This is a genomic window from Verrucomicrobium sp. GAS474, assembly GCF_900105685.1.
In the GTDB taxonomy this organism is placed as follows: Bacteria; Verrucomicrobiota; Verrucomicrobiia; order Methylacidiphilales; family GAS474; genus GAS474.
Genome location: NZ_LT629781.1, coordinates 1,435,843 through 1,549,211, shown reverse-complemented (window position 1 = coordinate 1,549,211; position 113,369 = coordinate 1,435,843). Strand labels below are relative to the sequence as shown.

General features: G+C 68.3%; 101 protein-coding genes and 1 tRNA gene (1 of these 102 running past the window's edge). 57 read left to right on the top strand and 45 right to left on the bottom strand.

The window, feature by feature from the left end:
- The 6 genes from vccA to BLU04_RS06395 form a co-directional block, all read right to left on the bottom strand.
- Positions 1–1,277, bottom strand: partial view of a Verru_Chthon cassette protein A gene (gene vccA, locus BLU04_RS06420; RefSeq protein WP_162274648.1) — the start only. The gene continues 2,329 nt to the left of window position 1, outside the view; the window shows 1,277 of its 3,606 coding nt (coding positions 1–1,277); the start codon lies at positions 1,275–1,277; its stop codon lies beyond the left edge, outside the window.
- Between the two features lie 29 nt (positions 1,278–1,306).
- Positions 1,307–1,909: a Verru_Chthon cassette protein D gene (vccD, locus tag BLU04_RS06415; protein WP_093283673.1), complete on the bottom strand. Its 603-nt coding sequence runs from the start codon at positions 1,907–1,909 to the stop codon at positions 1,307–1,309.
- Positions 1,910–1,922: 13 nt separating this feature from the next.
- Positions 1,923–2,918 (bottom strand): prepilin-type N-terminal cleavage/methylation domain-containing protein, encoded by a 996-nt coding sequence (locus BLU04_RS06410; RefSeq protein WP_162274647.1) that lies wholly within the window; start codon positions 2,916–2,918, stop codon positions 1,923–1,925.
- On the bottom strand, positions 2,915–3,418 hold the full coding sequence (vccB, locus tag BLU04_RS06405) for a Verru_Chthon cassette protein B (RefSeq protein ID WP_093283668.1): 504 nt from the start codon (positions 3,416–3,418) through the stop codon (positions 2,915–2,917). Before vccB ends, BLU04_RS06410 begins: the two co-directional genes overlap by 4 nt.
- A gap of 17 nt (positions 3,419–3,435) precedes the next feature.
- Positions 3,436–5,058, bottom strand: coding sequence for a hypothetical protein (locus tag BLU04_RS06400; RefSeq protein WP_157895165.1), 1,623 nt, complete (start codon positions 5,056–5,058; stop codon positions 3,436–3,438).
- 138 nt (positions 5,059–5,196) lie between these two features.
- Positions 5,197–6,114 carry a PEP-CTERM sorting domain-containing protein gene (locus BLU04_RS06395; RefSeq protein WP_157895164.1) on the bottom strand — a complete coding sequence of 306 codons (918 nt, stop codon included), beginning with the start codon at positions 6,112–6,114 and terminating at the stop codon, positions 5,197–5,199.
- Positions 6,115–6,294: 180 nt separating this feature from the next.
- Here BLU04_RS06395 and BLU04_RS06390 point away from each other — a divergent pair, with 180 nt between their 5' ends.
- From BLU04_RS06390 to BLU04_RS06370, 5 genes are all read left to right on the top strand, one after another.
- Positions 6,295–7,305 carry an SGNH/GDSL hydrolase family protein gene (locus BLU04_RS06390; protein WP_093283661.1) on the top strand — a complete coding sequence of 337 codons (1,011 nt, stop codon included), beginning with the start codon at positions 6,295–6,297 and terminating at the stop codon, positions 7,303–7,305.
- A gap of 145 nt (positions 7,306–7,450) precedes the next feature.
- On the top strand, positions 7,451–8,296 hold the full coding sequence (locus BLU04_RS06385) for an IclR family transcriptional regulator (protein WP_093283658.1): 846 nt from the start codon (positions 7,451–7,453) through the stop codon (positions 8,294–8,296).
- A gap of 34 nt (positions 8,297–8,330) precedes the next feature.
- Entirely contained in the window at positions 8,331–10,772 is a 2,442-nt protein-coding gene (locus BLU04_RS06380; protein ID WP_093283656.1) for a hypothetical protein, read from the top strand.
- A gap of 33 nt (positions 10,773–10,805) precedes the next feature.
- Positions 10,806–12,278, top strand: a complete 1,473-nt coding sequence (locus tag BLU04_RS06375; protein WP_093283653.1) for an L-fucose/L-arabinose isomerase family protein — start codon at positions 10,806–10,808, stop codon at positions 12,276–12,278.
- Complete coding sequence (locus BLU04_RS06370) at positions 12,275–13,414, top strand: SGNH/GDSL hydrolase family protein (RefSeq protein ID WP_093283651.1); 1,140 nt, start codon at positions 12,275–12,277, stop codon at positions 13,412–13,414. Before BLU04_RS06375 ends, BLU04_RS06370 begins: the two co-directional genes overlap by 4 nt.
- A gap of 25 nt (positions 13,415–13,439) precedes the next feature.
- Here the strand turns inward: BLU04_RS06370 and BLU04_RS06365 are convergent, their stop codons facing one another.
- Together BLU04_RS06365 and BLU04_RS06360 are read right to left on the bottom strand one after the other, a co-directional pair.
- On the bottom strand, positions 13,440–14,039 hold the full coding sequence (locus BLU04_RS06365) for a hypothetical protein (protein ID WP_093283648.1): 600 nt from the start codon (positions 14,037–14,039) through the stop codon (positions 13,440–13,442).
- Positions 14,036–16,579, bottom strand: coding sequence for an MFS transporter (locus BLU04_RS06360; protein ID WP_093283646.1), 2,544 nt, complete (start codon positions 16,577–16,579; stop codon positions 14,036–14,038). Before BLU04_RS06360 ends, BLU04_RS06365 begins: the two co-directional genes overlap by 4 nt.
- 330 nt (positions 16,580–16,909) lie before the next feature.
- On the opposite strand from BLU04_RS06360, the gene BLU04_RS06355 reads away from it, so the two are divergent.
- Positions 16,910–17,779: an IclR family transcriptional regulator gene (locus BLU04_RS06355; RefSeq protein WP_093283643.1), complete on the top strand. Its 870-nt coding sequence runs from the start codon at positions 16,910–16,912 to the stop codon at positions 17,777–17,779.
- A 104-nt stretch (positions 17,780–17,883) separates the two neighbouring features.
- Positions 17,884–19,308 carry an ADP-ribosylglycohydrolase family protein gene (locus BLU04_RS06350; protein WP_093283641.1) on the top strand — a complete coding sequence of 475 codons (1,425 nt, stop codon included), beginning with the start codon at positions 17,884–17,886 and terminating at the stop codon, positions 19,306–19,308.
- 4 nt (positions 19,309–19,312) lie between these two features.
- On the opposite strand, the gene BLU04_RS17150 is transcribed toward BLU04_RS06350, so the two are convergent.
- Positions 19,313–20,143, bottom strand: a complete 831-nt coding sequence (locus tag BLU04_RS17150; RefSeq protein ID WP_157895163.1) for a helix-turn-helix domain-containing protein — start codon at positions 20,141–20,143, stop codon at positions 19,313–19,315.
- A gap of 149 nt (positions 20,144–20,292) precedes the next feature.
- On the opposite strand from BLU04_RS17150, the gene BLU04_RS06340 reads away from it, so the two are divergent.
- Genes BLU04_RS06340 through BLU04_RS16335 form a run of 3 tightly spaced genes read left to right on the top strand, consistent with a single transcriptional unit; the run spans position 20,293 to position 22,552 of the window.
- Positions 20,293–21,129: a TIM barrel protein gene (locus BLU04_RS06340; protein WP_093283635.1), complete on the top strand. Its 837-nt coding sequence runs from the start codon at positions 20,293–20,295 to the stop codon at positions 21,127–21,129.
- Between the two features lie 26 nt (positions 21,130–21,155).
- Complete coding sequence (locus tag BLU04_RS06335; RefSeq protein WP_093283634.1) at positions 21,156–22,130, top strand: zinc-binding dehydrogenase; 975 nt, start codon at positions 21,156–21,158, stop codon at positions 22,128–22,130.
- Positions 22,131–22,153: 23 nt separating this feature from the next.
- Positions 22,154–22,552 carry a cupin domain-containing protein gene (locus BLU04_RS16335; protein WP_157895162.1) on the top strand — a complete coding sequence of 133 codons (399 nt, stop codon included), beginning with the start codon at positions 22,154–22,156 and terminating at the stop codon, positions 22,550–22,552.
- Positions 22,553–22,645: 93 nt separating this feature from the next.
- Here the strand turns inward: BLU04_RS16335 and BLU04_RS06325 are convergent, their stop codons facing one another.
- The gene (locus tag BLU04_RS06325; protein WP_093283629.1) at positions 22,646–23,818 is read right to left on the bottom strand and encodes a XylR family transcriptional regulator; all 1,173 of its coding nucleotides are present in this window, start codon (positions 23,816–23,818) and stop codon (positions 22,646–22,648) included.
- A gap of 74 nt (positions 23,819–23,892) precedes the next feature.
- Here BLU04_RS06325 and BLU04_RS06320 point away from each other — a divergent pair, with 74 nt between their 5' ends.
- Positions 23,893–24,750, top strand: a complete 858-nt coding sequence (locus tag BLU04_RS06320) for an MBL fold metallo-hydrolase (protein WP_093283626.1) — start codon at positions 23,893–23,895, stop codon at positions 24,748–24,750.
- Between the two features lie 32 nt (positions 24,751–24,782).
- On the opposite strand, the gene BLU04_RS06315 is transcribed toward BLU04_RS06320, so the two are convergent.
- The 3 genes from BLU04_RS06315 to BLU04_RS06305 form a co-directional block, all read right to left on the bottom strand.
- Positions 24,783–25,436, bottom strand: a complete 654-nt coding sequence (locus tag BLU04_RS06315; protein WP_093288500.1) for a bifunctional 4-hydroxy-2-oxoglutarate aldolase/2-dehydro-3-deoxy-phosphogluconate aldolase — start codon at positions 25,434–25,436, stop codon at positions 24,783–24,785.
- A 122-nt stretch (positions 25,437–25,558) separates the two neighbouring features.
- Positions 25,559–26,734, bottom strand: coding sequence for a Gfo/Idh/MocA family oxidoreductase (locus tag BLU04_RS06310; protein WP_093283624.1), 1,176 nt, complete (start codon positions 26,732–26,734; stop codon positions 25,559–25,561).
- 42 nt (positions 26,735–26,776) lie between these two features.
- Positions 26,777–27,637 (bottom strand): sugar phosphate isomerase/epimerase family protein, encoded by an 861-nt coding sequence (locus tag BLU04_RS06305; protein ID WP_157895161.1) that lies wholly within the window; start codon positions 27,635–27,637, stop codon positions 26,777–26,779.
- A 299-nt stretch (positions 27,638–27,936) separates the two neighbouring features.
- On the opposite strand from BLU04_RS06305, the gene BLU04_RS06300 reads away from it, so the two are divergent.
- The 8 genes from BLU04_RS06300 to BLU04_RS06265 all read left to right on the top strand — a co-directional run bounded on the left by BLU04_RS06300 (position 27,937) and on the right by BLU04_RS06265 (position 38,316).
- Complete coding sequence (locus tag BLU04_RS06300; protein ID WP_093283617.1) at positions 27,937–28,962, top strand: Gfo/Idh/MocA family oxidoreductase; 1,026 nt, start codon at positions 27,937–27,939, stop codon at positions 28,960–28,962.
- Between the two features lie 8 nt (positions 28,963–28,970).
- Complete coding sequence (locus tag BLU04_RS06295) at positions 28,971–30,305, top strand: hypothetical protein (protein WP_093283615.1); 1,335 nt, start codon at positions 28,971–28,973, stop codon at positions 30,303–30,305.
- A 55-nt stretch (positions 30,306–30,360) separates the two neighbouring features.
- Positions 30,361–31,404, top strand: coding sequence for an alcohol dehydrogenase catalytic domain-containing protein (locus tag BLU04_RS06290; protein ID WP_093283612.1), 1,044 nt, complete (start codon positions 30,361–30,363; stop codon positions 31,402–31,404).
- 33 nt (positions 31,405–31,437) lie between these two features.
- On the top strand, positions 31,438–32,952 hold the full coding sequence (locus BLU04_RS06285; RefSeq protein ID WP_093283609.1) for an FGGY family carbohydrate kinase: 1,515 nt from the start codon (positions 31,438–31,440) through the stop codon (positions 32,950–32,952).
- 89 nt (positions 32,953–33,041) lie between these two features.
- Positions 33,042–33,992: a shikimate dehydrogenase gene (locus BLU04_RS06280; RefSeq protein ID WP_093283607.1), complete on the top strand. Its 951-nt coding sequence runs from the start codon at positions 33,042–33,044 to the stop codon at positions 33,990–33,992.
- Between the two features lie 29 nt (positions 33,993–34,021).
- Positions 34,022–34,603, top strand: a complete 582-nt coding sequence (locus BLU04_RS06275; RefSeq protein ID WP_093283604.1) for a glucose-6-phosphate isomerase family protein — start codon at positions 34,022–34,024, stop codon at positions 34,601–34,603.
- Positions 34,604–34,637: 34 nt separating this feature from the next.
- On the top strand, positions 34,638–35,579 hold the full coding sequence (locus BLU04_RS06270; RefSeq protein WP_093283602.1) for a phosphoglycerate dehydrogenase: 942 nt from the start codon (positions 34,638–34,640) through the stop codon (positions 35,577–35,579).
- Positions 35,580–35,790: 211 nt separating this feature from the next.
- The gene (locus BLU04_RS06265; RefSeq protein ID WP_093283599.1) at positions 35,791–38,316 is read left to right on the top strand and encodes a PEP-CTERM sorting domain-containing protein; all 2,526 of its coding nucleotides are present in this window, start codon (positions 35,791–35,793) and stop codon (positions 38,314–38,316) included.
- Between the two features lie 13 nt (positions 38,317–38,329).
- Here BLU04_RS06265 and BLU04_RS06260 read toward each other — a convergent pair whose 3' ends face one another.
- On the bottom strand, positions 38,330–41,536 hold the full coding sequence (locus tag BLU04_RS06260; protein ID WP_093283597.1) for an autotransporter-associated beta strand repeat-containing protein: 3,207 nt from the start codon (positions 41,534–41,536) through the stop codon (positions 38,330–38,332).
- Between the two features lie 381 nt (positions 41,537–41,917).
- On the opposite strand from BLU04_RS06260, the gene BLU04_RS06255 reads away from it, so the two are divergent.
- On the top strand, positions 41,918–42,853 hold the full coding sequence (locus BLU04_RS06255) for an SDR family NAD(P)-dependent oxidoreductase (RefSeq protein ID WP_093283594.1): 936 nt from the start codon (positions 41,918–41,920) through the stop codon (positions 42,851–42,853).
- An 8-nt stretch (positions 42,854–42,861) separates the two neighbouring features.
- Here BLU04_RS06255 and BLU04_RS06250 read toward each other — a convergent pair whose 3' ends face one another.
- Positions 42,862–44,610 (bottom strand): hypothetical protein, encoded by a 1,749-nt coding sequence (locus BLU04_RS06250; protein ID WP_093283591.1) that lies wholly within the window; start codon positions 44,608–44,610, stop codon positions 42,862–42,864.
- 91 nt (positions 44,611–44,701) lie between these two features.
- Here BLU04_RS06250 and BLU04_RS06245 point away from each other — a divergent pair, with 91 nt between their 5' ends.
- Positions 44,702–45,907 carry a glycosyltransferase gene (locus BLU04_RS06245; RefSeq protein ID WP_093283588.1) on the top strand — a complete coding sequence of 402 codons (1,206 nt, stop codon included), beginning with the start codon at positions 44,702–44,704 and terminating at the stop codon, positions 45,905–45,907.
- 7 nt (positions 45,908–45,914) lie between these two features.
- Here the strand turns inward: BLU04_RS06245 and BLU04_RS06240 are convergent, their stop codons facing one another.
- The 6 genes from BLU04_RS06240 to BLU04_RS06215 form a co-directional block, all read right to left on the bottom strand.
- The gene (locus tag BLU04_RS06240; RefSeq protein WP_093283586.1) at positions 45,915–46,643 is read right to left on the bottom strand and encodes a hypothetical protein; all 729 of its coding nucleotides are present in this window, start codon (positions 46,641–46,643) and stop codon (positions 45,915–45,917) included.
- Between the two features lies 1 nt (position 46,644).
- Complete coding sequence (locus BLU04_RS06235) at positions 46,645–47,406, bottom strand: ABC transporter ATP-binding protein (RefSeq protein ID WP_093283583.1); 762 nt, start codon at positions 47,404–47,406, stop codon at positions 46,645–46,647.
- A 28-nt stretch (positions 47,407–47,434) separates the two neighbouring features.
- Entirely contained in the window at positions 47,435–48,619 is a 1,185-nt protein-coding gene (fabV, locus tag BLU04_RS06230) for an enoyl-ACP reductase FabV (RefSeq protein WP_093283580.1), read from the bottom strand.
- A 99-nt stretch (positions 48,620–48,718) separates the two neighbouring features.
- Positions 48,719–50,773, bottom strand: a complete 2,055-nt coding sequence (locus BLU04_RS06225; protein WP_093283578.1) for a sialate O-acetylesterase — start codon at positions 50,771–50,773, stop codon at positions 48,719–48,721.
- A gap of 109 nt (positions 50,774–50,882) precedes the next feature.
- Positions 50,883–51,953, bottom strand: a complete 1,071-nt coding sequence (gene galK / locus BLU04_RS06220; RefSeq protein ID WP_093283575.1) for a galactokinase — start codon at positions 51,951–51,953, stop codon at positions 50,883–50,885.
- 192 nt (positions 51,954–52,145) lie between these two features.
- Positions 52,146–53,417, bottom strand: coding sequence for an outer membrane beta-barrel protein (locus BLU04_RS06215; RefSeq protein ID WP_093283573.1), 1,272 nt, complete (start codon positions 53,415–53,417; stop codon positions 52,146–52,148).
- 415 nt (positions 53,418–53,832) lie between these two features.
- Here BLU04_RS06215 and BLU04_RS06210 point away from each other — a divergent pair, with 415 nt between their 5' ends.
- A complete protein-coding gene (locus tag BLU04_RS06210; protein WP_157895160.1) occupies positions 53,833–54,969 on the top strand; it encodes a class I SAM-dependent RNA methyltransferase in 1,137 nt (378 codons plus the stop codon).
- Here BLU04_RS06210 and BLU04_RS06205 read toward each other — a convergent pair.
- Positions 54,944–55,669, bottom strand: coding sequence for a type 1 glutamine amidotransferase (locus BLU04_RS06205; RefSeq protein WP_093283567.1), 726 nt, complete (start codon positions 55,667–55,669; stop codon positions 54,944–54,946). The genes BLU04_RS06210 and BLU04_RS06205 overlap by 26 nt on opposite strands.
- A gap of 23 nt (positions 55,670–55,692) precedes the next feature.
- On the opposite strand from BLU04_RS06205, the gene BLU04_RS06200 reads away from it, so the two are divergent.
- The 3 genes from BLU04_RS06200 to cynS all read left to right on the top strand — a co-directional run bounded on the left by BLU04_RS06200 (position 55,693) and on the right by cynS (position 57,847).
- Entirely contained in the window at positions 55,693–56,178 is a 486-nt protein-coding gene (locus BLU04_RS06200; RefSeq protein WP_343124803.1) for a GNAT family N-acetyltransferase, read from the top strand.
- A gap of 16 nt (positions 56,179–56,194) precedes the next feature.
- On the top strand, positions 56,195–57,280 hold the full coding sequence (recF, locus tag BLU04_RS06195) for a DNA replication and repair protein RecF (RefSeq protein ID WP_093283561.1): 1,086 nt from the start codon (positions 56,195–56,197) through the stop codon (positions 57,278–57,280).
- Positions 57,281–57,403: 123 nt separating this feature from the next.
- Positions 57,404–57,847 carry a cyanase gene (cynS, locus tag BLU04_RS06190; RefSeq protein WP_197673052.1) on the top strand — a complete coding sequence of 148 codons (444 nt, stop codon included), beginning with the start codon at positions 57,404–57,406 and terminating at the stop codon, positions 57,845–57,847.
- Positions 57,848–57,851: 4 nt separating this feature from the next.
- On the opposite strand, the gene BLU04_RS06185 is transcribed toward cynS, so the two are convergent.
- Together BLU04_RS06185 and BLU04_RS06180 are read right to left on the bottom strand one after the other, a co-directional pair.
- A complete protein-coding gene (locus BLU04_RS06185) occupies positions 57,852–58,862 on the bottom strand; it encodes a serine hydrolase domain-containing protein (protein ID WP_093283559.1) in 1,011 nt (336 codons plus the stop codon).
- Positions 58,863–58,892: 30 nt separating this feature from the next.
- Positions 58,893–59,801, bottom strand: a complete 909-nt coding sequence (locus BLU04_RS06180; protein WP_093283556.1) for an NAD(P)-dependent oxidoreductase — start codon at positions 59,799–59,801, stop codon at positions 58,893–58,895.
- A 103-nt stretch (positions 59,802–59,904) separates the two neighbouring features.
- Between BLU04_RS06180 and BLU04_RS06175 the strand changes: the two genes are divergently transcribed.
- The 7 genes from BLU04_RS06175 (at position 59,905) to BLU04_RS06145 (ending at position 65,254) form a co-directional block, all read left to right on the top strand.
- Entirely contained in the window at positions 59,905–61,053 is a 1,149-nt protein-coding gene (locus tag BLU04_RS06175) for a PD40 domain-containing protein (RefSeq protein ID WP_197673050.1), read from the top strand.
- Between the two features lie 83 nt (positions 61,054–61,136).
- Positions 61,137–61,697: an OmpA family protein gene (locus tag BLU04_RS06170; RefSeq protein ID WP_093283553.1), complete on the top strand. Its 561-nt coding sequence runs from the start codon at positions 61,137–61,139 to the stop codon at positions 61,695–61,697.
- Positions 61,698–61,817: 120 nt separating this feature from the next.
- Positions 61,818–62,036 (top strand): DUF433 domain-containing protein, encoded by a 219-nt coding sequence (locus tag BLU04_RS06165; protein WP_093283551.1) that lies wholly within the window; start codon positions 61,818–61,820, stop codon positions 62,034–62,036.
- Positions 62,033–62,344, top strand: coding sequence for a hypothetical protein (locus tag BLU04_RS06160; protein ID WP_093283548.1), 312 nt, complete (start codon positions 62,033–62,035; stop codon positions 62,342–62,344). Before BLU04_RS06165 ends, BLU04_RS06160 begins: the two co-directional genes overlap by 4 nt.
- A 28-nt stretch (positions 62,345–62,372) precedes the next feature.
- Positions 62,373–63,158 (top strand): twin-arginine translocase subunit TatC, encoded by a 786-nt coding sequence (tatC, locus tag BLU04_RS06155; RefSeq protein ID WP_093283546.1) that lies wholly within the window; start codon positions 62,373–62,375, stop codon positions 63,156–63,158.
- 24 nt (positions 63,159–63,182) lie between these two features.
- Positions 63,183–63,497 (top strand): exodeoxyribonuclease VII small subunit, encoded by a 315-nt coding sequence (xseB, locus tag BLU04_RS06150; RefSeq protein WP_093283543.1) that lies wholly within the window; start codon positions 63,183–63,185, stop codon positions 63,495–63,497.
- A 23-nt stretch (positions 63,498–63,520) separates the two neighbouring features.
- Positions 63,521–65,254: an alkaline phosphatase family protein gene (locus tag BLU04_RS06145; RefSeq protein WP_093283541.1), complete on the top strand. Its 1,734-nt coding sequence runs from the start codon at positions 63,521–63,523 to the stop codon at positions 65,252–65,254.
- Between the two features lie 337 nt (positions 65,255–65,591).
- Here the strand turns inward: BLU04_RS06145 and bioB are convergent, their stop codons facing one another.
- On the bottom strand, positions 65,592–66,596 hold the full coding sequence (gene bioB / locus BLU04_RS06140) for a biotin synthase BioB (protein ID WP_093283538.1): 1,005 nt from the start codon (positions 66,594–66,596) through the stop codon (positions 65,592–65,594).
- Between the two features lie 67 nt (positions 66,597–66,663).
- Positions 66,664–67,251 (bottom strand): hypothetical protein, encoded by a 588-nt coding sequence (locus BLU04_RS06135; RefSeq protein WP_093283536.1) that lies wholly within the window; start codon positions 67,249–67,251, stop codon positions 66,664–66,666.
- 190 nt (positions 67,252–67,441) lie between these two features.
- Between BLU04_RS06135 and BLU04_RS16925 the strand changes: the two genes are divergently transcribed.
- Positions 67,442–68,419 (top strand): DUF5069 domain-containing protein, encoded by a 978-nt coding sequence (locus BLU04_RS16925; protein ID WP_231964904.1) that lies wholly within the window; start codon positions 67,442–67,444, stop codon positions 68,417–68,419.
- A 266-nt stretch (positions 68,420–68,685) separates the two neighbouring features.
- On the opposite strand, the gene BLU04_RS16330 is transcribed toward BLU04_RS16925, so the two are convergent.
- Entirely contained in the window at positions 68,686–69,669 is a 984-nt protein-coding gene (locus tag BLU04_RS16330) for an MBL fold metallo-hydrolase (RefSeq protein ID WP_162274708.1), read from the bottom strand.
- A 79-nt stretch (positions 69,670–69,748) separates the two neighbouring features.
- On the opposite strand from BLU04_RS16330, the gene BLU04_RS06110 reads away from it, so the two are divergent.
- The 7 genes from BLU04_RS06110 to BLU04_RS06080 all read left to right on the top strand — a co-directional run bounded on the left by BLU04_RS06110 (position 69,749) and on the right by BLU04_RS06080 (position 76,458).
- Complete coding sequence (locus tag BLU04_RS06110) at positions 69,749–70,867, top strand: polyprenyl synthetase family protein (RefSeq protein WP_157895158.1); 1,119 nt, start codon at positions 69,749–69,751, stop codon at positions 70,865–70,867.
- Positions 70,864–71,826, top strand: coding sequence for a phytoene/squalene synthase family protein (locus BLU04_RS06105; protein ID WP_093283526.1), 963 nt, complete (start codon positions 70,864–70,866; stop codon positions 71,824–71,826). Before BLU04_RS06110 ends, BLU04_RS06105 begins: the two co-directional genes overlap by 4 nt.
- On the top strand, positions 71,775–72,596 hold the full coding sequence (locus BLU04_RS06100) for a lysophospholipid acyltransferase family protein (protein ID WP_093283523.1): 822 nt from the start codon (positions 71,775–71,777) through the stop codon (positions 72,594–72,596). The genes BLU04_RS06105 and BLU04_RS06100 overlap by 52 nt, the downstream gene beginning before the upstream one ends.
- A 4-nt stretch (positions 72,597–72,600) precedes the next feature.
- Positions 72,601–73,260 carry a phosphatase PAP2 family protein gene (locus BLU04_RS06095; RefSeq protein WP_093283520.1) on the top strand — a complete coding sequence of 220 codons (660 nt, stop codon included), beginning with the start codon at positions 72,601–72,603 and terminating at the stop codon, positions 73,258–73,260.
- Positions 73,261–73,348: 88 nt separating this feature from the next.
- Positions 73,349–74,635 carry an amidohydrolase family protein gene (locus BLU04_RS06090; protein ID WP_093283518.1) on the top strand — a complete coding sequence of 429 codons (1,287 nt, stop codon included), beginning with the start codon at positions 73,349–73,351 and terminating at the stop codon, positions 74,633–74,635.
- Positions 74,636–75,298, top strand: coding sequence for an SDR family oxidoreductase (locus tag BLU04_RS06085; protein ID WP_093283515.1), 663 nt, complete (start codon positions 74,636–74,638; stop codon positions 75,296–75,298). It abuts the gene before it with no gap.
- On the top strand, positions 75,289–76,458 hold the full coding sequence (locus BLU04_RS06080) for an 8-amino-7-oxononanoate synthase (protein WP_093283513.1): 1,170 nt from the start codon (positions 75,289–75,291) through the stop codon (positions 76,456–76,458). The genes BLU04_RS06085 and BLU04_RS06080 overlap by 10 nt, the downstream gene beginning before the upstream one ends.
- Before the next feature lie 11 nt (positions 76,459–76,469).
- Here the strand turns inward: BLU04_RS06080 and BLU04_RS06075 are convergent, their stop codons facing one another.
- From BLU04_RS06075 to BLU04_RS06060, 4 genes are all read right to left on the bottom strand, one after another.
- Positions 76,470–76,769 carry a HigA family addiction module antitoxin gene (locus BLU04_RS06075; protein WP_093283511.1) on the bottom strand — a complete coding sequence of 100 codons (300 nt, stop codon included), beginning with the start codon at positions 76,767–76,769 and terminating at the stop codon, positions 76,470–76,472.
- Between the two features lie 7 nt (positions 76,770–76,776).
- Entirely contained in the window at positions 76,777–77,058 is a 282-nt protein-coding gene (locus BLU04_RS06070) for a type II toxin-antitoxin system RelE/ParE family toxin (protein WP_093283508.1), read from the bottom strand.
- A gap of 51 nt (positions 77,059–77,109) precedes the next feature.
- Positions 77,110–78,315, bottom strand: coding sequence for a KamA family radical SAM protein (locus tag BLU04_RS06065; protein ID WP_093283505.1), 1,206 nt, complete (start codon positions 78,313–78,315; stop codon positions 77,110–77,112).
- A 126-nt stretch (positions 78,316–78,441) separates the two neighbouring features.
- Positions 78,442–79,053 (bottom strand): TetR/AcrR family transcriptional regulator, encoded by a 612-nt coding sequence (locus tag BLU04_RS06060; RefSeq protein ID WP_157895157.1) that lies wholly within the window; start codon positions 79,051–79,053, stop codon positions 78,442–78,444.
- 114 nt (positions 79,054–79,167) lie between these two features.
- Between BLU04_RS06060 and BLU04_RS06055 the strand changes: the two genes are divergently transcribed.
- The 4 genes from BLU04_RS06055 to BLU04_RS06040 all read left to right on the top strand — a co-directional run bounded on the left by BLU04_RS06055 (position 79,168) and on the right by BLU04_RS06040 (position 82,992).
- Positions 79,168–79,620 (top strand): DUF5069 domain-containing protein, encoded by a 453-nt coding sequence (locus BLU04_RS06055; protein ID WP_093283503.1) that lies wholly within the window; start codon positions 79,168–79,170, stop codon positions 79,618–79,620.
- A gap of 46 nt (positions 79,621–79,666) precedes the next feature.
- Positions 79,667–80,848 (top strand): metallophosphoesterase, encoded by a 1,182-nt coding sequence (locus BLU04_RS06050; protein ID WP_093283500.1) that lies wholly within the window; start codon positions 79,667–79,669, stop codon positions 80,846–80,848.
- A gap of 276 nt (positions 80,849–81,124) precedes the next feature.
- On the top strand, positions 81,125–81,784 hold the full coding sequence (locus BLU04_RS06045; RefSeq protein WP_093283497.1) for a response regulator transcription factor: 660 nt from the start codon (positions 81,125–81,127) through the stop codon (positions 81,782–81,784).
- 104 nt (positions 81,785–81,888) lie between these two features.
- Entirely contained in the window at positions 81,889–82,992 is a 1,104-nt protein-coding gene (locus BLU04_RS06040; RefSeq protein WP_093283495.1) for a hypothetical protein, read from the top strand.
- Between the two features lie 6 nt (positions 82,993–82,998).
- On the opposite strand, the gene BLU04_RS06035 is transcribed toward BLU04_RS06040, so the two are convergent.
- Together BLU04_RS06035 and BLU04_RS06030 are read right to left on the bottom strand one after the other, a co-directional pair.
- Complete coding sequence (locus BLU04_RS06035; RefSeq protein ID WP_093283492.1) at positions 82,999–83,748, bottom strand: hypothetical protein; 750 nt, start codon at positions 83,746–83,748, stop codon at positions 82,999–83,001.
- Between the two features lie 33 nt (positions 83,749–83,781).
- Positions 83,782–86,439 (bottom strand): valine--tRNA ligase, encoded by a 2,658-nt coding sequence (locus tag BLU04_RS06030; RefSeq protein ID WP_093283489.1) that lies wholly within the window; start codon positions 86,437–86,439, stop codon positions 83,782–83,784.
- A 147-nt stretch (positions 86,440–86,586) separates the two neighbouring features.
- Between BLU04_RS06030 and BLU04_RS06025 the strand changes: the two genes are divergently transcribed.
- Positions 86,587–87,861, top strand: coding sequence for a hypothetical protein (locus tag BLU04_RS06025; protein WP_093283486.1), 1,275 nt, complete (start codon positions 86,587–86,589; stop codon positions 87,859–87,861).
- Between the two features lie 42 nt (positions 87,862–87,903).
- On the opposite strand, the gene BLU04_RS06020 is transcribed toward BLU04_RS06025, so the two are convergent.
- The 3 genes from BLU04_RS06020 to rpsT all read right to left on the bottom strand — a co-directional run bounded on the left by BLU04_RS06020 (position 87,904) and on the right by rpsT (position 89,719).
- Complete coding sequence (locus BLU04_RS06020; protein WP_093283484.1) at positions 87,904–88,443, bottom strand: 2-oxo-4-hydroxy-4-carboxy-5-ureidoimidazoline decarboxylase; 540 nt, start codon at positions 88,441–88,443, stop codon at positions 87,904–87,906.
- A gap of 31 nt (positions 88,444–88,474) precedes the next feature.
- Complete coding sequence (lgt, locus tag BLU04_RS06015) at positions 88,475–89,311, bottom strand: prolipoprotein diacylglyceryl transferase (protein ID WP_093283481.1); 837 nt, start codon at positions 89,309–89,311, stop codon at positions 88,475–88,477.
- Between the two features lie 63 nt (positions 89,312–89,374).
- Positions 89,375–89,719 carry a 30S ribosomal protein S20 gene (gene rpsT, locus BLU04_RS06010; RefSeq protein WP_093283479.1) on the bottom strand — a complete coding sequence of 115 codons (345 nt, stop codon included), beginning with the start codon at positions 89,717–89,719 and terminating at the stop codon, positions 89,375–89,377.
- Positions 89,720–89,785: 66 nt separating this feature from the next.
- On the opposite strand from rpsT, the gene BLU04_RS06005 reads away from it, so the two are divergent.
- The 5 genes from BLU04_RS06005 to BLU04_RS05985 all read left to right on the top strand — a co-directional run bounded on the left by BLU04_RS06005 (position 89,786) and on the right by BLU04_RS05985 (position 96,518).
- Positions 89,786–90,532 (top strand): hypothetical protein, encoded by a 747-nt coding sequence (locus tag BLU04_RS06005; protein WP_093283476.1) that lies wholly within the window; start codon positions 89,786–89,788, stop codon positions 90,530–90,532.
- A 51-nt stretch (positions 90,533–90,583) separates the two neighbouring features.
- A complete protein-coding gene (gene argS, locus BLU04_RS06000; RefSeq protein ID WP_093283473.1) occupies positions 90,584–92,329 on the top strand; it encodes an arginine--tRNA ligase in 1,746 nt (581 codons plus the stop codon).
- Positions 92,330–92,344: 15 nt separating this feature from the next.
- Complete coding sequence (locus tag BLU04_RS05995) at positions 92,345–92,737, top strand: hypothetical protein (RefSeq protein ID WP_093283471.1); 393 nt, start codon at positions 92,345–92,347, stop codon at positions 92,735–92,737.
- Positions 92,738–93,144: 407 nt separating this feature from the next.
- Positions 93,145–95,607, top strand: a complete 2,463-nt coding sequence (locus BLU04_RS05990; RefSeq protein ID WP_093283468.1) for a S8 family peptidase — start codon at positions 93,145–93,147, stop codon at positions 95,605–95,607.
- A gap of 29 nt (positions 95,608–95,636) precedes the next feature.
- Complete coding sequence (locus tag BLU04_RS05985; protein WP_093283467.1) at positions 95,637–96,518, top strand: hypothetical protein; 882 nt, start codon at positions 95,637–95,639, stop codon at positions 96,516–96,518.
- Here the strand turns inward: BLU04_RS05985 and BLU04_RS05980 are convergent.
- From BLU04_RS05980 to BLU04_RS05960, 5 genes are all read right to left on the bottom strand, one after another.
- The gene (locus BLU04_RS05980; protein WP_093283464.1) at positions 96,487–97,509 is read right to left on the bottom strand and encodes a DUF4886 domain-containing protein; all 1,023 of its coding nucleotides are present in this window, start codon (positions 97,507–97,509) and stop codon (positions 96,487–96,489) included. The genes BLU04_RS05985 and BLU04_RS05980 overlap by 32 nt on opposite strands.
- An 89-nt stretch (positions 97,510–97,598) precedes the next feature.
- On the bottom strand, positions 97,599–98,108 hold the full coding sequence (locus BLU04_RS05975) for a hypothetical protein (protein WP_093283462.1): 510 nt from the start codon (positions 98,106–98,108) through the stop codon (positions 97,599–97,601).
- Positions 98,109–98,122: 14 nt separating this feature from the next.
- Entirely contained in the window at positions 98,123–98,899 is a 777-nt protein-coding gene (locus BLU04_RS05970; RefSeq protein WP_093283460.1) for a hypothetical protein, read from the bottom strand.
- A gap of 27 nt (positions 98,900–98,926) precedes the next feature.
- Positions 98,927–99,835 (bottom strand): ParB/RepB/Spo0J family partition protein, encoded by a 909-nt coding sequence (locus BLU04_RS05965; RefSeq protein ID WP_093283458.1) that lies wholly within the window; start codon positions 99,833–99,835, stop codon positions 98,927–98,929.
- A gap of 72 nt (positions 99,836–99,907) precedes the next feature.
- Complete coding sequence (locus BLU04_RS05960) at positions 99,908–100,507, bottom strand: hypothetical protein (protein WP_093283455.1); 600 nt, start codon at positions 100,505–100,507, stop codon at positions 99,908–99,910.
- Positions 100,508–100,624: 117 nt separating this feature from the next.
- Between BLU04_RS05960 and BLU04_RS05955 the strand changes: the two genes are divergently transcribed.
- Together BLU04_RS05955 and BLU04_RS05950 are read left to right on the top strand one after the other, a co-directional pair.
- Positions 100,625–101,803 carry an amidohydrolase family protein gene (locus tag BLU04_RS05955; protein WP_157895156.1) on the top strand — a complete coding sequence of 393 codons (1,179 nt, stop codon included), beginning with the start codon at positions 100,625–100,627 and terminating at the stop codon, positions 101,801–101,803.
- Positions 101,800–102,627, top strand: a complete 828-nt coding sequence (locus tag BLU04_RS05950; protein ID WP_093283450.1) for an AcvB/VirJ family lysyl-phosphatidylglycerol hydrolase — start codon at positions 101,800–101,802, stop codon at positions 102,625–102,627. Before BLU04_RS05955 ends, BLU04_RS05950 begins: the two co-directional genes overlap by 4 nt.
- 15 nt (positions 102,628–102,642) lie before the next feature.
- Here BLU04_RS05950 and BLU04_RS05945 read toward each other — a convergent pair whose 3' ends face one another.
- The 4 genes from BLU04_RS05945 to BLU04_RS05930 form a co-directional block, all read right to left on the bottom strand.
- Entirely contained in the window at positions 102,643–103,374 is a 732-nt protein-coding gene (locus BLU04_RS05945; protein WP_093283448.1) for a YebC/PmpR family DNA-binding transcriptional regulator, read from the bottom strand.
- Positions 103,375–103,443: 69 nt separating this feature from the next.
- A complete protein-coding gene (locus BLU04_RS05940) occupies positions 103,444–104,214 on the bottom strand; it encodes a TIM barrel protein (protein ID WP_093283445.1) in 771 nt (256 codons plus the stop codon).
- Positions 104,215–104,239: 25 nt separating this feature from the next.
- The gene (locus tag BLU04_RS05935; protein WP_157895155.1) at positions 104,240–104,866 is read right to left on the bottom strand and encodes an NUDIX hydrolase; all 627 of its coding nucleotides are present in this window, start codon (positions 104,864–104,866) and stop codon (positions 104,240–104,242) included.
- 118 nt (positions 104,867–104,984) lie between these two features.
- A complete protein-coding gene (locus tag BLU04_RS05930) occupies positions 104,985–107,927 on the bottom strand; it encodes an ATP-binding protein (protein WP_093283440.1) in 2,943 nt (980 codons plus the stop codon).
- A 328-nt stretch (positions 107,928–108,255) separates the two neighbouring features.
- On the opposite strand from BLU04_RS05930, the gene BLU04_RS05925 reads away from it, so the two are divergent.
- The 5 genes from BLU04_RS05925 (at position 108,256) to BLU04_RS05905 (ending at position 113,227) form a co-directional block, all read left to right on the top strand.
- Positions 108,256–109,665 (top strand): APC family permease, encoded by a 1,410-nt coding sequence (locus BLU04_RS05925; protein ID WP_093283437.1) that lies wholly within the window; start codon positions 108,256–108,258, stop codon positions 109,663–109,665.
- A 101-nt stretch (positions 109,666–109,766) separates the two neighbouring features.
- Entirely contained in the window at positions 109,767–110,624 is an 858-nt protein-coding gene (locus BLU04_RS05920; protein ID WP_197673048.1) for a GNAT family N-acyltransferase, read from the top strand.
- Positions 110,621–111,430: a lysophospholipid acyltransferase family protein gene (locus BLU04_RS05915; RefSeq protein WP_093283435.1), complete on the top strand. Its 810-nt coding sequence runs from the start codon at positions 110,621–110,623 to the stop codon at positions 111,428–111,430. The genes BLU04_RS05920 and BLU04_RS05915 overlap by 4 nt, the downstream gene beginning before the upstream one ends.
- A 1,217-nt stretch (positions 111,431–112,647) precedes the next feature.
- The gene (locus BLU04_RS05910) at positions 112,648–113,043 is read left to right on the top strand and encodes a hypothetical protein (protein ID WP_093283432.1); all 396 of its coding nucleotides are present in this window, start codon (positions 112,648–112,650) and stop codon (positions 113,041–113,043) included.
- Positions 113,044–113,141: 98 nt separating this feature from the next.
- Positions 113,142–113,227, top strand: a tRNA-Tyr gene (locus BLU04_RS05905).
- Positions 113,228–113,369 lie beyond the last annotated feature (142 nt).

Below are 113,369 nucleotides of genomic sequence, written 5' to 3'. Positions count from 1 at the left end.
TTCGTCTGGCGCTGGAAATAATAGGGGTTGTTCCCGGCGGTCCCGCTGGTCGAGGCGCAGAAGGCGATGAGCTGGTCGTAGGAGGTGGTGCGGGTCGGGGCGAGGTTGCTGTAGACCGGCCAGCAGGCGATGCGGGGGAGGTTGAAGAGGTTGGTCTCCGGGGCCCGGCTGTTCGCGGTGAGGAAGAAGCGGGCCTGGGCGATGTCGGTCGGCGTGATCTTCGTCGAGTTCTGGGTCCGCGCGACGTTGAAGGCGAGCTCGTCGACCGAGGCGTAGAGGCGCTGGGTCTTCGCCGCGATGGCGGCGGTCGGGATCGTGGTGCCGACGGCCGTCGAGGTCGTGCCGGCGACAACAGTCTTCCCGTTCGAGCCGCCGGTGGAGATGCGCGGGGTGATCGCGTAGATATCGTCGTTGCTCAGGGTGGCGTGGGAGGGGGAGACGCCGAGGACCGAGGAGAGGCAGGTCATCGCGGGATGGCCCGGGTAACGCTGGAACTCGCCCTTCGCGGGCTGATACTTGCCCCAGTTCACCTCGTTGGCGGTGACGGTGTGCGGGGTGTTCCAGTAGGTCCCCTCGCCGGCGGTGTTGATGTTCACCTTGCACGAGTCGTCGTCGGTCCAGAAGGCGACGCGGCCGACGATCGGATTCGCCGCGCTCGCCCCGGCGACGGTGGCGCTCTTCCCGCTCCCCGTGGCGGCGACCATCGTCCCGTCCTGGAGGACATAGAGCCAGCGGACCGGCATCGGGATCGGCTGCCAGGAGGAGGCCCCGGGAACGGTGCCGAGGCTGAATCCCTCGGGCTTCAGGCCGTTCGATCCGACGCTGCCGTCGAGGATCGGGTAGACCTTGCCGTTGGAGGTCTGGACCGGCGCGTTGAGATCGGTCCAGAGGGCGGGGCTGCTCTTCCAGGCGGCCGGCGGCTCGTCGGCCGATTTCCCGCCGGCGACGTCGACCGTCGAGGAGATCATGTTCGCCGCCGAGTAGAGCTTGTAGGCCTTCTTCAGGCTTCCGGCGGTGTCGTAGGTCCGCACCATGCCGGGCTGGGAGACCCAGGCGACGCCGGTTCCCTGCGTGGCGGCGAGGTTGATCTGCCCCTGCACGAGGCCGACGGCGGTGTCGGCGAGGTTCCGGGCCGCGACGGTGGCCCCGAAGCCCGAGGCGCTCCGCAGCTCGGTCGTCGAACTCATCAGGAAGCCGACGGCGAGGCCGACGATGAGGACGAGCATCCCGAGGACGAGGAGGAGGGCGAAGCCGGAGCGACGGGGGGGGAGTTTCATGGCGTGACTCATGGGTTGGGGGAGGCGCGTCAGGGCCGGTAAACCGCGATCTTCCCGCTGAGCGGGTTGACCTGGAGGGTGTAGTAATTCTTGGGAGGATCGCCCTGGGCGTTGCGGTCCTGCACGGTGAGGAAGTTGTTCGCGTCGGTCACGGCGACGCTCGTCGCGCCGCTGGGACGGAAGCGGAAGCCGCCGTAGCTGGCGGTGATCCGGGCCGGGAGGACGACCTGACCGGTGACCGCCGGATCGGCGGTGAGGAGGGGGGAGAGGCCCTCCTTCACGATGATGCCGTCGGGGAGGTATTGGATGTGCCGGAGCGGCGTGTAGGTGGTGCCGCTGTCGTCGGTGTCGACGCGCCACGCCTGGACCGCGGTCCAAGATCCCGAGATCCGGTAGAAGCGGACCTCGACCTCGCGGTTCGCCGTCATCGCCTCCTGGCGGGCGAGGGCGAGCTCGTTCCCGAGCACCTGGCCGCCCCGGCTCAGCGCGTTGCCGAGGAGGAGCGAGGGAAGCGCGGGAACGGCGAAGACGGCGACCACCGCGACGATCCCCATGACGACGAGGAGCTCGATGAGCGTGAAGCCGCGCCGGGGACGGGAGCCGGGGAGGGAGGGGGAAGAAAGGCGGTTCATCCGGTCCTTGCCCTTATTTGGTCCATTTCGATTCCCGCAGGGGGACCGCGCCGACGAAGACCTCGTAGTCGATGTGGGCGTTGTTGAGCCCGGCCTCGACGGCGGCGAGATCGGCGTCGTAGGAGGAGGCGCTCTGGAAGTGGCCGTGGAGGATCGAGGTGATCAGCGCCGGGGGCGTCGAGGTGCCGGTGTCGAGGCGCTTCGCCGACGACTCGCTGATCGCGATGAGGGTGACGAGGAGGACGGGAGGGAGCTGGTTCGAGGTGACGACCTGGGGGTAGGTCGCGCCGACCGTCGAATCGTAGAGGTAGTTCGGGGCGAGGTCGGGCGGGGTCGAGGCGGGGTCCTGCGGGCGGATGACGAGGGCGATCACGTTGTCGGCGACGGGAGTCGGCGTCGCCCCGACGCCGGTGTCGGTGAACCAGCCGTTGGCCTTCCCGAGGGCGGCGTAGGAATAGATCTTGTTCTGCTCCGTCGGGACGAGGTACTGCATGAGCCGATAGCGGTAGGGGGCCTTCGAGAGCGGGATGTAGCTGGGGATCCCCGGCTCCCGGCTGAAGCTGACGAAATAGCCGCAGCCGTTGAGGAGGGCGTCGAGGGAGGCGTAGGTCGAGGTGGCGGTGTAGCCGCCGGGGAACTGGAAGAAGACGCACTGGCCGCTCCCGGCGGTCCCGGGATTGCTCCCCGTCCCGGCGGGGCCGATGTAGAAGGCGAGGTCGGACTTGCGGATGTAGTACTTCGGCGCCGTCGCGCTGTCGTAGTCGAGGTAGGCGTTGAGGGTCGCCTGGCCGAGGTTCCGCGTGAGGAGGCCGAAGCTGTTCCGCGCCCCCTGGAATGACTCCATCTTGTCCGAGGCGTGCCGCCAGATCCGGCTCGACTGGTTGACGATCTGGAGGGTGAAGACGAGGAGGAAGGCGAGGATCGTCGTGGCGACGAGGATCTCGACGACAGTGAAGCCGCGGGAGCGGGGGAGGCGGGAAGGCGGGACGGGCTTCATGGGCGGACTCATTTCTCCGAGGAGGCGACCTGGATGAAGAAGACGTTCGTGACCTGCCCGACGCCGCCCGAGGTCGGGGCGATGGGGGAGTTGATCACCTGGATGCGGACCAGGCGGAGGTTCTGCGAGAGGGGGTTCGCCTTGTCGACCTGGTCCGAGCCGGGATAGATCGGATCGGTGACCGTCGTTGTGACCCAGTAGCGGGTTTTGCCCACCGCGTTGGTGAGGCTCCCGCCCTCGTCGTCGTAGTAGAACTTCGCGTTGTCGAACTTCGCCGCCAGCTTCGGGAACGGCGTCGTCTCGGCCGTCCCGACGAGCTGCTGGACGATCTGGCTCTGCACGGTCAGCGTCGTCGCCTGCCGCATCGTCTTCAGCCCGACCGGCATGAGGCCCATGACCGCGACGAAGCCGACCGAGACCACGCCGAGGGCGAGGACGACCTCGACCAGGCTGAAGGCGCTGGCTTTGGCCAGGAGGGCGGCGTTCCGGAGTCCGGCGGCGCGGGCGGGCATAGGATGGGCGGGGAGAATTACCTCTTTTTGAGCGTCAGCAGGGTTACCGAGCGGGCGGGGAGATCGAGCTTCCCGAGGGACTTCGTCTCGTCGGCGGGATAGACGCCGTCCTTCACCGTGATCGGCTGCTCGTCGGGCGTGTTCACCGAACTCATGCCCCCCGTCGAGGTGAGCTGGCACGAGTCGGCGATCGCGTAATCCTTGCCGAGGGAGAAGTCGGCGGTGCGGGGGCCGCCCCGGTTCGCGATGAAGAGCTGGAGCGTCCCGTCGGCCCGGCGGATGGCGGCGGTGTCGAACTGCAGGTCGGGCTTCCGGACGTCGGTGAGCGCCCCCTGCGCCTCGGACTGGACGACGTTCTCCCCCTCGATCTTCGAGAGGAGGCGGAAGAGCTCGGCGATGCCCGAGGTGTGGAGGCGCTCGGTCTTCCTCTGGCGGGAGATCATCCACCACGGCCCGGCGGAGAAGGCATGATAGGCGGCGGGGCCGACGTCGGGCCGGTTCAGCCACCGCCCGTAGATGAGGGAGGTGCCGAGGCAGCCGCCGAGGGAATGGGTCATGAACCACATCTTCTCCCACTTGCCGTCGGCGGGCATCGAGGGCCAGACGGCGTGCTCGGAGTTGTAGATCTTGATCTTCCCCTTGTACCCGGCGGCGTTGATGTCCTGCGAGATCTGGTCGAGGTAGCCGTCGATGGAACTCACGGGGAAGCCGTAGTAGTAGGGGTGGAAGGTGATGTAGGCGAGGTCGCCGCCCATCTCCTTGAGGATCGTCTGGTGCCAGTTCCGCCACGGCGGCTGGCCCTCGCCGGTCCCGCCCCAGGGGGCGGTGATCGCCCCCATGGCGAACTTCGCGTTCGGATCGACGGCCCGGATCAGGGGGATGACGGCCTTGGCCGCCTTGATGTAACGGTCGACGGTCCAATGGTTCGCGCCGCGGCCGAAGTCGATCTCGCTGCCGAGTTCCCAGATCGCGACGGGGACCGGATCGGGCATGCCGTACTCGGCCCGCTTCGCGGCCCAGTTCACCGCGCCGTCGGGCTTCGTCGCCTTGGCGTCGCCGACGAGGAACTCGGCGATGTCGCCCGTCTCCTCGGCGGGCTGGTGGAGGTTGACCGTGTAGCTGATGTGGGAATCGGGATCGACCTTGCGGAGCCAGGAAAACAACTCGACGGGGCCGAAGAGGAGGGGCTTTCCGGGCGACCACGGCCAGAGTTTCTGCCCCGGGCGGGACTCGACCGGGCCGATCGATTTCTTGAAGTCGATGACCTGGGAATCGGACCCGGCGACGCGGTTCAGCGGGAACTTGATCCCCTTCATGAGCATCTCGACCGGCGCGGGGTCGATCACCGGGTTCAGCGGCGAGATGAAGGAAGGCTGCGTCGCCTCCCAGTCGTAGTTGATGCCGAAGATTTCGCGGTCGAACGGCTTCACCACCCGCGTCTCGTCGACGACGATGCGGACGGGGAGCGGCTCCTCGGTCGGGACGGGGTCGCTGTTGACGACCTTCACCCCGTCATACTCGGTGCCGGGACCGGCCTTTTCCTCGGCCCACAGGAGCGAAGGGAAAGAGGAGACGCCCATGGCGGCAAGGGTGAGGAGGCAGAGCGGGAGGCGGCGGGACAACGAGAGGGATGGTATCATTGGCGAGGGGGGTTGGAAAATAAGTAAGTCTACGTTGGGAAGGCCGGGGGAACGGGAAACCCCCTCCGGCTTTCACCGGAGAGGGCGGGAGCCGAGAGGGACCTGGCTGCGAAGACCCCCGGTTCCCCTCCCCCTTTTTTAAGGGTAGGAAACCGTCTCCCAGGCGAGGCGACGATTCCGTCGGACAAGGGCAAGGAAGAAGAGGCCGCCGAGGGCGAGGAGGGCGTTGGTGGCCGGTTCGGGGACGGCGACGGCGGTCACGGTGACATTATCGATGGCAAAGGCGGCAGTGGAGTTGTTCCCGAAGCCGACGCCGTTCAGATAACCGGTCGTCGATTCGGCGGGATAAAAGGTGGCGGCCACCGAGGTCTGGGTCCCGCCCACCGCGCCCCAGGTCAACGTCGACGTCTTCGTGGTGAAATCGGTCGTCAGGGAGAAATTATAAGCATTCAGCGCCGTCCACGTATTCGTCGTGGTGTCATACGTGGAGGCCGCGATGCCAGTGGCCAACTGCACCCAGGCAGACCCATTGTAACTCTGGATATCGAGGAAGCCGGGGGAACCGGTCGTCTCGACTGTCCGGAAGGACTGGACCGCCGTGTTCGTGCCGTTCTGATAGACGTAGAAGCTCAGGCTCCGGTCGTTGTAGCTATTGCCCGAGCCGGGATCGGTCGCCGCAAAGACGAAGCTCAACTGGAACGACTGGACCGCCGTCCCGCCGGTATAATTGGGGGCGGAGATATAGGAAGTCCCCGAATATCCCTTCAGCGCCCCGGTCGTACTCATGAAGAGAGCCGAGAAGTAATCGGTCGATCCGCCGTTCTGGGCCGCCGTGAGAAGGCCCGGGGCCTGGACCGCCGCGCTCGACCACCCCGTCGGCGTGGCCGCGTGACTTCCATTGAGCGTCGGCCACAAATCGACCGAGCTTCCGCTAAAGAGATTTTGGGCCGAAAGAGGCTGGGCTCCCGCCAAAAAGAAGACCGCCGCGAAGAGGGCCAATCCGATACCGCAAACCTTGGAGAGAGAGGTGAAAAATCTATTTCGTTTTGTATTCATAAACACCTGTTTTTGCGTTGTTGGTATTGCAATTCTGGCGGATTTCACTCTTATTAAATCACGTAAAAGCCGATTTCGTCAAATGATATTTCTTGAAATTTGACCTGATAACTTGTATTTTGATAATTTAAATTCATTATATCTAAACAACAGTTTCCCACCTTCCCCCTTCCCTCTCTTATGGAAGTCATCCTCCCCCCCGATGATCCCCGGATCGCCTATTCGGACTTCGTCCGGTTGGAGCAGGCCGACGAGCCCCTCTCCCCCACCGGGAAGGCTGCCCGCTTCGACCGGATCCTCGACATGCCCGGGAAGGGATACCGCTGGGACAACCCCGGCACCCGGATCGGCTTCCGCACCGACGCCACGGCCATCGACGTCCTCCTCCATTCCAGCACCCGCCATGCGGCGACGGCGGCGCGCAACACCACCCTCCGCTACCGGATCGACGGACGGAGCGAGGCCGGCTGGACCTCCACCCCCCGCGAGCCCGGGGATACCGTCCTCCGCCTCACCTCCCCCGCGCCCGGCACGTTCCACGATTACGAGGTGATCCTTCCCTACGCCGATGCGGTCGAGTGCCACGGCCTCCGCCTCGCCCCCAGCAACGACGACAGCGAGCCCCGCCTCGAAACCCCTCCCGCGCGGCCCGCCTTCCGCTACGTCGCCTACGGCGACTCGGTCACTCACGGCTTCACCGCGAGCGAGGCCTCGCGCGGGTACGCCTTCCGCCTCGCCGAGATGAAGGGATGGCAACTCCTGAACATGGGCTTCGGCGGGCGCTCCTCGAACCCCTCCGACGCCGAGGCCCTCGGCTCCCTCGCGCCCGATCTCCTCACCGTCCTCATGGGGGTGAACGACTGGCAGAGCGGCATCCCCGTCGCCACCTACCGGATCCAGATGGACGCCTTCTTCTTCCTCCTCCGCAAGCACCTGCCGACCACGTCGATCTATCTCCTCACCCCCCTCTGGGTCGCCCCGAGCTGGAAACCGGAACACGCCGCCGTCCCCCTGGAGGCCTACCGCCAGGCCCTGCGCGATCTCGTCTCGACCCGCCGCGACCCTCACCTCCACCTCGTCGAAGGCCCCTCCCTGATCGATCCCGATCCCGCCCTCTTCGACCCCGTCGCCGTCCATCCGAACGATCAGGGCTTCGCCCAAATGGCAACGTGGCTGGCCGACATCATCTAGATGTGTTTATATTTGATAAAAACATAATCCTCCTTAAAAATCACAATCTCCAGTTTAAAAATGAAATTTCGATTTGATTTGTTTATCCAAAATGAGCAATAATAGCCATAACGTTTGTTTTTAATAAACACATCTCTTTTGCGCCATGCCCCTCGTCCTCACTCTCGATAAGAGCCTTTCCCTGCTGGAGGCGGTCGTCGCCCATCGGGACGGCATCGGGACGCGGGCCCTTGCGCAGGAACTCGACCTGAACGTCGCCACGGTCCACAATATCGCCCGGACCTTCTGCCATCGCGGCTACCTGCGCCAGGACAGCGGAACGAAGACCTTCTTCCCCGGCATGCGGCTGATGCTGCTCGGGCGGCAGCCTTCCTACCTCCAATCCCTCGCCGTCTCCGCCTCCCCCATCATCGAGAAGGTCGCGAAGAAACTGAACGAGAGCGTCATGCTGGCCTCCATCGATCACGGGCATATCCTGAACCTGAAGTACGTGCCGAGCCGCCAGGCCCTCCGCGTCCACGAGGCCGACGACATCAGCGACCACTCCTATTGCACCGCCGTCGGCAAGGTCCTCCTCGCCTCGCTCTCGAAGCCCGAGCTCGAGGCCTACCTGCGGAAGACCCCGCTCCAGCATTTCACCCCCCACACCCTCTCCACCCCCGAGGCGCTGAAGGAGGAGCTCCGCAAGATCGCCATCCAGGGATACGGCGAGACCCGCGACGAAGCGGCCGAGGGGGTCAGCGCCATCGCCGTCCCCGTCCGCGATCCGTGGAACGTGATCGTCGCCGGGATCGGGGCGAGCGCCCCGACCGTCCGCCTCCAGGACGCCGACCACTTCGAGACGACGCTCCGCGAACTCCGCGAGGCCGCCGCCCTCGTCGAAAAGCAGTGGACCGAGAACCGGCAGCCCGAGGGCAAGGGAAAGGGAAAGACCGCGCCCAAGGCGAAGGCCCCATCGAAGACGCCCGCGCCCCAGCAGGCCGCCGCCTGATCCCCTTCCCTCCTTTTCCTTTCTTTTCCGCCCCATGAAACGCCTCATCCTCGAAGTCAGCCTCAAGCCCTTCCGCGACCTCTCCGACGCCGGGATCGCCGCCACCGCCCGCGAGATCGTCCGCCAGTGGGGCTCCCTCATCCGCGACGCGGAGACCCTTTCCTTCATGCTCTGGACCGCCGAGGGGAGCGAGATCCTCGACTACAACGGCAAGGCCCACTGGGACGACGAGATCGACTGGGGCCGCTGGATCGGCATCGCCAACGGGCCGTGGCGGAAGGAGCCCCACCAGATCCTCCACACCTGGCGCTGGCCCTACTGCGAGAAGCCCGCGGTGCTGACCTACGAGCGCCTCGCCACCCTCGTCCGCATCGTGAAGGAGGAGGCCGGGAAGGCGACGGGGAAGCCGGTCACCATCGGCACCGTCTTCGATCCCGGCCCGGAGTTCGCCGAGTCGTCGTTCAAGTACGCGCGGCACAAGGAAATCAGCAGCGGCGCGACGATGGGCGAGGGGAAGTGGGTCAACTGCACCCGCCCCCTCTCGGGCGACACCCGGCCCTACGTCGGCTTCCCCGGCGGCATTCCCGACGGGACCCCCTTCGGCCTCTTCCTCGGGCGGCAGAGCCAGCATTTCCTCACCGACCTCGGCTTCGACTACATCTGGTTCTCGAACGGCTTCGCCTTCGCCCTCGCCGCCTGGAACGTGACGGGCGAGGTCTTCGACGGAAAGCACTTCGACACGACGAACGCCCCCCGCGTCCGCGAGACGATCCTCCAATTCTGGAAGGACTTCCGCAAGGAATGCCCCCTCTTCCCCATCGAGACGCGCGGCAGCAACCTCTCCACCGGGATGGACCTCTCCGCCCACGCCTCGCCCGTGCGGGACATCTACGAGGGCGGCTTCAACCTCACCGCCCCGGTCAATTCCCCGTGGGCCGCGCTGAACGGCGACTACGGCCTCGAGCTCATCGGCTGGCTCTCCCACATCGCCGAGCTGCCGGAGAACGCCTCGGGCCGCAGCGCCGTCCCCTTCCGCTTCTACATCCACGATCCCTGGTGGGCGAACAGCCCGTGGCTCGACCGCTACGGCCGGGAACCGAACGACATCTACCTCCCCCTCTCGGTCTGCCGCATCGACGGCGACGGCACCGTCACCCGGCCCGGGTCGGTCGCGATGCTGACGATCGACGACTCCTATGGGAACATGCCCGAGGTCGTCCCGAACGAGGTCACCCCCCACGTCCAGCAGGCGCTCCGCGACTTCCCCGACGCCCCCGGCCTCGTCACCTGGATCTATCCCTTCGACGAATACCACGAGTGGACCTTCGCGAAGGACGGCCGGCGGGTGAACGAGGTCTTCTTCGGCGACTGGTTCCTCCGCGCCGCCGTGAACCAGGGCTTCCCGCTGAACACCGCCGTCTCGACCGGAAACTTCGCCAAGGCGAAGGCGGCCAACCCCGCCCTCTTCGACGGGACCCTCCTCGTCTCCCCCGCGCCCGACGCCGGATCAGCCCTCGCCGGGCTCCTCGTGGCCCACCTGGAGAAAGGGGGCTCGGTCCTCCTCTACGGCCCCCTCCGTCACGCCGACCCCCTCCTCCTCGACCTCCTCGGCCTGAAATGCGGCGCGCCGCTCTCCGGCGTCCTCGACTTCCATACCACCCTCCCCGCCGATTCCCTTGGCGAAGGGGCCTTCGCCGGGAAGCTCCACCTCCGGGCGCTCACCTCGGGCGGCGGCGCCGAGGAACTCCTCCCCGCTTCGGCCGGGAGCGAGGTCCTCGCCGAGGTCGCGCGGGACGAGGAACGGCGGGCCTTCTCCCTCCTCCGCGCCCTTCCCGGCGGCGGGAAGCTCGGCTGGGTCCGCGGCGCCCTCGCCGAGGAGATCGATCCCCACCAGATGCTCCCCGTCCGCGACGACGCGCGGGAATGGTTCTCCAGCGAGCGGCTCATGCGCTCGATCCTCGAAAAATTCGGGACCGTCCTCCGGTTCAACAAGCCGTCACCCGAGACCGTCGATCCCCTCATCCTCGCCGCGCGGTGCCGCAACGGCTGGTTCTTCTCCGGCTTCTCTCCCTCGACGAACGTCCAGCTCCGGTGGCGCTTCCCCGAGGGGGTACCCGTCCCCGTCGGCTGCGACGTCCTGATGGAGAAGAACGACGGGAAGGGCCCGAACCTCGGCACGCTGAACCCCGCCCGCGCCTGGCACCGCGAGTGCCGCGTCTTCGTCGAGCAGAAGGAGGGGGGCGAGGTCGGCTGCCGGGAGAAATTCCAGGGCGCCGTCGACGTCCGCCGCCGCCTCCTCGTCACCGGGCTGAAGGACGCCACCGTCACCTTCCTCCACGACACCGACCTCGGCACCCCCGTCCGGTTCCAGGAAGAGCAGCCCTACCTCGGCATCGGGAAAGAAATCCCGGGCACCACGGCGGGCCACCGCACCGTCGCCCACCACGTCACCGGCCCCCTCCTCATTTCCTGGTAAAAAAAACCGAAAAATCCCTCAACCATCCATCCCATGCACGCCCCCTCCGCCGCCCCCCAGCAAGTCCAACGCATCAAGCCGCTCCGCGCCCGCGCCGGGCTCCTCGGCATCGGCCACCACGTCTACTGGAAACAGTTCGACGGCCTCCTCGACGAGCTCCACCGGAAGATCGCCCACGTGAAGGGCCGGATCGAGTCCCACGGCGTCGAGGTCGCCGAGTTCGGCATGCTCGACACCGCCCAGGCCGCCTACGACGCCGTCGCGAAGATCAAGGCCGCCGACATCGACGTCCTCTTCGTCGACATGGTCACCTACGGCACCTCCTCGACCTTCGGCATCCTCTGCCGCGAGATCAACGTCCCCATCGTCCTCGTCGCCATCCAGCCCCTCGCCGCGATGGACTACGCGAACGGCACCACCTTCATGCAGCTGGTGAACGACGATTTCTGCTCCGTCCCGGAGTTCACCGGCGTCGCCATCCGCTTCGGCCGCCGCCCCCCCGCCGTCATCCTCGGCCACGAGACGGGCGACCCCATCGTCGAGGCCGAGCTGAAGAGCTGGTGCGGCATCGCGAAGGTCATCCACAGCCTCCGCACCGCCCGGATCGGCCTCATGGGCCACGTCCTCGAGTCGATGCTCGACATGCACACCGACCCGACGGCGATCACCGCCGCCTTCGGCCCCCACGTCGTCCTCGTCGAGCCGGGCGACATCTTCAAGCACTACACGCAGCCCGACCCGAAGGCCGTCGACACGTGGAAGGCGAAGATCCTCGACTTCTTCGACACCCCCGACCCGAAGTCCGACCCCCTCACCGAGAAGCTGACCGAGAAGGACCTCGGGATCGCCGCCCGCGCCGCCGTGGCGCTGGAGGGCCTCATCGCCGAGAAGAAGCTCGACGGCCTCGCCTACTACTACGAGGGCGAGCCCGAGTCGGAACTCCGCACCCTCGTCACGAACCTCATCGTCGGCAACTCCCTCCTCACCGGCGGCGGTTTCCCGATGTGCGGCGAGTTCGACCTGAAGACCTGCATCGCGATGATGATCATGGACCGCCTCGACATCGGCGGCAGCTTCGCCGAGTTCCACCCCATCGACTTCACCCTCGACAGCGTCCTCGTCGGCCATGACGGCCCCCACCACATCAACATCGCGGCGAGCAAGCCGGTCATCCGCAGCCTGAAGAAGTACCACGGCAAGCCGGGCTCCGGCGCCGGGGTCGAGTTCCAGATCAAGGAAGGCCCGATCACGATGCTCAGCATCGGCCAGACCCGCGAGGGGAAGTTCAAGTTCGTCATCGCCGAGGGCGAGTCGGCCAAGCGGCCGATCCCGCCGACGGGGAACACGAACACCCACGGCATCTTCAAGCCCGACGTCCGCACCTTCCTCAAGCGGTGGGTCGCCGAGGGGCCGACGCACCACTTCGCCCTCGGGATCGGCCACCATGCCGCCGAGCTCGTCGAGATCGCCAAGATCCTCGACCTCGAGTACGCTGTGGTGGCATGACCCCCTCCGTTCCGCTCCGCTCCGCCCTCCCCGCCCAGCCCGTCGACGCCCTCCCCGTCGTCCGCCGCCGCCGTCCCCTCGCCGGGACGGCGCGCCACCTCGCCGGAGGGGCGCTGACGCTCGGCTTCCTCGGCGGCTCGATCACCGAGGACGGCGACTCGAACTGGCCCGGCCCGGTGGCGCGCTGGTTCGCCGCCGCCTTCCCCCGCGCCCGGATCGCGGCCGAGAACGCCGGAATGGGGGCGACGGGGAGCGATTCCGCCTGCCTCCGCGCCCGCGCCGAGATCATCGACCGGGGATGCCACCTCACCTTCGTCGAATACGCCGTGAACGACAACGGCACCGAGACCGAACGCCGCGCCCGGACCCGCGAGGGAGTGATCCGCCAGCTCCTCGCCGCGGGCCACGAAGTCGTCCTCGTCTACACCTACTGCCAGGGGATGTACGACGACATGCTCGCCGGGCGGATGCCGCCGACGGTCGCCGAGTTCGAGGCCCTCGCGGAACACTACGGCCTCAGCTCCGTCTGGGCCGGCCTCCACGCGCTGAACGAGGTCCGCTCCGGCGCGATGAAGTGGGGGGAATGGCTCCCCGACGGCCTCCATCCCGCCCATCGCGGCAGCTGGAGCTACGCCGAGGCGATCATCGGATTCCTGAAGGAGGAATTCGCCGCCGCCCCTGCCTCTGCCGCTTCGCCTTCGGCTCCGGCGGCTCTTCCCGCGCCGCTCTCCCCGCAGAACTGGGAGAGCGCCGTCCTCCTCCCCCTGGAATCGGTCGAGGCCGAGGGACCGTGGGTCCTCCGCCGCGTCCAGACCCGGCTCCACACCGGCCGGGTCCTCGAATCGCACACGCCGGGAGCCCGCCTCCGCTTCGCCTTCGAGGGCCGGGGCGTCGCCCTCGCCTTCGAGTACGGAAAGCGCTCCGCCGAGTTCGCCTACCGCGTCGACGGCGGCGAGTGGACGGCGACGAAGCGGGAACGTTACGACTGGGGAGGCGACTGCGGCATGGTCCAGCCCTACGTGATCGCCGACGACCTTCCTCCGGGCCGCCACACCTTCGAGCTCGAACTCCTCCACGGCAACCGCCCGGACTGCACCGGGACGGAACTCCGGCTCGGCCTGATCGGCATCCTGTGAGCCGAGAGGCTGGCAGGCCTAGGCTTTAGGACGATTCCCCGATGCGGGGGAGGGCGATCGGCCTGTTCGCCCAGTAGAAGAGGAAAGAGCCGACGAAGACCGTGAGCGCCCCGCCGAGGACGATCATGACGGGGGCGAACCACGTGCTGACGATCAGCGGGAAGACGACGGTTTCCGGGCAGGCCTTGTCGTACCAGACGAGGTCGCCCGTCGGCAGCCCCTCCTCGTCGATCAGGGCGTAGAGCGGCTTCAGCTGGCTTCCGACCGGCGCGCGGACCTCGACGACGACGCCCTCCCGGGTGCGGAAACGGAACGTGTTCCAGAACGTGTAGCTCCGGTCGCGGGGTTCGAGCTGTTTCGCGATCTCGGCATCGCTCCGCAGCACGCCGGGGGGGAGGCCCTCCTTTTCCTTGACCACCGCGACCGCCTCGGCCCGCGCCCGCCCGCCGAAGGCGAGGAGGCGGAGCGGGAGGACCAGCTGGCTGAAGCCGAAGCCCATGATGCAGAGGCCGACGGCGATCATCACCGCCTTCGACCGGGCATAGCCCGGCGTGTAGGTGCCGTAATCGCCCTCGGCCTCGGCCCGGGCCCGGACGGAAGGATTCATCGGGATCTCGTCGCTCATGCCTTTTCCTCCTCGACGCCCCGCTTGCGGACCAACCCCTTCCGCTCGACGTGGCAGAAGACGAAGACCATCGTGATGCCGATCACGCTCATCAGGAACATCCATAGGTAACCGCTCATGTAATCATACTGCATCGGCGCATAGCCCGACGCCAGCCGGGGCCGGACCAGGGTGATCCGCTGGGCCGCGGCGGCGACCTCCAGCTGGTCGTAGAACTGCCGCGCCTCGGCGGCGATTCCCGCCTTGGCCGCCCCGGCGGGCGGCAACTGCTCCAGCCGGGTGCCGACCGCCGCGTCGCCCGCGGTGGGAATCATGCCCTCGAGGGTCGGCGGCAGGACGACGGTGACGGCGAGGGTCTTCGGCTCCGCGCCGGGATCGATCCGGAGGTGGCCGATCCCGGAGGAACTCCGCAGGGTGCTCGCCATCGCGTCGAGCTTCCGCCGCGCGGTCGGGTTTTTCTGGAAGAGGGAGAAGAGGCCGTTCACGACCCGGTTGATCGGCGAGACGTAGGGATCGACCGGATTCTCGACGACCATCGCCTCGAACGAGAGAAGGGGCTCGCGCCAGGTGCCGAGGGGAGCGAGCGGGCCGCCTCCGGAGGGGAAGAGCGGGGAGCCCGCCCCCGCCGCCGTCCGCGCCACGGCCTCGGCGAGGGACGCGTCGCTCCCGCCGCCACTTCCGGCAGGGAAGCTGACGACCAGGGCGTAGCCGTTTTCCTCCTCCTTCGTCTCCTTCAATTTCAGCGGCCGGATGTCGATCAGGTCGGGGAAGGCCTGCCGGAGCGCCGCCGAGGCCTTCTCCAGCGCCTTCCCCTCGGGCCGCGCCGTCGTCGGCAGCTCGACCAGGACGGCCTCGCCGAGGGCGGCCCGCCGCAGCGATTCCCCGGGGGCGAGGATCCGTCCGCCGAGGACCTTCTCCACCTGCGCGTGGAACGCCTCGGAGCGGCGGGCCAGCTCGGCGTCGATCGCGGCGATCTCAGCGGTGATCTTCTCCCGCTCCTGCCGCTTGGCCGCGACTTCCTTCCCCAGCCGCCCGACGGCGGCGGGATCCCCCCGGCGGGTCGCCGAGGCGACCTTCGCGGCGAGGAGCTCTTCCGACGAGACGAGGAGCGACTGCTTCGAGCTGAGATCCTTCTTCCGCTCGCTCCGCTTCTCGCTCTCCTTGTCGTGGAGGCGGATCTCCCAGGTCCGTCCCCTCTCGGAGGCGGTGCCGTTGGCCTGCCACGCCTTCGCGTCGAGGTCCCGCGCCGGGGCCGCGCTGCCGTCGGAAGGGAGGACCCACGGGGCGGAGCGGAGCGCCGCGAGGAGGTCGGTCCGGCTCGTCTCCTCCCGGAGGACGACGCGGGTCATCTCCCCGGCGGGCGGGAGGAAGAGGGTGGCGTAGCCCCAGACGAAGAGGCCGACGCCGTTCAGCGTGATGATCCCGGTGAGCCGCCCGACCAGTCCCGACCCGGCGGCGAAGGTGCCCATCCGGTTCCGGCGGACGTAGTCGTAGACGAGGGGGACGTAGACCATCCCGGTGAGGAGGCCGACGATGCTTCCCGTCTCGCCGAAGAAGATGATCTCGACGAGGGAGGGATGCTTGTCCGGGAGGACGAAGTTGACGTAGCAGTAATAGCTGATGTTGATCGAGAGCGAGATGAAGATGAGGATCTTGTAGGCCTTCATCCGGTTCAGCTTGTCGGCGAAGACAGTGAGCAAGCCGATGATGAAGAGGTTGATCACGCCGCCGACGGCCATGTTGATCCCCATCTGCTGCTTCGTGTAGCCCCACTGGTCGATGTAGAGGAGGTTGCCGAGCGGCCCGAGGCCCGCGCCGAGCGAGGCGGCCCCGAGGACCAGGAGGTAGATGGGGCGGAGCTCCGCGGTGAAGACCCCGGTGAAGAAGTTCTTCGGGGTGAGCGGCTGCCCGCGCAGGGCGCTCTTCGGGTCGAGTTCCTTGATCCCGAGCGTGATCATGCAGAGCATCACGGCGATGAGGAGCGCCGCCGACCAGTAGAGCGCCTTCTCCCCCGCGAAGAGGCTGCCGCCCATGTAGCGGACGTCGTCGAAGCGGCCGAAGGCGATGAAATAGAAACTCATCCAGCCGAGGTTCGAGAACCACGAGACCATGCCGACCGCGCGGCCCCGCTCGTGGGGAGGGATGATCTCCTGCTTCAACGGGTCGAGCGCCGAATTGAGATCGGTGGAGAGGTTGTAGAAAAGGTAGACGACGAGGAGCGACCAGAAATTCGGCATCAGCGGCATCAGCACCAGCGAGGTGATGATCCCGGTCCACGAGATGATGATGAACGGCTTCCGCCGCCCGAAGCGGGTCCAGATCCGGTCGGAGACGAAGCCGACCGTCGGCGCGGTGACGACCGAGATGAAGCTCGGCATGCTGAGGATGAAGGTCAGTCCCGCCGGGTTCTCGATGAATTTCTTCAGCGAGAACAGGAAGGCGACGCCGACCACGCCCCAGTTGAACGAGAAGGCGGCCCAGGGAAGGACGGCGAAGAAAATCCAGCGGAACGGGATCTCCTTTTTGCAAGTGACGATCATGGCGGATTAACGGAACGGCAGGGGAGGGAGAAGGGACGTAGAAGGACGCCTAGCGCGGTCCGCCTCGGGAACAGATCGCCTCGAAACCACCTGCATCGCCTCTTTCGACCTCGAAAAACAACATATCGTTTCTATTTGATAAACAACCAAACGATACTCATCTCCTTTAAACAGGCAATCCAAATTACACAAAAAGCGATTTAAGAAGTTATTGTTATCATAATATAAACAATAAAAAATCGCGGGAAATTCCCCTTCCCGAAGCGATTTTTACCTGGTTTTAGGTTTTGTCATGTTTACGAAATCCGAACAGAATCAGGGGAATCCCTTATGCCCAGAGTCTTAAGCCTCGATAAGAGCCTCTCCGTCCTGGAGGCGATCTTCCATCACCACGACGGCATCGGCACCCGCGCCCTCGCCCAGCAGATGCAGCTGAACGTCGCCACGATCCACAACATCGCGCGGACCTTCTGCCTCCGGGGCTACCTCCGCCAGGACCCCGAGACGAAGGTCTTCTATCCCGGCATCCGCCTGATGCTCCTCGCCCGCCATCCCACGTACCTCCGCTCCCTGACCCTCTCCGCCTCCGGGATCGTCGAGGAGACGGCGCGGAAGCTGAACGAGAGCGTCCTGCTCGCCTCGATGGACCATGGCCGGGTGCTGAACCTGAAGTACGTCCCCAGCCGCCAGGCCCTCCGCGCCCAGGAATCGGAGGACATGAGCCTCCATTCCTACGCCACCGCCGTCGGCAAGATCCTCCTCGCCGCGACGACGAATCCCGAGCTCGACGCCTTCCTCCAGGAGACGAAGCTCCAGGCCTTCACCCCCCGGACCTTCTCCACCGTCGAGAGCCTGAAGGCCGAGCTGCGCCGCGTCCGCGAGGAGGGCCGCGCCCGGACCCGCGAGGAATTCTGCGCCGGGCTGAACGCCGGGGCCGTCCCCATCCGCGACCCGTGGGGATCGATCGTCGCCGCCATCGGGGCGAGCGCCCCCACCATCCGCCTCGAGACCGAGGAACAGTGGGAGGCCCTCTTCGCCGACCTGAGCCAGGCCGCATCGGCGATCGAGGCCCAGTGGCGCGAAGCCCAGCAGACCCAGCCCCGCAAGGCCGCCCGCCGGGGACGCGGCCCCGCCGCGAAGACCGCCGCAAAGGCCGCGCCGGAGTCCGGACCCGGCACGGGCGATTCCGATCCGGCGTGATTTTTCAGCGCAAAGGGAGACGCGATGCGTCGGTCGGTTTATTTGATGGACAAATAAAATTTGTGACCATTCAATAGACTCCCATCTCCACCCCTTCCCAAAAGATGATCTCCCTCGAATCGCGTTCCTACGGCGGCTGGCTCGGCAAATCGATCGGCGGCACCCTCGGCCTTCCCGCCGAGGGGAAGACCGAGCGGCAGCACTACCGCTTCTACGATCCCGTCCCGACCGTCGCCCCGCCGAACGACGACCTGGAACTCCAGCTCGTCTGGCTCGACCGGATGGAGAACCATCGCGGACCGCTGACCATCGAGACCATCGCCGACGCCTGGCTCTCCCACATCCACTACATGTGGGACGAGTACGGCCGCTGCCGCTGGAACCTCCGCCGGGGCGTCCCCGCCGCCCTCGCCGGGGTCTACGAGAATCCCTTCGCCTCCGGCATGGGCTCCCCGATCCGCAGCGAGGTCTGGGCCATCGTCGCCGCCGGGAAGCCCGACCTCGCCGAGGCCTTCGCCCGGCTCGACTCGATGATCGACCACGGGGCCGAGGGCGTCGCGGGCGAGGTCTTCATCGCCGTCCTCCAGTCCCTCCTCCTCGACGGCGTCGGCCTCGACGAGGGGATCGAGGAGGCGCTGAAGCGGGTCGATCCCGCCACCGAGACCCGCCAGGCCTTCGACCTCCTCTTCCACCTCCACCGCCAGGGCGTCGAGTGCTGGACGGCGCGGGAGCGGCTCCTCGCCGCCCATCACAGCGACAACTTCACCCACGCCCCGCTCAACGTCGCCCTCACCTTCTGGGCGCTCCTCTACGGCGCGGGCGACTTCGAGGCGACGGTCCTCCTCGGCGTCAACGGCGGATACGACACCGACTGCACCGCCGCCACCGCCGGGGCAATCCTCGGCATGCTCCACGGGGCGGAGCGGCTCCCGCAGAAATGGATCGCCCCGATCGGCGATTCGGTCGAGGTCGGCGCGGGCATCGTCGGCATCCGCGCGCCGCAGAGCCTCCAGGAACTGACCGCCCGGAGCCTCGCCCTCCGCTCCCGCGCGGAGGAGCTCGCCCCCCGGTTCCCCTCGGCCCCGACGGCGCTCCCCTCCCTCGCCTCGCTCCCCGGCACCGTCTCCTTCACCGGCGGGAACGCCCTCGTCCCCTGGGCGAACGGCGAGCTGCCGGGCGAGATCAAGGCCAACGGCGGCGGCACGATCGAATGGAAGCCCGGGGCCGACCTCGGCAAGCCGTTCCGCCTCGTCGCCCTCGCCCGTTCCGGCTGCCGCCTCCGCGTCGACGGAAAGGTCGTCGTCGATTGCCCCGCCGGGGTCCCCTACGTCCCCGCGACCCACCGTTCCGCCGAGGGCAGCTTCGCCACCTTCGTCCCGACACAGGCCTCCCACGAGGTGAAGATCGAGCTCAACGCGGCGAATCCCTTCCAGGAGGCGACCCTCCTCCTCGCCGACGCCTCCCTCCACATCGCGCCGTGGAGTGGGGAGATCCTGGCGTTCCGCGCCACGCTCCCCGCGGCGTTCTAGAGCCCTACTCCCGCTGCCGGTGGGTCGTCCGGTAGCGGGAAGGAGTGATCCCGAAGCGGGTCTTGAAGACCCGGCTGAAGTGGAACTGGTTGACGAAGCCGGTCTCCTCGGCCACGGCGGCGATGCTCGGCGCGTCGGCGAGGAGCCGCTGCCGGGCCAGCGCCAGCCGCGCCTGCTGGACGTAGGCCATCGGGGAGAGCCCCATCGCCTCCTTGAAAGCGGCGAGGAAGCGGGAGGGGGAGAGCGAGACCGTCCGCGCCAGTCCCGCCACCGTGAGCGGCTCCGCCAGGTGATTCCGGACATACTCGAACACCGGGCGGAAGCGGGAGACCCGCAGCAGCCGGTCCTGCGCGTCGCGCCAATCGCCCCGGGCCGCGAACGCCTCGCCGAGTTCCCGCAGGATCTTGAAGGCGAGCTCCTGCCGATGGAGCGCCTCCCACAGCGCCCCCCCGCCCGCCGCCGCCATCACCTGGTTCGTCCGCAACCCCAGGAGCCGGGCGGGGGAGCCCTGCAGCAGCGCCGGGAGGGCGAGCAGCTCGGTGACGTCGACGGTCCCGTGGAGCGTCGCCCGCAGGTGGAGCCAGCGGCCGAGGAAATGGCCCTTCCGCCCCCAATGGTGAACGAAGGTCACCGGGGCGTTCGGCGGGATGAAGAGAATCTCCCCCGCCGTGGCCCGGACCGTCTTCCCGCCGACGGTCGCCTCGTACGCGCCCTGAGTCGCCTCGGCGAAGATCGCGAAGGGGACGATCTTCCGGTGGGACCAGCCGTCGGGCCAGTTCGCGCCGCCCCGGCCCGCTTCCAGGTATTCGATGCGGATGCCGTCGAGGTCGATCATTTCGGGGTGGCGCCGGAAAGGGAACGAAAGGGGACTTGAAGAGGCGCAGTTGTTTTGGATATATCTATAATCGAACCAGGCATGGCCGAAAAGGAGAAAAGGCCCCATCCTCGACCGATGCAAATCCTTCCCTTTTCGAACGGAGTCCCATGCGCCTGAGCGGCCCCAATAGCGGCAGCCCCTCCAATCCCGCCGAGTGGATCGCCAACGTGAAGAACGCGGGCTACGGCGGGGCGAACCTCCCCCTGAACCACGAGGTCTCCGACGCGGTCCTCGCCACCTTCCTCGAGGCGGCCAAGGCAGCCGACATCGTCGTCGCCGAGGTCGGCGCCTGGTCGAACCCGATCGACGCCGATCCCGCGAAGGCCAAGGCGGCGCTCGACAAGTGCAAGACCCAGCTCGCCTTCGCGGAGCGGAGCGGGGCGCGCTGCTGCGTCAACATCGTCGGCTCCCGGAACCCCGAGAAGTGGGACGGCCCCCATCCCGAGAACTTCTCCGACGAGACGTTCGAGATGGTCGTCCAGACGACGCGGGAGATCATCGACGCGGTGAAGCCGAAGCGGACCTTCTACTGCCTCGAGACGATGCCGTGGATCTTCCCCTCCTCGCCCGACGAGTACCTCGCCCTGATCAAGGCGGTCGACCGGCCCGCGATGGGAGTCCACCTCGATCCCGTGAACATGATCAACACCCCGGCCCGCTACTACCGCAACGGCGACTTCATCCGGGACTGCTTCGCGAAGCTCGGGCCCTACATCAAGAGCTGCCACGCGAAGGACATCATCCTGCGGGAGAACCTCACGGTCCACCTCGACGAATGCCGCCCCGGCACCGGCTTCCTCGACTTCGGCGCCTACCTGCGCGAGCTCGACAAGCTCGACCCCGACATCCCCCTCTACATGGAACACCTCCCGATGGAGGAATACCCGATCGCCGCCGACTACATCCGTTCCGTCGCGAAGAAGAACGGCCTCCGGTTCAAGTAACCCCACCCCACCCGACCCACGATCCCATGAAACAAGTTGCCTTCACCGCCCACCGCCAAGCCGAAGTCGTCGACCTCCCCGACCTGACCGATCCCCTCAACCCCGGCGACATCCGGGGCCGTACGGTGATCTCCCTCACCAGCCCCGGCACCGAGCTGAACTGGGGCTTCCTCGGCAAGGAACACTTCCCCGGCTATCCCGGCTACGCCTCGGTCTTCCGGGTCGACGAGGTCGCCTCCGACGTCACCGACATCGCCCCCGGCACCCTCGTCTACGCCTCGGGCCGCCACCGGGACACCCAGCAGGTCCGGCGCGCCGACGCCGTCCCCCTCCCCGCCGGCCTCGCCCCCGAGGCCGCCGTCTTCGCCCGGCTGATGGGCGTCAGCATGAGCACCCTCACCACCACCACGGCCCGGCCTCCCGCCCGCGTCCTGATCACCGGCCTCGGCCCGGTCGGGAACCTCGCGGCGCAGATCTTCTCGACCTGCGGTTACCGCGTCACCGCCGTCGACCCCGTGGAAAGCCGCCGCGAGAGCGCGCGGAAGATGGGCCTCGCCGACGTCCGCCCCTCGCTCGAAGCCACGGGGGGCGCCCCCGAAATCGTCGGCCAGATCGCCCTCCACGTCGAGTGCAGCGGCCACGAGCAGGCCGTCCTCGACGGCTGCAAGGCGGTCGGCAAGCGGGGCGAGGTCGTCATGGTCGGCGTCCCCTGGCGGAAGCGGACCGACCTCGCCGCCTTCGACATCCTCCACGCCGTCTTCCACAAGTACGCCGTCCTCCGCAGCGGCTGGGAATGGGAAGTCCCGGGCCACCCGACCGACTTCCGCCCGAACTCCCTCATCGAGAACTACCGCGCCGCGATCGAGTGGATCGCCTCCGGCCGGATCAACCTCGAAGGGATGGCCTCCTGCTACGCCCCCTCCGAGGCGCAGAAAGTCTACAGCGGCCTCCTCGACCAAAGCCTCCCCACCCCCGCCGCGCTCTTCGACTGGCGCAGCTAGTCCTCCGACACCCCTTCGCCGCCATGAGCACCCGCCCTGCCCCCTCTCCATCGACCACCCTCTTCATCGAAGACCGGGAGATCGCGGCGAAGGCGTTCGGCGAATGCCATGGCGGCGTCGGCACCGTCACCTGCCGCGACCTGATCGAGAAGCTCCCCGCCAAGCACTTCATCCGCTACATCCACGACGACATCCTCCCGCCCGGCACCTCGATCGGCTACCATCAGCATCCGAGCGAGACGCCGTTCGAGGAATGGTATTACGTCCTCTCCGGCCACGGCGTGATGACCCTCGACGGGAAGGACTATCCGATGGGGCCGGGCGACGTCAGCGGCTGCTTCGCCAACGGCTTCCACGGGCTGAAGAACACGGGGACCGAGGATCTCCGGCTTCTGGTGATCGCGGCGCGACCGATCGGCTAGGCTGAGAAGATTGGGAAGGGGTCGCGAAGGGGCGGTTTGTCCGCTTGGGAGGAACTACGCTTCCAAAGGCTGGGGAAACCGGAAGAGCTTTCCTCACCCCATCCGCCGCCGAAATTCCCCCGGGGTCATGCCCGAGCGTTTCTTGAAGAAGCGGACGAGGTACTCGTGGTACTGGATGCCGACCAGTTCGGCGATCTGCGGCAGGGTGTAGTTCGTCTCCAGCAGGAGATGGCGGGTGCGGCGGTAGCGGATCTCCTGGATCTCCTCCAGCGGGGTCCGGCCGATCACCTTCACGAATTTCATCTCGAGCGCCCGCCGGGACATCCCGGCGACGCGGGCCATGTCGTTGACGCCGATCCCCTTCCCGCCCGCCTCGCGGACGAACCGGATCGCCTTGGCGAGGCCCGGATCGTCGACCATCAGGACGTCGGACGATTGCCGCGTGACGACGTCGCCCGGCTCGATGAAGTAATTCTTCGCCGCGCACGCCTCGCCCCGCATCATCCGGTCGAGGGCCGCCGCCGCCTCGAAGCCGATTTTCTGGACGTTCTGGTCGAGGCTGGAGAGCGGCGGGGCCGAGATCTCGCAGAGGACCGGGTCGTTGTCGACGCTGACCACGGCGACGTCGTCGGGGACCCGGATCCCCGCGCGGCGGCAGGCGTCGAGGACGAGGAGTCCCTGGGCGTCGTGGCTCGTCATGATGCCGACCGGCTTCGGCAGCTGCCGCAGCCAGGTGACGAGCTCGCCCTCCTGGTGCTCCCAGTTCATCCCCGCCTCGGTCGAGAGGAGGCGGATGGCGGGCGCGGGCATCCCCTCCTTCTGGAGGACCTGGACGAAGGCGGCGCGGCGGATCTCCTCCCATCCCCGGTCCCCCGGGATCGTCATGTAGGCGAAGCGGCGGACGCCGCGCTCGATGAAGTGGCGGGCGACGCGGTTCGCGATCGCCACCTGGTCGGGAAAGAAGGAGGGGAACTCGGGCTTCGGAACGAGGTGGCGGAGGCTGACGACGGGGATGCCCCGCTTCTGGGCGCGGCGGCAGAGCTTCAGGTCGAAGCTCCGCGTGATGATGCCGTCGCCCTTCCAGTTCGCCAGCCAGCCGGGATCGGGATCGTTCTGCCCCCGCTCGACGGCGTAGATCGACCAACCGCCGTGAAGGCGGGCATAGGTGCTGATGCCGAGGAGGCTCTCGCGGCCGTAGAACTTCGACGTCTCGATCAGGAGCGCGACGTGCGGCGTGCGGGAAAGGACTGGCGGGCGGCGGGCCATTAGCGCAAAAGTGTAATAAGTTTGCGATTTATCTCAATGCCATTCGGACCGCCCCGGCCCATCCTCAGGCCCTCATGATCATCCCCGCCCTCCAGGACGACGCCCTCCTTGCCGACATCGCTTCCGCCCCGGGGGAGGAGTCCCATCTCTGGTGGCTGGGACAGAGCGGCTACCTCGTCAAGAGCGGCGGCGTCCATCTGCTGGTCGATCCCTACCTCTCCGATTCGCTGACGCGGAAGTACGCGGGAACCGACAAGGAGCACGTCCGCATGACCGAACGGTGCCTCGCTCCCGAAGCCCTCGCCTCCCTCTCCCCCATCGTCTTCTCGAGCCACGCCCACACCGACCACCTCGATCCCGAGACCCTCGTTCCCCTGGCCCACGCCATGGCGGCGCGCGGGGAGACGATGAAGCTGGTCCTCTCGCCCGCGAACATCCTCATCGCCAAGGGCAAGCTCGGAGAGGCCCCCGTCGATTATCTTCCCCTCGACGCGGGCGGCGCGATCCGCCTCGGCAAGGCCGGCGAAATCACCGTCGAGGCGATCGCCTCGGCCCATCCCGACCTCGCGCGGAACAACGCGGGGGAGCATCTCTACCTCGGCTTCGTCTTCCGGCTCGGCAAGCGGACGCTCTACCACAGCGGCGACACCCTCTGGCACGCGGGTCTGAGCGAGGCCCTTCTCGCCGCCCGTCCCGACACCGTCCTCCTCCCGATCAACGGGAACGAGCCGGCGCGCGGCGTCGCGGGGAACCTCAACGGGATCGAGGCAGCGGCCCTCGCCCGGGCCTGCGGCGCGGCCCTCGCGATCCCCCACCACTACGACATGTTCACCTTCAACACGGCGCTGCCCGACGAATTCGCCGCGACGTGCCGCCGCCTGGGCCAGCCGTTCCTCCTCCCCCGCTGCGGGGAACGAATCACCCTTCGCTGAGACGAGAGGGCGGCCGTCCGGGGGGAGGGGCTTCATTTCAATTCCTGCCGGGCGGTCCGGACCGCGGCGACGTAGGCGGCGGCGGTCTCGCTCAGGGTCTTCCAATCCTTCCTGGCGAGGACTTCCTTCGAGACCAGGTTGCTCCCGACCGCGAGGGCGGCACACCCGGCGGCGAGGAACTCCTTCACCGTCTTCAGGTTCACCCCGCCCGTCGGGATGATCCGCAGCTGGGGGAGCGGGGCCTTGAGGGCCTTGATGTAACCGGGCCCGACGCTGTCGGCCGGGAAGATCTTCACGAAATCGCTCCCCGCCTCCCACGCGTCGAGGGCCTCGGTCGGCGTGTAGGCGCCCGAGGCGATCGGCCTCCCGTGGCGGCGGCAGGCGGCGACGACCTTCGGACGGAAGACCGGCGTGACGACGAAGAGGGCCCCCGCGTAGATCGCCCGCTCGGCGCTCTCGACGTCGGTCACCGAGCCGATTCCGATCAGGACGCGATCGCCGAAGCGGCGGGAGATCTCGGCGACCGCGCCGAGGGCCCCGGGCGTCGTCATCGTCAGCTCGATCGCGTCGATCCCGCCCTCGAGGAGAGCGGCCGCCGCGTCGGCCACCCCCTCGGAGCTGTCGGCCCGGATGATGGCGACGAGGCCGGGATCGAGGAGACGCTGGAGGATCTGTTCTTTGTTCATGGCGGGAGAGGAGGAGGGGGCGCTGGGAGTCATGGGACGGTTCGGAAAAGACCCTTATCCCAAAGGAGCCTCCGGCTCCGCATGGTTGAAATGCGTCATAAAATGATACAAATGCGTCGCCGTCATTTTCCCGCGCCGGTCTCGACGGCGCGCCCCTCGGCGGCCGACTTCAGGCCGGCCTCGAGGACGCGGATGCATTTCACCCCGTCGGAGAAATCGGGATCGATCGGCAGGTCGCGGGCGACGGCCTGGGCGAAGTCGGCCGCGGCGTGGGCGAAGCCGTGCTCGTAGCCGATGATGTGGCCGGGGGGCCACCAGTTCGCGATGTAGGGATGGGAGGCCTCGGTCGCCAGGATCGTGCGGAAGCCCTGGGCGTGCCCGGGGTCGCGGCGGGAGAAATACTGGAGCTCGTTCATCCGCTCGAGGTCGAAGGCGAGGCTTCCCTCGCTGCCGTAGATCTCGAAGGCGTTGCGGTTCTTCCGCCCCGGCGCGAAGCGGGTCGCCTCGAAGGAACCGACCGCGCCGGAGGCGAACTCGGCCATCATCAGCGAGGCGTCCTCGACGGTCACCTTGCCCATCTCGACCGGACCGGCGCCGGTCCCCGCGCTGAAGGTCGCCGCCCCCGCGCCCGGCAGGGGCCGCTCGTCGATGAAGCGGGTGGTGAGGCACGAGACGCGCCGGATGTCGCCGACGAGGTAGTGGGCGAGGTCGACGCTGTGGGAATTGAGGTCGCCGTGCGGCCCCGAGCCCGCCGTCTCCTTCTTCAAGTGCCACGTGAGAGGGAAGGCGGGATCGACGATCCAGTCCTGCTGGTAGGAGCCGCGCCAATGGAAGATGCGCCCGATCCGTCCCTCGTCGATGAGCTGGCGGGCGAGGCGGACGGCGGGGCAGCGGCGGTAGTTGTGGTTGACGTAATGCTTCACCCCGGCCTTCCGGGCGGCGGCGAGCATCTCCTCCGCGTCGGAGAGGGAGAGGGCCATCGGCTTCTCGCAGAAGAGATGCTTCCCGGCGCGGGCGGCGGCGACCGCCACGTCGTGATGGAGGTGCTGCGGGAGCGAAATGTCGACGACGTCGACGTCGTCCCGCTCGACGGCCTTCCGCCAGTCGGTCTCGACGTGCTTCCAGCCCCAGCGGTCGGCGAAGGCGCGGACGGCAGCCTCGTCCCGGCCGCAGGCGACCTGGAGGACCGGCTCGACGTCGAGGTCGAAGAACCGGCGGGCCTGGAGCCAGCCGTTCGAGTGGGCCTTGCCCATGAAGTTGTAGCCGATGATGGCGATGCGGAGCGGTTTTTTGCTCATGACAGGGATGGGTTGATTTGGGATGGAACGGACGGGACAGCCTTAGCCGACGCGGGCGGCGACCCCCTTCAGGTAGGCCATGCTCTCCTCGATCATCCGCTCTTCCTCTCCCTCGTAGTCGGGGTGGGGCATGTCGGTCTCGAAGGCGAGGAAGCCCTTGTAGCCGGCCTCCTTCAGGATGCGGGCGATCGACTCGACCTCGACGAGGCCGGTCCCGGCGGCGACGGAGGAGAAGTAATACCACTCGCGCACGCTGACCCCCTTCACCGGGCGGAGGTCCTTCACGTGGGTCGCGAAGACATGCTTCGCGAGCTTGCGGGTCGCCTCGACCGGATCGTCGAGGACGCGGATGAAGTTGGCCGTGTCGAGGTTGACGCCGAAGTACTCAGAGCCCACCTCCTCGATCAGCCAGAGGATCTCGTCGGAATTGTAGTCGATGTGGTTCTCCACCGCGAGGCGGATCCCCTTCTTCTCCGCGACGGCGGCGGCCTCGCGGAACCATTGGGCGAGGATCTTCAGCTGCGGCTCGTGCGGGGCGTTGCGGAACATGAGGCTGCTGCCGACGACCCGCATCACCGGCGCGCCGATCGCGGCGGCGTGCTCGATGTGGGCGATCATCTCCTCCTTCGCCTTCGCGTTGCCCCCCGCCTCGAGGCCGTCGGGATGGCCCCAGGCGTAGACGCGGTCAAAGCCGAGGGCGTCGAGCTTCGTCCGCAGCCGGGCGAGGTAGGCGGCCCCGAACTCGGGGAAGAAGCAGCTCTCGAGCGAGACGCCGTCGCAGCCGAGCGCCTTGGCGCGGTCGAGGAACGATTCCATCGTGTAGGGCGCGGGGGCCGGTTTCTGCATGGGATAGACCTCGCCGAAGAAGCGATGGTAGCAGTAGCTGTCGATGCCGATTTTCATGGGAAGACTCCGGGAATTTTTTGGGGGTGGATTTCGAGGATTCGGATGAATGGGGGCGGACCTCCTTTCTCCGCGATGCCGGACGCGGCGGGGAGAGAGGCGGCTGGGGGAAGCTATTCCCAAGCGCGACGCCAAGTCAATCATCGCCGGGCAGGGGGACCGCCGCGCGGCGGCCCTCGGGCGAGACGATAAGAGAGGAGCGCGAAACGCGATTCGCATTTGTATCATTTTATTACGCGATTGGTCATTGGGCGACGGAACCCGCTCGGGCAGGTTGGGACCTTCCCTCCATTTTTTTCATGAGCCAGCAACCCCTTCGCATCGCCATCGTCGGCACCGGCCGCGCCGGCATGATCCACGCCGGTAATTTCTCCCGTTCCGTCCCCGACGCCCGCGTCACGGCGGTCTCCGACGCCGTCGCCGAGTCCCGCGAGACCGCCGCCCGGGACCTCGCCCTCCCCGCCTCGGCGGCCCATGCCGACTACCGCGAGGCCGTCACCCGCGACGACGTCGACGCCGTCGTCATCGCCACCCCCACCTCCCTCCACCGGGAGATCGCCGAGGCCGCCGCCGCCGCCGGGAAGCACATCTTCTGCGAGAAGCCGATGGCGATGCGGGTCGACGAGTGCGACGCGATGATCGCCGCCGCCGCGAAGGGGAAGGTCAACCTCCAGATCGGCTTCATGCGCCGCTTCGACGCCGGATTCCGCGCGGCGAAGGCCCGGGTCGAGGCCGGGGAGATCGGCGAGGTCGTCCAGGTGAAGACCCTCACCCACGGCCCCAGCTACCCCCGTCCGTGGATGTTCGACCTCGCGAAGAGCAACGGCCCCCTCGCCGAGGTGAACAGCCACGACATCGACACGGTCCGCTGGTTCAGCGGCGGGGAATTCACCGAAGTCCACGCCATCGCCGGGAACTACCGGACCCCCGAGGCCGTCGCCGACTACCCCGACTTCTACGACCAGGTCCTCCTCACGGCCCGCCTCTCGAACGGCGCGCAGGGCTCGATCAGCGGCGCGCAGGGCGTCCAGTACGCCTACGACGCCCGGTGCGAGATCCTCGGCACCCACGGCCTGATCACGATCGGGAGCCTCCGCGGGGACACCGTCATGGTCTGCACCCGCGAGAAGGAACTCCGGAGCCCCGCCATCGTCTCGTGGATGAACCTCTTCCGCGAGGCCTACCTCGCCGAGGACATCGAGTTCGCCACCTCGATCCGGGAGGGCCGCCCCCCCGCCGCCGCCGGGAAGGACGGCCGCGCCGCCGTCGCCGTCGTCAACGCGGGCAACCAGTCGATCCGCGAGCGCAAGCCCGTCACCCTCTAAAGCCTGTTATGCCCTCCACCGAGCCGAAGCCGCAGATCGTCCCTCTCTTCTTCCAACCGGGCCGCGACGACGGCTTCGACCGCCAGCTCGTCATCCTGCGGGAGCTCTTCGGCGACGTCGCCGATTTCCTTCCGCCCGTCGCGCTGGGGGAATCCCTTCCCGCGGCCGACGCCGTGGTCTTCCCGCAACTTCTCGGCGAGGGCTACCGGTGCCTGGCCGCCTTCAAGGCGATCACCCTCCCGATCCTCATCATCACCTCGGAGTTCGGCACCTTCTCCATGTGGGACTGGGAGCTGATGACCTACCTCCGCGAGGCCGGCGTCCCGACCCTCGCCCCCCGCAGCCCGGCCCAGGCCCGGAAGATGTTCTCCGCCCTCCGCGTCCGCGCGGAGCTCCGCGGGACGAAGTTCCTCGTCTACCAGGACAATCCCGGCGAGGGACAGCAGGCCCCGATCTTCAAACGCTTCTATTGGTGGGAAAGCGAGGCCGTCCAGCGGATGACCGACCGCTTCGGCATCCGGATCGAGAAGCGGAGCTTCAAGGAACTCGGCGAGCGGTCCCGCTCCCTCCCCGACGCCGACGCCGTCGAGGCCCGCCGGAGCTGGGGCGTCCCGACGGAGGACCTCTCCGACCGCGCCCTCAACAGCGCGACGAAACTCTACCTGGCCGTGAAGCGCGACCTCGACGCCGACCGCTCGATCCGCGCCGTCGGCATCAACTGCCTCAACGAGTCCCACTTCTGCGACAGCACCCCGTGCCTCGCCTGGAACCGGCTCCACCTCGAGGGCGGCTTCATCTGGGGCTGCGAGGGCGACGTCATCTCGATGCTCAACCAGTACATCCTGAACAAGTCGCTCGGCGCGCCCGCGTTCATGACGAACCTCTATCCCTTCCTCATGGGCGACGCCGCCCTGCGGCACGAGCGGATGACCGCTTTCCCCCCCGTGAAGGGGAACCCCGACGACTACATCCTCGTCGCCCACTGCGGCTACACCGGCCTCATCCCCCAGTCCTACGCCACCGAGTGGAACCTCAAGAAGAAGGTCCTCCGCATCGTCGACGAGAACGCCGTCGCCATCGACGCCCGGATCCCCGAGGGGCCCCTCACCCTTGCGAAGATCCATTCCGACTTCTCGACGATGACCGTCGCCGAGGGCGAGCTCGAAGGCTACTCCCAGCAGCCGGGGACCGACTGCCTCACCGGCGGCGTCGTCCGGGTGAAGGACGGGAAGAAGCTCCTGAGCCGCCTCGCCTCCCACCACTTCCTCCTCATGCACGGCCACTACGGGTCGGACATCGGGGAGATCGCCCCCATCTTCGGGCTCCGGATCGACGAAGCCTGATGCGCCGACCGACCCGTTCCGAACCCAATCCCTCCCACCCCTCACCCCTCGTTTCATGAACGCCGCCCTCCTCTACGAAAAAGAAGACCTCCGCCTCGGCACCCTGCCCGAACCCCAGATCGGGGAGGGCGAAGTCCTGATCCGCACCGGCGGGGCCTCGATCTGCGGCACCGACATCCGCATGTGGAAGAACGGCCACGCCTTCGCCACGCCCGACCAACCCCTCGTGATCGGCCACGAGATGGCGGGGACGATCGCCCGCGTCGGGGCCGGGGTCCGGGGTCTCCAGGCCGGACAGCGCGTCTGCGTCGCCCCGAACTACAATCCCGTCAGCTCCGAGCTGACCGTCGCGGGCGAGGGCTACCTCGATCCCGACTACCGCGCCCTCGGCATCCACGAGCACGGCGCCTTCGCCGAGTACGTCCGCATCCCGCGCGAGGCCGTCCTCCAGGGGAACCTCTTCCCGATCCCCAACCACGTCAGCTTCGCGGCCGCCGCGATGGTGGAGCCCCTCTCCTGCGTCTACAACAACTACGAGAAGGCGCGCACCGGCCCCGGCGACGTCGTCCTCATCGTCGGCGCGGGCCCGATCGGCGTGATGCACGCGAAGCTCTCGAAGATGGTCGGCGCGGGGAAGGTGATCGTGAACGACCGCCACGAGGACCGCCTCGCCCTCGTCCGCTCGATCGACCCCTCCTTCATCACGATCTGCGGCGATCCCGGCGAGGAGCTGAAGCGCCTCACCGGCGGCCGCGGGGCCGACGTCATCATCACCGCCTGCTCTTCCGCCGACATCCAGGCCCGCGCCGTCGAGCTCGCCGCCGTCAACGGCCGCGTCCTCTTCTTCGGCGGCCTGCCGAAGGGGAAGTCCCACGTCCCGCTCGACACGAACCTGATCCACTACAAGCAGCTCCTCGTCACCGGGACGACCCGGCAGAGCCTCCGGCAGTTCCAGAAAACCCTCGCCCTGATCGCCGACGGCCTCCTCGTCGTCGATGACCTCGTCACCGCGACCTACCCCCTCGGCGAGATCCAGAAGGCCTTCGCCGGGGCCGTGAGCCGGACCGGCGGGCTGAAGACCGCCATCTCGTTCAACTAACGGGCGGCCCGGCCACCCCAGAAAACCAAGACCATGGCGTCGCTCGTCGGCATCGACATCGGCACCCAGGGGGTCAAGGCGGCGCTCTACACCGCCGACGGCCTCTGCCTCGCCGAGGCGTTCCGCCCCTCCCGTCCCCTGCGGCCCGAGCCCGGGACGGTCGAGGAGGACCCCGAATTCCAGTACACCTCGGCCCTCGAGGTTGTCGCCGAGTGCCTCGCCAAGGCGGGGGAGCCGGGCCGGGACGTCGCCGCGCTCGGCATCGCCGGGCAGATGGCGGGGGTCCTCGGCATCGACCGCGCGGGCCGCGCCGTCACCCCGTACGACTCGTGGCTCGACACCCGGTGCAGCGCCCAGATCGTCGAGATGAGCCGCGAGGCGGGCGACGAGATCCTGGGGAAGACCGGCAACGCCCCGAGCTTCAACCACGGCCCGAAGATCCTCTGGTGGAAGCAGACCCGGCCCGAGGCCTACGCCCGCATCCACGCCTTCGTCCAGCCCGGCGGCTACGTCGCGATGCGGCTCTGCGGCCTCGACGGCGCGGAGGCCTTCATCGACGCCACCTACCTCCACTTTTCCGGCTACGCCGACACCCGCCGCCGCGCGTGGGACGCGGACCTTTGCGCCCGCTTCGGGATCGATCCAGGGAAGCTTCCGCGGATCGTCGCCCCCCACGAGGTCGTCGGCCGGATCTCGTCCGAGGCCGCCCGGGCCTCGGGCCTCCCCGAAGGGCTCCCCGTCGTGGCGGGCTGCGGCGACACCGCCGCCAGCTTCCTTTCCTGCGGCGCGACCCGCGAGGGGATCTGCGTCGACGTGGCCGGGACGGCCTCGGTCTTCGCCGCGACGACCTCGGAGTTCATCGCCGATCCCTCGCGGACCCTCGGCTGCGGCCCCTCCGTCGTCCCCGGCCTCTGGCATCCCTACGCCTACGTGAATGGCGGCGGGCAGAACCTCGAATGGTTCCGCGGGACGATCCTCAAGGGCCGCCTTTCCTTCGAGGAACTGAACCGCCTCCCCGAGGTCGCCGACGCCGATCCCTTGCGCGACGCCTCCCTCCCGTTCTTCGTCCCCCACCTCGGCGGGCGGGTCTCGCCGAACTGGCCCGCGCTGCGGGGCGGCTGGGTCGGGCTCGGCTGGGACGCCTCGGAGGGAACCCTCTTCCGCTCGATGCTCGAGGGCGTCGCGCTCGAATACGGCCTGTACCGGCGGGCGCTCCGGGCGCTCCTGCCTGGCTTCGAGATCGGCGAAATCCGCATCACCGGCGGCGGCGAGAAGAGCGCGCCGTGGAACCGGATCAAGGCCGACCGCCTCCGCGCCGACGTCGTCGGCATCGCCCGCGCCGGGGGCGCCCCCGTCGGGGCCGCCCTCCTCGCCGGGCACGGCGTCGGGCTCTTCCCCGCCCTCGCCACCGCCGCCGACTGCTGGACCGTCCTCGGCGCCCGCACCCGGCCCGCCGCCGATCCCCGGATCGCCGCGCTGGGCGAGGCCCGCATCGGCCGCTACGCGGCGCTCCTCGACGCGCTCCACGGCTGGAGCGCGGCTTCGTGAGCCCGCTTCCTCGCTTTCGCATTTATACCATTTAATTGCGCAAACCTTCATTTCCCCGAAACCCCCTCCACCCCATCCTCGATTTTCCCATGAGTGCCTACCCCCCCGCAGACAAGCCGACCATGTACTTCATCGGCGTCACCACCGCGAAGTCGTCGATCAACCGCATCTTTCCCCTCTGGGCCCAGGCCCTCGGGCTGGGCGACTGCCAGCTCCGCGGCATCGACTTCAAGCTCCACGACACGGCGGAGAACTACCGCGCCGCCGTCGACTTCATCAAGAACGACCCCTTCTCCCGGGGCGCGCTCGTCACCACCCACAAGCTCGACCTCTGCGCCGCCTGCCGCGACCAGTTCGACGAGATCGACGCCTTCTCCGACGCCCTCGGCGAGGTGAGCAGCATCTACAAGCGCGACGGCCGCATCCTGGGCCGCGCGGTCGATCCCTTCAGCAGCGGCCTCGCCCTGGAGGCCTTCCTCCCCGCCGACTACTGGATCAAGAACCCCGAGGCCGAGGTCCTCATCCTCGGCGCGGGCGGCTCCGCCGTCGCCCTCGCCTGGCACCTGGTGCAGGAACGCCACGGCGCCAACAAGCCCCGCCGCATCCATGTCGCCAACCGGAGCACGCCCCGCCTCCACCACCTCCGCCAGGTCCACGCGGGCTGGCACACCCCCGTCGAGCTCCTCATCCACCACGTCCCCCAGGCCGAGATGAGCGACGCCCTCGTCGCGAAGCTCCCGCCCGGCTCCCTGATCGTGAACGGCACCGGCCTCGGCAAGGACGCCCCCGGCTCCCCCCTCACCGACGCCGTCGTCTTCCCGGAGCGGGCCTATGTCTGGGAATTCAACTACCGCGGCAACCTCGTCTTCCTCGACCAGGCCCGGGCCCAGGAAAAGAGCCGCTCGCTCTTCGTCGAGGACGGCTGGATCTACTTCATCCACGGCTGGACCCGCGTCATCGCCGACGTCTTCGACGCGGAGATCCCCCCGCGCGGCCCCGTCTTCGACCGCCTCTCCGAGATCGCCAAGGAAGCCCGCTGATCCCTCTCCCACCCACCCAACCCACTCCCATGCCCGCCATCGAACTCCATCCCGAGACCCGCTTCATCGATCCCTTCGCCGTCGACTTCGACCTGGTCGCCGGAATCATGAAGGAACCGAAGGACCACCTCGTCCGCCGCGCCTCCGACATGAAGGGCCACTACCAGGACCAGGCCGCCTTCGACCGCCTCGTCGCCGACGGCAACCCCCTCCACTACGAGGTCTTCGAGGTCCCCGTCCCGCACGAATACGGCCACCTGATGTACTGCATCAGCAAGCTCCAGGCCGGCAAGGTCGGCGACGAGTACTTCATGACGAAGGGCCACTACCATTCCCGGGTCAACACCGGGGAGATCTACCTCGCCCTGCGCGGCGAGGGCCTGATGATGATGAAGACCTCCGACGGCCAGTGCCGGTGGGAACGCTTCGCCCCGGGCCGGATGGTCTACGTCCCGCCCTACTGGGGCCACCGCTCGATCAACACCGGGAGCGAGCCGCTGATCAGCTTCTGCGTCTATCCGGGCGACGCCGGGCACAATTACGGCGACATCGAAAAGGAAGGCTTCCCGAAGCGGGCTTTCGACCGCGGCGGCCAGGTCGTGATCGAGTAACCCCCCCTTCCGGACCCTCCCCCCCCCACGCGCCATGGGCCGCATCCTCGTCACCCCCCGCTCCGTCACCCGGAGCGGCCATCCCTCCCTCGACCGCCTCCGGGCGGCGGGGCACGAGGTCGTCCTCGGGCCGGCCGGACGCCAGCCGAGCGAGGCCGAGCTCCTGGAGCTCCTCCCCGCCTGCGAGGGCTACCTCGCCGGGGTCGAGCCCGTTTCGGCCCGCGTCCTCGCCGCCGCCTCCCGGCTCCGCGCCATCAGCCGGAACGGGACCGGGATCGACAATGTCGACACCGAGGCCGCGCAGGCCCGAGGCATCGCCCTCCTCCGCGCCGAGGGGGCCAACGCCCGCGGCGTCGCCGAGCTGACCATCGGCTTCCTCTTCGCCCTCGCGCGGGGGCTCCCCGTCACCGACGCCCGGATGAAGGAGCGGAAGTGGGAACGGGCGAACGGCATCGAGCTGGAGGGGAAGACCCTCGGCGTCGTCGGCTGCGGCCGGATCGGCCGCCTCGTCTCGGGGATGGCGCTCGGGATCGGGATGAAAGTGATCGCCCAGGACCTCTATCCCGACGCCTCCTACCGCCCCTCGCCCGATTTCCGCTTCGCCCCGCTGCCGGAACTCCTCGCCGCCGCCGACGTCGTCACCCTCCACTGCCCCCCCCTTCCCGGCCACCGCCCCCTGATCGACGCGGCGGCCCTTGCCGGAATGAAGAAGGGGGTCTTCCTGGTCAACACCGCCCGCTTCGACCTCATCGATCCGGCCGCCATCGCCGCCGCGCTCGATTCCGGAGGGATCGCCGCCCTCGCCCTCGACGTCTTCGACGGGGAGCCGCCGCAGGACTGGTCCCTCGCCGCCCATCCCCGCGTCATCGCCTCCCCCCACATCGGCGGCTTCACCGCCGAGAGCATCGACCGCGCGATGGATTTTGCCGTCGACAACCTCCTCCGCGCCCTCGCCGCGACCCCGGCCGCGCATTGATTTTTTGCTGGAAAATAGCGATTGCTATTGATAAATATTCTAGAGAATTCGATCTGAAAGCCCGATTCGATCGGGCGCAGCGCCTTCTCTGGCGATTTTCGGTTTGCGTAAAAGTCCCATTATCATTCGCATTCGTCTCTTATGGAAAGAAACACGGATGCGATAAAGTGCACTGTAAGCCAACGCCCCCACTCCACCTCATACGTTCGTTATGAATAAACAATATAACCTCCTCTCCCTCGCCCTCCTGAGCCTTTCCCTGGTGCTTCCCGCCACCCAGGCGAAAGCCCAGTCGACCCTTTATTTCGGTGCCTTGGGGACAGGCGGAAGCGGCACGTGGGATAGCGGCACCAACGGAACTTGGAATACGGCAGTGAATGGCGACATTGCCAATATCACTCCCTGGATCAACGGCGATGTCGCCGACTTTGCCGGGACGGCCGGGACCGTGACCTCCACAGGAGGGATGACGGCGAGCGGGATCATCTTCGACACGGCGGGTTACACGATCACCGGCTCCGCGATCACCCTGGCCGGGCCGACGCCGACGCTCGTCATGAACCAGAACGCCACGATCAACGCCTCTCTGGCGGGTACCAGCGGCTTCACCGTGGCAGGAACGGGAACGCTGACGCTCGGGGTGCTCCCGACCGCCACCGGCGGCTACAGTGTTATCGGCGGCAGCACCCTTCAGTTCGCCAACGTCGGCACGACCGGGGCGGGCACCTATGTCAGCCAGGCGATCGCCGTCGGCACCGGATCGAACCTCGTCTTCAGCAACAGCACGTCGACCAACGAATCGAACACCTCGGCCCTCTCGGGTTCCGGCAACGTGACGATCAGCGGCTTCGGAACCTCCTACTTCAACCTGAACGGCACCAACACGGAAAGCTCCCTGACCATCAACCTGACCCAGGGCTCGGCCAGCGCGGCGAGCTGGTACGTCGGCACCGTCTTCATCGGCGCCCCCACCACCACCCCGACGCCCAACGCGGTGAACATCGGGACGCTGACCGTCAACTCGGGCTACGTCGAAGTCCGCCAAAGCATGACCATGGGCGGCATCAACGGAACCGGCGGCGCCATCACCTCCGACTCCGCCGCCAGCGGCACGATCCTGACGCTGAACGGCACCGGCAGCTACACCTACAGCGGCACGGTCGGCAAGTCGGCCAATCTCCTCGGCACCGCGATCGCCGATACCGCCCGCTCCGCGAACGTGACCGTGAACAAGACCGGGACCGGCACCCAGTCGATCGCCGTCGGCAACTGGACGGGTACCACCACGGTCAGCGCGGGAACGCTCGAAGTCGTCTCGGCGAACCTGACGGGCACCGTCACGGTCAGCGGGGGAACCCTCCTCATCGACTCGGGAACCCTCTCGGGGGTCACCTCGATCAGCGCGGGGACGCTCGAACTCGTCTCGGGAAGCCTCACGGCGGGCAGCACCGGCCTCTCCAGCGGCACCTACGTCGCCGCGGGGGCGACGTTCAACCTCGACTCCGGCACCGCCTACTCCGGCACGGGGGCAGGCATCAAGGGAACGGTCAACATCGGCTCGGGCGGAACGTTCTACCTGAACAACGTCTACGGTGGAAATGTGGCCGGGAGCACCTTGGGCGCCTACCTGCTCTCCACCACGAAGTTCAACGGCGCGGGCAACCTGGTCATCAGCGGCGCGTCGTCGACGACCTCCGGCCCCGGCTACTGGGGCTTCAACAGCACGGGGATGATCAACATCACCGGCACGACGACCATCAACATTTCCCCCGCCGGAACCAGTGCCAACGTCGGCCTCGGCATCGTCTACGCGAATGCGGTGAACGCCTTTTCCACCTCGTCCCTCATGGACATCGAAGCCGGCATCTTCGACACCCGGTACGGCCAGACCTTCGCCGGCCTCACCGGCCAGGCGGGAACCTACGTGACCAACGACCTCACGACCGTCGCCATCGACACCATCAACCTTGCCTCGGGGACCCAGACCTTCCAGGGCAACATCGGCACCGCCTCGAACAACGGCTTCACCGTCGGGGGTAACTACGTGGGAATCACGAAGACCGGCGCGGGGACCCAGATCCTGAAGGGGACCAACACGTACACCGGCGCGACGACGGTCAGCGCGGGCGCGCTCCTCCTGAACGGCACCGGCTCGATCAGCGCCAGCACGGCGACGGTCTCCGGCGTCAACGCCTCCAACAAGGCGACCTACGGCGGCGCGGGCTCGATCTACAAGACGAACGTCGGGAACTTCGGCATCCTCCAGGTCGGCGACGCGAACGACTCGACGAACGCGAGCCGCTACTCCCTCACCGCGACCGGCGCGGTGACGACGACCTCGGGCTCGGCCCTCTCCTTCATCCTCGCCGGGACGACGGCGGGGAGCGGCTACAGCCAGCTGGCGATGGGGACCAACCTCCTCACCATCGGAACCGGCACCGACCTGACCTTGACCCTCAACTACGCCGCGAGCGTGAACGACGCCTTCAACATCGTCACCGGCACGACGGCCGTCTCGGGCCTCTTCGCCAGCCTCAACGGCACGACGACGACCCTCGCCGACGGCTCGACGTTCACCCTCGGCAGCGACGTCCTCCGGATCAACTACGGCGCGGGCGGCGGCATCACGCTGACGGTCCTCTCCGTGCCGGAGCCCTCCACCGTCGTCCTCCTCGGCGGCGGGGCGCTCTTCCTGGCGATGGCCATCCGCCGCCGCCTCGCCCTCGAGCGCATCTAATCTTCTCCCCGCCCTACGCCATCCGGCGGCGGCGGGCGGCGGCCAGGCCGAGGAAGGCGAGGCCCATTCCCATCAGCATCCACGTGCCGGGCTCGGGAACCGCGACGGCGGTGATCGAGAGGGTGATGTCGTAGCCGGTCCCGTCGGGAACCTGGGAGAGGGTCCCGGCGAGGCCGAGGGAGGCGAGGGTCGCGATCGAGGAGGCGGTGAGGCCCAGGTCGTTGGCGAGGTTCGTGTTGTAGAAGATCCCCGAGGCGTTGTTCGCCGCCGTGACGAAGGTGTAGTTCCCCGCCGCGATCGTTCCCGTGAGGGCGAGCTGCGAGGTGGTGAAGGTCACCGCGCCCTTGCCGTTGAGGACGATCTTGTCGTTGCTCCCCGCCCCGGCGAGGTCGAAGTTCAGGACCGCGTTCGTGAGGGCGAGGGTCGTCTTCGCCGTGTCGGAGACGCCGCCGACGGTGAGCGTGCCGACCGTCAGCGCGCCGCCCGGATTGACCGAGGAGGCGGCGAGGGTCGCCGGAGTCGCCGCGCTGCTGTTCATGAGGAGGGCGCTGCCGCCGCCGCTCCCGGAGAGGGCACCGACCACCGCGCTGTTCCCGGAGAGGTCGAGGGTGGCGCCGCCGAGGATCGTGAGGGCGTTGGCCGAGGCGCCGAGGCCTGCCGCGTTGCCGAGGGTGACCTTGCCCGCCTGGATCGTCGTGCCGCCGGTGTAGGTGTTCGCCCCGGAGAGGACCGTCGTCCCCGCGCCGGTCTGGGTGAAGGCCCCGCTGCCGCTGACGACGCCGGAGAGGGTGTTCGTGATCCCCGCCCCTTCGGCACCGACGACCGAGCCCGAGTTCGAGATCGCCTTGGAGAGGGTCGAGCCGTTCGCCATGTCGAAGGCGACCGTCGCCCCGCTCGCGACGGAGACCGAGGCCGTGGCGGCGACGGAACCGCTGGTCCCGTTGCCGACCTGGAGGGTTCCGGCGCTCACCGAGGTCGCCCCCGTGTAGGTGTCGGTCCCGGTCAGGACCGTCGTCCCCGCGCCCGCCTGGGTGAGGCCGCCGGTGCCGCTGACGACGCCGGAGAGGGTGTTCGTGACTCCCGGGTCCTCGACCCCCGCCACCGTGCCGGAATTCACGATCGCCTTGGAGAAAGTCGACCCGTTCGCCATGTCGAAGGAGAGGGTCGCCCCGGCGGCGACGGTCGCCGAGGAGGTCGCCCCGATCGAGCCCGAGGTCCCGTTGCCGACCTGGAGGGTCCCGGTGTTCACCGAGGTCGAGCCGGTGTAGACGTTCGCCCCGGAGAGGACCAGCGTCCCGGCCCCTTCCTTCGTGAGGGCGATGTTGTCCTTGTTGCCCCCGGTGACGCCGATCGCCCCGGCGAAGACCGAGTCGGTCCCGAGGTAGCCGACGGAGAGGGTGTTCGTCCCGGAGGTCGAGCCGATGATCGTGCCGCCGCCGGAGAGCTCGCCGAGCTTCAGGACCTGGTTCGCGCTCGCCCCGTAGAAGCCGACGGTGCGGGTCGAGGCCGAGCCGTCCATGACGAGGGTGGCGTTGGAGAAGTCGAACGTCGCGGCGATCGTGTTGCCCGAGCCGAAGGACCAGTTTTCCTGGCCCGCCGTCCTGAAGAGGAGGGTGCCGGTGAAGCCGCTGTAGCCGCCGACGCTGGTGTTGGTGAAGCCGACCATCGCGCCCGCCGCGCCCGCCCCCTCGGTGGCGAGGGTGCCGCTGCCGCTGATCGCCCCGGTGAGGAGGACCGAGGTGGCGACGCTGCTCGAGATCGCGCTGAGGCCCCCGGTGACGACGAGGCTGTTCGAGATCGTGAGCCCCGCGCCGGTCGCCCCCTGGAGGGTGCCGCCCGCGAGGGTGACGGTGCCGCTGCTGAGCGCGCCCGCGTTCCCGAGCTGGACCGTGCCGGAGGTGATCGTCGTCCCGCCGGTGTAGTTGTTCGAGTTGCCGAGGACGATGGTGCCGTTGCCGACGCTGCCGAGGGTGAGGGAGCCGGTGTTGAAGGTGTAGTTGTTGATCGTGGCGTTGATCGTGAGGGTCTGGTCGTTCGTGGTGACGACCAGCTCGCTGTTCCCGGCGGCGGCGGTCGTCCCGATGTTGATCGCGCCGAGGGTCGTGAAGTTCAGGGTCAGCGCCCCCGTCCCCGCGTTCATGAGGCCGTTGAGGTTCGCCGCGCTGAGGGCGTTGGTCCAGTTGCCGCCCGTGCCGGTGTAGGTGATGGTGTTCGCGGTGACGTTGCCGAGGATCTGGGAGACGTTGGCGGTGAAGCTGTAGTTCGTCGTCGCGCTGCTGATGTTCCCCATGTTCGTCGTCGCCGCCGTCGCGCCGGTGTAGGAGGCGATGTTGCCGCCGGTGACGGTGGCGTAGCGGAGGGAGGAGCCGCTCCCGACGGTCGCCCACGCGCCGAGGATCCCGTTCGTGTTGCCGTTGCCGGCCTTCGTCGTCCCGGTGACCGAGGAGACATTGAGGAGGCCCCCGGCGTTCCGGGTGATCGTCCCGAGGTTGACGTTGTTGCCCGCCGTGGCGTTCGCGACGGTCGAGAGGCCGGGGCTCACCGTCGTCGAGGCGAAGGCCTGGGTCGAGCCCCCCGCCGTCGGCGCATAGGTCAGCGTCCCGCCGCCGAGGTTCAGCGTCCCGGCGGCGTTGAGGGAGCCGGTGAGGTTTAGCGAACCGCCCCGGAGGATCGTCCCGCCGGAGTAGGTGTTCGCGCCGGAGAGGGTCACCGTGCCGCCGCCGTAGCCGCCGCCGAGGGTGAGGGAATTGGCCCCGGAGACGACGCCGGAGACGTTCAGCGCGCCGCCCGCGTAGACATTCCAGGTGTTGGCCCCCGCGAGGGCGATCCCGGCGCTGATCGCCTCGGCGGTCGTCGCGCGGGTGGTGATCCCCTTGTAGAGGGAGAAGGCATTGCCGCCGAGGGTGTAGGCGGCGGCGTTCGTGGTGAAGGAGAGGCTGCCGAGGGTGAGGCCGGAGAGATTGTCGTTCAGCGAGGTCGAGGTCGAGGCGTCAAAGACATAGGTGTCGGCCGAGGTCGCGCTGGAAGAGGGAGCGCCGTTGGTCCCGGTCGCCGCATAGCGGCTCCAGTCGGAGCTGTCGCCCCAGGAGGTCGTCGCCGGGGTCGAGTCCCAGTAATAGGAAGCCGCCCCGGCCCGGCCGGCGGCGGCGCAGAAAAGCGCGAGGACGAGGACGAGGATGAAGCCGCCCCGGCCGTTCTTTTTATACCCTTCAGCAGTCATGATTAAATCATGCTTCCGAAGGTTATTTAATTCAAATTTCTCGGATGATTATTCTACCTATTAAATCATGGAAACGTTACTTAACTTCATTTTTGAAATTGATAATGAACGGCTTAAAAATAAATAAAACAACATGTAGTCCGCTGACCGACAGAGATTAAATACAACGGACTACAAACCCGTCAGACCGAGGTTTACAACCCCATTTCCCCTAAGACCGACACGTTTTTTCGACCTCCCCCGGAGACCTCCGCGAACGACGTGACGGCACCCGCTTTCGGACGCCCTTCCGGGCGCGGCGCACGCGTTCAAAATCTCATGGAAAACTTTCCCCGAAGCCCTTAGCGTGTCGGCCTGCGGGCCTGCCCCGATCTTCCCGACATGAACTCTTCCCCCAAGACCGCCCTCGTCACCGGCGGTGCCGGCTTCATCGGCTCCCACCTCGCCGAACGGCTGGTGCGGGAGGGCCACCGGGTCCGCATCCTCGACAACCTCAAGACGGGCTCGCGGGAGAACCTCGACAACCTCGCCGCCCTGGCTCCCGTCGACTTCATCGAGGGCGACCTCCGCGATCCGCAAAAGGTCGAGGAGGCCGTCGCGGGCTGCGATTGGGTCTTCCACCTCGCCGCCCTCGTCTCGGTTCCCGAGTCGTTCTCGAAGCTCGAGGAATGCGAGGAGATCAACTCCCGCGGCACCCTCCACCTCCTCCGCGCGGCAAGCCGCCAAGCCAGCCGCTTCCTCTCCGCCTCGACCTGCGCCGTCTACGGCGACGCCCGCACCCTCCCCATCGCCGAGACCGCCCCCCTCGACCCCCTCAGCCCCTACGCGGCGGCGAAACTGGCCGCCGAATGGCACTGCCGCCACATCGCGCAGACCACCCCCCTCCAGACCCTCTCCCTCCGCTTCTTCAACGTCTACGGCCCCCGCCAGCGGGCCGACTCCCCCTACTCCGGCGTCATCGCGAAATTCATCGACGCAGCGAAGCGGGGCCAGGCCCCGACGATCCACGGCGACGGCGGCCAGACGCGGGACTTCATCCACGTCACCGACGTCGCCGCCTGCCTCCTCCGCTGCGCCTCCTCCGAGACCCCCTTCACCCCCGGCCTCGCCCTCAACGTCGGGACCGGCGAGGCCGTCTCCCTCCTCACCCTCTGGGAGGCCATCGAAAAAGCCGCCGGCCTCTCCCTCCCCCCGCTCTTCGCCCCGCCCCGCCAGGGCGACATCCGCCACTCCCGGGCCGACGCCCGCAAGGCGCTCGACCTCTTCGGCTGGAAAGCCGAATGCCCCCTCGCCCAGGGCATCGCGACGCTTCTGTAACGCCTGCTTTACGAGGTGCGGGCCCTGATTTCGTCAAAGAGGTCGGCGGAGGCGGATCGGAAGAGGATGGCCTTTCCGGGAAGAAAGGGAAGGGCGCGGGGGGAGTCGGTGAGGAGCGCGGTCTTGCCCGCCGCCAGGGCCGCCAGGCGGGCCTGTTCGGCCGGCTGGCGGAGGGCGCGGGGGAGGAAGAGGGGAAGGAGGTCGTCCCACGTGACGCGGCGGCCGATCCGGGAGAAGAGGAGGAGGCGGGCGAGATCGAGCCGCGTCGGCACCCCGGCCATGCGGGAGGGGACGAGCCAGGAAAGGGATAACGCCTTCAGGACGCCGAGGAGGAGATGGCCGAGGAATCCCTTTTCGACGACGGGCCGATGGACTTCGATCCCGGGCAGGAGGAGCCCTTCCTTTTCAGCCGCGGCCTGAAGGAGCGGCCAGGTCGCCGGGAAAAAGAGGACGGCCCCGAGCCCGGCCCCGGCGGACGCGGTTTCCGGCGCAGGCGGTGCGATCAGACTCGGAGAAGCGGGAGTCGCCGGAGCGGGCGGGCAAGGCTCCCCGTGCGCGAGGAGGAGGGAGACGAAGCGCCGGGCGTTGTGGTGCGCCTTCCATTCCTTCTGGCGCTGGGCCGCCTCGCGGCGGAGGCGCGGAAGGGCGACGGGCAGGCCCCGGAGGAGGGCGGCAACGGAGGCGGGGGAACGATTCGCGCAGAACAGGCCGGTCCCCGCCGAGGCGATGCGGCGTCCGGGGCACGAGTCGGCGGGGGTAAGGACGATCTTTCCCGCGCCGATGGCGTCGGCAACGATGCCGGAGGTGCGGTCGGCATAGGCCTCCTCATGATAGGGGGCGAGGATGACGTCGGCCGATTCGATGAGGGCGGCATAGGCGGTCTCGGAGATCGCCTCGTCGAGGAGGGTGACGCCGGGAAGGGCCGCCTCGCGCAGGCGGGCGATGCGGGGCCGGAGCGCGGCTTCGGGGGAGGAGGCCTGGAGGACGAACTCGAAGGGAGCGGCGTCGCCCGTCTCGCGAAGGAGGAAGAGGGCGTCGACGATTTCGGCGAAGCCTTTCTCGATCCGCGCATTGCCGAGGGAGACACACCGGATCGGCCGGGCCTCGCGCTCCCGCGCCTCGGGATCGGCGTCGGCGAAGGAGGCGTGGGGAAAGGGAAGCAGGTGGACGGGGCGGCCGATCCGCGCGCCGTACAGGCGGGCCAATTCCTCGCTGTCGGAAAAGCAGGTGACCGACTCGCGGCTGCCGGGAAGGCGATGGAGCGCCTCGAAGGCGGCGTCGAGGAAGGCCGCGTCGAAGAAGTAGAAGGGGTAGCGGAAGAGGAGCTTGAGCTGCGGCCTCCGCGCGGGAGGGAGCGCGGCGTACCAGTCGACGAGACCGGCGATCTGGCCGTGGAGGAAGGAGTGGACGAAGACGACGCTCTCGGGCGTGAGCGCGGAGGCCGGAAGATGGGTGCGGAGATCGGCGAGGAAGGCGCGGTTGGCGAAGGCGGCGCGGAGCTTTTCGGTCGGGACGCCCTTCGCGAGGAGCCGCCCGTCGGCCCCGCCCGGCACGGCGTTCTTTCCCCAGATGTCGTGCCGGAAGGCGGGGCGGAAGGCCAGGGGCGAGCCGGGAGGCGGGACGAAGCCGAGGCGGGTCAGGACGAGGGAATCGAGGCCGAGGGCCGCCGCGCCTTTCTGGAGGGCGAGGTCGTAGGGGAGGTAGTGGCCGCTGTCGTCGTGAAGCTCGGGGCTCAGGATGAAAAGGCGGGGCTTCATTGCGAAGGAGGAGGCGGGGCGATAAAATGGGCTTCCAAGGGAGGGAATCCTTCGTAAGGTGGGCTCTCGGAGTGTAGAAAAAGAGGTCCATTTGACAACATTAGAAGGCCACGGCGGCGGGGAGCGGTTTTTCGTCGATGTCACGGGCTGCGCCCTCCACGGCGGGCGCGGCGGCATCCCCCGGATGAGCCGGGAGTTGTTCGGCGCCTTGCAGACAACCCTCGCCGGAACCGCCCCGGTCGTTCCCCTCACCTGGGAGGAGCCCCTCGGGGCCTTCGCCCGCCTCGGCTTCTTCCACCACCTCCATTTCCGGGACTGGATTCCATTCCGCAAGCGGGCCTCGCTCGCGGAACGGAAATGGCGCGGCTGGACGCGCCGGAGGCGGGCCCTCGGCTCCGGCGACCTCGACGGCGCGTGGCTGGTCTTGAGCGAGGTCTTCACCGACGGGCGGCTCCGCTGGCTCAGCCGCGCGCGGGAATCGTCACCCCGCATGAAGATCGCCGCCGTCTTCCACGACGGGATCGCGCTGACCCATCCCCACTGGGTCTCCCCGCAGGCCCTCTCCGGCTTCGAGGCCTACGCCGAGGCGCTGACCCGCTGCGACGCGGTGATCTGCGTCTCCCGGCAATCGCGGGACGACCTCGTCGCCTTCTGGGCCGCGCGGGGATGGCCCGCCGCCCGGACCGAGGTGCTGCACTGGCCCCTGCCCGGCATCGCGGCGGGGGACGGAGGCAATGCGGATGCGGCCCGTCCGGAGGCGGAGCCCCGCCTCCTCTGCGTCTCCTCGCTCGAGCCGAGGAAAAATCACCTCCTCTGGCTCGAAAGCTGCGAGCGGCTGTGGCGGGAAGGGATCGCCTTCCGCGCCGTGCTGGTCGGCGAGCGGACGACCGAGGCGGGCGGCGAGGTCGTCGCCGAGGTGGCGCGATTGCGCGGGCTGGGACGGCCGCTCGAATGGATCTCCGGGGCCGACGACGCGACGCTGCGCGGGCTCTACCGCTCGGCGACCTTCACCGTCTATCCCTCGCTGAAGGAAGGCTTCGGCCTCCCGATCCTGGAGAGCCTCGCCTTCGGCAAGGCCTGTCTCTGCGGGAACAGCGGCGCGGTCGCCGAGGTTGCCGAGGGGGGCGGCTGCCTGCCGGTCGACATGGCCGATGCCGCGGCCCTCGCCGAAGCGATGCGCCGCCTCCTCCTCTCCCCGGGCGAGCGGGAACGGCTCGAGCGCGAAGCCCGCGCCCGGCACTTCCTGACGTGGGGGGAATACGCGCGGCGCTTCCTGGCCGCCCTCATGCCCCGTTAGAATCCTCTCAGGAAGAATGGCCGAAGCGCCCGGCGAAGAAGAGCGCCGGAAGCAGCGAGGGGAGGAACGAGGTGATCGCGAGAAGCGCAAAGGAGGTCTTCCACCGCAGCGTGAGATAGTGATGGAAGATCACGCCGAGATAGCCGACCCAATAAATCCCCTGGCCGATCCCGTCCAGATGGGCGGCCAGGAACCCCGGCTGTCCCTGGAAAAAGAAACTCCCCGTGCCATGGGTCACGAGGAAAATCCGCACCGTCGCGATCAGGAACCCGACCCCGACGGCCATCCCGATGGCCAACGCGAGGAGCCGGGTCAGGTTGGGCGTGACGACGGCGAAGGCGACGAGGCCGAGCAGGACCGTCAGGCCCTGCCGGTAGGGAATCGAGGCGGGAGACGGGGTGAGGAGCAGAATCCCCGCCGTCCCCGCGGCCAGCACGCCGATGAACAGCCCCTTCGCCGCGAGCAGCTGAAGCCGGGAAATGGGACGGGTGCGCCAAAAGACATCGGCCGTCTCCGCGAGGGCATCCTCATGAATCACGCGGGCGGCCAGGATCGCGAACAACAGCACCAGCAGGAAGATCCCGAATCCGCCGCTCAAGGAGTGGCTCCCCGCCCCGATGTTGACCGAGCCCGTCGTGAGATTGAAGGCCGTGACGACGGCGGCGACGACCCATCCGATCAGGAGCGGGCGGAGGGCGGCGATGTCTTTCCGCACGTGGGCGAGGATGAGACGCATGTTAGAAACGGGCGGCGGGGTTCTGCCGCAGGGTGCGGGTGACGGTGAGGAAGAGGTCGCGGAGGGAGAAGGGGCTGCCGTCGGGCATGGGACGGGCGCGGAGCGTCGCCAGCGACTCGGAAAGGCAGAGCCGCCCGGCATCGATGATGCCGATCCAGTCAGCCAGCCGTTCGACCTCGTCGATGTCGTGCGAGGAAATGAAGACCGTCCAGTTGCCCTCACGGGAGAGCTCGCGGAGGGCCTCGATGAATTCCTCGCGCACCAGGGGGTCGAGCCCGGCGAAGGGCTCGTCGAGGAGGAGGAGCTTCGGGCGGTAGGCGAGGGAAATGAGAAGAGCCGCCTTCATCTTCATCCCCCGGGAGAAGTGCTTCACCTTCCGGTCGAGCGGCAGGGCGAGCTTCTCCACGAGGGTGCGGCAGAAAGCGTCGTCCCACGTCGGGTAGAGGGCGCGGGAGTAAGCGATCAGTTCCCGCACCGTCAGCGCCTCGGGCAGCTTCTGGTTCTCGGAGACGTAGCCGATCTGCGCCAGCTCGGCGGGGCCGATCTTCGCCGACGGGACGCCGAGGAGGGTGCAGGTCCCCGAGGTGGGAACGACGAGATTGAGGAGCGCCTTGATCGTCGTCGTCTTGCCCGCGCCGTTCGTCCCGAGGAACGCGTAGATCGAGCCCTCCGGGACGGCGAGGGTCAATTCCCGCACCGCCTCGACGCCCCGCCACCCTCCAAAGCGGCAGGTCAATCCGCTGACGGTGATGACGGGGTTCATGGCGGTTTGCGGGAAAGCCTAAAAAGGCCTAGAGGAGGACGGCGGGCTCGCCGCCCATCTTCATCGCGTCGGACTCGGCCTCGTAGTCGACTTCGGCGAGGCCGTAGCCGAAGAGGCGGAGGAATTCCTTCTGGTACCCGGCGAAGTCGGAGATTTCCTTCAGGTTCCCCGTGGCCACCTGGGGCCAGAGGGCCTCGACCTCGGCCTGGATGTCGGGACGCATCTCCCAATCGTCGATGCGGAGGCGACCCTCGGCGTCGGGCGCGGGGGTCGTCGAGAAGAGGCGGTACATCTGCTCGATGCACCCTTCGTGGAGGCCCTTTTCCTTCATCACCTTGTAGAGGAGGGAGATGTAGAGCGGGACGACGGGGATTGCCGAGCTGGCCTGGGTGACGAGAGCCTTGCTGATGACGACGCGGGCGCCGCCGTTGGTCTTGGCGAGGCGCTCGTTCAGGCGGAGGGCGGTCGCCTCCAGGTCTTCCTTGGCGCGGCCGATGGTGCCGTGGCGATAGATGGGGAAGGTCAGCTTCGGCCCGATATAGGAGAAGGCGAGCGTGGTGGCGCCGGGGGCGAGGACGCCGCCCTGCTCGAGTGCGTCGATCCACCATTCCCAATCCTCGCCGCCCATGACGGAGACGGTGTCGGCGATGTCCTGTTCGGAGGCCTCGGGGAGGGTGATGTCGTGGACTTCCTGCTTGTCGGTGTTCACGGTCTTCGCCGTGTAGGGCGCGCCGATCGGCTTCAGGCAGGAGTTGGGGGCCTTGCCGGTGCGGGGATTGTTCCGCTTCGGGGAGGCGAGGCTGTAGACGACCAAGTCGACCTGTCCCCAGCTCTTGCGGATCTGCTCGACGACGCGCTGCTTCGTCTCGTCGGAGTAGGCGTCGCCGTGGATGTCCTTCGCGTCGTAGCCGGCGGCCGCCGCCTCGCGCTCGAAGGCGACGGTGTTGTACCAGCCCGCCGTGGCGGTGCGGTCCTCGGAGGGGGGCTTCGCGAAGAAGACGCCGAGGGTCGAGGCGCCGCCGCCGAAGGTCGTCGCGATGCGGGCGGCGAGGCCGTAGCCGGTCGAGGCCCCGATGACGAGGACCCGCTTCGGGAGGTTCGCGACGGGGCCCTTCGCCTTCACGTAGGCGATCTGCTCGCGGACGTGGGCGCGGCAGCCGTCGGGGTGGGTGGTGAGGCAGATGAAGCCGCGGATACGGGGACGGAGAATCATGGCGATGAAATTGCTATCCCGGGACCGATTCGTCCAGCCCGATCCTCCCGCCCGGAATCGGGCGGGGAAGGAGGGGAGGTGCCGCGCCTCCGGGCGGGCTCAGAGCTTGTTCTTGTCGGTCACCCCGGGGAAGGTGTCGGTCCGGAAGGGGACGGCGGGGAATCCGGCCCCGTTGTAGAGATTGCAGACCGGATCCTGGGCCCAGGCGTAGCGGACGGCGACGGGCTTCGCCACTTCCTTGGAACGGACGACGACGGCCTCGCCCTCGATCTTCGCGTCGGCCCATTTCCACACGTGGTCCTCGCCGCAGACGGCGAAGCCTTCGAGCTGGCTCTCGGGGACGTTGCGGACGAGGGGAACTTTCTTGTCGGGCTCGGCCGACTTCAGGGCGTACTCGGCGGGAAGGGGCTTCGCGCTCAGCCCTCCCTCGGCGTGGGTGAAGGTGAGGCGGACGGCGTCGCCCTCGACGGCCATCGCGGCGTAGACCGGGCCGGAGAAGGGGATCGGCTTCCCGTAGTCGTTTGCCAGGGCGATGGCGGCGAGGCGCTCGCCCGGGGTCTTCTTGTCGCGGGGATGGATGTCGTCCTCGTCGCCGCAGTCGATGAGGACGGCGAGGCCGTTGTGGGGCTGCGCGGCGACCTTCGCCTGCGCCTCGCGGAGCTCGGCCCAGTTCGACTCGCCGGGGGCGGGCTGGTGGGCGCCGATGTTGGCGAGCTGGCAGATGTAGAAGGGGAAATCGCCCACGCCCCACCGGCCGCGCCAGTCGGCGATCAGCTGCGCGAGGGCCGTCCGGTATTGGAGCGCGCGGCCGACGTTCGCTTCCCCCTGATACCAGATCGCGCCCTTGACCGCGTAGGGGATGACGGAGGAGATCATCGCGTTGTAGAGGTAGGAGGCGGTGTTCCACGCGGCGGGAGGCCGGGCCAGCAGGGGCGGGTAGGCGGCCTTCGCCTCGGCGGTCATCGGCGGGAGCTCCTTCTCGACCTTCGCCTGCCATTCGCCCGAAAGATCGAGGTTGCCCCAGCGGACCGAGGGAACCGCCGCGCCTCCCGAGGGGACGGCAAGGCGGATCGCCACGATCCCCTCGCCCGCTTCGAGCTTCATCCCGCCCGGCAGATAATAGCGGCGCGTCTCGGAGACGCCCCCCTTCTCGAACCGCGTCTCGCCGAGCAGGGTGCCGTTCCAATAGACCTTGTCGGCACCGGGAACGACGCCGAGATCGAAGGCGGGGCGCGAAGCGGCCATCTCGGGGGTGAGGGTGACTTTCCGGGTCAGCCAAAAGGCCCCGGCCTCGGGCAGGCCCGCCGCGGCGAGGGTGCCGGGAAGCTTCACCGGCTTCCAGCCCTCGGCGGGGGTGGCCGAGGTGTAGGCGGCCAGGGCGGCCGGATCGGTGGGGAGGGGGAGCTGGCGGCCGTACTGGGTCTGCCAGGCGGCGAGGAGCTCATTGTAGGCCTGGGCGCGGGCGGGGAATTCCTCCAGGAGCTTCCGGTTCCGGGCCGCTCCGTCCTTCATCTCGGGATCGGACTCGAAACCCTCGGTGCTGATCCACGCTTCGACGGGCGTCCCGCCCCAGCTCGTGTGGATGAGGGCGACGGGGACGCCGAGTTCCTTCTGGAGCTTTTTCCCGAAGTAATAGCCGACGGCGGTGAAGCCGCCCGCCGCCTCCGGCCCGGCGACGGTCCAGGCGCCCTCGGAGAGGGCGGAGGGCGCGGCGAAGAAGTTTTTCTTCACCGCGAACTGGCGCAGCTGGGGATTGGCCGAGGCGGCGATCTCCTCCGCCGCGCCGGTCGAGTTCTTCAGGATGAACTCCATGTTCGACTGGCCCGAGGCGATCCAGACCTCGCCGACGAGGATGTCGGTCGAGACGGCCTTCTTGCCGTCGGCCCCCACAACCGCGAGCTCAAACGGGCCGGGGCCCTTCGCCGAGAGGTCGAACGTCACGCGCCAGAGGCCGTTCGCATCGGCGGTCGCCTTCGCCTCGCTCCCGGCGATCGAGACGGCGACCGCCTCGTTCGGTGCCGCCTTGCCCCAGACGGGGACCTTCGCCGCCTTCTGGAGGACGGCGTGGTCGGATAAGATCGCCGGGAACGAAACCTCGGCCCGGAGGGGGAGGGAGAAAGAGAGGAGAAGGAGGAAGGGGATCAGGCGTTTCATGGGGGAAAGCGGTGAGGCCGTACACTTAAGCCGTGCTTTATTGCAAAAGCAAGCCAGCCCTCATCCCCTCGCCGCCCCTACCGCCGCCATCCCGGCGGAATCCGATTCCCTACAGGATCCGCGCGCCGTCGGCCGCCTTCGTCACCAGGCACTTCGTCCCGGGAACGGCCGCTTCCAGGGCCTGAATGAGCGCCTCTTCCCGGCCCGCCGCGACGAGGTTGATCGTCGCGCCGCCGAAACCGCCGCCGCTCAGGCGGGCGCCGTGGCAGCCTTCCACCCGCTTCGCCGCCGCCACCAGGGCGTCGAGCTCGGGGCACGAGTTCTCGAAATTGACGATCGAGCTTTCATGGGAGGCGAACATCAGCCGGCCGAAGGCCGCCATGTCGCCCGCCTCGAGGAACGCCGTTCCCCGCGCCACGCGGTCAATCTCCCCGACGACGTGGCGGGCCCGCTTCAGCGCCGACGGGGAAAGCTCCCCGGCCCGCTTCTCGAGCGTCTCGGGATCGATGTCCCGGAGCGCCTTGAGCCCGAGCGTCCGCGCCGCCTCCTCGCAGGCCTCGCGCCGCTCATTGTACTCCCCGGCGACCAGCGCGTGCTTCACGCCCGAGTTGGCGATGACGAAGGAGACGCCGGGCGCGAGCGGCGCGTTGCGGACCTCGAAGGACCGGCAATCGATCACCGTCGTCTGCCCCGCCTTGCTGAAGATCGAGGCGATCTGGTCGAGGAGGCCGCACTTCACCCCCACGTATTGATGTTCCGCGGCCTGGCCGATCTTCGCCCGCTCGAGGAGCGTCAACGCGTCGTGGCCGAAGGCGTGGGCGAGGAAAAAGGCCGTCGAGGTCTCGAGCGCCGCGCTGCTGCTGAGGCCCGCACCGGGGGGAAGATCGCTCTCGATCCGGAGGTCGACGCCGCCGACGGCGAGGCCCCGCTTCTGGAACTGGGCGACAACGCCGAGGAGGTAATTCGCCCATGTCTTCTCCCCTTCGGGAGCGAGGGCGGCGAGGCTTCCCTCGTAGGCGTCGCCCATCTCGGGGGCGGCGATGAAGAGGGCGTCGTCGGAGCGCACCGTTCCCGTCAGCGTGACCCCCCGATCGACGGCGATCGCGAGGACGAGGCCGTCATTGTAATCGGTGTGGTTGCCGAGAAGTTCGGCACGGCCGGGAGCGTAGCTTTGAATCATGGCGTAAAAAGGGATGGGGAGCCGATACTCTAAACAGGCCGCCGCGCGATGGACGAGCGTGAAGTTGGCCGAATCGCAAGATCGCCCCGCGAACGCGGCTCCCGGGTCCAAGGCACAAAAAACCCCCGGGGTTGCCCCCGGGGGTTTTTCTAAGCAATCAACTCGCTATCGAGTCTCCTGCAACTTCTAAAATTAGAAGCTGTAGACGACTTCGAGGTCGACGAGGTGGGCAGGCCCGTTGCTGCTGCCGCCGCCAACCGTGTTGTTGGCACCGGTGACGATGGCATTGGTGCCGAAGTCAGCGCGGTATTCAGCGCGGAGGAGGGTGTTTTCCCAGATGTCGAAGGAGGCCGTGAGGGTCTCGCTGTAGACATCGGAAGCACGGGTGCCACCGTTGAACTTCTGGCCGTCATCCGAGTGGATCCAGTCCAAACGGTTGGCGAGGCTGAAGATCTTGGTGAACTGGTACTTGGCGAAGACCGCCGCACCACCCCAAGTCGTCGAGTCCTGGTTGCCGGAACCGGCAACGGCGCCGTCGAAGTGGCCGAGGTCGCCTTCCGCACCGAGGGTCAGCTTGTCACCGGCGAACTTGGGCTTCCAAGTGCCGACGATGTCGTAGATCCAGAGGTTGTCAGCCTGGTTGCTGTTGGTCAGGTTCTGACCGGCAGGGAGGCCGGAGTTCACGCCCGTCGTGTTGACGCCGAAGTAGGCGGCATTCTGGACGTTCGCGTTACCGCCGGGGGCCGTCAGGTTCACCGCGCCGAGGAAGCCAACGCTGTTGGACTTGATGTAGGCGGCGTTCTGCGAGCTGTTCGCGCCGTAGACGTTGTTCGTGCCGTCGGCGAGACCGCCGTTGACGACACCGAACTTCACGTCAACGATGTCGTTGAACTTGTAGGCAGCGAGAGCACCGGTGTGGACCAACGGGATCAGGTTATTGAACACGTTGCTGTAGGTGATGTTCATGTTGGCGGGGCGCTCGATAACCTCGTAGCCGAGGATCGTGACGAACTTACCAACCTTGATGTCGATGCCGTTGCCCGCGGGAACGCGGAGCTGGACGTAGGCCTGTTCGAGACCGAAGCTGCCGGAGTTACCGTAAGCCGTGATGCCGTTGGCGACGTCGTTGCCGTACATGCCGTCAACACGGAAGCCCGAGGTGAACTCGTTCTTCGTGGAGAGGGGCTTCTCGATCGCGATCTTCACCGCGTTCACGTCGAAGCGACCGCCGGTCTGGGTGCGATCGCCGCCGAAGCGGGTGTTGCCAGCCGTGGTGCCGCCACCAGTGAAGCTGTAGCTGTAACCGGCGTCAACATAACCGCTGAGGACGATGCCGGGCTTGGCAGTCTCAACGTAGATGGCCTGATCTTCGATCTTCTTCTTGAGGTCCTTGGCTTCTTCGCCGGCGAACGCAACGGAAGAGATGAGGGTCAGAACCGTAAGGCTCTTGAGAGCTTTGTTCATTTCTTTTCTCCTTTTAATTTAGGGTTCCTAGAACCGGCCCCGAAGTATCCTTCAGCGGCCTGTTTTCGGCTTTTTCAAGTAAGCACACAACGTGCCTACCTGATCCCTTTATGTCGCTACTGTGGCGGATTTTCCCCCATCGTCAAATATTTTTACGGGGTCGTTGCTATACAGGGTTATTTAAGGGTACCGACCCGGGAAAACCCTTCTTTCCTTGATTCCATCAACCCTCCCGGCGCTTTCTTCACGGCCTGTACCATTTGGAAGGGGGAAAAGGTACAGCCTCTAATGGAAGCCGCCGGAAGCGAGGATCGATGAATCGCCTTCATGATTCGATCCATCGGGCCTGTACAAAACGTCACCCGATTGTCACAAAGTGGACAAGACCGCTCCCTTCCGCTTCACTCCCCCTCCCATGTCCACCGACTCCCCCCATCTGACGCTGACGATCGACTCCCTGGCCTTCGGCGGGGAGGGCATCGCGCGGGACAACGGGCGGGTCGTCTTCGTCCCCTTCACCGCGCCGGGCGACGTCGTCGAGGTCCGGATCACCGAGGCGAAGAAGACCTTCGCGCGGGGCGAGGTCGTCCAGGTCGTCACGCCGGGGCCCGACCGGGCGGCCGCCCCCTGCCCTTATTACGGGCCGAAGCGGTGCGGCGGCTGCCAATACCAGCACCTCACCTACGAGGCGGAGCTGAAGGCGAAGGCGGGCCACGTCGCCGAGGCGCTCACCCGGATCGGGAAGCTGACCCTCGCCGCCGGGACGATCGAGCCGATCGTCCCCTCCCCCCAGCCCTACGGCTACCGGAACCGGATCACCGTCCACCGGAGCGAGAACGGCAAGGGGGACAAGATCGGGTTCCACCGCGCCGAGTCGCACGACATCATCGACATCCCCCATTGCCTGATCGCCGCCCCGGAAGTGAACGACGCCCTCGGCGCGCTCCGCCGCCAGGAACTCGCCCCGAAGCGGGGCCGCGCGGTGAACTTCACCCGCCCGACCCACTTCTCCCTCCGTCATCCCGATCTCCCCCCCTCGGCCTTCCACCAGGTGAATCTCTTCCTCCTCGGCCCCCTGCGCGACCTCGTCGCCGGGTGGGTCGGGACGGGGCGGCGCCTCGTCGAGGGCTATTGCGGCGGCGGCTTCTTCACCGAGGTCCTCGCCCCCCACTTCGCCTCGATCACGGCGATCGAGTTCGATTCCCGCTCCCTGCGCGACGCGCGGCGGAAGACGCTGATCAACGTCGCGTGGATCGAGGGGAGCGTCGAGGAATGCCTCGGCGCGGCGCTGGCCGCCTCGGGAGCCGAGGGCACCGACGCCCTCCTCCTCGACCCGCCCCGCGAGGGCCTCGCCCCCGGCGTCGTCACGGCGATCCTCGCAGCCGAGCAGCCTCCGCGGCGGATCGTCTACGTCTCCTGCAACCCGGCGACGCTGGCGCGGGACGGCGGCAAGCTCTCCGCCCGCTACACCCTGGCGCGGGTCCAGCCCCTCGACCTCTTCCCCCGCACGGCGCAGGTCGAGTCGATCACGCTTTGGGAGCTGAAGGCATAGAAGACATAAAGAAAGCGTCGAGCCACCCGTCGAGGACCGCCGCCGCCGCGGGCGCATGCTCCCGCCCGGCGGCCAGGAGCCGGTCCGCCTCCTGCACGTAGCGGCCCGGCACCGCGAGGTCGCCCGCGCAGTGGTCGAGGAGGCTCCCGACCTCGGCGGGACCGATCTCGAGATGGAACTGGAGGCCCATCGCCTTCGCCCCCCCTTCCTCGATCAGGAACCCCTGCTCCCCGCACGCCTCGCTGACGGCGAGGCGGAGCGCCCCCGGCGGCAGGCCGAACGTGTCGCCGTGCCAGTGGAGCACCTTCAACGCGGGAGGGAGCGAGGGGAACCGCTTCCGCGCCCCGTCGGTGAAGGCGACCGAGTGCCAGCCGATCTCCCGCTCCCGGTTCTGCACCACCCGCGCCCCCGCCACGTCGGCGAGGAGCTGCGCGCCGAGGCAGATGCCGAGGGTCGGCGTCCCGGCGGCGAGCGCCTTCCCCAGGAAGCGGGCCTCCCCGGCCAGCCACGGATAATCGCGGTATTGGTAGATATTCATCGGCCCGCCCATGACGACGAGGGCGTCATAGGCCCCCTCCGGCGGCAGCGCGGCCCCGGCGTGGAGGTGGACCAGCTCCAGCTCATGCCCGCGGGCGGCGATCCAGGCGGCGATTCCGGCGGGGGTCTCGAACGGGGCGTGGATCAGGGCGGCGAATTTCATGACGCAATTGAGTGAAGCAGGGATTGCGCCGACGGCGAGGCGATTTAAGGTATCCTCATCGACTCATGAACGTCACCGAAGCCAACCCCGCCGACCTTCCGGCGCTCTGCCGCCTCCTGGGCATCCTCTTCGCGCAGGAGGCCGAGTTCCAGCCCGACGCCGCGCGGCAGCAGGCGGGGCTCTCCCGCATCCTCGCCGATCCCGGCGTGGGGACGATCCTCGTCCTGCGGGACGAAGAGATCGTCGTCGGCTCCGTCATCCTCCTCTATACCGTCAGCACCTACCTCGGGACGCGGGCGGCGGTGCTGGAGGATCTGGTCGTCGATCCCTCCTGGCGGGGGCAGGGCGGCGGGAGCCTCCTCCTCGACGCCGCCATCGCCCGGGCCAAGGCCGAGGACTGCGGCCGGATCACCCTCCTCACCGATCCCGACAACGCCGCCGCGCAGGAGCTCTATTGGAAAAAAGGCTTCGCCGTCTCGTCGATGCGGGCGATGCGCCTCTCCCTTTAGGCTCCTCCCCCTTTCCATGCTCCTCCGCCTCCGCCTCCTCGAATTCCGCTGCCATGAGCGGCTCGAATTCTTCCCGACGCCGGGGCGGAACCACCTCGTGGGGCAGAACGGGCGGGGGAAGACCTCGATCCTCGAGGCGGCCTGGTTCCTCTCCCGCCTCCGCTCCTTCCGCACCGGGCAGCCCCGGGAGATGGCGCGCTGGCCCGGGAAGGGCTTCGCCATCGAGGCCGATTGCGCGGCGACGGCGGGCGGCCCCGCGGAGCACCTGATCGTCCGCTGGAACGACGGCGCGCGGGAGACCTTCCTCGACGGGAACAAGATCGCCATGCCCGAGTTCTGGGGCCGCCTCCCCACCGTCCTCCTCAGCGCCGAGGACACCGTCCTGATCCGCGGCCCCGCCGCCCGGCGGCAGGCCTGGCTCGACGCGCTGGAAAGCCTCGCCGTCCCCGCCCACCTCGTCGCCGTCCAGCGTTACAACGCCGTCCTGAAACAGCGCAACGCCTGGCTGCGCGAATGGGCCGGAGGCCGGCGGGGCGACCGCGCCCTCGGCGAGGTCCTCGACGCCCAGCTCGTCGCCACCGGCCTCGCCGTCACCGCCGGGCGGGTCCGGGCGGCCGAGGCGGCGGGGCGGCTGGCGGAGCCGCTCCTCGAGGCCTTCTTCGGCGGGGCCGCCGTCTGCCGCTTCGCCTACCGTCCCGGCTTCGATCCCGCCGGAGGGGAGGAGGCCGCCCGCACCCTCCTCCGCGAGGCCGCCCCCTCCGAACAGCGGCAGGGCCGGACCCTCGCCGGACCCCACCGCGACGAATGGATCATCCAGTGGAAGGGCAAATCGGTCGGCCGCTTCGGCTCCGAGGGGGAGCAGCGGCTCTCCGCCCTCCTGCTCCGCCTGATCGAGGCCGCCCGGGTGAGGGAGGCACGGGGCCGCTGGCCCCTCTTCCTCCTCGACGACGCCCTCACCCCCCTCGACCCCGAGCGGAAGCTGACCCTAGAGCAACTCCTCCCCGCCGACGCCCAGATCCTCCAGGCCGGGACCGTGATGCCCGATGGCGGGGCGGTATGGGAGATCGGGCCGGGAAGCTGCCTCCTCCCGGCGATTCCTTAAGGAATCGGGATCGCAAAGGCGGGGCGGCGAGGATGAATTCCGCTCATCGTCGCGCGGATTCGTTTTCAACCCTTCCCTTCGCTTCCTCCGGCGAAGCGGCACGATACGGGCTTCCCTCCAGCCATGACCAAAACCGAGATGACCCATGCCATCGTGGCCGCCAAGGCCGCCAAGAACCTCACGTGGAGCCACCTGGCCCAGGCCGTCGGCCTCTCCGAGGTGTACGCCACCTCCTGCTGCCTGGGGGAAAACTCCCTCAGCGCCGAGGAAGCGGCGAAGCTCGCCTCCCTCCTCGACCTCGGCCCCGACGTCGCCCAGGCCCTCACCGCCTACCCGTCCAAGGGAGAGGCCTCGCCGACGATCCCGAAGGAACCCCTCCAATACCGCTTCCAGGAAATCCTCTACGTCTATGGCGGCACCCTGAAGGCGTTGATCGAGGAAAAATTCGGCCCCGGCATCATGAGCGCGATCGACTTCACGATGCATGTCGACAAGGTCGAGGACCCGAAGGGGGACCGGGTCAAAATCACGATGAACGGAAAATTCCTCGGCTATAAAAAATGGTGAGGGGTTAGACAAAAGCGCCCGCGATCCGGTCGGCCAGCGCGAAGGGCGTGCTCGGCAGGCTCCGGTTCACGACCAGGGCGAACGACAGCGGTTCCCCGGCCAGATCGGGATAGCACGCCGCATAGGTCGCATAGCCCGGCCCGCCGCCGCCGTGGCCGTAGGACGGGCCGAGGGGGTGGTTCCTCCCGTGCATCACGCCGAGGCCGTAGGCGGGGATCATCGGCACGGGCGAAGAGACAGGCACGTCGACCGTCTCCTTCATCGCGGTTAGCGCGGAGGGAGAGAGAACGTTCCCGGTGAGAAGCTCGCGATAAAAGCGGGCCACCTCGGCGACGGTCGAGATCAGGCAACCGGGCGCGATCCAGCCCGGCGCGTACCGCATCCGAAAATCGCCCGAGATCGACGGCTCTTCCCCCTTCAGGAGGAGGCCCTCCCGGTCGGGTTCGAGGAACGGCCTCGTCCCGGTCAGACCGAGGGGATCGAGGATCGTTTCCTTCACATAGGCATGCCAGACGGTGCCCGAGATCCGCTCGATCACCTCGTTCAGCAGCGTGTAGCCGCAGTTCGAGTAGCTCCATCCTTCCCCGGGCGCGAAGCGCGGCGTCCCTTCCAGGCCGAAGGCCATCAGCCGCGCCCGGGGCCACGGCGTCTCCGGATGGGCGCGCACCGCCGCGCCATATTCCGCCTTGAAGAAATAATCGGACAACCCACCCGTGTGGTTCAGCAGGCGGCGCACCGTCACCCCCTCGGGCAGCGGCGGCTCCGGCAGCCATTCCGCGACGCGGGCGTCGAGCGACAAGCCACGCTCCTCGAACAGGCGGAGAACCGCCACCGCCGTGAAGGTCTTCGTGATGCTGTAGACGTAGAACGGACGGCCCTGATCGGCGGGCGGGATCGTCCCCGCCGAGAACGTCCGTAGGACCCCGCCCCGCTCCACGGCGCAGAGCAATCCCCGGCAATCGAGTTCCCGAAGGCCTTCCCCCAGGATCGCCGCGATGTCGGGGAACGAAGGCATCCTGATGATGTCCTTGGCGTCCTTGACGTCCTACTTCGCCCGCCCCTTGAAGGTCAGCTCCGCCACGCCTGACTTGTCGAGCTCGCCGAGTCCCTTCTCGACCATCTTCCGGTACTGCCCCAGCGCGGCGTCGGAAACCGGGACGGCGATCCCCGCCTCCTTCGCCAGCGCCCCGGCGATGCCGGAATCCTTCGCGGCATGGGCGGCGGAGAAATAGCACTCGTGCTCGCGGTTCGCCATGTCGGCCCCGTCGGTCTCCAGGACGCGGGAGTTCGCCCCGGTCTGGCTGAAGATCTCGCGCAGCACGGCGAGGTCGATCCCCAGCGCGTCGCCGACGGCGAGGCCCTCCGCGAGGCCCGCCGTGTTGATGTTCATGACCATGTTCACCAGCGCCTTCACCTGCGCCGCCTTCCCCGCCGCGCCGACGTGGCGGCGGGCCGCGCTGAGGGCCTCGAGGACGGGCTCGGCCTTGGCGACCGCCCCTTCGTCCCCAGCGAGGATGAGATAGAGGGTCCCCTGCCGGGCCTGGGTGATGCTGGAGGCCATGCAGGCCTCGATCGAGACCGCGCCGACGTGGGCGGCGGCGGCGCCGACCTCCAGGTGGACCTGGGGGGAGACGGTGGCGAAGTTGACGAAGATCTTCCCCGCCGCATCGGCCGCCGAGGCCAGGAGGGTGTCGCCGTCGCCAAGGAAGATCTGGCGCATCGCGGCGTCGTCGGTCACGACGGTGAGGATGAAGTCGGCAGCGGCGGCGACCTCGGCGAGGGTGTTCGCGGCGGCGCAGCCGAGCTCGGCGGCGAGGTCGACGGCGGCCTTGTGGTTCACGTCGTAGACGGCGGTGACGTGGAAGTTCCGCTCGGCCAGCCGCCGCGCCATGTTCGCCCCCATCCGGCCCACGCCGACGATGGAAACGCGGTCCCGCTTGATCTCGGTAGTCATGGGGGGAAGTTAAGGCCTGGGAACGGACGGGGCAAGGCGGCTCCCCTCCGCCCCCCGAAAATTCCTCTGTACCTTTCTCCCTCAACCGCTTATATAGCGCGTTGTGATCACCCCCTTTCGCCTCCTCTCTGTAGCCGCCTTCACCCTTTGCGCCCTCGCCCTGCCGCTCCCCGCGCAGGTCACCGTCGAGGGGTACAAGATCCCCGTCAGCGTCGCCCCGTTCAGCGGCCCGGGCGGCGAGGAGGCGGCCCGCATCGTCATCGCCGACCTCAACCGCTCCCTCCTCATCGACGCCACGCCGGGGGCCTCGGGCGGGAAGATCGTCAGCGCCACCCTCTCCGCCGGCTCCCTCAGCGGCCAGCTGACCGACAACGGGAACAGCCTCGTCGCGAAGACCTTCTCCGGCGACGTCCGCCGCGCGGCCCATCTCTTCTCCGACGAGGTCCTCTTCGCCCTGACCCGCGTGAAGGGCTTCTCGACGAACCAGATCGCCGTCATCTCCGCCCAGGGCGGGGCGAAGGAACTCTGCGTCGTCGGCATCGACGGGGCCGACGGGAAGAAGCTGACGAACGACCACACCCTCTCCTCCCGCCCGCAGTGGAGCCACGACGGGACGAAGATCGCCTACACCTCCTACCTCAAGGGCTATCCCGACTGCTACGTCATCACCCTCGCCACCAGCCAGCGCCTCCGCGTCGCCTTCTTCCCCGGCATCAACACCGGGGCCTCCTTCTCCCCCGACGGCGGCCGCCTCGCGCTGACGCTCAGCAAGGACGGCTCCCCGCAGATCTACACGATCCCCTCCGGCGGCGGCGCGGCCTCCCGCCTCACCAGCGGCACCGGGACCGCCACCTCCCCCAGCTGGTCCCCCGACGGCACCCGCGTCGTCTTCGACTCGGACGAGCACGGCAGCGCCCAGCTCTACACCGTCCCCGCCGGCGGCGGCACGCCGACCCGCCTCGTCACGAGCGTCTCCTACAACACGGAGCCCGATTGGTCGCCCGACGGGACGAAGATCGCCTTCACCGGCCGCTCGGCGGGCCAGTTCCAGATCGGCGTCTACGACCTCTCGACCGGCCGCTCCGTCCTCGTCACCACCTCGGGCGGGCAGAACCCGACCTGGACCACCAATTCCCGCCACCTGGTCTACGCCCGCAGCGGCGACCTCTATATCCTCGATACCGTCACCGGCCGCACCGCCCCCCTCCCCGTCGGCCTCAGCCGGTGCAGCGAGCCCGCCATCGCCCACTAAAAGAGGGGCGCGAAAAAAAGTTGAAATATCGGCTGTACTTTTTAAGGAAGTAGCGTAATATCTAACATAACCTATTTAAAATCATGAAGATTCTTTCCCTCTCCCGTCTCGCGACCCTCGCCATCGCGGCGACCCTCGTCCTCGGCGGCTGCAGCAATCCGTCGAAGAAACATCCCGGCAGCGGCGACTCAGGCGACCTGGTCGATCCGAACCTTCCCGGCGGCACCGACGCACTGAGCCCGAACGGCATTCCCGCCGGAGAGCGTCCCCCCAACATCGATCCCAATGCCGACGTCGATTACTCCGTCCTCTCCTCCGAAACCATCTACTTCGACTACGACAGCACCGTCGTGAAGGGGAGCGAGCGGGGCAAGCTCCAAAAGATCGCCGACTATCTGAAGGACAACCCCGGCAAGCGCCTCATGCTCGCCGGCCACACCGACGTCCGCGGCACCCCCGAATACAATCGCGGCCTCGGCGAGCGCCGCGCCCAGACCGTCCGGGAATACCTCGCCGGCCTCGGCGTCGCCCCCGGCAGCCTCTTCACGATCTCCTACGGCTCGGAAAAGCCCGCCGTCGACGCCGCCAACGAGGACGCCTACTCGAAGAACCGCCGCGTCGCCCCCGGCGTCATCACGAAGTAAAGAGCCGTCCACATTCCGGTTCTGAAACCAAGGGAGGCTTCGGCCTCCCTTTTTTTGGCCGCTTGGGGGGGGAGGGCGATCGGACTTGTCCCGCTGCGTGGGCGAGCGTAAGATCGATTCATGCTCGATTGGAACCAATGCGCGGCTGTCGAACACGATCCCGAGGTCGTGAGCGGCTCGTGGGTCTTCAAAGGCACCCGGGTTCCGGTGAAGGCCCTCTTTGAAAACCTCGAAGACGGAGCCAGCATCACCGATTTCGTCGTCTGGTTTCCCGGCGTCACCCGGGAACAGGCCGAGGCCGTCCTGGGGCATGCCGAGAAAAGTCTGTTGGCGGCATGAGGGTGCTGTTCGATCAGGGGACGCCCGCCCCGCTCCGGGAACACCTGCCGGGATGCGAGGTCCGGACGGCCTTTGAGATGGGCTGGTCCCGCCTCAAGAACGGCGAGCTCCTGGCCATGGCCGACCACGATTTCGACGTCCTGGTCACCACCGACCAGAACCTCCGCTACCAGCAGAACCTGACGGGACGAAAGACCGCGCTCCTGATCCTGCCGACGACGAGCTGGCCTCGGCTCCGAAGCCGCGTCGCCGACATCGCTGCGGCCCTGGGCGGGATGAAAGCTGGCGACTATCTCGAATTGCCCTAAGCTCATCCCCGTCCTCCCAATTGCCGCCATGAAGGTCAACGATCAAACCACGAAGAGCTTCCTCGACCATGTCGAGGATCTGCGCTGGATGTTGATCCGGGGGTTCGCCGCCCTCGCCATCGGGATGACGATCAGCCTCGCGCTGACGAAGCCGTTCCTCGAGATCCTCTATCACCCCCTCCGCCTCGCCGGGCAGAACCCGGGGGAGATGCTTCGCGTCCTCGGCGTCGCCGACGCCCTCTCGATCCAGATCAGCCTCGCCCTCTCCGGCGGCGTCCTCATCGCGCTCCCGTTCATCCTCTATTTCCTCGCCTCGTTCCTCCTCCCGGCGCTGACGCCGCGCGAGGCCCGGGCGCTGATCCCGGCCTTCGTCGCCGGGGCGCTCCTCTTCGTCGGCGGGGCCTTCTTCTGCTACGAGCTGATCCTCCCGCAGACGCTGAAGTTCTTCTACGAGTTCGACGCCTGGCTCGGCTTCCGCACGGAGTGGACCGTGCAGAGCTACATCGACTTCGTCACCCAGATGCTCCTCGCCTTCGGCCTCTCCTTCGAGCTCCCGCTCGTCCTCCTCGTGCTGAACATCCTCGGCATCGTCCGCCGCGCCACGCTGGCCCGCTACCGGCGGCACACCGCCTTCATCCTCTTCATCCTCGCCTGCTGCGTCGTCCCGTCGACCGACCCGTTCTCCCTCCTCATGATGGCCGGGCCGATGTACCTCCTCTTCGAGGGGACCCTCGTCATCATGTGGTTCGTCGAGCGCCGCCGGGGCGATCTCCAAGGCCAGGCGGGCGACGAATCGGACTGGCAGACGGGTTGATTTGCCCATAACGTCATCCCCGTCATGAAAGCCAAGCCTTCTCCCCACGACGATCCGACGCCGAAGTTCGAAGCCGCCCTGGCCGACCTCGAGCGGATCGTCACCGAGATGGAAGACGGCGAGCTCCCCCTCGACCACCTGATCGAGCGGTACGAGGAGGGGATCAAGCTCGTGAAGCTCTGCGACGAGAAGCTCTCCGAGGCCGAGCAGAAGATCGAGGTCCTCACCTCGGGCAAGGCCGAGAAGGAAAAAACGGCCAAGGAACCGAAGTCCAAGCCCGCACCCGCCTCCGGGCCCGACGAAATCGATCCCTCCGAGGAAGGCCCCAGCCTCTTCTAATTCACCATTACCCCAAACCCAGGATGATCCCCAGGCTCCGATCGGTCCCCTTGATCCGCCCCGGCTTGGCCCTGGCGCTCGTCCTGGCCCTCCTCCCCGCCGTCGCCCCGGCCCAGCAGGCGGAGCACGTCGTCCTCGTCGTCTGGTCGGGCCTCCGTCCCGACGCGGTGACCGAGACCCTCACGCCGACCCTCTTCCGCCTCGCGCAGGAGGGGACCCGCTTCTCCCGGCACCACGCCGTCTACCCGACCACGCCGCTGGTCAACGGCATCGCCCTCCTCACCGGGGCCTATCCGGGCCGGAGCGGCATCTATGCCGACAAGGCCTACCTCCCCGCGCTCGACGCGGCGAAGCCGGTCCCCGCCGCGATCCCCGCCGCCGTCCGCATGGGAGACGCCCTCTCCGACGGCCACTACCTCACCGTCGCCACGCTGCCCGAGCTCCTCCAGGCCGGGGACCGCTCCACCGCCGTCGTCGGCGCCGGCCTCCTTCCCTTCCTCGCCGACCGGCGGCCCGAGGAGGGCCGCGCCTCGACGACCTCCTCGGTCGTCTACGCCGCGACGATCGCCGCCACGCCCCCTGCGGCCAAGGCGGGCTCCGGCAGTTCCACTGCCAATTCCAACACCGGCTCCAACGCGAGCCCTTCCGCCGTCCTGCCGCTGAAGATGTTGACCGTCCCCGCCGCCCTCGGCGCGACGCTCGAGAAACTCCTCAAGCCCCTTCCCCCCTCGGCGACGCCGAACTCCCCCCAGGATCGCTGGATGACGCGGGCGCTCCTCAACGGCGTCTGGGCAAAGGAGGTCCCCGCCTTCTCCTGCCTCTGGCTCACCGATCCCGCCGCCGCGCAGCGGGAGAACGGATTGGGCGATCCCAACGCCCTCCTCTCGATCCACGCCCAGGACGAGAACCTCCGCCTCATCCTCCAGGCGCTCGAGGCGAAGGGCATCCGGGGGAAGACCGACCTCTTCATCGTCTCCGACACCGGCTACTCGTCGGTCCGGCAGGGCATCGACGTCGCCGCCGACCTGGCCAAGGCGGGCTTCAACGCGACGCGCAAGCTGAAGGTCACCCCCGAAATCGCCGAGTCGAATCCCGGCGCGGCGCTCGAAAAGGGGAAGATCCTCGTCGTCGGCTGCGGCGGCACCGTCCTCTTCTACGTCGGCGGCCATGACGGGGAGGTCGCCGAGCGGCTCTTGAAATTCCTCCAGCGGAGCACTTACGCCGGGGTCCTCTTCAGCCGGGAGGCGCGCGACGGGGCCTTCACCCTCCACCAGGCGAACCTCGCCACGGGCGACTGGGAGAAGCTGCCCGACGTCGTCCTCTCGATGCGGTGGACCGCCGAGGCGAACTCCCACGGCGTCCCCGGCACCGCCCTCGCCGACGTCGCCGGGGGCGGCATCGAGAAGCTCGCCTCCAACGGGACGCTGAGCCGCTTCGACCTCGCCGGGACGCTCATCGCCTCGGGCCCCGACATCCGTTCCGGCTGGGTCGACGACCTGCCGACCGGCAACGCCGACCTCGCGCCGACCATCGCCGGGCTCCTCCGCCTCGCCTCGCCCCCGTGGATGGACGGCCGGGTCCTCGTCGAGGCCGTCCGCGACTATCCGGCGGCGAGCTACACCGTCGACACCGAGAACATGACCGCCACCATCGGCGCGTGGCAGCAGACCCTCCGCGTCTCCCGGATCAACGGGGCCGTCTACATGGAAGAGGGCAACGGCGGCGGCGCAGGCCGCGGCGGCGTCGGCGAGCCGTAGGTCGAAGGCAAGGAGCAGGCCCATCCCCTCGGCGCTTCAACCCCTGAAGATATCTCTCCCATAGAGCCCTCTCCCAATAGGAGTCTAGGCGTATTGGTACCGCTACCCCTTCAGTACGTACCCTCGGACGCTGGGGAAGCAGCGGATTTTAAAACAGTTAGTAAACGAGGCGCAGGGGGAAACGCGTCCGCCTAGTTCAGGCCCTCAGAACAGGAGGTCACGGAGGGGCGAAGCCCCTCTGTGGCGTTAAAGCGGATCGCCTCCAGCTGTACAGGGTCGACCGCGCAAGCCCCGAAGGGCATTCCCCCATCCGCGACCCCCCCCATATCGCCCCCCCCTAAACCGTCGCCGCCACCGAATCCGGCACCGGCACATCCGTATACGGAGCCTGCGGCTTAAACCCCAGATCACGCAGCAAACGGAGATCCTCGTTCGCTTCCGGGTTCGGCGCGGTAAGGAGCTTCGACCCGAAGAAAATCGCGTTCGCCCCCGCGTAGAAGCAGAGGGCCTGGCCTTCGCGGCTCAGCTTCGTCCGGCCCGCCGAGAGGCGGACCTTCGAGACGGGGAAAGTGATCCGCGCGACGGCGATGAGGCGGACGAGTTCAAAAATATCGACCGGCTCCGCGTCGCCGAGGGGGGTGCCGGGGATCGGCGTGATGACGTTGATCGGCACGCTCTCCGGCACCGTCTCGAGCCCCGCGAGGACTTCGAGCATGCGGAGGCGGTCGGTGACCGTCTCCCCCATCCCGATGATCCCGCCGGAGCAGACCGACATCCCGGCCTTCTGCGCCTCGCCGATCGTGCGGAGGCGGTCGTCGAAGGTGTGGGTGGTGACGATCTTCGGGTAGAACTCGGGGCTGGTGTCGATGTTGTGGTTGTAGGCGGTGACGCCCGCCTCCTTCAGCCGCCGGGCCGCCTCGGTGTCGAGGTTGCCGAGGGTGACGCAGACTTCCATGCCGAGTTCGGCGACGCCCTCGACGATGCCGCAGACGGCGTCGAGCTTCGCGTCGCCGCCCTTCACGCCCTTCCAGGCCGCGCCCATGCAGAAGCGGGTCGCCCCCTCGGCCTTCGCCCGGCGGGCGGCGGCGAGGACGGTCTCCTTCTCCATGAGCCGCTCGGGCTGGAGGGCGGTATCATAGTGGGAGCTCTGGGCGCAGTAGGAGCAATCCTCGCTGCAGCCACCCGTCTTGATGCTGAGGAGGGAGCAGAGCTGGATCTCGGGATCGGGCCAATGGGCGGTGTAGACCGCGCGCGACTGGTGGACCAGCTCGAAGAGGGGGAGTTCGTAGAGTCGGCGAAGTTCGTCGAGCTTCGGCGCAGGAGCGGTGCGAAGGAGGGCCATACGTCAACCAACCGTAGGGAAGCGGTTGACGTGGGTCAAGCGGTACCGGTCCCGCTCCGGCCCGGGATTAAACCCGGGAATAGGCCTTCTGGAGGAGCTGCTGCTGGCCGTCGAGGGAATCGCCCGGGGTCGTCGCCGTGGCGGCTTCCTTCGCGGCGGTCGCCTTGACCTCGGCGCTCTTCGTCGCGGCGGAGGCGTCCCGCGCGGCGGCGATGTCGGGATCGTCCTCGCCCTTGTGGCCGTCGCCCCGGGCGGCGACGAGGACGATGCCGCTCATGCTGACGGTGTCGCCGTAGGAATTGGTGTAGGTCGCCTCGGTCGTCGTCGCCGCGGCGGCGGCGCTGCTCTCACTCGCCCCGGCGGAGGCCGTTGCGCTGGAGCCGGAGCCGGACCCCGCGTTGGCGTCGGAGCTCGATCCCAAAGCCGCATTCGCGGTGCTGCTGCCGGGGGCGGGCGTGCTGACCGCGGCCGAAGCCGGGACCGCCGTCGCGGCATTCGCCGAAGCGGCGGCAGCGGGGACGGAAGGAGTCGGGGCCGGGGCCGAAGCGGCCTTTTTCTGGGCGGCGGCCTCGGCGAGGAGCTGGGCGTAGACCTCGCTCGGAGTGGGGGTCTTGCTTCCGGAGGTGCCGCTGGTGATGGCGTTGATGGGAGTCATAAGGGTGGGGGTCGGATCGTTGGACCACCCTTGAACTCAAAAACTTCAAGCCTGGCCTTTTCCCCTTTATCGGCCGATCGGGCAAAAACTTGAGCCCTGAATTCGCTTTCCCCTCTTTTTATTTTCTTTCCGTGAATTTTCCTCCTCCTCTTGACCCCATCCCGATCGTATCCGATCCTTTCTGATACGTATGCCCCATCCCCTTCCCGAGCTTCCCTCCGCCCACGACGCCATCGACGGCCTGGTCTATTTCCCCCGCATGCTGGGGAAGATCCGCCTCCACGCCGTCGGGAAGCTCCCGCAGGTCTACGTCCCCTACCTCGGCGACGCGCCCCAATTCGGCGGCCATGTCTTCGACGCGCGGTGCTGCCGCCTCCTCGGCGTCTCCTATGCCGACCTCGTCGCGAAGACCCATGAACTGCCGACCGACGCCGCCGTGCTGGAATGGGCGCGGGCGACGGGGAAGAATCCGACGGCGGAGCAGACCGAGATCTGGAGCGCCTACGCCTCGAAGCGGGGCTGGCGCGACGACGCGACCCCCTCGATGCGCGAATGGGCGGTGAAACTGGGAGCCGATCCCGACGCGGTGCTGACGTGGTTCGACGGCTTCGACATCGACGAGGGGCGGAAGACCCCCTCCGATTTCAAGCCGGAATCGTTCCCGCCCGGCCCCGTCGCGAGCGCGAAGCCCGAAAAGTCGCCGACCGTCATCCCCGGCCTGCCGAGCCCCTACGAGAAGATCGACGGCGTCGTCTACTTTCCCCGGATGGTCACGAAGATCGCCCTCGCCGCCGCCGGGAAGCTGCCCCAGGAATGGATCGCCTCCTGCGGCTACGCCGGGAATGATCCGGCCATCGCGAAGAACTTCGACTCGCTCTGCTGCCGCTTCCTCGGGATCGATTACGCCGCGATCCAGGCGAAGGTGCTGGCGGGCGAGACCGATCCCTCGGTGCTGCTCGCCTGGGCTTTCGCGACCAGCCCGAGGGGCGCGCGCCCGAGTGATGAGGAGATCACGGTGTGGAACGCCTTCATGACGAAGCGGGGTTGGCGCGATCCGCTTTACCAGCGCCTGGCCTTCCGCCTCGATGACTCGGGGTACCCGGCGGGGGCGGTGGCGGTGATGTTTGATTACATCGATATTGATGAGGGGCGGCCGGTGCGGGGGTGAGAGGGGCGGGGGGGCCCGTTGGGGCTGGCGGGGTCAACCCTGTACAGCTGGAGGCGATCCGCTTTATAGCCCAAGAGGGGCTTTGCCCCTCCTCGAACCTCCCCTTCGGAGGGCCTGAACTAGGCGGACGCGCTTTGGCGGCGCCTCGTTTCCGAACTGGATTAAAATCCGCTGCTTCCCAAGCGTCCGAGGGTACGTATTGGAGGGGTAGCAGTACCCATACGCCTAGACTCCTATTGGGAGACGTGTCGATGGGAGAGGGGCGCTTAGGTGGTGAACACCTCACCTACCCACTTGTACCCCTTCCCCTCGGTCACGATCCGGCCTGTGCCGGGGAAGGGGAGGTGGTAGCTCATGATGCGGAGCTTGTCGGCGGCGGCGCGGTCGAAGAGGCGGCGGCGGGTGGCGACGGCCTGGGCGGGGTCGGTGTCGAAGGCGATGGTCCACTCGGGGCGGGCGAACATGAGGACGTGGTTGTGGGCGGCGTCGACGATGTGGAGGAGCTGCTCGTTCCCCGAGGCGATGAGGAGGGCGCTGTGGCCCGGGGTGTGGCCGGGGGCGGGGAGGAGCCAGACGCCCTCGATGATCTTCTGGTTCGTCGGGACCTTCTCCCACTTCCCGGCAAGGGCGTTCAGCGCCTTGGCCGAGCCCTCGATCATCCCCTTCTGCTGGTCGGCGGGGAGCGGGGTCTTGGAAAGGTTCGCGCCCGAAGTCCAGAAGTCGTACTCGGTCTGGGTGATGAAGAGGCGGGCGTTGGGGTAGTTCAGCTTCCCGGTCGCCGCGTCGAGGAGGCCGCCGTAATGGTCCCCGTGGGCGTGGCTGAGGACGACGGCGGTGACCTTCTCCGGCGCGAGGCCGTAACCCCGGAGGGCCGCAGGGAGGCCGCCCGCCGCCGCCCCGGCCAGCGCACCGTAGCCGGTGTCGACGAGGATCTTCTCGGTCCCGTCCTCGATGAGGAGGACGTTGAAGGAGATCGGGACCGGATCGGGCAGCCCGGCGGCCTTCATCACCGCCTCGGCCTCGCCCGCGGGGGCGTTCGTCATGATGGGGCGGAGCGGGAGGGCGGCGGTGCCGTCGCGGAAGGAGGTCACCTTGATCGCCCCGACGCGAAAGGTCTGGGAGACCCATTTCTTGTCCGTCGCCACGGGCTGGGCCAGCGCCATGTCGTAACCGGCGAAGCGGGGGAGGAAAACGGCGGCGGCCGTGGCGACGGCGGCACGGGTCAGGAAGTCACGTCGGGAGGTGGCCATGATAAGGAAGACGATACGCGCCTCCCCTCCACTTGCAACTCCCCTTGCCAACGGCGGTGCCGAATCTATCCTGCCTTCCATGGCATCGGAGCCCCTCTTCTCCTCCCTGACGGCGGCGTCCGTCGACTGGCAGGCCTTCCCCGCCCGCCTCGACGCCTTCCTCGCCCGCTTCTTCCGGGAACAGGCCGAACGCTACGACTACGGCGCCTTTTTCGAGCCCCTCTACGACGACCTCTCCCGCTACGTCCTCCGCCGGGGGAAGCGGCTCCGGCCCCTCCTCCTCGCCGCCTCCTACCGCCATTTCCGGCACTTCGGCCATCCCGGCGGGGCGGCCCCCCTTTCCTTCGAGTCCGGGATCGACGAGGAGACCGCCCTCCTGCGGGCGGCGGCGGCGATGGAGCTCTTCCACGCCTTCACCCTGATCCACGACGACGTGATCGACCGCTCCGACCTCCGGCGCGGCCTCCCCTCGTTCCACCGCGCCGTCGAGGCCCGGCTCGGCTTGGGGAAGGGGCGGGAAAAGGAGGCGGAGGGGATCGCCCTCGTCGCCGGGAACCTCCTCCACGCCCTCGCGCTCGACACCCTCCTCGCCTCCGGCTTCCCCGTCGCCCGCCGCGAGGCGGCGTTGCGGCGGTTCCTCCAGGCCGCCGCCGACACCGGGGCGGGGGAGATCGGCGACATCGTCCTCGGCACGCGGGACATCGCCTCGGTCTCCCTCGCCGAGATCGAGCAGGTCTCCCACCTGAAGACGACGCGCTACACCTTCGAGGCTCCCCTCGCCCTCGGGGCGATCCTCGCCGGGGCCGACGAGGCGAGTCTCCTCGACCTCGCCCGCGTCGCCGAACCCCTCGGCCTCGCCTTCCAGATCGCCAACGACCTGAAAGACTACAACGACCTCCGCCCCGAGACCGGCGGGGCCGACCTTCTCCTCGGCAAGCGGACCCTCCTCCTCCGCCTCGCCTACGAGCGGCTCCCCGAGGCGGAGCGCCCCCTCCTCCGCCTCGCCCTCGCCCTCCCCGCCGCCGATCCCTCCCGCCTGCCGCTGCTGCGGGAGCTGATCGGGAAATCGGACGCCCCGGCGCAGCTGCGGGAACGGCAGGCCGCGCTCCGGCTCCAGGCGCGGCGGGAACTCGGCCCCCCCCATGCCAGCCTGGCCGGGCTCCTCGGCCTCCTCGACCAGCTCGACGCCCTGGCATGACCTTGACCTCCCCTGCCGCTTCGCCCTCCGCCTCCCTCGACGCCTCCTACGGCGCCTGCCGGGAGATCACCCGCCGCCATGCGCGGAGCTTCTACCTCGCCTCCCACACCCTGCCGAAGGGGAAGCGCCGGGAAGCCTGGGCCGTCTACGCCTTCTGCCGCGTCGCCGACGACGCCGTCGACCTCGCCACCGACGACGCCTCCCGCCGCGCCGCGCTGGCGGCGCAGGAGAGGGGCCTCGACCGCCTGTTCGATCCCCGCATCGAGGCGGCGGCCCTCCCCTCCTGGGGTCCCGCCTTCCGCGACACCTGCGAACGGCGCGGCATCCCGCGCGGCTACTTCGACGGGCTCCTGAAGGGGATCTCCCTCGATTGCGGCGCGGTGCGGATCGGAAGCTGGGCGGAGCTCGACCTCTACTGCCACCACGTCGCCTCCCTCTGCGGGCTGGTGATGACGCGGATCTTCGTCGCCGATCCCGACGCGGAACTCCTCGACCACGCCGCCGCCCTCGGCACCGCGATGCAGCTCACGAACATCCTCCGCGACGTCGGCGAGGACTGGGAGCGGGACCGGATCTACCTCCCCTCCTACGACCTCGCGAAATTCGGCCTCGGCGAGGGCGACATCGCCGCGTTCCACAAGGACAAGGCGACGAAAAACAAGGCGGGCAAGACCGACGACCGGTTCCGCGCCCTCATGCGCTTCGAGATCGAGCGGGCGCGGGAATGGTACCAAAAGGCCGACCCCGGCATCGCCCGGCTCCCGAACGACGGGACCCGCCGCACGGTCTGGACGATGCGCCTCCTCTACGCGGCGATCCTCGACGAGATCGAGCGGAACGACTTCGACGTCTTCACCCGCCGCGCCCGCGTCGGCCGGTGGCGGAAGGCCTCCCTCCTCGTCGAGGCATGGCTCCGCAGCCATCGCCCGCCGCCGACGCCCACCCCGGAGCCGCGATGATCGAAGCGAGGAAAAACGCCGCCGTCGACGCCCTCTTCGGCCTCTACACCCGGAGCCGGGTCCGCGCCGCCTTCCACGGCGTCCACCTCCGGGGCGCGGCCCACTTCACCCCCGCCCACCTCCCCCCGGGAAAGCCGGTCCTCGCCCTCGTGAACCACACGAACTGGTGGGACCTCTTCCTCCTCCACCGCCTCACCCGCCTCGTCCCGCACAAGGCCCATTACGGGATGATGGAGGAACGGAACCTCGCCCCCCACCGCTTCCTGCGCGGGCTGGGGCTCTTCTCCGTCGACCTCGAGACGCCGGGCCGGGCCGCCCTCGGCCTCCGCCGCGCCGTGCGCCACCTGCGGCAGCCCGACGTCCTCCTTTGGCTCTTCCCCCAGGGCCGGATCGAGGCCCCCGGCCTCCCCGGGGCCGTCCGGCCCGGCGCGGCCTGGCTCGCCGCCCGGGTTCCCGACGCCGTCGTCCTCCCCATCGCGCTCCGGTACGAGTTCTTCCGCGAGGAGCGCCCCGCCGTCCTCGTCGAGGCCGCCGCGCCGGTCCCCGCCGCCTCGATCACCGGCGACGACGCCCTCCTTTCCCTCCTGCGCGCGCCCGCCCTCTCCCTCGAACGGCTCGTCGCCGCGGAGCCGGGACGCGACCTCGCCGCCCTCCTCCGCGCGGGGGAGTTCGTCCCACTCGAACGCCCCCGCCTCTCGGCGAACAAAAAATGGGAGTGGTTCCGCCGCGCCCTCGCGGGCAGACTGGCCGGATTCGATCCCCACAACTGATTCGATGCACGCCCTCCTCCAGACCCTTTCCTCCTGGGACATCGCCCTCCTCTTCCGGATCAACGGGGCGTGGTCCTCCGCCTTCCTCGATCCGGTGATGCTCGCCGTCTCGTCGCCGAAGTTCTTCGCCATCCCCATCGCCGCCGGCGTCGTCGCCCTCGCGATCTGGGGCGGCTTCAAGGGGCGGACCTTCCTCGTCCTCCTCGCCCTCTCCATCGCCCTCGGCGACGGCGTCATCGACAACTGGGGGAAGAAGATCGTCCACCGCCCGAGGCCGAACGAGGCGCTGGAGGGGGTCCGCATCGCGGAGCAGGCCGGGGTTGGCGAAGGGATCGCCGTCCGCTGGGCGTGGCCCCGGGCCGAGCCCGGCGGGCGCTCCTTCCCCTCGGGCCACGTCTTCAACAACGTCGCCCTCGCCTTCCTCGCCTGCGTCGTATGGGGCGGGCGCCGGTTCGGCTGGGTTTGGATTGTTTGGCTCTGGGCCGCCCTCGTCAGCTACTCCCGCGTCTACCTCGGGGCCCATTACCCGAGCGACGTCCTCGGCTCGCTCCTCCTCGCGCTCGGTTATTTGTGGGGGATCGTCTTCGTCGCCCGCGTCCTGTGGCGGCGCTGGGCCCCGCGGATCGCGCCCCGCCTCGCCCAGGCCCATCCCGAGTTGGTTTAACAGCGTCAACTCCTAAGCGGAGATGAGTGGAACCCCTCCATCCCGCCGATTGCCTTAAGGCAAAAGAGCAGGCTACCCTCCCCTGGAAATGCTGTATCGCGCCGACATCGTGATCGGAGGCCGCGGGGAGGCGATCCCCGACGGGGCGGTGCGGATCGCGGGCAACCGGATCCTCGCCGTCGGCCCCGCCGCGTCGCTGCCGCCCTTCGCCGGGGAGCCGATCGTGACGCTCTCCGGGCAGGTCCTCAGCCCCGGCTTCATCAACGCCCACTGCCACCTCGACTACTCCCGCATGAAGGGGCTCCTCCCCCGGGCCAGCTTCCCGAAGTGGATCGCCTCGATCAATTCCCACAAGCGGACCTTCTCCGACGACGACTTCATCGAGGCGATCCACCACGGCTTCGAGCTCCTCATCACCTCCGGCACCACCACCGTCGGGAACATCGAGAGCTTCCCGGAGCTCCTCCCCCGCCTCCCCGCGCCCCCGATCCGGACCTGGTGGTTCCTCGAGCTGAACGACCTCCGGATCCTCCCCGACGCGGAGGAGCGGACCCTCGGCGTCCTCAGCTTCTTCCACAACCGGCCCGGGTGGCTCGGCGGCTTCGGCCTCTCGCCCCACGCCCCCTACAGCGCCTCGATCGACCTCTACCGGCTGGCCCGGCGGTGCAGCGAGCATTTCCACATGCCGTTCACCACCCACATCGCCGAGTCCCGCGAGGAGAACGAGATGTTCCTCTACGGCAGCGGCCCCCTCCACGCCATGATGGCGAAGCTGGGCCGGGACAACACCGACTGCGGCCACGGCTCCTCCCTCTCCCACCTCGTCGAGCACGAGGTGCTGACCCAGGACTGCCTCGCCGTCCACCTGAACTACATGCAGGAGTACGACTGGGAGATGCTGCGGCGGAGCGGCGCCAGCGTCGTCCACTGCCCGAAGTCCCACGCCTACTTCGGCTACGCCGAATTCCAGATGGAGCGGATGCGGAAGGAGGGGATCAACGTCTGCCTCGGCACCGACAGCCTCGCCAGCAACACCTCCCTCGACCTCCGCGCCGAGGCCCGCCTCGTCCTCGCCCGGCACGGCACGGCGGCGGTCGATCCCGAGGAGGCCGCCCGCGAGGAGGGCAACGGCGGCGAGGTCCACGGCACGCTGACTCCCCTCGACGTCTGGCGGATGATGACCGTCCACCCCGCGAAGGCCCTCGGCCAGGCGGGCCGCCTCGGGGAGCTGAGCCCCGGCGCCCTCGCCGACATGGTCGCCTTCCCCCTCCTCCCGAAGACGGGGAACGATCCCTTCCTCAGCCTCATCGCCGGGACGACGCCCCCCACCTGCTTCGTCCTCGACGGGCGGCGGATCATCTCGGAAGATCGCTGAATGGCACCGGCGCAGCAGACCGTCTTGATCACCGGAGGCAAGGGCGACCTCGCCCGCGCGGTCGCCGACGCCTTCGCGGCCGCCGGTTGGTGCGTCCTCGCCCCCGGACGGGACGCCCTCGACGTCGCCGACGCCGCCTCGGTCGAACGCTACTTCTCGACCCTCCCCGCGCTCGACCTCCTCGTCGCCAACGCCGGGATCGCCGACAACAAGCGGCTGGAACACCTCGACTCCGCACTCTGGGACGCCCTCCTCGGCACGAACCTCCGGGGCGTCTTCCTTCCCCTCCGCGCCGCCCTTCCCCTGCTGAAGGCGAGCGCGGGAGCGGCGATCCTCGTCGGCTCCCGCGTCGGGCGGCGGGGCGGCCACGGGCAGGCGGCCTATGCGGCCTCGAAGGCAGGCCTCCTCGCCCTCGCCCAGAGCGCGGCGAAGGAACACGGAGCCGACGGCATCCGCATCAACACCGTCCTCCCCGGCTTCCTCGAAACGAAGATGACCGCCTCGGTGAAGCCGGAGCGCCGCGCCGCGATCCTCGCCCAGCAGGCCCTGGGCCGCTTCAACACCCCGGAGGAAGCCGCCCGCTTCCTCCTCTTCCTCGCCACCCTCCCCCACACCTCGGGACAGGTCTTCCAACTCGACTCGAGGATCGACCCATGGACCTAGGCCGCGATTCCATCGAGAGCCAGCTCCGCGCCGCCCTCGCCGAACGCGAGGCGCAGGGCCTCCTTCGCCGCCTCCGCGTTTCGGAACCGTTCACAGGGCACACCGCCCCCGACGGCACCCTCCGCTTCGCCTCGAACGACTACCTCGGCCTCGCCCGCCATCCCCGCCTCGTCGCGGCGGCACAGGAGGCGGCGGGCCGCTACGGCGCGGGGAGCGCCGCCTCCCGTCTCGTCTGCGGAAACCTCCCCGTCCATGCCGCCCTCGACGAGGCCCTCGCCGCGTTCAAGGGCCGCGAGGCCGCGCTCGGCTTCTCCAGCGGCTACGCCGCCGCCCTCGGCACGATCCCGGCCCTGGCCGGACGGGAGGACACGGTCATCGTCGACAAGCTCTCCCACGCCTCCCTCATCGACGGGGCGAAGCTGAGCGGCGCCCGCCTCCGCGTCTTCCCCCACAACGACCTCGGCTACCTCGAAAAGCTGCTGAAGACCGAATGCGCCCGGGCCCGCCGCATCCTCATCGTCACCGAGGCCGTCTTCTCGATGGACGGAGACACCGCGCCGCTGCGGGAGATCGTCGCGCTGAAGGAAAAGCACGAAGGCCGCGCCTGGCTCCTCGTCGACGAGGCCCACGCCACGGGGATCTTCGGCCCCGGCGGCCGGGGCCTCGCCGCCGCCCTCGGCGTCGCCGACCGGATCGAGGTCGAGATGGGGACACTGAGCAAGGCCCTCGGCTCCAGCGGCGGCTTCATCGCCGGATCGCGCCTCCTGATCGACACCCTCGTCAACCACGCCCGCAGCGCGATCTACTCGACCGCACCGAACCCCGCCTCGTGCGGCGCGGCCCTGGAGGCGCTGAAACTCGTCGGCGAGGCCGAAGGGGAAACGCGCCGGAAAGCACTGTGGACCGCCATCGCCCGCTTCGCCGCCGGAACCGGCCTCCCCGCCGCCTCGCCGATCTTCCCCATTGTCCTGGGTTCCGAAGAAAAAGCCCTCGCCGCGAGCGCAAAGCTGGCCGAGCAAGGCATCGTCCTCCCCGCCATCCGCTACCCCACCGTCCCCAAAGGCAAAGCCCGCCTCCGCGCCAGCCTCACCGCCGAAGCGACGGCGGAAGAGATCGACCGGCTGGCGGAGGCTCTCTTCGGAGAGCGGTCGCGGGGTTGAGTTAAGGTCGGCTAGGTCGCCACCATCGGTCTCACTTCCGCCGCGATTTTCTTCGCCATGGGCGAGCGCTGGGCTTCCTCCAGGTCATAGGCCTCCTGGAGGTTGAGCCAGAAGTGAGGCGTGCTGCCACACCAGGTGGCGAGGCGGAGGGCCATTTCGGGGGTGACGGAGCGCTGGCCCTTGAGGATTTCCCCGAGGCGGGTCTGGGAGACGTGGAGGTCCTTGGCGACGCGGTAGGCGGTCAGTTCCAGGGGCTTCATGAAATCTTCGAGGAGGACGTCGCCGGGATGGATGTTCTTCAGTTTCTTCATGGTTCTCCTAGTGGTAATCGACGATTTCGACCGCGATGGCTTTCTCTCCCTCCCAGCGGAAGCAGATGCGCCATTGGTCGTTGATCCGGATGCTGTGCCAGCCTTTGCGGCTGCCCTTCAACGCTTCCAGGCGATTGCCCGGAGGGACGCGCAGATCGTCGAGCCGCATGGCGGCGGCGATGATCCGCAGTTTCCTCCGGGCGGCCTCCTGAATCTGGGGCGGCAGCTTGCGGCTGGCCTCGCCGCCGAAAATCCGTTCCGTTTCCGCGCAGGCGAAGCTTCCGATCACGGGGAAGCGATACTAACGGATCAAGATACTATCGTCAAGCGATAGCATCCTTCACCCCACCGGCAGCTCTTCGTGCCGGAAGGCGGGGACGGGCTTGGTCTGCGGGGCTTTCTCCGCCGCCTCGGCCTTGTCGATGTACTCGTAGATCTCCCCCTCGTAGTTCCGGAGGAGGAGGCGTTCGCCGTCCTTCGCGATGACGTAGTCGGGGTTCAGCGGGATCTTGCCGCCGCCGCCGGGGCCGTCGACGACGTATTGGGGGACGGAGAAGCCGGTGGTGAAGCCCCGGATCTGCCGCATCAGCTCGATGCCGCGCGAGACAGGGACGCGGAGGTGGTTCGTCCCCTGGATGAGGTCGCACTGGTAGAGGTAGTAGGGGCGGACGCGGGCGCGGATCAGCTTTTGGAAGAGGATCTTCAGCGTCTCGGCGTTGTCGTTCACGCCCTTCAGCAGGACCGACTGGTTTCCCATCGGGATGCCGGCATCGGCGAGACGGCCGAGGGCGTCGCGGACCTCGGCGGTCAGCTCCTTCGGGTGGTTGACGTGGATGTTGATCCAGAGGGGATGGAACTGCCGAAGCATCTGGCAGAGCTCGTGGGTGATCCGCTGGGGGAGGAAGACGGGGACGCGGCTGCCGAGGCGGACGATCTCGATGTGGGGGATCGCGCGGATCTGGCGGAGCAGGGCCTCGAGTTTCTTGTCGGAGAAGAGGAGCGGATCGCCGCCGGAGAGGAGGACGTCGCGGACTTCGGTGTGTTCCCGCAGGTAGGCGAGGGCCTCCTCGAAGTCGACCTCGAGCTCCTGCTCGCCGACGCCGCTGACGAGGCGGCTGCGGGTGCAGTAGCGGCAGTAGGCGGCGCAGCGGTCGGTGATGAGGAAGAGGACGCGGTCGGGGTAGCGGTGGACGAGGCCGGGGGCGACCATGTCCTTGTCCTCGCCGCAGGGGTCGGCCATCTCGTGGGGGGCGTAGTCCATCTCCTCCTGCCGGGGGACGACCTGGCGGCGGATGGGGCACTCGGGATCGTCGCCGTCGATGAGGTTGAAGAAGGAGGGCGGCATGGCGACGGCGAGCTTCCGCACGGCGGCCTCGGTGATGCCGAGCCGCTCGGACGGGGTGAGGTTCAGCCGGGCCTCGATCTGGCGGAGGTTCGTCGGGCGGTTGCGGAGCTGCCAGGTCCAGTCGTTCCAGTCGGCGTCGGAAACGTCGGCCCAGCTTTTGCGGGGCGTCGGGAGGAAGGCGCGGAGATCGGTGGGTGTCACAGGAGGATTTGGGGAGGTGCCAAAGAAGTGCCCGCAGGGGGTGTCTGTATCCGTCTTGGCTGGGGTGGAGGCCGTCTTGAAAACTACGCTAAGTGCGTTCGGGGGGTTGTCAAATGGAGGGGGAAATCACCGCGCGGTCGCGCAGCCTCCCGGGGAGAGGAGGGTCGGTTTCACGAGGGGAAGGAGGGCGGCGGCGAAGGCCTCGGCGGAGGGTTCCTTCGTCCGGGACCACTCGAAGACGGCCCCGCAGATCGCCCAGGCGGCGACGGTGCCGCGCAGGAGGGCGTCGGCCTCGGGGGTGCCGTGGGCGCGGAAGCCGACGAGGAGGAAATCGCGGACGACGTTTTTCAGCCGGGCCTCGACCATCGGCTCGAACTGCTTCCGCGCCTTCTGGCAGGGGACGGAGCCGAGGTGGCCGAGGTAATCGCAGACGGCGAGGATCAGCTGGCGGAGCCCGGCCTCGCAGCTCCCGTCGGCGTCGGCCAGGCGGGGCTCGATATGGGCGCGGAACTGGTCGCCGATCATGGCGTCGAGGAGGGCGAATTTGTCGGTGAAGTGGTCGTAGAAGGTCGCCCGGTTCACGGTCGACCGCTCGGCGATGTCCTGCACCGTGATCATGTCGAAGCCCTTTTCCTCCAGGAGGCTCTTGAAGGCGGTGAACAACATCTGCCGGGTCCGCCGGATCCGGGGATCGACGGAGGCCTCCGCGGGGGGCAGGACGGGCGGGGAAAAACTCACTTCCGGAACTTACCACTTGACCCTCTTCCCGTCCAGTGCTGTATTAGCGACAGGCGTCGGTTTATCTCTGACGAGGGGCGTTAAAAAATTCTTTTTGCCCTTCTTCTCACTCGCATGCACGCCTTCTCCCTTTCGGCCAAAGACCTCTCCGCCGAGGCCCCCCGGAGCCCCCGCGTCCGGATCGGCGAGTATGCGATCCTCGCGCGGACGCTCGACAAGGGCCGGGCCTCCCTCGCCGGGACCCTCGGGGAGTACCTCTACGGCTGCCCGCTCGACAAGAAGCTCTTCGCGTTCAAGGGGTTGACGGGCCACGAACTTAACGAGCTCACGGCCCTCCTGGCCGGAGGGGCCGACGACGGGCAGATCGCCGCGTGGCTGAACACCCACGGGACGCCGCGGACCGCCGAGGAGGTCCGGGCCTGGAGCGCCGCCTTCGAGGCGGAGCGGCCCGGGAGGGACGGATCGGCGTGGTTCGTCTCCGAATGCCTCCGCCTCGGCCTCGACCCGCAGCAGGCGACGACGTGCGACCGGATGGAGGAGGACGACCGCCAGAGCTTTGCGAAGTAACCCGGCCTCCGCTATCGTCGCTATCGTCCCCCGCCCCTTCATCCCCATGCCCACCTCCGCCCGCCCCTCCCATCCCTCCCGCAGCGGGCCCGTCCTCCTGATCTTCCTCGGCGTCTTCACCCTCATCCTCACCGTCGGGGTCGTCACCGCCGTCTCGGCTTGGGAACGCTTCGGCTGGGGCGGCACGGCGGGGCTCTGGGCGCTCCTCCTCCCCTCCTACCTCTTCGTCCCGGCCCTCCTCTTCTCCCGGGAACGGCGGCGGCCCGAGGAGGAGAACCTCCTCCGCTACGCCTACCGCCTCAGCGCGGTCTCCCTCGCGCTCCTCAGCTACCTCTTCCTCGCGGGGGCGCTGACGTGGATCGGCGGCGAGGCGGCGGTGCTGCTCGACGCGCCCGAGACGGCCTGCAACCTCGCCGACCTCCTCTTCGGCCTCGGCCTCGCGGCGACGCTCTACGGCATGGCGAACGCCCTCCTCGGCCTCCGCGTCACCCGCCGCGACGTCTTCCTGCGGAACCTCCCCGCCTCGTGGCACGGGCGGACCGTCGCCCTCGTCACCGACCTCCACCTCGGCCACATCTACGGCGTCCGGTTCTCCCGCCGCGTCGTCGCGAAGCTCCGCGCCCTCTCCCCCGACCTCGTCCTGATCGGCGGCGACCTCTTCGACGGGGTCGCGCGCGACTTCGAGCCGATCCTCGCGCCGTGGAAGCCGCCCGCCCTCGCCCCGCCCTTCGGCGTCCATTACGTGACGGGGAACCACGAGGAGTTCGGCGAGCGCGAGATCTTCCTCTCCTTCGTCCGCCACGCCGGGATCAACATCCTGAACGGGACCGAGAAAAACCACGGCAAGGTCGAGCTCGACGGCCTCCAGCTCCTCGGCCTCCACGACCGCGAGGCGACGACGCCGGAGAGCCTCCGGACGTTCCTCCACCACGCCGGGATCGACAGGGAGCGGGCCGCCCTCCTCCTCGCCCACATCCCCCACCGGGCGAATTTCCCGGTCGCCGACGAGGAAGGGATCTCCCTGCAGCTCTCCGGCCACACCCACAACGGCCAGGTCTGGCCGTGGAAGGGGCTGGCCCGGCGCGTCCACGGCGCCTTCGTCTACGGCCTCCATCCGTTCGGGAAAAACCTCCAGGTCTGCACCAGCAGCGGGGCCGGATCGTGGGGACCGCCGATGCGCGTGGGAACCCGGTCGGAGATCGTCCTCCTCCGGCTCTTCCGCGCCTAAGCCCGCGCCACGTGCGCAATCGCGCACAAGAAACCCTTTTGCCCTGTTAACGGAAACAGGCCAAAAATGGTCCCCATTCATCTCCTGATGTGTGGAAAACCACCTAGGGAATGATCCCTATTGTTGCAATTGCAATTTAAGGTATCCTTGAGGGAATGGAAGGCCTCCTCAGCGTAGAGGATCGAAACCTCTCACATCCATTGATAAAACGAGATGCGGTTTAACAAAATACAACCTCTCAGGCAATCCATTGATTCCCCAATTGTTCCCTAAAAAATGAAAAACGCCCTCATCATCGAGGATCAGGTTTTGTTCAGCGATCTCCTCCTGCGCACCCTCAAGCAGGAGATTCAATTCGAGGAGATCGAGGTTTGCCGCGACGGCAAGACGGGATTGGAGCGGGCGCTGGCCATGAAGCCCGACCTCGTCCTCGTCGACCTCTACCTGCCGAGCCTCAGCGGCATGGAGGTCCTCCGCCACCTGCGGGCGACCCAGCCGTCGATCCACGTGATCATGATGACGGCCTTCGAGACGCCCGAGTTGATCAACGAATTCCGCAGCGCCGGAGCCGAGGGCTACATCGCGAAGCAGGCCCCCCTCGACCACCTCCTCTCGGTGATCCGCCAGGTGGTGAAGCCGATCCTCGCCCCCGACGCCGCCGCCGCGCCCGCCCCCGTCGGCAACCTCCATCGCCCCCCCGCCCTCCTCCTGACGGGCCGGGAGATGGAACTCCTCCGCCTCGTCGCCGAGGGGAACAGCACGAAGGAAATCGCGACGAAGATGGGGATCTCCTTCAAGACCGCCCAGACCCACCGGGCGAACCTGATGCGGAAACTCGACATCCACGAGGTGGCGACGCTGACCCGCTACGCGATCCGCCACGGCCTCGTCCGGGCCGATTACGAGGGCGAGCCGGCGGTCTCTTCCCGTTCCTAATCCTGTTTCAGCCCGTTCCGCGACCCCTTCCTCGCGGAACCGGCGCGTTTCCATGGTGACTCCGCCCGTGACAAGCGCGGGAAGCTCTGGCAGAGCTTGAGGGAATGCCATCGGGTCTTTCTCCGATTCCCCGCCTCGCCTTCACGATCGCCATCGGTCCCGAGGCGGTCCGGCAGGCCCGTCTCCTCCGCGCGACGTTCAAGGCGGCCCATCCCGACATCCCCTTCCTCCTCGTCGACGGCCCGCTCTACGCCCGGCTGACGCTCCAGCCCGGCGTCGCCCATGCGGGGGAGATCATGACGATGCGGGCCGTCATCGGCCGCTATCTCTCGCGGCATGCCGCGCGGATCGCCTACTTCGACGCCGACATCCTCATCTTCGCGCCGCTGCCGCACTTCTTCCCGGAGAACGAAGTCGGAGCGCCGGGCGTCGTCCTGACGGGCGACTTTGGCCACAGCGCCAGCGTCGGCATGACGTTCCCGCTCGTGAACGCCGGGGCGCTCTCGGCCTCCGACCCCCGTTTCTGGTGGCTGTGGACCCATCTGATCGAGGGACGCCTCCTGCCGCTCGTCGGGAATTTCTTCGACCAGTACGCGCTCCGGCTGATGGCCTCGGTCGGGACGCCCGACTGGACGGTCCCCTGCACCGTCCTCCCCGAGGCGGCGGAGCGCGATTACTACAATGTCGGCGCCTTCGACGCGCCGGGGGAGTGGCGGCGGGAGGGATCGGCCCTCCACAAGGGGGAGGCCCGGGTCCGGCTCTGGCATTGGGCGGGCTACGGGACGAAGCCGGGCATCGAGGCCCTCCCCGCCCCCGCGCAGGACCTCCTCCGGGAACGGATGCGGGAGGGCCACCGCAACGAATCGGCGACGCTCGCCGCCGACCACGCCCTGTTCGAGGCCCTCTTCATCGACGCCCTCCTCCTTCCCTTCTACGAGGAACGGACCGCCGAGCTCTCGAAGATCGCCACGCTGACGCTCGACGGCACCGTGCCGACCTCCTTCGGGAAGGCGGCGACGATCCAGCCTCCCGACGACCTCTGGGGAACCGACGTCCCCGCCGTCTGGGACACGCTCCGTCCGCTGCCCGAGGGATTCCATCGCCGCCTCCTGCCGAATGGCCCGCGCTATCTCTACGCGCGGAGCGAGGAACGCCTCCATGCCCCCGACGTCGAGCGGTACGACCGGGCGCTCTGGTCGGGGGCATAGCCTGGATCAGCTGTAACGCGCCTTCTTCCGCAGCGCCCTCACGGCGCAAGCCAGCAGGATGAGGGCGAGCGCGAGGAACGCGAGGCCGCCGAGCCAGCGCCGATCCCCCTCCCCTCCCGACGGGTCGCGGTGAAAATGGCCCGCCACTCCCATCGCCCCGATGATCCCGGCGAAGAAGGCGAAACGGAACCAGAGCGCCGCCCTGCCGCCGAGAAGACGCCGGAGGGCCTCCTTCTGAGCGGGATCGAGGAGGGCGCGGTCGATCGCGCTCCGGGGATGTTCCCCGAGATCGGGAAAGGAAAAGGCGGGGCGGAACGGATCGGGACAGACCTGGATCGGGTCGCCGATCCGCCACCGTTCGAGTTGCCGCAGGGAAAGGGGCGGGCTCATCCCCTGGCGCGAGGCGCCCTCCCCCAGGATCACGTAGCCGTAGGTGAGGTGGATGGCGGGGAGCGGGGAGCCCGGCATCGTCTCGGCCTTGAAGCCGGTGACCCAGCCGGTGCACGATTCCCTCCGCGCGCGGTAACGGGCCGCCAGGACGCGCCCCGCTTTCACCATCCAGAAGATGCCGAAGCCGAATGCCGCGAGGCCGAGCCCGTCGCACACCAGGACGCCCGCCCACTGCCCCCTCGATACCGGATCGAAGAAAAAGAAAGGGAGCATCCCGACGACGCCGAGCATCGCCCAGATCAGCCCGAAGACGAACGCCGCCCCGGGGGAGAGCCTCCAGTTCGCGATGCCGTAGGGCGATTGCATGGCGTGCTCGGCGGCGTCCCTTAAGCCTGGAGTTTAGAGCGATTCGAGCTGCTTCAACTGCTCGCCGAGGCGTTCCCGGCCCGCCTTCAGCGTCTCGAGGAGGGTGCGCCATTCGTTGACCTTGGCCTCCGGGGCGCGGCTGACGACTTCGGTGTTCGCGAGCTTCCCCTCGGTGAGGGCGAGGTCTTTCTCGATCTTCGCCAGTTCCTTGCCGATCCGGGCCCGCTCGGCCTCGGGATCGATGAGGCCCGCGAGGGGAAGGCAGAGTTCGCCGAGCGGCGTGAGGATCGACGGCGTCCGCTCCGGCGCGACATCGACAAATTCGATCATTTCCGCATTCAAAAGAGTTTCGAGCTCACGACGAATCGGCCCAGTAATTGAAGCTCCACCCGTAATAAGGAAGGGGACTTTTTTATTCGATGGGAGACCAAACTGACTACGAAGACTGCGTCCTTTTTCAGCAGTTTCATAACCATGCCGCGCAACGACGGCGGTAGGGTAGGTCGGCGCGGCTTCCCCCTTCGGCCACGCCGCGAACTGGATCGTCCCCGTGCCGAAGCCGAGGTTGAGCCAGAGTTCCTCGGTGAGGAACGGCATGTAGGGATGGAGGAGGCGGAGGACGCGGCTCAGCGTGTAGTCGGTCGCGGCCAACGTCCCCGCCCGCGTCGGCGAGGCGGCGTCGAGGAAGTCGACCTTCGCCGCCTCGATGAAGCGGGAACAGAAATCGTTCCAGACGAAATCGTAGAGGGCTCCGGCGGCGACGCTGAACTCGTAGGCGTCGAGGGCGGCGTTGACCTTCGCGATCGTGGCGTGGAGGGATTCCAGGAGCGCGGCGGCGAAGGGCGAGAGGGCCAGCCGGGAGGGATCGGCCTGCGGGTCGATCTTCCCCTGCATGGCGCGGAAGCGGCAGGCGTTCCAGAGCTTGTTGCCGAAGTTGCGGCCCTCCTCGATCTGCTTTTCGTCGAAGCGGATGTCCTGCCCCTGGGGCGCGATGCGGACGAGGCCGAAGCGGACGCCGTCGGCCCCGTAGCTGGCGATGAGGTCGAGGGGATCGGGGGAGTTGCCGAGCGATTTCGACATCTTCCGCCCCTGCTTGTCGCGGATGAGGCCGGTGAAGTAGACGTCGCGGAACGGGATGTTCGCCTCGGCGGAGGCGTCCTTTCCGGGCTGGAATTCGAGGCCGGCCACGATCATCCGGGCGACCCAGAGGAAGATGATGTCGGGACCGGTGACGAGGACGTTCGTCGGGTAGAACTTCTTCCGCGTCCCGTCGGCGACGTCCATCGTCTCGTAGGCCCAGAGCCACGAGGAGAACCAGGTGTCGAGGGTGTCGGGGTCCTGCTCCCATTCCGCGCCGGGGCTCTCGACCTGGCAGAGGGGCTCGGCGCCGGGCTTGTACCAGACGGGGATGCGGTGGCCCCACCAGACCTGTCGGGAGATGCACCACGGCTGGATGTTCTCGAGCCAATGGTTGTAGACCTTCTCCCAATGCTCGGGGAAGAAGCGGATCAGCTTCTCGCGGACGACGCGGAGAGCCTCCTCGGTCTGCGGGTAGTCGAGGAACCACTGCTCGGAGAGGCGGGGTTCGATCGGGACGTCGGCCCGCTCGCTGAAGCCGACGGTGTTCTGGTAGTCCTCCTCCTTGTCGAGGAGGCCGAGCTCGGCGAGCAGGGCGGCGGCCTTCGTCCGGGCTTCAAAGCGGTCGAGGCCGTGGAGTTCCGGGACCTCGGGGCAGGCGATCTTGCCGTCGGGGGTGAGGATGTCGCGGGTCGGGAGATGGTGGCGCGCGCCGATCTCGAAGTCGGCCTTGTCATGGGCCGGGGTCACCTTCAGGACGCCGGTGCCGAACTTCGGGTCGATGTGGGCGTCGCCGACGATGGGGAGGGCCTCCTTCGGGAAGGGGCGGTAGGCCGTCTTCCCGACGAGGGCGGCGTAGCGCGGGTCGTCCGGGTGGACGGCGAGGGCCGTGTCGCCGGGGATCGTCTCGGGACGGGTCGTCGCCACGGTGAGGAACGTGCCGGGGGCGTCGACGATCTCGTAGCGGATGTGGTAAAGCTTGCTCTTCTGCGGCTTCGGGATCACCTCCTCGTCGGAGATCGCGGTGAGGGAGCCGGGGCACCAGTTCACCATCCGCTTTCCGCGCCGGATGAGCCCTTTCTTGTAGAGCGCGACGAAGACGTCCTGGACGGCGCGGGTGTACGCCGCGTCGAGGGTGAAGCGGGTCCGGTCCCAATCGCACGAGACGCCGAGCTTTTTCAGCTGGGCGATGATGATCCCGCCCCGGTCTTCCTTCCAGCTCCAGACCCGCTGGAGGAAGGCCTCGCGGCCGAGGTCGTGGCGGGTGATCTTCTCCTCCTTGCGGAGGTGCTTCTCGACGACGGTCTGCGTGGCGAGGCCCGCGTGGTCGGTCCCCGGGAGCCAGAGGACCTCCTTCCCCTCCATCCGCGCCTTGCGGCAGAGGATGTCCTGGATCGTGTTGTTCAGGACGTGGCCGAGGTGGAGGATGCCGGTGATGTTCGGCGGCGGGATGACGATGGAGTAGCCCTCCTTCGGCGAGGCCGGATCGGCGTGGTAGTAGCCCTTCGCCAGCCACGCCGCATAGAGGCGGTCCTGGATCGGGCCGGGCTCGTAGGCTTTGGCCAGTTCAAGATCGGGTTCGGGGGCGGAGGCGGGCGATTCGGGAAGGGACATGAGGGGTCTTTCTGAAAGTGGGAAGAGGAAGAATAGAGCCTCTTGCGCCCTTTGGGAAGACTCAGTAAAGGCCCTGTACATTGACGGGGAATCCCGCTTTAATCAGCCGACCTCTCTTCCATCCCAACCCCTTATCGTCCTTCTCCCATGGCCGACACCCCTCCCAACATCGCCTCGCTCCTCTCCCGGAAACAGCTCGGTTTCGCCCTCCTCCTCGTCATCCTCACGACGCTCCTCGTCGGCGGCGGGCAGGCCTTCCGCCTCCTCTCGAACGGGCAGGAAAGCGCCGCCCTCCTCGCCCACATCGAGGCGGCCTCCCTCCTCTCCCGCGGCCCCGCCCTGCCCGAGGCCGACCGCCTCCAGGCGGAGCTCCCGCTCCTCGGCAGCGATCCCTTCGTCACCGGCGTCGCCGTCTACAACGCCGAGGGCGACCTCCGCGCCCAGTACGTCCGCGACGGCGGCAAGCCCCTCCCGGACAAGCAGCTCCTCGCCGAGGAGCAGGTCGAAGTCCGCACCTCGACGCTGCGGGAAAGCGCCACCGCCCTCCTCCTCTCCTCGGACGGCCATCCCGTCGGCTCCCTCTACCTCCGCCGCGACAACGGCTGGGCCGGCTTCCTCCCCTCCGTCCTGATCGCCTTCGCCTTCTCCCTCGTCCTCGCCACGATCCTCGCCTCCTCCTACGCCTCGAAGCTCGGCCCCCAGCTCGCCAAGCCCCTCGCCGCCGTCGCGAACACGACGCTCAGCCGCCTCCAGGCCGAGCTCGAAAGCACCCTCGAGAGCCGCGCCGCGGAAAAGGCCGAGTTCGCCTCCCTCCGCGACGCGCTGAAGCAGGCCCAGGACCGGGGCAACGCCTCGGCCCTCGCCCTCGGCGCGAAGGAAGCCGAACTCGCCGCGCTGAAGCAGCGCCCCTCCCCGGCCGGAGGCGACGGCAAGGCGCTGATCCGCCTCGCCCAGGACCTGATCCTCCTGCCCGCCAGCCCCGTCCGGGACGCCGCCCTCGCGCTGACCGAGACCGCCGCCGCCGTGACCGCCGAGTCGGAGCCCTCCTCGCACCCCCTCGATCCCGCCGCCCTCGCCGCCGAGGCCGTCCTCGCCGCCCGCATCCGGGCCTCGGCGAAGAAAAGCACCGTCGCCTTCGACGCCTTCCCCGGCATCCCCGCGACGCTCCCGGGCGACGGCCCGCTCCTCCTCCGCGCCGTCACCCTCCTCCTGAACGACGCCATCGAGCGGACCTCCGGCGGGGAGATCGTCCTCATCGCCGGGGTGGTGAAGAACGCGCTCCGGTTCGAGTTCCGCGATACCGGAGCCGCCCAGGACCTCCCGCCCGCCGCCGAGCAGGCCGTGAAAAGCCTCGGGGCGACCCTGAAGGGGAAAGCGACGGAGGCGGGAACCGTCCGGTGGTTCGACCTCGCGCTGGAATAGGAACGAAATTCCCCGCCGGAAGACGGGGCGGAAGGCGATCGCCTATTCCGGGATCTGCTCGAAGAGGCGGACGCGCGAGATGCGGGAGAGTTCCCCCAGCGCGACCTGCCGCTCGTCCTCGCGCGTGTTGCCGAGGCGGGAGGCGATCGAGGCCATCAGGCCGGAGCGGGGCTTCGCGTCGGGGCCGACGAGGCAGACGATGAGGGGGAAATCGAACTTCTTCTGGTACTCGGCCTGCTGCTTGTGGAGGGTCTTCACCTCGTCGCGCGTCAATTCCAGGGCGGCGGCGGCGGCCCGCTCGGTCGGGGTGACGAAGGCGCTCTCCCGCTCGGAAAGGAAATCGGGCTGGACCCGGAGGAGCTGTTCCTGGGTCACGGGATCGGCCGTGGCCGCGATCTCGGTCATCACCCGGTGGAGGTGGTCGAGGCTGGTGAAGGGGCTCTGGGCGAAGGACAACGCCGGAATCCATGCCGCGTTCCCGTAAACGGAGAGCAACGCTCCCACGTATTCCAGCAGCGGCATGGCGTTGAGGTCGGCCAGCTTCGGAGGGGCCGGTTTCAGTTGGCTGAAATCGAAGTCCACCCCGCCATAAGACGGAACTTCCCCCGGAAAGTCAACGCCGCTTCACCGGGGAGCCATGCGGGGGCGTCCGCCGCCGCAGCGCCTCGAGAACCAGCGCCCCGACCACCATCCCCGCCGAGAGAAGCTGCCCCTGGGTGACGAAGCCGAAGTAATAGCCGATCGGCGCGTCGGGCTCCCGGAAGCATTCCCCGATGATCCGCAGGACGCCGTAGGCGCCGAAGAAGGTGAGCGCCGTCGCCCCGTCGCGGGGCGATTTCAACGTCCGCAGCCGGACCCAGAGGATGAGGCCGAAGAGGATCGCCCCCTCCATCGCCGCCTCGTAGAGCTGGGAAGGATGGCGGGGCAGGAGGTCGGGCGCGTTCGGGAAGATGACGGCCCACGGCCCGTCGAAGGGGCGGCCCCAGAGCTCGCCGTTGACGAAGTTCGCGATCCGCCCGAGGCCGAGGCCGACGGGGGTGCAGAGGGCCGCGGCGTCGGCCAGGTGGTAGAAGGGGATCTTCAGACGCCGCGCCTCCCAGAGCATGACGAGGATGACGCCGATGATCCCGCCGTGGCTCGCCATCCCCCCCTTCCAGACCAGGAAGATCGTCCAGGGCCGGTGGATCGTCTCGTCGAAGTTGTAGAAGAGGCACGAGCCGAGGCGGCCGCCGATGCAGACGCCGAAGACGGCGATCTTCACGATGGCCCGGTCGGCCTCCTCATGGGAGATCCTCAGCCAGCCGAGATCAATCTGCCGGTGGAGGAACCAGAAGAGGAAGACGAAGCCGAGGAAGTAGGCGAGGCCGTAGTAGCGGATGCCGACGCCGCTCCCCTGCCCGAACTCGTAGAGGAAGGGGCTGAGGCGGTCGACGTAATAGCCTAGGAACATGGGCAGAAAAAAACCGGGCTAGGTCAGACCCAGTCCCGGTTTTTTGAAAACGCTGATTCGGATTTAGGCGGCAGGGGGCGTCGCCTTCTTGGCGGCCTTGCGGGGAGCGGCCTTGGGGGAACGCTTCGCCTTGGCGGCAACGACCTTCACGTCGCTCTTCACGAGCTTCGCGATGCGGCTGGTGCGGCGGATGGAGGTGTTCTTCTTGAGGCGGCCTTTCTTGGCGGCCTTGTCGACCATCGACTGGTAGCCCTTGAGGAGGGCGGTCGCTTCGTCCTTCAGACCCTCTTTGACGAGGTTCTTGATCTTCTTCGCGGCCTGACGCAGCTCGTCGCCCGCCTTCTTGTTCAAGAGACGGAGGCGGGAGCTCTTTCGTGCTTGTTTTGCTGCAGAGCGGGTATTAGCCATAAGGAGGAAGAAAGTAGAGGCCCCGGCCTTTTTAAGTCAAGCCCCTTCCAAGAGAAGCGATTAAGCGTGAAAAATCCCCGCCAGGCCAAGGCCTTCAAATTCGTCGTCGGCCTCCTCCTCCTCCCGCTCCTCGCCGCGGCCCTCCTCGCCCTCGGCGATCTCTCCCGCTTCTTCTGGCACGACCGCGCGTGGGGCCAATACTGGTTCTGGGCGCTGGGCGGCGGCTTCGCCCTCTGGCTGGTCGTCTACTTCGCCCTGCCCCGGCCGATGTGGCTCTACGTCTTCGGCCACGAGCTGACCCACGCCCTCGCCGTCTACCTCCACGCGGGAGAGGTCTACAAATTCCACGTCAGCAAGCGCGGCGGCCACGTCATCACCGACAAGACGAGCTGGTTCATCTCCCTCTCCCCCTACTTCATCCCCCTCTACACCGTCTTCCTCCTCGCTCTCTGGCTCCTCGCCGCCTTTTACTGGAAGCCCCTCGCCCACTACCTCGCCTTCCTCTACCTCGGCATCGGGATCACGTGGGGCTTCCACCTCACCTTCACCGTCAGCATGATCGGCGAGGGCCAGCAGGACCTGAAGGGCGAGGGCGTCTTCTTCTCCCTCGTCGTCATCCTCCTGCTGAACCTCCTCCTGATCGAGATCGGCCTCACGGGGATCCTCGGCGGCTGGCACGGCTTCCCCCGGATGGGCCTCGGCCTCTGGCACCACGCCCTCGACGCCTACGCCTGGACGGGGAAGACCCTGTGGACCGGCGCCCTCTGGGTCTGGACCGAGCTCGTCGCGCTCGTCCGGCACGCGAAGGGCTAGCCCTTCGATCCTTGATTCGCCCCTCTCCCCTCCTTATCCTCCCCCTTCCCCATGAAGTCCCCCCAGCAAGTCCTCGAAGCGCGCCTCGCCGCCGCCTCCCTCCAACTCTTCGGTTCCGCCGAGGTCCAGGTGAAGCCGTGCGCCGACGCGAAGCATGGCGATTTCCAGACCAACGCCGCGATGATCCGGGCGAAGGAACTCGGCAAGAACCCCCGGGAACTCGCCGCCGAACTCGCCGCCCTGTTGCCCGAGGACGAGGCCTTCGCCGCCCCCGTCATCGCGGGCCCCGGCTTCCTCAACTTCACCCTCAAGGCGGGCTGGCTGAACCGGGCCCTCGCCACCGCGCGGGCCGAGGGGAAGATCGGCGTGGAGGCCGCCGCCTCCGCATCAGGCCCCGTCATCCTCGACTTCAGCGGGCCGAACGTGGCGAAGGAAATGCACGTCGGCCACATCCGCAGCACGATCCTCGGCGAGGCGCTCGCCCGGTGCCACCGCTTCCTCGGCCACGCCGTCGTCACCGACAACCACCTCGGCGACTGGGGCACCCAGTTCGGCAAGATCCTCCTCGGCTACAAGCGCCACGGCAACGAGGCCGACCTCGCCGAGCGGCCCATCGAGCACCTCGAGGAACTCTACCAGCAGATCCACGAGGCCTCGAAGACCGACGAGGCGATCCAGGAGGAGGCCCGCGGGGAACTCCTCGCCCTCCAGCAGGGCGACGCGGAGAGCCTCGCCCTGTGGAAGCGTTTCGTCGCCGCCACCCTCGCCGAGCTCGACAAGATCTACGGCCGCCTCGGCGTCCGCTTCGACGAGACCCTCGGCGAGAGCGCCTACAACGACCGCCTCGAGGCGACGGTGAAGGAGCTGGAGAAGAAGGGCATCGCCCGCGAGAGCGAAGGGGCCATCGCCGTCTTCTTCGACGAAAGCGACGACAAGCAGCTCACCGACAAGCCGTTCCTCATCCGCAAGTCGGACGAGGCCTTCCTCTACGCCACCACCGACCTCGCCACCGTCGCCTACCGCGTCGAGCGGTGGAAGCCGGCCCGCATCATCTACGTCACCGACGGGCGGCAGCAGCTCCACTTCCAGCAGCTCTTCGCCACCGTGCGGAAATGGGGCGTCGACCGGGTCGTCCCCACCGCGCTGGAGCACGTCTGGTTCGGCGCGATCCTCGGCGGCGACAAGAAGCCGATCAAGACCCGCGAGGGGAAGCCGATCAAGCTCCGCGCCCTCCTCGACGAGGCCGAGAGCCGCGCCTTCGACATCATCACCGGGAAGCGTCCCGAACTTTCCGAGGAACGCCGCCGCGAGATCGCCAACGTCGTCGGCCTCGGCGCGCTGAAATTCGCCGACCTCGGCCAGAACCGGAACCTCGACTACGTCTTCGACTGGAACAAGCTCCTCGCCTTCGACGGCAACACCGCCCCCTACCTCCAGAACGGCTACGTCCGCATCAAGTCGATCTTCCGCAAGGCCGTCGGCGAGGGGATCGCGATCCCCGGCGACGACGCGCAGATCGACCTGCAGGAAGAGGCCGAGATCGCGCTGGGGAAGAAACTCCTCGCCCTCGGGGAAACCGTCCGCATCGTCGTCGCCGAGAGCCGCCCGCATTACCTCTGCATCTACCTCTGCGAGCTCGCCACCGCCTTCCACGCCTTCTACGAGGCCTGCCCCGTGCTGAAGGCGGGCGTTCCGGAAGACGTGCGCACCAGCCGCCTCGCGCTCTGCGCGCTGACGGCGGAGGCGCTGCAGCTGGGGTTGGAGTTGCTGGGAATCGGCGTTGTCGAGGAGATGTAGGGTCCGTCAAAGGCGATGGAAGAGATCATTCAGGCCCTCCTCGAAATCGGCCTTCAGATTCTCGGGGAGCTTCCATGGGAGGCCGCGCTCACCAAGAGCGACAGGCAACGGCAGAAAAAGGGGCGTCCCGGCCTCGACGATGCCGTCATCCCGTGTGCCCTCCTCAGCCTGCTCGTCGGCGTCGCCTTCGGGGGCGTATCGCTCTGGCTTTTCCCTCACTCCTTCTTCCACGCTCCGTGGCTGCGCGTCCTCAACCTCGTCCTCTCGCCCTTGGCGACGGCCACCCTCTCCTGCCTGATGGCAGCCTATCGCCGGAAAAAATCCCCCGGCACCTCGCCGCGCTCCCATTTCATCTTCAGCTTCCTCTTCTCCCTCAACTTCGCCCTCATTCGATTCCTCTGCATCTAGGTGAGAGGGGAGGCAGGGTTCGCGGGCCGGGAACCGCCCTTCGGGACTGGCGCGGTCAATCCTGTACAGCTGGAGGCGATCCGCTTTATAGCCCAAGAGGGGCTTTGCCCCTCCTGGAACCTCCTGTTCTGAGGGCCTGAACTAGGCGGACGCGCTTGGGCGGCGCCTCGTCTCCGAACTGGATTAAAATCGGATGGTTCCGGTACGCCCGAGGGTACGGGTTGCGGGGGGAGACGGGACCAATACGCCTAGACTCCTATTGGAAGACGGCTCTATGGGAGAAATGCGTATGGGAGCGAAACGCTTGGTAGAGAATGCGCCTCGGGAGAAAACCCCATCTCGTCTGTGCTTTCATTACCCCTTGTTTTCCTTGATAACTTCGGACGGTATTCCTTCCCCGTCCCGACATGGCCCGCCGCTCTCCGCCCTCCCGATCGCCCTCCGCCCCAACGCAGGACGACGATCCGCTGCCGTTGCTGAACGGCGGGGAACGGCTCATCGAGCCCGCGCCGCGCCGCCCCCGGCCCTTCCCCCGCCCGCCCCTGCGGCCCTACGCCGAGGTGCGGCAACGCTTCTGGGAGGGACTGGAAAGGCTCCGCGCCCGCTTCGCCGAGCTCCCCCCGGAGATGAAGTACCGCGGGGAGACCGTCCTCGCCTTCCGGCTCCATCCCGATTACCCCTCCGCCGCCCAGGAGCCCGACCACTTCCTCGCCCTGACGCCCGGCGCGGCGAAGGTCGGCTCCCGGCTGTGGCAGGCCCCCCTCGTCGGCGACGACGCCGTCGCTCCCTCGGCCCGGCTGCGGCGGGAGGCGGCGGCGGGCCGCGTCACGGCGGCGGCGCGGCTCCTCTTCGTCGCCGTCGCCGAGGAGGCCTTCCTCACCGGCTTCCGGCGCGTGCTGGAACGGAGCGAGGGGAGCCTCCCCCGGCCGGTGAAGGAAGACCTCCAGCGCCTCGAGCGGATCGACTTCCTCGCCCCGCACGAGCGGATCCCCCCCGCCTCCTTCCCGGAGACGTGGAAGGGCGGGCGGGTCGAGCTCGTCCTCCATCCCGCCCTCCTCACCGCCGCCGCGCGGGAGGCCCACCTCCTCCACCTCCTCGGCGGCATGGGATGGACCGACCCGAGCCGCGCCTCCCTCCGCCTCCGCTCCTACGCCGACGGCAGCGGCCCCACCTTCGTCAGCCTCCGCCTCGATCCCGATTTCAGCCCCGGCGCCCTCGCCCTCCTGCGCGGGTACAATCCGCTCCGCACCGCCCGCCCCCTCGACCTCGGCCCCTTCCCCGCCCTCCGCTCCGGCCCGATGCTGACCGCGCCGAAGCCGCCCCTCCCCGCGCCCCCCGCGCCGATCCGCGTCGCCCTCTTCGACGGCGGCTTCGATCCCTCCCTCCCGCTCCTCGCCGGCCACGCCGGCGACGACCCGAAGGCCGGGGAATGGCCCGTCCCCGCCCATCCCGATTGCGTCGCCCACGGCACCGCCGTCGCCGGGGCGCTCCTCCACGGGCCGCTCAATCCCCACGCCGCGCGGGACGTCCTCCCCGCGCCGCCCCTCTCGGTCCTCGGCTACCGCGTCTTCCCCCTCTCCGATCCCGACGACCTCGACCTCTACGAGGCGATCGACGCCATGGAGCGGATCGTCCCCACCCTCCCCGGCCTCGGCGTCCGCCTCCTCAACCTCAGCTTCGGCCCGCGCGGCCCGATCTCCGACGACAACCTCTCTCGCCTCACCTACGTCCTCGACACCCTCGCCCACGCCCACGACCTCCTCCCCATCGTCGCCGTCGGGAACGACGGCGAGGAACCGGGCTACGGCCGCATCCAGGCCCCCGCCGACGCCGTCAACGCCCTTTCCGTCGGCGCGTACGGCGAATACGGAACCCAGCGTTACTCCGTCCCCTACTCGTGCCGCGGCCCGGGCCGCGAGGGGGCGAAGGTGAAGCCCGACCTCGCCGCCTTCGGCGGCTGCGAGCGGACCCCCTTCCACCTCGTCTCCGCGCGGCCCGGCCTCCGCGTCCTCGACTACGGCACCAGCTTCGCCGCCCCCCTCGTCGTCCGCCGCTGCGCCGAGCTCCTCCGCCGCCATCCCGGCCTCTCCCCCGCCCTCCTCCGCGCCCTCCTCATCCACCACAGCCGCCATCCCGTCCCGCCGGGGGCGAAGGCGTCCGCCGCCCCCGGTTTCGACTACCTCCTCGGCCACGGCTTCTGCCCCGACGACCCCGACGCCCTCCTCGGCTGCCCGCCCGACACCGTCTCCGTCCTCATCGACCACGCCCTCCCGCCGAAGACCGCCTCCCGCCTCCCGATCCCCCTCCCCCCGGCGCTCCTGGAGGGGAACAAGAGCCGCGTCACCCTCGAATGGACCCTCGTCGTCCAGAGCCCCGTCGACCCCCGCGTCCCCGTCGAGTACACCGCCCACGGCGTCGCCGCCACCTTCTACCCCGACGCCCGGCTCCACGCCTACGCCCCGCCCTCCTACCTGAAGCCGGCCCCCGCCCCGCGCCGCGTCAACATCGAGGCCGAGGCCGACCTCGCCGCCGCCCTCGAATCGGCCCGCTGGACCCGCTCCGAGCTGCCCCTCTCCAAATCGGCGAACACCTATCGCGCCGGGGCCCGCCTCCACGGCGGCGACCTCCGCTGGGACACCGTCGTCCGCAGCTCGATCACCCTCCCCGCGCGGAGCCTCCACCGCCCCTTCCTCCTCCTCCAGGCCCACTCCCGCCTCCCGACGGCGAACGCCGAGGCGCAGGCCCCCATCCGCTTCGGCGGTATCCTCACCGTCCGCCTCCCCGGCTCGGGGGAGAAGCTCTACGAGGAAGTGGTGCGGGAATATCCGACGCTGCAGAAGATGGCGCCGGTGAAAAACCCCTCGCCCTGATCCGGCGGGACGGGCATAAATCGGGCGTCATGTTCCTCACCTACTGTTACGGCGGCGAACGCTTTTCCAAGCCGGGCGTCCTCTCCGTCCTCTCGATCCTCGCCCGCCTCCCTGCGGCGCGGATCGACGTCTACACCGACGCGCCCGCCTCGTTCTCCGGGCTCTCCGAGGGGGTCCGCGTCCACCCGCTCTCGCCGATCGACGTCGCGGCGGGGTGCGCCCCGGTCGGCTACCGGCACCGGGTGAAGATCGCGGTCCTCCTCCGCCACGCCCTCTCCGCGGAGGAAGGGAGCCCGGTGATCTACACCGACACCGACACCTATTTCAAGGGCCTCCCCGGCGGCGTCGCCCCCGACCTCGGCGCGCGCCCGTGGGTGATGCACAACCTCGACGGCCTCGTCGGCGACGATTTCTATCCGGCCTTCAACCGCTTCCTCCTCCGCGAGGCCCCGCGCGTCACCGCCTCGGAATGGCCGGGGATGACGACGGGGTTCAAGATGTTCAACTCGGGCCTCATCGGCTTCCGCGCGACGCGGGAGACGGCCCGCCTCCTCGTCGAGGCGCAGCGCCTCACCGACTGGCTCTGCGTGAACTTCCACGAGCAGCCGGAGTGGACGGAGCAATTCGCCCTCGCCTGGATCGGGGAGCAAAAATACGGCGTCGAGGCCGACGCGATGGGCTTCCACCACTACTGGAACCAGAACACCGAGGTCTCGGCCCTCCTCTCGGCGATGAGCCGTGCCGACCTCGCCGCGATCGCGGGCGACGAGGACCGCTTCGCCGCCCTCCTCGCCGACGCGGCGGCCCTCTCCGGGGACCCGAAGCACCGCCGCACCGTGCTGCGGAAGAAGCGGTGGAACCGCTCCCTCCAGAAGCGCCTTATTGCGTGGAGGGGGCGGAAGCTGCGGTAGCGGGGACGATCGCGGCCTCGGCGGCCTTCTGCGCCCGGACCGCCTGGTGGGCGATGTGGCGGAGCGTGGCGGCGTCCTCGGGCGTGAGGCTGCCATTCGGGGGGACGAAGGCGACCTCCTCGACGTTCCCGCCGAAGAGGGCCTCGTAGAAGACCGCCGCGCCGAGGTATTCCCCGTCCTTGTTCGCGTGATGGCCGTCGAGATGGACGGCGTAAACGCCGGTCTTCGGGTCCTTCGCGCCCCGGTAGCCGTTGTGGAGCCCTGCTTTTTCCTGCGGCAACGCCCCCTCGGCGGGATGGGCGAAATCGAAGGCGGCATCGGGCGCGAAGGTCCAGCGGGGCAGCACGCGGGCGGCGGCGAAGGCGTCGCCGACGGGGACCGTGCGGAAGTGATAGGCGGCGGCGAGCTTCGCGTAGGCGGCCTTCAACTGCTCCTGCATCAGCGCGGGGGTGAAGTCGCCCTTCCTGAAGAGCGGATCGTCGTCGCGATAGGCCCAGGTCTCGTGGATCACGATCTCGGCCTGCGGCGCGTACTTGCGGATCGCCGCGACCACCTGCCCGGCGTAGGGCTCGTAAGTCTCGGGCTTGTAGCTGAGGGCGCTGTACTGCTGGATCGTGACGATGTCCCACTTTTCCTTCTTCAGCGCGTCGATCAGGTTGAAGCTCTTCGTCCCCGCCGCCGCAGGATGCCCTTCCTCGAACCACTGCGTTCCCGAATAGATGCAGGCCGCGGGCGAGGCCGGATCGTTCTCGGCGGCGGCATAGGCGTCGGCGTGTTCCTTCAGGGAGCAGCCGCCCTTGTAGGCGATCAGGAGGGAGACCGACTTCCCGCCCGCCTTGGCGAACTGGGGAAGGTAGGCGAAGACATTCTGGGAAAAGCTGTTCCCGACGGCGAGGACCCGCAGCGGGGCCGGGGCCGACTCCTCGGAGCGGAGCGGGATGAGGGGGAGGAAAAGAAGGAGGCCGAAACCGAGCAGACGGGGAAGGGACATCCCGAAGTCTAGATCGGGTCGGAGCGAAAAGCCGAGGCGATCTTTATCCTTACAGTAGCATGGGGGGGAGAGTGTGAAACCGAAGCCGGCTACTTCCGCCCCACGATCCGCTTCTGCAACGCCAGGCAATACAACAGCGGCACGACGCCGATGACGCCGAAGGAGCAATCGATCAGCCTCCAGTAGAAGGGGATCCCCCGGACCGGACCGCAGATGAAGGCGAGCGGGAGGACGAGGGCGCAGGCGGCGATCCCGGCCAGGAGCGTCGACCGGCCCGAACGGGGATCGAGCCACGGTCCGACGAAGAAGAGGGCGATGACGATGTGGGCGAAGGCGAGCCAATCGGTCCCGTAGGCGATCCACGGATAGAAGCGGTAGGTCTCGTCGAGGCCGTGGTAGACGAGGTTGATCCACGAGGCGACGAACGCCCCCGCGCCGTTGCCGCCGAGATGGGAATGGGTCATCCGCTCCAGGAGCCGCAATTCGGTGAGCAACGGGAAGGCCGTCAGCCCGCTCAGGACCAAGGCGACGATGAAGAGGCCGAGGACGAGGCGGAAGCGGCCGATCAGGACCGGGTAAGGGGTGGGAAGGGAAGTCATGGGGTTCGGGTTTTCTAGGGTGTTGGGGAAGGCGAGGGAGGGGGCACCGGTTTCCCCCACAATCCCTGGAGCCACGTCCCCATCCACTTCGCCGCGTCGGCGGCGTTCGCGCCGTTGTTGCGGAGGGTCATCTGGAGGGCGGTCTGCCAGGAGCGGGATTGGACGATCAGCGATTCGGTGATGGCCTGGAGGCGGGCGGTCTGCTCGGCGAAGAGGCCGGCGAGCCGCGCCCGGTCGAGGGCGGAGGCGTCGGGGGCCATCGCCTGGAGGGCGGTGAGCCCTTTCTGGAGGGAGGCGTCGATGTCGCCGAGCTTCGCCGAGGTCGCCTCGAAGCTGGCGATGCCCCGGTTGGCGGTCTGCCGCCACGCGATCGACTCCTGCTGGATCAGGAACGAGGGGAGGGTGACGGTCCCGATGAGGATGACGAGGGAGACGGCGACGCCGACGCCGCCCGCGACGCGGCCGAAGACGGTCCACGGCAGGCCGTAGAGGTAGGCCCGTTCCCGGACGTGGGCCGCCGCCGCCGCGCTGAGGCCGAGGCAGAGGACCGAGAGGACGAGGAAGACGAGGGCCGCCGCCGGAACCCAGACGAGGAGGGCGAGGATGCCGAAGAGGGGGACGCCGCCGACGGCGAGCGTCCCGAGGCCGAAGACGCAGGCGAAGAGCCCGAGGACGAGGGCCGAGACGACCCCGGCGGCGACGGCGATCCGGGAGAGGCGCGGCACGACCGCCCCCGGGGCCGCCGCGGGGACGGCGACCGGGATGACGGAGGGATCGGGTAGGGATTCCATAGGGCAATCTAACCCGGCTCGGCGATTTTACAATTCGGTCACGCCGAGGGCCTTCAACAACCGGTCGAGCTCGTCGGCCGAGAAGTACTCGATGACGACCTTCCCGGCCTGGTTCGTCCCGGCCAGGCGGACGCGGGTGCCGAGGGCGCGCTGAAGCCGTTTTTCGAGGTCGGCCCAGGCGGCCTCGGTGACGGGCGCGGGGGCCTTGGCCTTCGCGCCGGAGCCCTTGGCCGCGCTTCCGGAACCGGAGCGGGGGCGGAGCGACTCGACGAGTTTCTCGGTCGCCCGGACGGTGAGGTTGTCCTTCAGGACGCGGTCGGCGACCTTCGCCTGCGTCTCCTTGTCGGGAAGGCCGAGGATGACCTTGGCGTGGCCGACGCTGAGGCGGCCGCCGGAGACCCAGCTGCGGAGGTCTTCGGAGAGGGTGAGGAGGCGGAGGGCGTTGGCCACGTTGGCGCGGCTCTTGCCGACGCGCTGGGCGACCTGCTCCTGGGTGAGGCGGAATTGGTTGATGAGGAGGGCATAGGCCTCGGCCTCCTCGACGGGGTCGAGGTCGGCCCGTTGGAGGTTCTCGATGAGGGCGAGTTCGAGGACTTCCCGGTCGCTCGCCGCGCGGACGATGACGGGGGCTTCCTTCAGCCCGGCGGCCTGGGAGGCGCGCCAGCGGCGTTCCCCGGCGATCAGCTCGTACTTCCCGCCGACGAGGCGGACGACGAGGGGCTGGATGATCCCCTTTTCCCGCACCGACTCGACGAGCTCGGCGAGCTGCTCCGGGGCGAAGTTCTTCCGGGGCTGGAAGGGGCTGGGGACGATCTGCTCCAACGGGATGCGCCGGACGGTCTCCCCCTTCTCGAACTGAGGTTGGGGGGAGGCGAGTCCCTGGGCGCCTGCTCCGATGAGGGCGCTCAATCCGCGCCCGAGTCCTTTTCCTGCCATACTGGGCGTACGTACTACAGGCCAGGGCCGGGGGATCAAGCCCCGCGATGCCGCACCTCCCTTATTCGGCGCTCAGTAAACGAAAATACCTGATCCGAAGGAGGTTCCGTCGGGCCAGAGCATGAAGCAATGGCCGTCGGCGTTCGTCGTCGGGTCGTCGACCGAGAGGAGGCAGAGGTCGGCGTCGGGGCCGGGGGTGACCGAGACGACTTTCTGGACGATCCCCGGCTGGTAGGAGGAAGGCTGGGGAATGCCGAGCTGGGCGGCGATCCCCTGCATGTCCGACTCGATCAGGTCGTGGAGGGCGGCGAGGCCCTTGCCGGTGTCGATGAAGATGAAGCCGTCGGCGTTCTGGATGTCGCACGAGTGGATCTCCTCCCCGGGCTGGACCTCGGCGATCGGGACGGCCCGCCCGTCGCGGAGGCGGAGGCGCTGGGTCGCCCCCATCTCGTAGACGCCGTGGGTGGTCCGCAGCTGGTAGGTCGGCCCCCGGCCCTCGGGCTTCAGCGTCGAGGTCTTCGCCCGGATGCGGCCCTCGTCGGGCTGGTAGCTGAGGACGACGAAGGTCGAGCCGTTGGCGAGCTGCTTCGCGAAGACCGAGCCCATCTCCATATAGATGCGGGTGGTGGCGGGGACGAGCGACGTGGCGTAGCGGAGGGTGGGGGCGGACATAGCGATTAGGGCAACAGGGAGAGCAATTATTATTCCATTTCCGTACAACACACGCCCCAAAATGGAATGGAGGGTTAAATTCTTCCAAAACGGCGGGGCGACTGCAATCATCGCGCCGTGTCCGCTGTTAACACCTCTGGTACCTTCGTCGCCCGTCATTACCGGACCGAGGAAGCTTTCTCTTTCGCGATTGCCGAGGGACGGTATGTCTCCATCGAGCCCCTGAAGGAGAAAGCGCCCGAGGCTCCCCTCCTCGCTCCCGGCCTCGTCGATCTCCAGATCAACGGCTTCGGCGGCGTCGATTTCAACCGGGCCGAGGGGCTGACCCCCGAGAGGTGGAAACAAGCCTGCCGCGTCCTCCTGGCCCACGGCTGCACCGCCTTCCTGGCCACCCTCATCACCCATTCCGCCGACGAGACCGACGCCCTCCTCGCCCTCCTCGCCGCCCGGATCTCCGAGACGCCCTTCAACTGCATCGGCATCCACCTCGAAGGTCCCTTCCTCAACCCCGATCCCGGCACGCGCGGCGCCCACGACCCGGCCCGGATGATCCCGGCCGACGAGGCCCTCTTCGCCCGCTGGCAAAAGACCGCCGGAGGCCGCATCCGCCTCATCACCCTCGCCCCGGAGATCGCCCCCGAGCTCTCCCTTCCCTTCATCCGCGCCCGCGTCGCCGAGGGCGTCCGCATCTCGATCGGCCACTCCCTCGCGATGGGCGACGTCCTCCGCGAGGCCGTGGCGGCGGGGGCCTCGTGCTGGACCCACCTCGGCAACGCGATGCCGAGGCAGGTCGACAAATTCGACAATGTGATTCTCCACGCCCTGGCCGAGGAAAACCTCTTCGCCTCGCTGATCCCCGACGGCGCCCACCTTCCCCGCCACGCCTTCCGAGCCTTGGCACGGGCGCTCGGCCCCCGCCTCCTCCTGACGACCGACGCGATGGCCGGAGCGGGAATGCTCCCGCCCGCCCCCTCCGCCGAGCCCGCCACCGTCACCCTCGGCTACCAGACCGTCGCCCTCGACGAACGGGGCTGCGCCGTCCTGCCCGGCTCCCGGCGGCTGGCGGGCTCCACGCTCCTTCCCTTCTCCGGCGTCTTCACCGCCGCCACCCTCTCCGGACTGCCGTGGGCCGATTGCTGGGACGCCTTCTCCCTCCGCCCGGCCCAGTGGATCGGCCACGACGCCCGCGTGAAGGTGGGAAACCGTGCCGACTTCGCCCTCTTCCGCTTCGACGCCGAGGGCGGCATGGGCCAGTACGACATCTGCCAGCAGGGAAAATCATTCCGGGATTCATGATGCACCGCCTCCTCGTCCTCCTGCTCCTTTTCCTCCCCGCGTTCCTCCACGGGCAGAAGAGCGACGGCGTCCGCACCACCCTCCCCGTCCAGCTCGCCCACGCCGTCTTCACCGTCCACGACCTCCCGCCGCCCGGGACGACGCCCGCCCCGGCGGTGATCCTCCTCTTCACCGGGAAGGGCGATTGGACGTTGTGGGAAGACCGGGTCGGCGGCCATCTGGCCAAGATGGGCTATTACGTCCTCGGCATCGAGACGGTCCGCTACGCCTCGGTGAAAGGGGGCGACTATGCGCCCGACGACTTTGCCGCCGACCTGGAGCGGATCGTCGAGGCGGCACCCCCCGCCTTCGTCGCCCGCAACGCGCCGATCTTCCTGCTGGGCCGGGGCCTCGGCGCGGCGGCGGCCCTCGGCGGCGCGGCCGTACCGCCGCCCCCGCCCCGCCTCGCCGGGCTCATCGTCACCGACGTCCCGGAACGGGGCCGCTACGGCTATCACCTGCGGGACCGCATCCCCTTCCTCGCCCCCGGCGGCGAAGGGACCTTCACGATCAAGGAGGCGGCGGCGAAACTCGGCACGGGGCAAAGCGCCCTCGCCGTCGCCCAGCTCCACCCCGACGACGGCTACTTCGACACGACGTCGTGGCTCTCCGCCGTCCAGGGACCGAAAAAGACCATCGCCTACGCCCGGGGCTGGAAAAACTTCGGCGTCGCCACGCCTGCCTTCATCCGCGCCCTCGACGAGGCCGTGGCGTGGCAGCTGTCGGTCCACACGCTGCGGACGGAATTGGAACAGGGGGCGGCGCCTCCCCCCGCCGGGCCGTAGGGGAGGGGAAAGCCTCTACTTCAGCGCGGCCCAGACGCGATGGACGTCGTCGTGGTCTTCGAGCGCCTGGAGGAATTCGCCGACTTCGGCGCGGTGCTCGGCGCTGATTTCGGGGAAGCTCTTCGCGATGTAGCCGATCTCGCTCGTGACGACTTTCCAGCCGTTGGCGGCGAGCCACTGGGAAACGGTGTGGAGGGCGGTCCGTTCCGCGATGAAGCGGGCTCCGGCGACGCCTTCGGGGATGTCCTCGTGGCCCTCGTGGGTCAGCGCCTCGACCTCGTTCGCCCCGGCCTCGATGGCCGCGCCCTCGATGTCGGCGGCGGCGTCGGGATGGTAGGCCTCGACGAGGCCGACGTGGTCGAAGAGGAACTTGTTGCTCCCGCCCGCGCCGAGCTGGCCCTTGCGGAAGAGGGTGCGGATCTCGGGCGCAGTCCGGTTGTTGTTGTCGGTCAGCACCTCGACGATGACGGGGATCTTGTGCGGGGCGTAGCCCTCGAAGGCGATCTGCTCGAGGACGAGCTTCTCGTCGCCGATCCCGGCGCCCTTCTTGATGGCGCGGTCGATGTTGTCCTTCGGGACGCTCTCCTTCTTCGCCTTTTCGATGGCGGCGTGGAGGCGGGCATTGTTCGCCGGGTCGGCGCCGCCGTGCTTCGCGGCGACCGAGATTTCCCGGAGATACTTCCCCGAGCTCTGCGATTTGCGGAGGGAGGCGACCTCCCGTTTTGCCAAGAGCCATTGACGTCCCATAAAAGTAGCTTCGATTTAGAGTTGGAAAGAGTGCGGAAAAGTGAAACGGAGGGGCAAGAGATACCAGTTCTAGCCGACTTCGGCAAGCAGCTCCCGCAGGACGACGGCATCGGCCAGGAACGACTCCGGGGCGTCCCCGACGGTGAACTCGAGGAGGACGAAGCGGTCCCCCGGCACCCCGGCGATCCGGCGCAGGAAGGCGAGCCACCGATCGCGCCCGGCGGCGAGGGGATGGCGCTCCGACGGCGACGGCCACCAGTGGAAGGCGTGGATGTTGGCGAGGCGGCCGGAGCCGGAAAGCGCCGCGATCTCCCCGAGGCCGACCTCGACGGGCTGGCCGTGGCGGGGCTGCCAGTAGCTGCGGAGATTCGGCGCGGCGGGGCCGACCCGGTCGAACATCGCGAGGGTCGTCGGGGCGTCGTCGGTCAGCGTGTGGTCGTGAAACTCGTTGGCGACGACGAGGCCCTGCGCGGCGGCGAGGGCGGCGATGCGGCGGTAGTCGGCGGCGACGCGCTCGCGGTCGGCCTCGGTCGCCTCGGCGGAGGAGATCGCGCCCGACCAGACGCGGATGGCGGGAGCGCCGAGGGCGACCGCCGCCGCGAGGACCGGCTCGAAGGGCTGCCCCTCGCCGACGCGGTAATAGGAGCCGTAGGAGGAGACGAGGAGCCCGGCGTCCCGCGTCATGCGGCCGACCTCGGCGGCGGTCCCGGAGCCGTCGGCGGGGACGTGGATGTCGCCTCCCCATTCGATCGCCTTCAGCCCGGAACGGACGACGAGGGCGATGATCTCGGCGGGGGAAAGCGGGCGGAACGTGACGGAGACGAGGCCGGGGGTGAGCATCCCGGACTCTAGCGAACGCGCGGCCTTAGCGGAAGAGCGAAAGGGGCTCGAAGGTCCGCTGCGCCCGTTTCCAGAAATAGGAAAGAGAAGGCGTTGCGTCGAGGGGCGGCTTCCGGTGGAAGAGGCAGGCGGCGATCTCCCCGGCGCGAGGGTTGAAGGGCGAGGTGGCCTTTCCCTTCGCGGTCTTCACAGCCTTGACCCGGGTCTTCTGCCGGAGGATGACGCGGAAGAGGACGACGACGGCCCCCTTCTGCGGGCGGTCGTAAAGATCGATGGGAGTGGCGACGTCGATCTCGACGCCGAGTTCCTCCTTCACCTCGCGGCGGAGCGCGCCGAGGAGCGATTCCTTCTGCCGGACCTTGCCGCCGGGGAGGGCCCACATGCCGCGTCCGCGGAGCTGCTTCACGAGGAGGATGTTCCCGAAGGCGTCCTCGATCCAGGCCATGACCGACATGGTCTTCTGCGGATCGGCCTTCGCCTTCGGCTTCGTTGCGGCGGCCTTCGGCACGGTCTTCCCCTTGGCCGTCCCGGTGGGAAGGGTGAAGGGCGCATTGCCGCGAAGGGCGTTGCCGCGCGCGATGATCTTGGCGCCGGAATGCGCCGTGGCAGGAGCGCCGATTTGCGCCCGATCGCGCTTGCGAAGACGTGACATAACTCCTTGGTCTATAGCCAGAACCATGCCATCGGTACAATCACAATCGAGAACGGGCCCGATTATTATTGGTTTACCTGATGAAGTTCCCACCCCGCGAGGACCTAGCGCCAGGAAACTAGGCGACCTTGGGCGAAAGACATTCCCGGATCGCCCGGGCGAGATCCTCGGAGGGGCACGGCTTCCGGAGGAACCGCCGCTGGTCCTCGTCGTTCATCCCGTATTCGGCGAAGTTGATCTCGTACCCGCTCGTGAAGATGACCGGGAGGCGGGGATTGCGGGCGCGGAGGATGTCGGCGGCCTCCTTCCCGTTCAGGTTCCCCGGCAGGACGATGTCGGCGATGAGGAGGTCGATCTCCCCGGCGTGCTTGTCGAAGAGGTCGATCGCCTCGGAGCCCGTCGCGGCCTCGACGACGCGGTAGCCGAGGCGCTGGCAGATCGCCCGGGTCAGCGTGCGGACGCCGGGATCGTCCTCCATGACGAGGAGCGTCCCCTTGCCTTCGAGGTCGGCGGGACGGGCGGGGGCTTTCCGCTTCGTCGTATGGGCCGCGCCGACATCCTCGCCGACGGGGAAGTAGATCTGGAACTTCGTCCCCTCGCCGAGGGTGCTGGAGAGACGGATCGCGCCCTGGTGCTGGCGGACGATGTTCCGCACCGTGGCGAGGCCGAGGCCGGTCCCCTTGTCGGCTGCCTTCGTGGTGAAGAAGGGCTCGAAGATCTTCGTGAGGTGTTCCGGGGCGATGCCGGTGCCGGTGTCGATGACGCAGAGGCGGACGTAGGGGCCGGGCGGGGCCGGATCGAGGAGGCCGTCCTCGTTCCCGCCGAGGTCGACCTGGGCGGTGACGATGGTGATCTTCCCTCCCTTCGGCATGGCGTCCCGGGCGTTGACGACGAGGTTCAGGAGGATCTGCTCGACCATCCCCTCGTCGGCGAGGACGACGGGGATCGTCGGGTCGATCTGGACGGCCATCTCGATGTGTTCCCCGGCGCTGCGCCGGAGCATCTTCGACATCTCCTCGACGACGTCGTTGAGGGAGAGCGGCTGGGGCTTGATCTCCTGCTTCCGGCTGAAGGCGAGGAGCTGGCGGGTGAGGCGGGTGGCCCGCTTCGTCGCGAGGAAGATTTCCCGCGTCGACTCGGCCATCGCGCCCTGGCTCTCGGGATCGATGCAGCTTTCGAGGATCCACGCGTGGCCCTCGATGACGGTGAGGATGTTGTTGAAATCGTGGGCGACGCCGCCCGCGAGCCGCCCCACGGCGTCGAATTTCTGCGCCTGCCGGAACTGCTCCTCCAGCTGGAGGCGCTCGGTGACGTCGCTCCACGCGCCGATGATCTCGACCGGCTTCCCCGCCGCGTTCGAGACGATGCGCCGCTCGTCGCGGATCGTCCGCCACTCCCCGTCCTTCGTGCGGAAGCGGAAGTCCCGGGCGTCGCTCTCGCGGCCCGGCGTCTGGGCGGCGATGTCCCCGGCGCGGACGCGGGCCGCGTCGTCGGGATGGATGTTCCCCCAGAACCAGCCCGGCTTCAGCGCCTCCTCCGGCGTGTAGCCGACCATCTGCCGGATGTTCTCGCTGATGTAGGTGCTGATCAGGTGGCCCGCCTCGAAGCGGAGGGCGTAGAAGAGGGTCGGGTTCTTCGAGAGGGCCTCGTTCAGCCGCCGCGTCGCGGTCTGGAGCTGCTCCTCGGCACGGAGGCGGGCGTTGCGGTCCTCGATGAGGTCGAGGGCGTGGGAGACGTCGTTCGCCACCTCGGTGAGGAGGGCGGTGTGCTCCGCGTCGAAGGCCCCGGGCCGCGCGGCGTGGAGGACGTAGAGCGCGACGATCATCCCCCGGCACCGGATCGGGAAGATCGCGATCGAGCCGGGCCGGACCTCGACGGGGAGGGTCCGCCACGGGGTTTTCTTCCGGTACTCGCGCCCGTCGTTGAGGATCGCGGGGGTCCCCTTGGAGAGGCTCTCCCAGAGGGGCTCCCCCCAGACGCCGCAGAGGACGGAGCGGTCGATCCACGCCCGGACGCCCTCGCCGCACGCCGCGAGGACGACGAGGCGGTACCCGCCGTCGGCGACGGTCCCCATCCACGCCGCCTGGAAGCCGCCCGTCCCCACCGCGCTCCGGCAGATGCTGTCGAAGAGGGCGACCCGCTCCCGGATGTGGACGATGTCCTGGCTGCACTCGCTGAGGACCTGGTAGAGCCGTTCCCGCCGGGCGAGGCGGTCGTAGACGAGGTTCAGCCGCCGCGCGTTGAGCCAGATGACGAAGCAGAAGAGGGCGACCCCCGCCGTGATCCCGATCCCCGCCGCCGAGGCCGGGGACATGTGCCCCGCCGCGATCTGCCGGATGAAGAGGGCCCCGATCAGCGTCGGGAAGAGGATGCCGCACGGCAGCAGCCACCGGGCGATCCCGCCGCCGGGATTCCGGTGGACGATCTCCCGCATCAGGCCGACGGAGGGCTTCGCCGCCAGCACCGCCGCCGAGAGGAGGGTCATCATCACCCCGCCGTAGGGCGAGGGATGGAAGAAGAGGCTCATCTCCTCCGGGGAGATCCGGTAGAAGAAACCGATCAGCAGGTAAAAGCCGAGCCAGAGCGCCGCCAGGGAAAGGATCTGCGCCAGCCGGTCCATCCGGGCGAAGAGGAAGACCAGCGCCATGCCGTTGAGGACGAAGAAGAGCGAGCCGCCCGAGACCCGGACGATCTCCCCCTCCCTGCCGTGGAAGCCGAGGCCGTCGTAGGGCGTCTGCCAGCCCATGTGCCAGATCGTGAAGGTAGAGAGGCCGAGGACGAAGGTGAGGAGCGAGGCCGCCATCCCGACCCGTTCCGCCAGCCGCCACTCCCGCAGGTGGAGGCCGAGGACGCCGATCCCCGAGAGGATCAGCAGGAGGCAGATCGCCGGCTTCGTCGGATGGGGGCCGAAGGCGGTTCCCTTCAGCACCGCATTGTCGGTCGCCCATCCGAAGAGGATCAGGGAGGAAAAAACGATCAGGAGGAAGGCGGCCCAAAACGAAAACGCCCTCAGCGCGACGACGCTGCCGTCGATATCGGATTGGGCTTTTTTCAGATCCATGCGCAGGGCTTCCAAAACAGACTCGGCAGACTCGAACCAACCACCACTGACCACCGCTTTCGCTCAAAACAAACCCATCCTCCACCCCGGACGGCATCCTTGTCACGATCCCATACCTGTTATACCGAAAAAAAAGAAGATAATTTTACACTGTAACGCTCCCGGGTCCGATGGCGGTTTGCGGTAGCACGCGCGCCCCCGCACACCTCCCCCGGATCGTCGCCGAGTTGGCCCGGGAATCGCTCCCGCTTTAGATCCGGGATAAATGTTAGACGAAAGATTTGAATTCCTTTAGTACCGCCCCTCGTACTCCCCTATTGCCCCTCTTATGGACGAAGCGCCCCCCCTCCCCGGTTCCCTTCCCCCGTCGCGCGCGGGGAAACTCCGCTCCACCTGCCTCTCCTTCCCCGAGACCCTCTCCCAGTCGGTCGCCGCCATCTCCCCCACCTTCACCGCCGCCGCGAACGCCGCCGTCGTCTACTCCTTCGCCGGGAACGGCACCTGGATCACCTACCTCCTCGCCTGCTGCGGCCTCCTCTGCGTCAGCTTCCACATCCGCTACTTCGCCCGGCGCACCGCCTCCCCCGGCTCCCTCTACACCTACGTCGCCCAGACCCTCGGCCCCGATACCGGCTTCGTCGCCGGATGGTGCTCCGTCATCGCCTACCTCCTGACCGCCATGTCGGTCCTCATCATCGCCGTCGACTACCTCCGCCACTTCAAGCCCCTCCTCGCCCCGCCCACCCTCCTCATCCTCGCCGCCAGCGTCCTCGCCGTCTGGTACGTCGCCTACCGGGACATCCGCTTCTCCGCCCGCCTCATGCTCAGCGCCGAGGCCTTCTCCGTCCTCCTCACCCTCCTCATCGGGGCCCTCGTCTGCCTGCGGCACGGCATCTTCCTCGACCCCGCCCAGTTCACCCTCCAGGGGGCGACCCCGGACGGCATCAAGATCGGCCTCATCATGGCCATCTTCAGCTTCGTCGGCTTCGAGAGTTCGACCACCCTCGGCACCGAGGACCGCGACCCCCTCCGCAACATCCCCCGCTCCATCTCCTGGAGCGTCCTCGGCAGCGGCCTCTTCTTCATCGTCATCTCCTACGTCTCGATCCTCAGCTTCCACACCATCGGCGCCGACCTCTCCCGCAGCGACACCCCCATCATCACCCTCACCGCCTACCTCGGCCACCCCGCCCTCGGCCTCCTCTTCTCCATCGGCGTCATCATCAGCGCCTTCGCCTGCGCCATCGCCTGCATCAACGCCGGGTCCCGCATCCTCTTCACCCTCGGGCGGCACGGCATCCTCCCCCCCCGGATCGCCCAGACCCACCGCGTCAACGCCACCCCCCACCACGCCATCACCCTCTCCGCCATTCTCATCCTCCTCGTCCCCGCCGGGTGCATCCTCGCCCATATCCCCCTCATCGACATCTACGGCTACCTCGGCACCCTCGCCACCTACGGCTTCCTCACCGTCTACGCCATGATCGCCGTCGCCGCCCCCCTCTCCCTCCGGCAGCGCGGCCAGCTCCGCCTCCGCCACCTCCTCCACTCCGCCCTCTCCCTCCTCTTCCTCAGCCTCCCCATCGTCGGCAACCTCTCCTCCCATCCCGAGCCTCCCTTCGACCAATTCCCCCTCTGGTTCCTCAGCGCCCTCGCCGTCAGCCTCGTCGGCTACGCCTGCCTGCGGATGAAATACCGCGACGAAATCAGCGAGCGCATCGAGGACGACGCCGATTAGGGCCAAGCCGGAAAGAAGCGTCGCCGAATCGTAACCGGTCGGTCGAAAAACATTCACACGGCCGCCACGCAACCGCCGCACGCCCGCGTGAACCTCGGCGGGTGATTCCGCCCTCCCACGTCGTCGCCACCCCCTCCGCCCTTCCCCGCGAACTCTCCCACCCCGCCCCCGCCCGCCCCCTCGGCGAGCGGATCGGCGGCAGCACCGGCGGCGCCGTCACCCCCGCCGCCTCCCACTACGTCCTCCGCCTCGCCCGGAACCCCGACGAAATCCGCGAGGCCCAGGCCCTCCGCTACCGCGTCTTCAACCTCGAGCTCCGCGAGGGCCTCGCCGCCTCCCACCTCACCGGCCTCGACGCCGACCCCTTCGACCCCCTCTGCGACCACCTCCTCGTCGAGCACCTCCCCAGCGCCCGCATCATCGGCACCTACCGCCTCCAGACCGGGACCGCCGCCGCCCGCCCCGGCCACCTCGGCTACTACTCCGCCCAGGAATTCAACTTCGCCCCCTTCGAGCCCCTCCGCCCCCGCCTCGTCGAACTCGGCCGCGCCTGCGTCGAGGCCCCCCACCGGAACCTCATCGTCCTCGGCCTCCTCTGGAAAGGGATCGCCCGCTACGCCCACGACCACCGCGCCCGCTACCTCATCGGCTGCAGCTCCCTCACCAGCCAGAACCCCGCCGTCGGAGCCAGCGCCTACAACGACCTCATCCGCCGCCACCTCGCCCCCCATCCCTGGCGCACCCTCCCCCTCCCCGCCTACGACTGCCCCCTCCACACCCTCGCCCCCGAAGACGAGGCCCCGCCCCTCCCCAAGCTCCTCCGCGCCTACCTCAGCCTCGGGGCCAAAATCTGCGGCCCCCCCGCCCTCGACCGCCACTTCCAGACCATCGACTTCCTCACCCTCCTCGACCTCGACTCCCTCTCCCCCCAGGTCCGCCAGAAATTCTTCGGAGAATGACCCCCCGCCGCTTCCTCCGCATGGCCTGGCGGCTCCTCCGCATCGGCCTCAGCCTCGCCTACTCCGCCGCCGACCACCTCCTCACCTGCGCCTTCCGCCCTCCCGCGGACAAGGCCCAGGCCCGCGCCCGCTGGCTCCGGCGCACCTCCCGCCGCCTCCTTCCCCACTTCCGCCTCCGGGTCGAAGTCGTCGGCACCCCGCCCCGCCCCCGGCACGACCGCCAGGGCCTCCTCCTGGTCAGCAACCACCTCGGCTACCTCGACATCCCCCTCCTCGCCTCCCTCCACCCCGTCATCTTCGTCGCCAAAAAAGAAGTCGCCGCCTGGCCCGTCTTCGGCTGGTTCGCCCGCCAGGCCGGAACCCTCTTCGTCAACCGCGAACGCCGCACCCGCACCGGCCACACCGTCAACGAAATCGAGTCCGCCCTCCAGAACGGCCACACCGTCATCCTCTTCCCCGAAGGGACCAGCAGCGGCGGGGAAAACGTCCTCCCCTTCAAGGCCCCCCTCCTCCAGCCCGCCCTCCGCAACAGCCCCCCCCTCGCCGTCGCCGCCATCCGCTACCGCCTCCCCCCCGGCGAGGGCGACCCCGCCGAGGAAGTCAGCTACTGGAAAGAAATGACCCTCTTCCCCCACCTCCTCAACCTCCTCACCAAGCCGAGCATCGAGGCCACCGTCACCTTTTCCCACGTTCCCTCCGCGCAGGAAGGGGAGGACCGGAAGGACCTCGCCCTGCGGCTCCACGCCGAGGCGGCCCGACTCCATGCGGGCGAAGTGCGCGCAGCGGCCTTGACCGAAGCGGCTTGATCTCCCAATAGGAGTCAGGGCGTATGGGCCCCGTCTCTCCAGCTTGAACCCCGCCTCCCCATTGCCCTACCCTCCCTCCATGACCCTCCGCGACCTCCTCACCCACCTCGCCAACCAAACCAACGACGGCGAGAGCGGCTGGCACGGAGAAATCCCCGTCCAAATCACCGCCCTCCACCCCGGCGAAACCAAAACCGGCAAACCCTACCTCGACCTCCAGATCGGCGACGGCACCGGCAACGAAAAAATCAAACTCTGGGCCGACAGCCCCGCCTACCCCGAAGCCCTCCGCCACAGCCCCGGCGCCTTCGTCGCCCTCGAAGCCCACTACCACCGCAACCAATACGGCCTCAACCTCAACCGCCCCCAGCTCCGCCCCCTCACCCCCCAGGAAATCGACACCCTCCTCGCCGGCACCCCCGAACGCCAGGCCTTCCTCGACAGCGAACTCCACCACATCACCGCCGCCATCGACACCCTCGCCGACCCCCGCCTCCGCCTCCTCGGCCAGACCTTCCTCACCCTCCACGGCGAAAAATTCCGCCGCGCCGCCGCCGCCCGCGACTACCACCACGCCCGCCGCGGCGGCCTCATCGAACACGTCGCCCAGATGATCCGCGGCGCCCAGGCCCTCCGCCCCGTCTACCCCCACCTCCACTGGGACCTCGTCATCCTCGGCGTCCTCCTCCACGACAGCGGCAAACTCTGGGAAAACGACTACCAGGCCCAGGGCTTCCTCATGCCCCACACCCTCGTCGGAGAACTCATGGGCCACATCCCCGTCGGCATCGAACTCGCCAACCACCTCTGGCGCACCCTCCAGGACCACCCCGAATTCAAACTCGCCGCCGCCCCCGGCCACCAGCCCCCCTCCGAAACCGTCCGCCTCCACCTCCTCCACCTCATCGCCTCCCACCACGGCCAGCGCGAATACGGCGCCCCCGTCACCCCCCGCACCGCCGAAGCCTGGGCCCTCCACTACCTCGACAACCTCGACGCCCGCGTCGAAATGCTCCGCTGCGCCTTCGCCGAAAAACCCCAGATCGCCCCCGGCATCCACGAACGCCGCCCCCCCCTCGAAGGCCACCCCGTCATCTCCCTCCCCCCCTACACCCCCCCGAACCCCTCCTCCCCCCCGATCCCGGCACCCCCTAAAAAACCGCGTTACCATGATAAATGTACTGGCGTACATTTCGTCAAAAGCGTAAAAAGTGACCATGCGTTCCTCGACCGTCGCCCCCGCCCTCCTCGGCACCCTCCTCCTCCTCGGCCTCATCAGCGCCCCCCTCCGCGCCGACATCTCCATGCCGAAGAAAGAAACCCTCTACGACAAAGTCGGTCGCGGCTTCGCCAACATCGCCCTCGCCCCCACCGAGATCCTCGACTCCATGTTCACCCTCAACGAGCTCGAAGGCCCCACCGTCGCCTGGACCAAAGGCCTCGTCCAAGGCACCGGCCGCACCGTCTCCGACATCGGCCTCGGCGTCGTCGACCTCGCCACCGGCCCCCTCCCCGTCGGCCCCGGCGCCAGCTACCGCACCCTGAAGCAGCACCCCGCCGACTCGATGATCGTCAACCCGTATCCCCCCGGCGACCTCGTCAACTTCTACTAACCCGTAGAAGCCCCCCGGACCGGGCCAAGCCGCCCCCTCCGCGAAAAGAGCGTTGACCTCCGCCCCCGAGCGAGTAGTCTAGCTCCTCCTTTCCTTTTGGGTAGATACCGAAGTGGCCAACCGGGGCAGACTGTAAATCTGCTGGCTTACGCCTTCACAGGTTCGAATCCTGTTCTGCCCACCATTTTTCCTTTCCCCTCGCTCTGAGGGGATTAGCTCAAGTTTCAGGCCTTTTAGCCGGAACACTCGCTTCGCAGCTCGCGCACAAAAGCGCAAAGATCTGTCATGCCAACTCCGCCTTCAGTTTCCTTCAGCGTAGCACTTGA

Coding starts and splice junctions, on each gene's coding strand:
- vccD (WP_093283673.1), bottom strand. CDS start 1,909: ATGAACCGCCTTTCTTCCCCCTCCCTCCCCGGCTCCCGTCCCCGGCGC.
- BLU04_RS06410 (WP_162274647.1), bottom strand. CDS start 2,918: ATGAGTCCGCCCATGAAGCCCGTCCCGCCTTCCCGCCTCCCCCGCTCC.
- vccB (WP_093283668.1), bottom strand. CDS start 3,418: ATGCCCGCCCGCGCCGCCGGACTCCGGAACGCCGCCCTCCTGGCCAAA.
- BLU04_RS06400 (WP_157895165.1), bottom strand. CDS start 5,058: ATGATACCATCCCTCTCGTTGTCCCGCCGCCTCCCGCTCTGCCTCCTC.
- BLU04_RS06395 (WP_157895164.1), bottom strand. CDS start 6,114: ATGAATACAAAACGAAATAGATTTTTCACCTCTCTCTCCAAGGTTTGC.
- BLU04_RS06390 (WP_093283661.1), top strand. CDS start 6,295: ATGGAAGTCATCCTCCCCCCCGATGATCCCCGGATCGCCTATTCGGAC.
- BLU04_RS06385 (WP_093283658.1), top strand. CDS start 7,451: ATGCCCCTCGTCCTCACTCTCGATAAGAGCCTTTCCCTGCTGGAGGCG.
- BLU04_RS06380 (WP_093283656.1), top strand. CDS start 8,331: ATGAAACGCCTCATCCTCGAAGTCAGCCTCAAGCCCTTCCGCGACCTC.
- BLU04_RS06375 (WP_093283653.1), top strand. CDS start 10,806: ATGCACGCCCCCTCCGCCGCCCCCCAGCAAGTCCAACGCATCAAGCCG.
- BLU04_RS06370 (WP_093283651.1), top strand. CDS start 12,275: ATGACCCCCTCCGTTCCGCTCCGCTCCGCCCTCCCCGCCCAGCCCGTC.
- BLU04_RS06365 (WP_093283648.1), bottom strand. CDS start 14,039: ATGAGCGACGAGATCCCGATGAATCCTTCCGTCCGGGCCCGGGCCGAG.
- BLU04_RS06360 (WP_093283646.1), bottom strand. CDS start 16,579: ATGATCGTCACTTGCAAAAAGGAGATCCCGTTCCGCTGGATTTTCTTC.
- BLU04_RS06355 (WP_093283643.1), top strand. CDS start 16,910: ATGCCCAGAGTCTTAAGCCTCGATAAGAGCCTCTCCGTCCTGGAGGCG.
- BLU04_RS06350 (WP_093283641.1), top strand. CDS start 17,884: ATGATCTCCCTCGAATCGCGTTCCTACGGCGGCTGGCTCGGCAAATCG.
- BLU04_RS17150 (WP_157895163.1), bottom strand. CDS start 20,143: ATGATCGACCTCGACGGCATCCGCATCGAATACCTGGAAGCGGGCCGG.
- BLU04_RS06340 (WP_093283635.1), top strand. CDS start 20,293: ATGCGCCTGAGCGGCCCCAATAGCGGCAGCCCCTCCAATCCCGCCGAG.
- BLU04_RS06335 (WP_093283634.1), top strand. CDS start 21,156: ATGAAACAAGTTGCCTTCACCGCCCACCGCCAAGCCGAAGTCGTCGAC.
- BLU04_RS16335 (WP_157895162.1), top strand. CDS start 22,154: ATGAGCACCCGCCCTGCCCCCTCTCCATCGACCACCCTCTTCATCGAA.
- BLU04_RS06325 (WP_093283629.1), bottom strand. CDS start 23,818: ATGGCCCGCCGCCCGCCAGTCCTTTCCCGCACGCCGCACGTCGCGCTC.
- BLU04_RS06320 (WP_093283626.1), top strand. CDS start 23,893: ATGATCATCCCCGCCCTCCAGGACGACGCCCTCCTTGCCGACATCGCT.
- BLU04_RS06315 (WP_093288500.1), bottom strand. CDS start 25,436: ATGAACAAAGAACAGATCCTCCAGCGTCTCCTCGATCCCGGCCTCGTC.
- BLU04_RS06310 (WP_093283624.1), bottom strand. CDS start 26,734: ATGAGCAAAAAACCGCTCCGCATCGCCATCATCGGCTACAACTTCATG.
- BLU04_RS06305 (WP_157895161.1), bottom strand. CDS start 27,637: ATGAAAATCGGCATCGACAGCTACTGCTACCATCGCTTCTTCGGCGAG.
- BLU04_RS06300 (WP_093283617.1), top strand. CDS start 27,937: ATGAGCCAGCAACCCCTTCGCATCGCCATCGTCGGCACCGGCCGCGCC.
- BLU04_RS06295 (WP_093283615.1), top strand. CDS start 28,971: ATGCCCTCCACCGAGCCGAAGCCGCAGATCGTCCCTCTCTTCTTCCAA.
- BLU04_RS06290 (WP_093283612.1), top strand. CDS start 30,361: ATGAACGCCGCCCTCCTCTACGAAAAAGAAGACCTCCGCCTCGGCACC.
- BLU04_RS06285 (WP_093283609.1), top strand. CDS start 31,438: ATGGCGTCGCTCGTCGGCATCGACATCGGCACCCAGGGGGTCAAGGCG.
- BLU04_RS06280 (WP_093283607.1), top strand. CDS start 33,042: ATGAGTGCCTACCCCCCCGCAGACAAGCCGACCATGTACTTCATCGGC.
- BLU04_RS06275 (WP_093283604.1), top strand. CDS start 34,022: ATGCCCGCCATCGAACTCCATCCCGAGACCCGCTTCATCGATCCCTTC.
- BLU04_RS06270 (WP_093283602.1), top strand. CDS start 34,638: ATGGGCCGCATCCTCGTCACCCCCCGCTCCGTCACCCGGAGCGGCCAT.
- BLU04_RS06265 (WP_093283599.1), top strand. CDS start 35,791: ATGAATAAACAATATAACCTCCTCTCCCTCGCCCTCCTGAGCCTTTCC.
- BLU04_RS06260 (WP_093283597.1), bottom strand. CDS start 41,536: ATGACTGCTGAAGGGTATAAAAAGAACGGCCGGGGCGGCTTCATCCTC.
- BLU04_RS06255 (WP_093283594.1), top strand. CDS start 41,918: ATGAACTCTTCCCCCAAGACCGCCCTCGTCACCGGCGGTGCCGGCTTC.
- BLU04_RS06250 (WP_093283591.1), bottom strand. CDS start 44,610: ATGAAGCCCCGCCTTTTCATCCTGAGCCCCGAGCTTCACGACGACAGC.
- BLU04_RS06240 (WP_093283586.1), bottom strand. CDS start 46,643: ATGCGTCTCATCCTCGCCCACGTGCGGAAAGACATCGCCGCCCTCCGC.
- BLU04_RS06235 (WP_093283583.1), bottom strand. CDS start 47,406: ATGAACCCCGTCATCACCGTCAGCGGATTGACCTGCCGCTTTGGAGGG.
- fabV (WP_093283580.1), bottom strand. CDS start 48,619: ATGATTCTCCGTCCCCGTATCCGCGGCTTCATCTGCCTCACCACCCAC.
- BLU04_RS06225 (WP_093283578.1), bottom strand. CDS start 50,773: ATGAAACGCCTGATCCCCTTCCTCCTTCTCCTCTCTTTCTCCCTCCCC.
- galK (WP_093283575.1), bottom strand. CDS start 51,953: ATGATTCAAAGCTACGCTCCCGGCCGTGCCGAACTTCTCGGCAACCAC.
- BLU04_RS06215 (WP_093283573.1), bottom strand. CDS start 53,417: ATGAACAAAGCTCTCAAGAGCCTTACGGTTCTGACCCTCATCTCTTCC.
- BLU04_RS06210 (WP_157895160.1), top strand. CDS start 53,833: ATGTCCACCGACTCCCCCCATCTGACGCTGACGATCGACTCCCTGGCC.
- BLU04_RS06205 (WP_093283567.1), bottom strand. CDS start 55,669: ATGAAATTCGCCGCCCTGATCCACGCCCCGTTCGAGACCCCCGCCGGA.
- recF (WP_093283561.1), top strand. CDS start 56,195: ATGCTCCTCCGCCTCCGCCTCCTCGAATTCCGCTGCCATGAGCGGCTC.
- cynS (WP_197673052.1), top strand. CDS start 57,404: ATGACCAAAACCGAGATGACCCATGCCATCGTGGCCGCCAAGGCCGCC.
- BLU04_RS06185 (WP_093283559.1), bottom strand. CDS start 58,862: ATGCCTTCGTTCCCCGACATCGCGGCGATCCTGGGGGAAGGCCTTCGG.
- BLU04_RS06180 (WP_093283556.1), bottom strand. CDS start 59,801: ATGACTACCGAGATCAAGCGGGACCGCGTTTCCATCGTCGGCGTGGGC.
- BLU04_RS06170 (WP_093283553.1), top strand. CDS start 61,137: ATGAAGATTCTTTCCCTCTCCCGTCTCGCGACCCTCGCCATCGCGGCG.
- BLU04_RS06165 (WP_093283551.1), top strand. CDS start 61,818: ATGCTCGATTGGAACCAATGCGCGGCTGTCGAACACGATCCCGAGGTC.
- BLU04_RS06160 (WP_093283548.1), top strand. CDS start 62,033: ATGAGGGTGCTGTTCGATCAGGGGACGCCCGCCCCGCTCCGGGAACAC.
- tatC (WP_093283546.1), top strand. CDS start 62,373: ATGAAGGTCAACGATCAAACCACGAAGAGCTTCCTCGACCATGTCGAG.
- xseB (WP_093283543.1), top strand. CDS start 63,183: ATGAAAGCCAAGCCTTCTCCCCACGACGATCCGACGCCGAAGTTCGAA.
- BLU04_RS06145 (WP_093283541.1), top strand. CDS start 63,521: ATGATCCCCAGGCTCCGATCGGTCCCCTTGATCCGCCCCGGCTTGGCC.
- bioB (WP_093283538.1), bottom strand. CDS start 66,596: ATGGCCCTCCTTCGCACCGCTCCTGCGCCGAAGCTCGACGAACTTCGC.
- BLU04_RS06135 (WP_093283536.1), bottom strand. CDS start 67,251: ATGACTCCCATCAACGCCATCACCAGCGGCACCTCCGGAAGCAAGACC.
- BLU04_RS16925 (WP_231964904.1), top strand. CDS start 67,442: ATGCCCCATCCCCTTCCCGAGCTTCCCTCCGCCCACGACGCCATCGAC.
- BLU04_RS16330 (WP_162274708.1), bottom strand. CDS start 69,669: ATGGCCACCTCCCGACGTGACTTCCTGACCCGTGCCGCCGTCGCCACG.
- BLU04_RS06110 (WP_157895158.1), top strand. CDS start 69,749: ATGGCATCGGAGCCCCTCTTCTCCTCCCTGACGGCGGCGTCCGTCGAC.
- BLU04_RS06105 (WP_093283526.1), top strand. CDS start 70,864: ATGACCTTGACCTCCCCTGCCGCTTCGCCCTCCGCCTCCCTCGACGCC.
- BLU04_RS06100 (WP_093283523.1), top strand. CDS start 71,775: ATGGCTCCGCAGCCATCGCCCGCCGCCGACGCCCACCCCGGAGCCGCG.
- BLU04_RS06095 (WP_093283520.1), top strand. CDS start 72,601: ATGCACGCCCTCCTCCAGACCCTTTCCTCCTGGGACATCGCCCTCCTC.
- BLU04_RS06090 (WP_093283518.1), top strand. CDS start 73,349: ATGCTGTATCGCGCCGACATCGTGATCGGAGGCCGCGGGGAGGCGATC.
- BLU04_RS06085 (WP_093283515.1), top strand. CDS start 74,636: ATGGCACCGGCGCAGCAGACCGTCTTGATCACCGGAGGCAAGGGCGAC.
- BLU04_RS06080 (WP_093283513.1), top strand. CDS start 75,289: ATGGACCTAGGCCGCGATTCCATCGAGAGCCAGCTCCGCGCCGCCCTC.
- BLU04_RS06075 (WP_093283511.1), bottom strand. CDS start 76,769: ATGAAGAAACTGAAGAACATCCATCCCGGCGACGTCCTCCTCGAAGAT.
- BLU04_RS06055 (WP_093283503.1), top strand. CDS start 79,168: ATGCACGCCTTCTCCCTTTCGGCCAAAGACCTCTCCGCCGAGGCCCCC.
- BLU04_RS06050 (WP_093283500.1), top strand. CDS start 79,667: ATGCCCACCTCCGCCCGCCCCTCCCATCCCTCCCGCAGCGGGCCCGTC.
- BLU04_RS06045 (WP_093283497.1), top strand. CDS start 81,125: ATGAAAAACGCCCTCATCATCGAGGATCAGGTTTTGTTCAGCGATCTC.
- BLU04_RS06040 (WP_093283495.1), top strand. CDS start 81,889: ATGCCATCGGGTCTTTCTCCGATTCCCCGCCTCGCCTTCACGATCGCC.
- BLU04_RS06035 (WP_093283492.1), bottom strand. CDS start 83,748: ATGCAATCGCCCTACGGCATCGCGAACTGGAGGCTCTCCCCCGGGGCG.
- BLU04_RS06030 (WP_093283489.1), bottom strand. CDS start 86,439: ATGTCCCTTCCCGAATCGCCCGCCTCCGCCCCCGAACCCGATCTTGAA.
- BLU04_RS06025 (WP_093283486.1), top strand. CDS start 86,587: ATGGCCGACACCCCTCCCAACATCGCCTCGCTCCTCTCCCGGAAACAG.
- lgt (WP_093283481.1), bottom strand. CDS start 89,311: ATGTTCCTAGGCTATTACGTCGACCGCCTCAGCCCCTTCCTCTACGAG.
- rpsT (WP_093283479.1), bottom strand. CDS start 89,719: ATGGCTAATACCCGCTCTGCAGCAAAACAAGCACGAAAGAGCTCCCGC.
- argS (WP_093283473.1), top strand. CDS start 90,584: ATGAAGTCCCCCCAGCAAGTCCTCGAAGCGCGCCTCGCCGCCGCCTCC.
- BLU04_RS05995 (WP_093283471.1), top strand. CDS start 92,345: ATGGAAGAGATCATTCAGGCCCTCCTCGAAATCGGCCTTCAGATTCTC.
- BLU04_RS05990 (WP_093283468.1), top strand. CDS start 93,145: ATGGCCCGCCGCTCTCCGCCCTCCCGATCGCCCTCCGCCCCAACGCAG.
- BLU04_RS05985 (WP_093283467.1), top strand. CDS start 95,637: ATGTTCCTCACCTACTGTTACGGCGGCGAACGCTTTTCCAAGCCGGGC.
- BLU04_RS05980 (WP_093283464.1), bottom strand. CDS start 97,509: ATGTCCCTTCCCCGTCTGCTCGGTTTCGGCCTCCTTCTTTTCCTCCCC.
- BLU04_RS05975 (WP_093283462.1), bottom strand. CDS start 98,108: ATGACTTCCCTTCCCACCCCTTACCCGGTCCTGATCGGCCGCTTCCGC.
- BLU04_RS05970 (WP_093283460.1), bottom strand. CDS start 98,899: ATGGAATCCCTACCCGATCCCTCCGTCATCCCGGTCGCCGTCCCCGCG.
- BLU04_RS05965 (WP_093283458.1), bottom strand. CDS start 99,835: ATGGCAGGAAAAGGACTCGGGCGCGGATTGAGCGCCCTCATCGGAGCA.
- BLU04_RS05960 (WP_093283455.1), bottom strand. CDS start 100,507: ATGTCCGCCCCCACCCTCCGCTACGCCACGTCGCTCGTCCCCGCCACC.
- BLU04_RS05950 (WP_093283450.1), top strand. CDS start 101,800: ATGATGCACCGCCTCCTCGTCCTCCTGCTCCTTTTCCTCCCCGCGTTC.
- BLU04_RS05945 (WP_093283448.1), bottom strand. CDS start 103,374: ATGGGACGTCAATGGCTCTTGGCAAAACGGGAGGTCGCCTCCCTCCGC.
- BLU04_RS05940 (WP_093283445.1), bottom strand. CDS start 104,214: ATGCTCACCCCCGGCCTCGTCTCCGTCACGTTCCGCCCGCTTTCCCCC.
- BLU04_RS05935 (WP_157895155.1), bottom strand. CDS start 104,866: ATGTCACGTCTTCGCAAGCGCGATCGGGCGCAAATCGGCGCTCCTGCC.
- BLU04_RS05930 (WP_093283440.1), bottom strand. CDS start 107,927: ATGGATCTGAAAAAAGCCCAATCCGATATCGACGGCAGCGTCGTCGCG.
- BLU04_RS05925 (WP_093283437.1), top strand. CDS start 108,256: ATGGACGAAGCGCCCCCCCTCCCCGGTTCCCTTCCCCCGTCGCGCGCG.
- BLU04_RS05915 (WP_093283435.1), top strand. CDS start 110,621: ATGACCCCCCGCCGCTTCCTCCGCATGGCCTGGCGGCTCCTCCGCATC.
- BLU04_RS05910 (WP_093283432.1), top strand. CDS start 112,648: ATGCGTTCCTCGACCGTCGCCCCCGCCCTCCTCGGCACCCTCCTCCTC.